The organism is Streptomyces sp. NEAU-174, assembly GCF_052665095.1.
Genome location: NZ_JBQTCE010000010.1, coordinates 1 through 115,343, shown reverse-complemented (window position 1 = coordinate 115,343; position 115,343 = coordinate 1). Strand labels below are relative to the sequence as shown.

Here is a 115,343-nt window from a genome sequence, read left to right as displayed (position 1 = left end):
GGTTGCCCTGCTGGAGAACCCCGACCAGCTCGCTGCGGTGCGTGCGGCCGACGACCCGAAGGTGGTCGCCGGAGCGGTCGAGGAACTGCTGCGCTACCTGTCCATCACTCAGTCGGGCCGCCGCCGCGTCGCGCTGGACGACATCGAGATCGGCGGCGAGGTCATCAGGGCCGGGGACAGCATGGTCATGCCCCCCTCGGTGGCCAACTGGGACACGGAAGTCTTCCCCGAGCCCGAGCGGCTGGACATCCACCGTCAGGCCCGTCGTCACGTGGCCTTCGGCTTCGGTGTCCACCAGTGCCTCGGCCAGCCACTTGCCCGGGTGGAACTCCAAGTGGTCTACAGCACACTGTTCCGCCGCATCCCCACTCTGCGTCTGGCCACCGGCCTTGACCGCCTCCCGTTCAAGCACGACGGCTTGATCTATGGCGTCTATGAACTGCCTGTCAGCTGGTAGCCCCGCGAGGACGCGGCAAGGGCACCGAACCTCCAGTCACGAGCGCGAAGGAGTCACCATGCGCGTAGAAATTGACGCACCCAAGTGTGTCGGCTCGGGTCAGTGTGTACTGATCGCCCCCGAGGTGTTCGACCAGCGGGACGAGGACGGCATCGTCGTCCTGCTGAATGAGCGGCCCGCCGCCGAGCTGTATGGCGCCGCCAGGGAGTCGGCGCAGGTCTGCCCCGCGGCTGCGATCCGGCTGGTGGAGGAGTGAAACGGATCGTCGTGGTCGGTGCCTCGGCCGCGGGCCTCGCGGCGGCGGAGACGCTGCGCCGGGAGGGCTACGACGGCACCGTCACCCTCGTCGGCGACGAGCCGCGGCCCCCTTACGACCGGCCGCCGCTGTCCAAACAAATCCTTGCCGGGCAATGGCAGCCCGGTCGGCTGGACTTGCGCTCTCCGGCGGACCTGGACGCGCTCGGGCTCGACCTGCGCCTGGGCACCGCGGCGTCGGGGCTGGACCTCGCCGACCGTACCGTGCACCTGGCCGATGGCACACCGGTGCCGTACGACGGTCTCATCGTGGCCACCGGAGTGGGCCCACGCCGTCTGCCGGGCGAGGGCGGGCGGGTGCTGCGCACCCTGGATGACGCCCTGGCGCTGCGGGACCGGCTGGGCCCGGGGCGGCGCCTGGCAGTGGTCGGCGCCGGATTCCTCGGGGCGGAGGCCGCCGCGGTGGCCCGGGGCCTGGGCACCGAGGTCACCGTGGTCGAGCCGGCCCCCGTGCCGCTGGCCCACGCGGTTGGCGAGGACGTCGGACGGGTGCTGTCGCAGGCCCACCTGGACCACGGTGTGGATCTGCGCACCGGGATCGGCGTGACCGAGGTGATCCACGGCGGGGTACGGCTTGCGGACGGCGGTCTGGTGGCGGCGGATGAGGCGCTGGTAGCCATCGGCTGCCGCCCCAACACCGCGTGGCTCGAGGGGAGTGGCCTCACTCTCGACGACGGTCTGGTGTGCGACGAGTACTGCGCCGCGGCACCGGGCGTGTACGGCGCGGGGGACGTCGCCCGCTGGCACAACCCGGTGTTCGGCACCACGATGCGCATCGAGCACCGCACCAACGCCGCCGAACAGGCCATGGCCGCCGCCCGCAACCTCCTCCGCCCGGACGCGCGTCGGCCGTTCGCCCCAGTGCCGTACTTCTGGTCCGACCAGTACGACATGAAGATCCAGGCATACGGCTACCTCCGCGGCCACGACGGCACCGCCATTGTGGCCGGGAAGCTGCATGAACGCCGGTTCCTCGTCGTCTACCGCACTGGCGATCGCCTGACCGGAGTGCTCTCCGTCGGCATGCCGCCCAAGGCCATTCGTCCCTGGCGACAGGCCATCGCCGTTCGCGCCAGGTGGCGCGATGCCGTACGGGACACCCTGCCGATAATGCTGAGGCCGTAAACTGGCGGGTCGCGGACAACCCGGGCCGCTCACCGCAGCCGCCCTCGGCCTCGTGAGGCCGAGGGCCGGGGTGACCGCTCACCGCCGCGGTTCCCCGGGCACTGGAAACTCCCACGTGTTCCCGTCCCGCTACAGACGTTCGTCAACGCATCGCAGGCGCTGGGCTCGGCGTGGCCTCGACCGTGGTCGCGTTATGGCAGCCCGGCCGTGTCGGCGAGCGGATGTCGGAGGGCCGCATGGACCTGCGGTATGGAAGGAGAAGCCCCTCACTGGTGATGGCACGCGAATCCGGCAGTGGCAACCATGTCCGTGGCTGACCATGAGTGCCCACCTCGTAACGAGCGGTTCCGAGCGAAGCCGGCTCTTGCGCTGATGTGCCTTCCCGACGGGGGCAACCAACCTGCGCTGGCGCTCCCCGGGCTCAATCGGGGACGTCGTCTCCTGTCTCCCACCGCCAGAGGTGTTCGCGCACCTGATCGATCCCCCGGGTCAAATGGCGCCGATACGTACTGAAGGGAATGTTCAATCGACGCGCGGCGGCCTCCTGGGTGGACACCCTGGTGAGGAACGTCGTGGTGAGCACCTGATGCAGGTGCACGGTGCGAGGATTGGCCTCCAGCCGGGCCATGGCCCCTTTGATCAGGTGCTGAAGGGCCATGACAGCGTTGTCATCGGCGTTGTCCGCGACGAGTCGACACTGCAACAGCGGGTTGGTCGCGAGCTGATAGGGGTCGTGCCAGGAACGCAGCGCGTCGCGCACCGCGGCATCGAAGTCGGCCCGGGAGAGCGAGGTGAAACGCGGCTGCGAATCCGCGGGGGAGAACGGCGGCGGGCCGGTGAGCAGACATGAGTCGATGCGCTCCGCCCATTCCTCGATGCGGACCGTGCGCCAGTCGTGGACGAACAGGCTGTAGGAGAGGTCTCCGACGGATGCCGACCGCGGTGCCTTGTACATGTCCATGTACCTCATCAGGGGCTCCCAGAAGTCCGCGTCGGCGTTGGCGACGCATGACCAGGCGCAGCGCTCGGCCCTCAGTATCTCGAAGATGACCCTCATATGGACCAAGTCCCATGAGCGGGACGGCCGGTGATACGAGCCATGGTGCACCAGGAACCGCGCTATGCCCAGATGCTCACCGCGCCGCAGAGGAAGCGCCGAACGGACATGGTCCCATGCGGCGGTCACCACAGGATCGACGGGCCGTGCCTCCTCGTCCCAAGATTCCAGCCGTAGCCACGCCATGAAGCCCAGCACTTCGCCCGTGCTGTATCGACGATGGACGTGGAACGCCTCCGGCTGCTCCCGTAGCCAGTAGGCCACCAGCGCCGCTGACTCCTCCCCTTCCATCTGCCGCGTCATCTCGATCAGGACATCCGTGTCCTCCGTCCGGAAAGGGGCCTCGAACGCGCCACTCTCCTGACGGCTGCCGTGGAACTTCCTGATCCAGTCGGCCCGGGAGATGATGTAGTTGTAGCCACCGGTGGCGCGCAGCGCCTCCTGCTCCGGCGCGTGGCGGATCCGCTCGACCAGGTGCCCGCGGATCGCGCGGTGCATCGCTTTGTAGCCCTCCGGATCGCGCCACCGTAGGTCGGAATCGAGGGAGTCCCGGACCACATCGTGCGGGTACGCGCCGAAGCGTCCGCATCGGATGAAGGGCAGTTGCCGCAGCCAGGTGAACAGTTCACTCGCGTCCTCGTCGGGGAGGACGACGCGCAGCAGTTCCTCTGTCGTGTCGAGCGCGTGCCCGCAGACCTCGAGGGCACGCCGGTGCGCGGGCGACGGCAGGTCTCCGACCAGATGCGATAGCAGTCTCTCCACCACCGGGCGTACCGGCGCCCACTCCATGTCGCCGGACTCGCCCTGGGCCGCCACCTCGGCTGCCAGGCGCAGCGCGAGCGGATGGCCTGCCGCGAAGCGAAGCAACGGCTCGTGCAGGGCGGCGTCGGCCCCCCGGGAGGAGAGCAGGGCGGCGGAGTCGGCGGGCCCCAGTTCGCGAAGTGGCAGTACCTGAAGCACATCGCTCCACGCCAGGTCGGCCTTCCACAGAGGATCGGGAGGAAGCCGTCCGGCCACGACCACGAGCACCCCGGCCGGTACCTGCGGCAGAAACCAGCCCCGTAGCCACTCCTCCATGTCGGCGCAGCGTTCGAAACTGTCGACCAGCAGTACCGCGTGCTTCTTCCGGAACACATCGGAGGCGGCTGTCTTGAATGCCGCCGGAGAGGGATCGATCATTCGCATGTCGATGTACACGACGGGCCTGCCCGCTGCCCCCGTCTCCAGGGCGAAGCGTTGCAGCAGGGCACTCTTTCCGATCCCTCCGGGGCCGTGGAGCACGATGACGGTGGGGGCGTCCTGGCATTCTTCCAGCGCCCGCCGGAAGAGGTTCAACTCCGTAGTTCGTCCGACGAAGTTCTGAATGCGCGCCGAATCCAGTCGGTGCGCCAACAAGCCGGTGGAACCACGGGCCGTGGAGCACCCGGGTGGGGTACTGCTCAGCCGGGAGGCGGAGTCGCTGCTCGCCATGCCGTACCTTTCGTGTGCTGTGCCGTGCAGAACAACCGATTCGCCATCGCCGGAACCCTTGTCATGTCCAGGACCTGCGGGATCGTCTGATCTTCGCCCATCTATCCGCGCGATGAGCGGACCGAAACGCCGCACGGCCACTTCCGCCGAGGAAATGAGCTCGCGCCGTTTTGCTCTGCGAACCGTGTTGCGAGGAAACCCTCGTTACCGAATGCATCACGCCCGGGCGATGCCGTCATCCTGGCGCAACGTCACCGATTCCGCTGGGGGCGATGCGGGAAGTTGTCCGATGGGAAGCGGGCACCGTCAGCTTACGGTCTTCGCAGCACAGGCATGCGTAGTGTAACGAGAGTGAGCACGAGCGAGCAAGGAATGGACAGTGAATGACCCGGTGGTTGAGCTTCCCCCTCGCGCCAGTTGTGGGTAGTTCAGCACCTCTCTGTCGACGGAGAGCTGCGCTCAGGGTGCTGTGCCAGGAGGTCACCGAGACGTCGGCGCCCATGGATGTGGAGGCGCTACCCGAGCCCGAGTGTGCGGTGCGGCTTCCCATGGCGGCGGGGATGACTGATCTCTGAGTTCTTCGAACGGAAGATTGGTGCCCGGCCAGAGGGGCAGCGGCCTCAACAAGTGCCCCAGGAATGATGACAAAAGAGTCATGGGTCACGGATTACATGCTTTTGCCGGATGGACGTGGTGCACGATGACATCGCAGCCCCCGATGGGCCCCTGGATTTCTGGGGACGGGGCCCCACCCTCCTGCGAAAGGCATACGTGTTATGCGCTCGACCAGCCGTTCCACGTCGCTCCTGATCGCCGCCGCGACTCTCGTCGGGATGGCACTCTTGACGGCTTGCCAGGACGAAGCCTCCGGAGACAACGCCGCACCGAGCTCCGCGTCGACCAAGGCAGAGGGGGAAGGCCAGTCCGCCGACCAGGACTCTGCCGCTGGTGACAGTGCGGCCGACGAAGACTCTGCCGCTGACGACAGCGCCGGCGGTGTCGACGGGGGCGTAAGCGGGACGTTCGGCCCCGGCGTGGTGGAATACCTGGCGCCGAACAAGTACATCGTCAGCGTCAAAGGGAAGGACCAGCAGTTCTTCGCGTCGGAGGACACCGAGGTGCATGGCGCGGGCACCATTTGCGGCGAGTACAACCCGAAGTCAACCAACCGCTGCACCCTCGACGATCTGGAGACGAGCAGTAAGGATGGCGGTGTCGCCGCGACGGTCGTCATGAAGAACGGAACTGCCACTCAGGTCACCGAACAGGCCGCTCCGGACGAGGGCTGACGAGGCCGTCAGCCTGGCAGCGTCGCGGTCAAAAGATACGTTCCGTCGGTCTCGGCAACGGGTCTTCTGCGGCTCGGCTCGGCTGAGCGGCATGTCCGCCGCGACCGGCGGCGCGTAACCAGGCGTGTCCCGGCACGCGCCGGCCGGATGTCGGCGCCCTGCCGGGGCGAAGGCCGAGTGTGTTCACCGGGTCGGCGGCGTTACAGATAGACAGTCTGCGTCTGCTGGTAGCCCGTCAGGCCCTCCGGGCCCAGTTCGCGGCCGAGGCCGCTGGCCTTGATGCCGCCGAAGGGCGCGGCGGGGTCGGGGATGTAGCGGTTGACGCCGATGGTGCCAGTGCGTACCCGGTGGGCCACGGCAAGACCGCGCTCCGGGTCGGCCGTCCACACCGTTCCGCCAAGTCCGAAGTCCGAGTCGTTGGCGATGCGGACGGCGTCGTCGACGTCGTCGTACGGGATGAGGGAAAGGACCGGGCCGAAGATCTCCTCCTGCGCGATGACGGCGCTGTTGTCGACGTCGGTGAAGACGGTCGGCTGTATGAACCAGCCCTGCTCCAGCCCTTCGGGGCGGCCACCGCCGGTCGTCACGCGGGCTCCCTCGCCCCTGCCCTTGGCGATGTACGACTCCACCCGGTCGCGCTGCCCGGCGGTTGCCATCGGGCCTATCTGCGTCGCCGGGTCTGATGCGTCGCCGATGGTGAGCGAGCCCGCGAACGCGGTGAAGGCTTCGACGACCTCGGCGTACCGGTTGCGAGGGGCGAGGACGCGGGTGCCGAGGAAGCAGGTCTGGCCGTTGTTGAGCAGCGTCGCTCCGAACAGACCCTCACCGATCTTCGACAGGTCGAGGACGGCGTCGTCCAGGACGATCGCCGCGGACTTGCCGCCGAGTTCGAGAGTGACCGGGCGCAGCAGCCGGCCGCAGGTCTCGGCGATGCTGCGTCCGGCCGCGGTGGAGCCGGTGAAGGCCACCTTGTCGACGCCGGGGTGGGCGACGAGGTGGGTGCCGACCTCGCGGCCCGCCGGGACGATGTTGAGGACGCCGGCCGGGATGTCGGCTTCCTCCGCGGCCTCAGCCAGCAGGTAGGCGTCCAGGACCGTCTCCGGCGACGGCTTGACGATCAGGGTGCAGCCGGAGGCCATCGCGGGCGCGATCTTGAACATGCTCAGAGCCTGGGGGAAGTTCCACGGCACGATCGCCGCGACGACACCGACCGGCAGTTTGCGGACCTCGATGGAGCCGCCGAAGAGTCCCGGCCGGGTCTCGGCCCCGGACAGGTCCCGCGCCAGACCGGCGTAGAAGCGCAGCACCGCGCTCGGGTAGCCGGTCTCCAGCTGGCGGGCGACGGCGACCGGCATGCCGTTCTGGGCACTGACCCGTGCCACGAATTCGTCGGCACGGCGGTCGATCGCGTCGGCGAAGCGGTCCATCACCTCCGCGCGGCGGCCGGGCTCCCAGCTCGCCCAGCCCGACGGGGCGTCGAAGGCGGCACGGGCGGCGGCGACCGCGCTGTCGATATCCGCCTCTACCCCCTCGGGGACCTGCCCCAGCGGCTCCTCGGTGCTGGCGTTGACAGGGTTGATCGTCCGGTCGGTGGTCGGCCGGACCCATTCACCGCCGATGTAGAAGGTGTCGTAACGCAGGTTGATCACAGGGCTCCTCAGTGATTGCGGTCGAACTGGGGACTCGGGGTGAGCATGTGCCATGTCCCGGTCCGGAGGAATGAATGGGTGCACCTCAGGGGAAGGTCAACTTGCCGGCGCCCTCGACGGCCGGGATTGACAACCCCAGTGTCACGACGGACGCTGCTCACCCACCAGATCGGTCAGTGGCCGATGAGGGTCCACCGGGCACAGCCCCGCCGGAACGTTCCGCACCCCGGCTAAGCGGACAGGCAGTCGTACCGCCCGGGCGTCAGCGGCCTTCGCGCTGCCTGACAGGCGTCGCGTGAATCCCCATGTAGGTGGTTCGGCCCCACTGGTGGGAGCTGTGCACCGACATTCCGTACTCAGCCAGTCGCTCGGTGAGGCGCGCCATCCGCGCCTGTAGAGCTCGTCTGCTCAGGGGAGTGGGCCCATTGCCCAACAGCAGGCACAGGTCGTGACAGCACCAGGGGCGGGTGGCCGAGGAGAGGAGGCCGAAGAGCGCCCGCTGAGACATTTGCCGGGGTGACAGCATCTGCTCGGACCGAGGCGTGGCCCGCAGCCTGCCGCGGGCGGCGGACAGCACCAGCCACCGACGTTCGGCAATGAGCCGGCTGGCAAGTTCCACCGGTGGCGTGTCACGGGGGAGTACGTTGACAGCGCCTGCTCGCAGCAGGGATACCGCGTCGATGTGCCTGGGGGCCAGGACGACGACGGTGGTGAAGTCACGAAGGAGATGCACCCGCCGTTCGAGTTCGAAGGTCGCGGCGCCGTCCGGTATGTCGAGCAGGGCCAGTGAGCAGGCGCCCCGCAACAGCGCCAGATAGGCCCGCTCGGAGCCCCACGGATAGCAGAACGGCGGCATCACGTGGTGACTGCGCATGGTGCGCAGCAGACGAACCGTTCCTTCACGGTGGAGCGAGAGCACCATGTCGACGGGGTGAGATGGCGCCTCGTCTGCGCTCATGGGGTCGGCAGACCGGTGATGAAGTTCAATTAATGGCATGGCAGTGGCCGGGTAGCGAACGTCGAATGAGTGAGCCCCGAAATCATCCGCAGCCTGCCCCTTTCACATACAGGCATGCCGGTGACCATGGACTGCTCACTTGTGCTCACCACCGGTCGTAGTCCGCTGGGCGGCGGGTGCCGGGTTGCCGTCGGCAACGGCGGTTGGCGGTGTCGCGGTGATGCGGGGCGCCATGCCCTCGCCCGCGGACGGCCGTGACGGGTGGCGCGGGGTCTAGCCCTCGGTAACTCTCAGTGGTTGTTCGTGAGCGAAAAGTGTCAGGCTGGTGGCGGTGTGTGTCGCGGTGACCACAGCAGGAGCGGGTGTGCCCGCGGTCGACTCCGCGACATAACTGCCTGCAAGAACCTGCCCCTGGCGTCCGTGCGTGGAGGGTGTTGCCGAATTTTGAGAACCGTGGTTAGGATTCAGTGAATCGTGATTAGGGTGAACTGGGTGCGGCGCTGCATGTGGTCGCTGCCACCACGCGACGGCCTCTGGAAGGGACACCGGGCTGTCGCTGCTTTGACGCCCCCAAGAGGAGCTGCCTTGAGCCCAAGAGGAGAGGGTGACCTGGTCACCCACCTGCGACGATCGACGCATCTCTTACTTGACTAGCGCGTCGACCGGTCCGTGCTGGACAGGAACCGCCGGCAGAAGCCCCAGCGGCGCGTCGTCCGCACTCGACCGAGTTCACACACTGCCGGACGACTAGCTTCTGAGTGAGTCATCGCCGGTTCCCGGGTGGTGCGCGTCCAGTGAGAAGATCCGCTTCCCGTTAGCTCTTTGCGAAGACTTTCAGGGAATGTCGATTACCTGGAAGTGAATGACGATGCGGGCCGCTCGTCAGGTCGGGGAAGGTCGGTTGCGGCAGGACCGCGACGATTGCCCTGAGGCCCCTGCTAGGCACGTTCAAAGGAGAAGAAAGTATGGCCGAAGTCGGCACCGCGGTCGGCGATATCGATGCCTGCGTGGTCTCATGGCTTGCCAACTTCGAATCATCGCTGAACGGCCGGGAGGCGTCGCAAACGGCGGATCTGTTCGCCGAGAACGCGGCCTGGCGCGACATGCTGGTCTTCACCGGGAACTTGAGGACGCTGCACGGTCGAGGCTCGATCGAGGATGCCCTCAAGATCTCGGTCGAACGTCAGGACCACTTTGCTTTCCGTATATCCGAGACGGTGAGCGTGGAGCATAACGAACGCACTGGTCGCCCTGCGCTCGAGGTCGTCTTCCGTTTCGACACGGCAATAGGGCACGGTGACGGTGTTGTACGTCTCATCCAGGACGAGTCCGGGATGCTGCGCGCCTTGACACTACTGACAGCACTTTCAGGGTTGCGAGATGATCTCGCCCGGAAGCCGATTGCCCGCCCGAGTGAACAGGCTTACGAAGGCGCGGACCGAAGGAACTGGCTCGACTACCGCGAGATCGAAGCGGCATACGCCGATCGTGACCCCGAAGTTCTCATCGTCGGTGCCGGCCAGTGCGGGCTGGCCCTGGCCGCCCGGCTACAGCAGGCGGGTGTCGACGCTCTTGTCGTCGACAAACACGAACGGGTCGGCGACAACTGGCGCAAGCGATACCACATGCTGCGACTCCACAACGAGAAGGGGTCGAATCATCTTCCGTTCATGCCGTTCCCGGAGAACTGGCCCACCTACATCCCCAAGGACAAGCTCGGTGACTGGCTCGAGTGTTACGCCCAGAGCATGGAGCTCAACGTCTGGACCGGGACTTCATGCGATGCCGGGTCCTTCGATCCCGAAATTCGTCGCTGGAGCGTGACCGTCTCGCGTGGCGGTCGGCGACGGACTCTGCGGCCCAAGCACCTCGTGCTCGCGATCGGTGTGAGTGGTGCGGCCAGATGGCCGGCCATCCCGGGGCTGGGGGAATTCTCGGGGCCGATCGTGCACTCGAGCGACTACACGAACGGCGCACGGTTCCGCGGTGAGCGCGTACTCGTCGTCGGCAGCGGCGTCAGCGGCCATGACATCGCCCAGGATCTCTACTGGCACGGCGCGAGTGTCGCGATGTTGCAGCGCAGCAAGACGATTGTCGCGAGCCTGCGTCCAGGCGCCGAGAAGGTGTATGCCCACTACCGCTCGACCGCGCCACTGGATGAGCTCGACCTGTTGAACATTTCCGTCCCGTATCCGGTCAAACGCGAGCGGGCGCGGCGACTGACCGAGGAGATCCGCCAACTCGACAGCGAACTGATCGAAGGACTCAACCGGGCGGGCTTTCGTACCCACTCCGGCTCTGATGGCACCGGTTTCCAGATGCAGTTCCTGCGAGCGGGCGGCGGTTACTACATCGATGTCGGGTGCTCACAGTTGATTGTCGAGCGCAAGATCGACGTCATCAACGCACACAGCACGGCAGGATTCGACGCGGAGGGACTGGTGTTCAAAGACGGGTCGCACCAGCCGTTCGACGCGCTCGTTCTCGCCACCGGATACCAGCCGGTGAGCGACGCGGTGGCCGACCTCCTGGGGAGTGCCGTGGCCGACGCCATCGGTCCCATCTGGGGACTGGACGATGAGGGAGAGCTACGCAACATCTGCCGTCCCACCGCCCAGGACGGCCTATGGTTCATCGCCGGGGGCCTGGCCGAAGCACGCATCTTTTCCAGGTTCCTCGCGTTGCAACTGACCGCCGAGGTCTCCGGCATACAGCTCGCCGGCCGGCGCTGAGGGAGCCAGGTATGGGCGCTGACTCGTTCTCGGCCGACTTGGGGGTGACGGAGAGTGGGCACGTGGTCGGTGCCGACGCGGATATGGGCCCCGGTCGAACGCGGTCGAGGCCGCGCCACGTTTCGGCCGGTTGGGAGGCATGTGATGACCACGCATCAGCATCGCATCGCCGCTCGCGTGGCGGGTCAGCACTCGTATGATCGGGGAATGACCATGCATATCAGCGATGATGTTCAAGGAAGGTCGTCATGACCGAAGCCGCCAGCACGCCGGTGCGCCGCGGGCGGCGTAAGTCCCAGCGCCTCAACGAAATCATTGAGGCAGGCGCCCGCCTTCTGTATTCCGACGGATTTGCGAACACATCCGTGGCGGATGTGACCCGCGCGGTGGGTATCACGCCGAGTGCGCTCTACCGGCACGTTTCCGGCAAGCAGAAATTGCTCGAGGTCATTCTCGATCGCCGCTTCCTTGACTATGAGTCGGCCCTCGAGGAGTGTCACGGGTGGGATAGCGTTGCCGAAACCCTGACGCTGATCGCGACCACGCATCGCGACCTGGGCGTGCTCTGGCAGCGTGAGGCGCGCTATATGCCGGATTCGGCGTACGACAGCTTGGCAAGCCGACTTCGCGCGGTCGCCAAACGTATAGCGAGTAATATCGACGACCCTTCTCCTCGGCCCGCCGCAATTGCCAGGGCCTGGGCCACGATCTCGGTTCTGACCAGCCTTTCCTACCACGAATTTACGATGGTGGATGGGAGCCTGCGAGCGCTGATGCGTGAGTTGATCCTGGGGGTCGGTGCCGACTCACCTCAGTGGACCCGGGGACTGGAGTGGTCCGGTGAGAAGATCGCGATCGCGTCAACCCGGGCGATCGAGGACGATGGCCTCGATCCGACCGACCGGGCGATCCTGGAAGCCGCGGCAAGACTGTATGGGACCCGCGGTTACCACAAGGTGTCGATGACTGAACTGGGCCAGGCGGTGGGCATGGCCGGCCCAAGCATTTACTATCGGTACAACTCCAAAGGCACCGTGCTTGCCGCCGTGCTCGAACGAGCCAATACACGCCTGTTCGCTGACGCGTCAGCGGTCCTGGGCAGCGCCACCGATACCCAGACCGCGATGCGGGATCTGCTGAATTCCTATGCGCGCTTGGTGGCGCTTGAGCCGCATATCGTCGAGGCATTGCTGAGCGAGATCCTGCAGTTGGACGATGACGAACGGCAACCGGCAGCCGATTCACGTGCCCGCTATGTCAAGATGTGGAGCTGTCAACTCCGTAAGTGTTATCCCCATATGACACCTACGGAAGCTCAGGTGCGAGTGCACGCTGCGATGACGATCATCAATGATCTCTCCCGTACCCATTCCACCCGAGCGGAGTTGTCGGTGGAGGAGCTGTGCGGGCTGGCGTGGAGTGCGTTGGTGGCCGGTCTTTCCGGACGTGCGAACGGGGATACCCATTGTCGACAAGAGAGGACAGGTCATGAGTGACCGCGACGCCATCATGGAGTTGTCCGCGAAGTACATGCATACGCTGGACTTGGGTGATCGTGACGGCTGGCTCAGCTGTTGGACGGAGGACGGCTATTTCGAGCGTTACAAGTCGACCAATCGCGCCAAGGGGATCGAAGAGCTGGGGACGCTCATCTTCGACAAGGCACCACACGGTTTCCACGTTACTTCCGACTACGCCATCACGATCGATGGCGACTCGGCGACCGTCCAGTGTTATCTCTTGTTCATCAATGAATTGAACAAATGTGAGGTGTCGATGTTCGGTGTCTACCGTGACAAAGTGCGCCGCACTGCCGAAGGCTGGCGCTACAGCGAGCGGATCTTCGAGCCCAAGTACATTGTGGATTCGATTCCCAATGTGATGGTCGAGCCGTGACGATGAACGCGGTCCCGGACTATGCTGCGTTGCGTGCACAGGTTCGCCGATTCCTGGCCTCCGAGGCAGAGGCAGGCGGGTTCGTGCCCAAGGTCGACTCATGGGTGCGTGGCTTCTCCCGTGAATTCAGTAGGCGGCTCGCCCAGCGGGGCTGGGTGGCCATGACAGTCCCGGAACGGTTCGGCGGAGCTGGACGCACGCATCTGGAGCGCTTCGTCGTCGCTGAAGAGCTCCTCGCCGCCGGTGCGCCCGTGCTGGCGCATTGGGCGGCGGAACGACAGGTCGCACCGATGCTCCTGCGGATCGGCACCGAAGAGCAGCAGCGACGACTCCTGCCCGGCATCGTGCGTGGTGAATCGTGCTTTGCGATTGGGCTCAGCGAGCCCGATTCGGGCTCGGACCTGGCCTCGGTGCGAACCAAGGCAGTCCGCGTCGACGGGGGGTGGGAGATCACCGGGCAGAAGGTGTGGACCAGTGCCGGGCATCTCGCCGACTTCATGTTCGTCCTGTGCCGGACAAGCGAATCGTCCCAGCGCCATGAGGGCCTGAGTCAACTCATGGTCACGATGTCGTCTGCTGGAGTCACCGCACGTCCGATCACGACGATGAGCGGCGAGGCGGAATTTGCCGAGGTCTTCTTCGACCATGCGTTTGTGCCCGACACCGACGTCATCGGCGAGGTCGGTCGCGGGTGGCAGCAGGTGACGACGGAGCTTGGCTGGGAGCGCAATGGCCCGGACCGCTATCTGAGTACCTATCCGCTACTTGCGCGTTTTTTCGAGCTGGAGGAGGACTCGCTTGAGGTCCAGAAGGGGCGGCTGGCCGCGCAGCTGATCGCATTGCGGGCGTTGGCCTTCGAGACGACGACGAAGGGCCAGGAGGGCCGCGATTTCGCCGCCGACGCGGCGCTCGTGAAGGATGCCGGTACGAGGTTCGAGCAGGACAGTGTGGAGGTTGTCCGTCGCTCGCTCGGCTCGAAGGTGGCCGACCATCCCGAGTTGGACGCCCACCTCAGGGCGGCTCAGTTCGCTTCCCCGACGTTCACCATACGCGGCGGTACGAACGAGATCCTGCGCACAATCACCGCACGTCGGCTGGTGGAACGATGACGGGCGACGGGGAGCTGCGGAGCCTGCTGGACCGGGTCGCTCGCGACCGATGGCACACCGTCGATCCGTCGGCGGACAGTGACGGACGCGACCGGTCCTCGGCCCGACTGTGGAACGAGCTGGAGTCACTGGGTCTGACGCTGGTCGGCGTCAGCGAGGCTGTGGGTGGCTCCGGCGGCACTGTGTCGCACGCGGCCGAGGTGGCGAAGGCCGTAGGCGCACATGCTTTGCCGCTGCCCATCGCGGAGACGGTTCTTGTGGCTTCATGGCTGCTGGAGGCTGGAGAGCTGCACATTCCCACGGGGCCTCTCACGGTGGCCGGCGCAGGGCCACGTGATGCGCTGCGTGCCGCCGTCGACGGGACTGGTCTCGTCCTCAGCGGAACCGCCGAGTGGGTTCCATGGGCGGCCGAGTCAGCACGAATCGTCACCGTCGTGCAGGTCGACGGGCGGCTGCTGGTTGCCCTTGTCGATCCGGCCCATGTCAAGGTTGTCGACGGTTTCAACATCGCCGGCGAGCCTCGGCAGCGCGTTCATTACGACACCGTGATCGATGCGGCGCAGCACCGGGCTCTGCCCGAGGCGTTGACCCTGGAAGCAGTTCAGCGCCGTGCGGCCCTGTCGCGTTCGGCTCAGCTGATGGGCGCACTGGAGCGGACACGCGACCTGACCCTGGACTTCGTCCAGCGGCGTGAACAGTTCGGCCGTCCGATCATTCGCTTCCCAACGGTCGCGCAGGCGGTCGCGACCATGGCCGCCGATGTCGCGCTGGCGCGGGTGGCCGTTGGGGCGGCGGTCGATGCGACCGAACGCGAATCGGCATCGGGCGACATCGAGTGCGCCGCGGCGAAGGTGATGACGTCGAGGGCCGCCAGGCTGGTGTCGGCCGCCGCGCACCAACTGCACGGCGCGATTGGCATCACCGCTGAGTACCCCTTGCATCAGCAGACTCGCCGCCTTTGGGCGTGGCAGGACGAGGACGGCACCGAGGACGAGTGGAGTGCGCGCCTGGGCACCGCAATCGGGCACCAAGACGCCTGGGCCGTGTTGAGCACCGTTGGACCGAGGTGATGGCATGACGACCGAGACCGACCGCCGTGGCCGAACGACAGAGTCAATACCCCGGTCCGGCGGGCCACTCAGCGGCGTCAGGGTGGTGGAGCTGGGAACGGTTTTGATGGTTCCGCTCGCGGGCCAGATTCTCGGCGATCTGGGTGCCGACGTGATCAAGGTGGAGTCCCTGGAAGGTGACGCCAACCGGCAGGTGGGTCCCGGCCCTCACCCCGACCTCTCGGGAGTGGCTCTCAACCTCAACCGCAATAAGCGGTCCATCGCCGTGGACCTCCGCACGGCCGAGGGGCGTGAGGTGCTGGCTCGTATCACGGCGACCGCCGATGTGTTTCTGACCAATCTGCGGCCTTCGGCGCTGGGCAAGCTGCGGGTGCGATACGAGGATGTCCGGGCCTGGCAGCCGAAGATCGTGTACTGCCGATCGCACGGCTATGGCAGCGACACGCCGGAGGCTGACGACCCGGCTTACGACGACGTCGTCCAGGCGTCGAGCGGTATGGCTTCTCTGAGCGAGAGCGTGACCGGGGAGCCGAGCCTTCTGCCGACGGTCCTCGCCGACAAGGTCTGCGGTCTCACGATCGTCTACGCCGTCCTCGCGGCGTTGTTCGAGCGAACCACCACGGGTGCCGGTCAGGAGGTGGAGGTTCCGATGTTCGACACGATGCTGGCTTTCACTCTCGTGGAGCACCTGGGCGGTGCGACGTTGCAACCACCCCTGAGCAAACCAGGGTATGAGCGGGTGCTTACTCCGCACCGGCGTCCACATCGAACTGAGGACGGGTGGATCGTGATCATGCCCTACTCCGTCCGCGATTGGGACCGACTCTGGTCCCATCTCGGCCGGGAAGACCACCGCGCCGCGCTCGCCGGACTCACTGCCCATGAGGTCAAGCAGATGGCACCGCGCATGTACGCCTGGCTGGACCGAGAACTCCCGGCGCATCCAACGGCTCACTGGCTACACATCTGTGCCTCGCTCGACATCGCCGCCGCGCCCGTGACCGATCTTGAAGGCGTCGTCTCCGGCCCGGGGCGGAGCAAGGGTGTTCTCAGCTCCGCTCATCACCCTGTCGCGGGTGACTACCTGCGGATCGCCAGACCAGTCAGGTTCGGCTCACCGCTGGAAGTTCGCCACGAGGCTCCTCTGGTCGGGGAGGACACCCTGGAGATCCTGTCCGAGGTGGGCTACAGCGATCAGGACGTGGCCCGGTTCACCGCACACGGTGCCATTCGATCCCAGCAATCACCCGGCGAGGCGGAACATGCCAGTGGCGAACACGTGCGATAGGGGGCCTGACATGACCGGAGAGGGCGCAGGGGCGACGACCCGGTTCGCGGGCTTCGCCAATGGGGTGACGTTGGCGAACATCCCCGCCGCGGTCCAGGACGCGGCCAAAAAGATGATTCTCGACTGGGCTGGAGTCACGCTTGCCGGGAGCGCGGAGCCCCTGACCGACGCCTTGATCGCCGCAAAACGCTCGGGACACGACAACGGAGCCGCGACGATCGCGGGCAAGCGGGCCACCGCCACCGTCGAAGGCGCGGCTCTCGTCAACGGTGCCGCAGCCCACGCCCTGGACTTCGACGACTATTTCGCCGAGGGTGTCATCCATGGCTCAGCGCCGCTGGCCGCCGCGCTGCTGGCCGTCGGTGAGGACAGACGGTCGACAGGCGAGCAGTTCCTGGCGAGCTTCCTCGCCGGCTACGAAGTGCACGCGCACCTGTCGACGGCCATCGGACAGCGTCTCATCCACAAGGGGCATCATCCGACTGGCGTGCTCACTCATCTCGGCACGGCGGTCGGTGTCGGCAAGCTGATCGACTTGGACATTGAGAAGCTGTCGATGTGTCTGGGGATCGCTTCCACGCAAGCCGCGGGGTTGCTCGCCAGCTTCGGCACGATGTGTAAGTCCCTGCACACCGGCAAGGCTGCCGCTGACGGCGTCCTGTCCGCGTTGCTCGCGGAAGCCGGGTTCACCGGTAGTTCTCGGATTCTCGATGGTGACCGAGGACTGCCGACCGTGCTGGCTGGAGCTGAGCCGGATCTGCCTGTCGGCCTCGAACTGGGCTCCCGCTGGCTCATCTTGGAAAGCGCGATCAAGCCGTATGCGGCGTGCGGTGCGATTCATGCCGCCATCGACGCGGCGATCGAGCTATCGAAGGACGTGAGCCCTCAGCATGTCGCGCAGGTGCAGTGCGAGGTGTCCACCATCACCATCCACGCCGCCGGTATCGCCGCACCGGCCACCGGCTTGGAGAGTAAGTTCAGTACCCAGTATGCGGTCGCGGCGGCGTTGACGGCTGGTCGATCACCGGCATCGGACTTCACCGATGCCGCCGTTCTACGGTCCGACGTCCGCGACCTGATGTCCAAGGTCTCACTGCTCGACGCCTACGAGCGCATCACCGAAGCGAAGGTCCGCGTCACCCGTTCCGACGGGTCGACGGTTGAGCGCAAGATCGATTGGGCGAAGGGCAGTCCCGGAAACCCCATGACTCATGCGGACACCGTCGAGAAGTTCTTCGAACTGGCCGAACCCGTGATAGGCCACCACCGGGCTCGAGAAGTCGTCTCGATGATCGATGCCTTGGAAGAGCAGCCGGACATCGGGCGGCTTGCCCAAGCGCTTTCCACTCGCTAGCCGATATCAACCATCCGAACCGGACACCGAGGAGGCATGGAGTGAACCGATGCCCCATTGACATCAACTATCCCTCACTCGAAGGTGCCGAGAACCCTTATCCACTCTACGACTGGTTGCGTGAGGAGGCCCCGGTCCACCAGAACCCGGGAACCACCGACTTCCTCGTCACCCGGTACGAGGACGTCACCGCAGTCGCGAGGGACTACGAGACGTTCTCCAGCATCGGCAGCCGAAGTCTGTACAACCCCTTCAACGAGACCGGTGACGGCAAGGCGACCGAAAGCCTGATCGAGGCCGATCCGCCGGATCACCGCGTGAAAAGAGACTTCTGCGGCAATGCTTTCAAGCCACGCCAGCTGAGCAGGCGCACGGGGATGATTACCGACATCTGCCATGAGCTTATCGACAAACTCGCCGGCCGTACGCGTATCGATTTCGTCGCCGACTTCGCGGAGCCGCTCCCGCTCTTGGTGCTCACCGACATGATGGGTTTCTCGCGGGCTGATCTCGAGTGGCTCGATGGATGGTCCCGAGTCGACAACGGCGGCCTCAGCTTTCTTCCCTCCGATGTACAGGAGCTCCAGCGGGTCAGCGCTCATGACGCCACCGAACATCTGACGCGCACGATCCTCAGGCGCGTCGAGGAGCCCGGCGACGACGAGTTGAGCGGGATGATTCAGCGTCAGATCGCCAGGGACGGCGCGCTGGACCTGGACTACATCCGTGACAACGCGGTCACGCTGATCCGTGGCGGGGTCATCACCACAGCACACCTGATCTCGGCGACGATGCGCGAACTAGCGGTGCGGCCGACCCGGCTGAGCGAGATCCGTGAGGACTTCTCGCTCATCCCCGCCGTGCTCGAGGAAACGCTTCGGATGGAGTCGCCGGTGCAATGGGCGCCTCGGCGGGCGACGCGGGACACGTCGATCGGCGGCGTCGCGATTCCGGCCGGCGCGCGAGTGCTGATCATGCTGGGGGCCGCCAACCGCGACGAGGGAGAGTTCGCAGAGGCGGATGAGTTCGCACCGGAACGCGCCAATGTCCATTCCAACATCGCGTTCGGTGTCGGGCCGCATTTCTGCCTCGGTGCACCATTGGCCCGGCTCGAGGGCAGGATCGCCTTCGAGACGTTCTTGACCCGCGTTCGCGACATTCAACTGGTGCCGGGGCAGAAGCTGGACCACGCTCCGAGCGCGCAGTTCCGCGGCCTGAACGAGTTGCTGATCGACATCGACCTCAAGGCGGACACGGATGACTGAGCCACCGGTGCCCCAGACCCTTGCCGGGCATGTCGCGATCGTCACGGGCGCAGGGCAGGGTATCGGCCGCGCGGAGGCCCTCGCCCTCTCCGCACGCGGTGCCAGCGTGGTCGTCAACGATCTGATCGAGGAGCGCGCACAGGAGGTTGCGGACACGATCGTCGGTGCGGGGGGCCGAGCAGTGGCCGACACCAGCAACGTCGGTGAGCCTGCTGGTGGAGAGGCGATTACGGCGGCGGCCGTGGAGGCTTTCGGCACGGTCGACATCGTGGTCAACAACGCCGGCTTCCTGCGTCCCGGGTGGTTCGAGGACCTCACCGTTGACGACATCGATTCGATCCTCGATGTCCACCTGCGCGCCGCGTTCTACGTAACACAACCTGCCTGGCGGATCATGAAGGCCAAACGTTACGGGCGGGTGGTCATGACCGGTTCGAGTGCCGGTATGTTCTCCCAGGCCGCGAACAGCAACTACTGTGCCGCCAAAGCAGGCGTCTTCGGGCTCGCTCGCGCACTCTCCCAGGAGGGCGCGGAGTTTGGCATCAACGTCAACGTCGTCCTGCCGTTCGCCGCCACGATGATCAGCAAAAACAACCCGATCCCGGGCAACCAGGAAGCTCGAGAGCGTCGAGGGGCGGCCTATCGCGGCGAGATCCAGAACCGCCGCGATCCCGAACTGGTCGCACCGCTCGTCGTTTTCCTGGCCGAGCCCGACTGCGACACCAACGGCGATGTGTTCTCCGCGTGTGCGGGGCGATACGCTCGGGTCTTCGCTGCCCTGGGACAGGGATGGCTGTCTCCTCGGGCCGAGGGCGTGACCGTTGAGGACCTGCGAGACAACTGGGCCGCCGTGTGCTCGGCGAATGCGATCAGTGAACCTCGCACCTTGTTCGATGAGGTCGCCGAGGTGGTACGCGTTCTCGATGCGTGAGCCCTGCAAAACAATGACATATTAGGCGTTTGGCGTCAGACCGCCATGCGGAAAGAGTGCCGATCTGTACCACTTCCGTACGGTCTGCACGGCCTGGCACGTGCAGAGTTTGATCGCGGTAGCATGACGCCATGCGTTCAGCGGATGGCGAGGATCCTCGCTCCGAACACGTGCGAGTGCCGAAAGCGGCGGAAGTCGTGGCGACGCGCCTACGGAAGAGCATCGTTCGAGGCGAGCTTGGTGATGGGGACCATCTTCCCACCGAGGCGGCGCTCCTCACGCGCTTTGGAGTCAGCAGGCCGACGCTGCGCGAAGCACTCCGCGTACTCGAAGCCGAAGCCCTCATCGAGGTGCGCCGAGGAAGCCGCGGCGGAGCGCGGGTGAAGCCGCCTGACGGAGAAATTGCCGCAAGATGTACAGCAATACTGCTGGAGTATCGACGTGCAACCCTCTCGGACGTTTTCGAGGCCGCTGCCACCATCGAATCGGCGTGTGTAAGCTCGCTGGCCAGTCACAGGACGGTGGACGATATTGCTCAACTCACGGAGGCGATAGACCGTGAGGAGGAAGTGGTCGGATTGACCGCATCGTTGAAGGCGCAGAATGAATTCCACACGCTAGTCGTCCGATTGTCGGGCAATGTCACATTGATCACCCTCTCGGAAATGGTGCGACGCGTCATCGACACAGCTACCACCAAGGTCCTTGAGCGAGAGGGAAGATCGGTCCGCCAGATAGAGGCGCGGCACAAGAGCGACCAAACGCATCGGATACTCCTCGGCTACATCAAAGATTCTGATCCCGATGCCGCCGCTCAACTTTGGTCGAGACATCTCCGCGAGACGAGCAAATATCTCCGCACGATTCTTGACACTGAAGACGTGCTGGATCTGCTCGACTGACTCCGGCCGTGTCGGGGCCGCAATGGCCGGGGCGCCCGCCGGCCTAGAGGGTGGGGAGAAGCCCGCCGTCGATGACGTGGTCGGTGCCCGTGAGGTAGCTCGCGGCCGGAGACACGAGAAACCTGACCAGCGAGGCTACGTCGTCGGCGGTTCCGAGTCGTCCCAGTGGTACAGGGAAGTTCCGCAGAAACTGATCACGTGCGGTCTCCAGGTCGGTGCCGCTCTCGTCGGCGAGGCTTTGCAGCCGGGCGCGGAGGGCTGAGGTCTCGATCACGCCGGGTGACACCAGGTTGACGCGCACATTGTGGCGGCCGACCTCGTTGGCGAGACCTTTGCTGTACGCCGCGAGCGCGGCTTTGGCTGCCGCGTACGCGAGCGCGGTCGGCTGAGGGAGCCGAGCGGCACCTGACCCTATGTGGACGATCACCCCGCCGCCCGCGGCGATCATGCCAGGCAGTACCGCCCTGTCCAGCCGAACTGCCGACATCAGGCTGCCATTGAGATCGGCCAGCCAGTCGTCGTCGGTCATCGCCAGTACACCATCAGGAACGCGAGTCTGGCTGGCCGCGTTGTCCACGAGGACATCGATTTCGCCGAGATGGGCCAGTGCATCGGCCACCAGTTGGCTCGGGCCTTGGGGAGTGAATAGGTCGGCGGCGATGAAATGACCTGCTTGGTTCCCATCGCCACGTCTCCGAGCCGATACGACGACGCGCGCTCCCGCGTCCGTCAGCTGCTCAGCGATAGCCGCGCCGATGCCCCGCGTCCCGCCGGCGATCAGTGCCCGGCGCCCGGTGAGGTCGCCCACACGCCTCTCCTCTGCTTGGCAGTCTTCGATGAAGCTCGAGCATGGCAGCGGGATCCGTACCATGCCCATTCTGCCCCCTGACCACGGAGCCGGCCATGTGTGGCCAGGCGATGATCGTGACCGCTGATTGATCTCTGGTCGCTGCGGAAGTGGGTGATCGGCCCCGTTCGCTTGGTGTGGGCCGGATCGTTTGCCGTGCTGCTGACCTGCGGTGGTGTGACGTGCTGCTGGAAGCGCCCTGTGTCGAGGCCTACGGGAAGAGTGAGCCCCGCATCACTACGAGCCGTCCTTGCACAGAAGAGTGAATCGCGGTTAGATACTGTGAACGGCGATTAGACGCACGGTGTGCCGACCCATCTCCGCAGTGGGCTGAGCATCGGTTGTGGCCAGGAGCCGCCGCCTGGAGGTGGGCCATGGGGCGCCGCAGCCGCCTTGTACATCGGAGCGTGCGTCCTGTCGACACAGTGCGTGTGAGCGGCCGCTGCTGCCGAAAAGACGAAACATGGGGTTCGGGCGCACGGTGCCCCACTACGTCATCGGCCTGGTCGCGCGCGCCCCAGCAGTACCACGTTGCTTTGACTTGGAGTGCACGATGGGCCGAGCGGTAGTTTCCAAGGGCGAGGTGCGGCCGATCCGCAGCCTTGTATACGTCGGGGCAGCGAATGAAGCCGCAGTGACACGGGCTGTCGAGGCGGACGGTGATGCCCTATTCCTCGACTTGGAGGAACCGCAGTTCCCCTATGGGCCCACGGAGCGACAACACGCGCGACAAGCCGTCGGCGAGTACCTCAACTCGCTGACGGACCGCAGCCAGAGAACTCAACATTTTGTGCGGGTGAATGCTCCGGCGACAGGGTTGACCATCGCCGACCTTGCTGCCGTGTTGACACCGTCGTTGACCGGGGTGCTCCTTCCCAAAACGTCGGGCGCCAGCGACGTACACATGCTTGACGGAATTCTGACTTGCATGGAGACAGAACGCGGACTCCCTGTCGGGAGCACTCAAGTATTCCCGCTTCTTGAGACCGCGGAAGGGGTTCGCGGCGCGTTTCAGGTCGCAGCTGCATCGCCACGTGTGACGTATATGGGCGGGATGACCTCACGATTCGGGGATATTTACCAGGCGATTAGGTACCGCTGGACACCTCGAGGTGACGAGAGTCTGTACTTGCGTTCCAAGGTATTGATGGACGCCCGGTCCGCAGGAATCCGGTACCCGGTCAGCGGCGTATGGGCCGGTTGGCCGAACGATGCCGCCGGGATCCGCACCTGGGCCGAAGCCCAGCGTGACCTTGGCTACTTCGGAATGTTCACAGATCCCGACGGTATCGGCCTGGCTCACGACGTCTTCACCCCGACAGCTGATGACATGGAGTTCTGGGCCGGTTTGATCGCCTGCGGAGAGTCAGCCAGTCGAGGTGGCGATTCCACATTTCTATGGCCTGACGGGCAGCGGGGTGGCCTGCATGCTGCGTACCTCGAGAGCGCGCGAATGAACCTCCAATGGGCACAGGAACTCGGCCTGTGACTGACTGCAAGCTCGTTTTGAGTACCAATCGTTGTGCCGGGTGGCATGCCAGCCAAGCTATGAAGGGGCGATGTACCGAATGACTGTGACCAATACGGCGTTGCTGGTGCTGGATTTTCAGCGTGCGCTTGTTTCCTCCTGTCTCGATGGAGCAACGGCGGTGGAACGGGCGACCGTAGCGATTGCTAAGGCGCACCAGGCGGGGCTGCCGGTGATCTACGGTGCCGTGCGACTGCGCCCTAACCATGCGGAAGTCAGTGATCGCAACGAGATGTTCGCGGCAGTCGCCCAGAGCGGCGCCTTCGACACCGGTGCCTCGACTGGTGAGTTCCACGACGAGATAGCGCCGGCGGACGATGACATTGTCTTCGTCAAACGACGCGTCAGTGCGTTTTCCGGCAGCGATCTCGACGTTATCCTGCGATCGCTGCGTATCGAGCGCGTCGTCCTTACGGGGTTGTTTACCAGCGGCGTCGTGCTCTCCACGCTGCGCGAGGCCGCCGATCGTGACTTCCAGGCGATTGTGCTGGCCGATGCATGCGCTGATCCGGACCCTGAGGTGCATAAGGTCCTACTCACAAAGGTATTTCCGGCTCAGGCACTGGTACAGGACGTCGATTCCTGGAATGCAGCAGCCGTCGGCTAATCGAAGAATGGATCTGTCATGACGATTCGTGAAGTAACAGACGCGGAAATTCAGAAGCTGACAACTTCGGGTATATGGCGGACCGAAAACCTGTTCCAGGTGCTCGACGAGAACGCGGCGCGCCATGGTGAGCGCCTGGCGGTCGCGGACGCACACCGGCGGCTGACCTACCGGGAGTTCGCTGAACAGACGCAGCTGCTGGCCGGATGGCTGTCCGGTCTTCGGTTGGCGCGCGGCTCGGTCGTCGCGGTCCAGACCCGGAGCTCGACGTTGATTCCGCTGATGCACTTCGCGTGTGATCGCGCCGATCTCACTTTCCTACCCCTCTCGGATGCGTGGCGTTCCCGAGAGGTCGGCCACCTCCTCAGGCAATCCCGAGCCCGGGTGTTCATCGTTCCGCCCGACACCAAGGATTTCAGCTATGCGGAAATGATATCGGAACTCCGAGGTGATCTGCCGGAGCTCGAGGTTGTCGCATCAGCGGAAGAGGGCTCCACGGGCATCAGCGTGGAGGAGATCGTCAGCCGGTCCTCCCAGTTCCGTGGATCCCCGCTCGCCTCGCCGAACGAGCCCCGTATGTGCATGGTGACATCAGGGACGTCGGGGCTGCCGAAGATCTCGCTCTACACGGATAATAATCTCTGGTATTTCCTCTCTACGTATGTGCGGACGCTCGAATCGACTGGCACCGAAGTTTTCGCGAACCTGGCGCCCGCGAACACGGGCTCCACCGGATACCTGTTCCCGGTGCTGACCCCGCTGCTCTTCGGGTCGACCTGCGTCATGTTGGAGCACTGGAACCCGATCACTGCTCTCGAACTGTTGGAACGGGAGAAGGTCAATGTCGCGGTGGCTGTGCCGACTCAGGTGATCAAATTGCTCGACGTGGCGAGAGACCGGCAGGTCGATCTATCGCCACTCCGCGCCATCACCACTGCGGGCGCCCCCCTGCCGCCAGAGGTTGCCGAGGAAGCAGAGAGGGCTCTTGGTTGCCGGATTCTGCCGATGTACGGCGCGACAGACGGTGGCGTACCAGCATTCACTACGGTGTCAGACCCTGCCGAGAAGCGTTACTCTACGGTCGGAAAGATTATCCCGCACACCCAATTCAGAATCGCAACGGCTGATGGTTCCGTGGCAGAAGGCGGTTCGGCCGGTGAAGTGCAGTGGCGCAATCCCATCAAGACGCTGGGCTATCTCAACGATGACTCGCAGACACAGGCGGCGTTCACCCCTGACGGGCTGTACCGCTCCGGGGACCTCGGAAAGCTCGATGACGAGGGATACCTTCGTATCGTAGGGCGGGCTAAGGATCTGATCATCCGGGGCGGCCAGAACGTGAGCCCGCGCGAGATCGAAGACATCGTCGTAGGTATGGAGGAAGTCGTGGAAGCGGCCGTTTTGGGCCTGTCGGACCCAGTCTATGGTGAACGGGTCTGCCTTTGCGTCGTCCCCAAAGGACCAGGACTGACACTCGAGCGAGTCGCTGCATACCTCCAGGAACGCGGTCTGCCGAAGTTCATGATTCCGGAGCATTTCATGGAGTTCAGCGAGTTTCCATTGAACTCGGGCGGTAAGGTCAGCAAGGGGGACTTGCGTACGTTGGTACTTGAACGCACTCGTTGAGGGAATTCCCCATGAGCGCGACGTGCTGTTCGTTCAACGAGAAGGAGGCTCATTGTGTCGAACTTTGCAGAGACGTACGCGGCTTTGTCCCCAAGGTTCGTAGCGGATGGCGTCTTGGAGTTGCTGTTCGACGCTCCGCACTTGAACGCTGTTACGGCGGAGATGCATGCGGACCTTGGCCGAGTTTGGCGCGACATCGAGTACGCACCGGATGTTCGTTCCGTTGTCATCCGGGGCGCAAACGGTACGTTTTCGGCCGGTGGTAGCTTCGATATCATCGAGAAAGCAATTGAGGATCCCGCCACTCGGACCAAACTGTACAGGGAGACTCGAGACATTGTTGTCTCGATGATCGAATGCTCGAAGCCGATCGTGTCGGGGATTCGTGGCACCGCAGTCGGTGCCGGCCTTGTGGTTGGGCTTCTGTCTGACATCTCGGTTGTGTCCCGAACGGCCCGTCTTGTCGATGGACATACTCGCCTGGGGATCGCCGCCGGGGACCATTCAGTGATCTCTTGGCCACTCCTGTGCGGAATGGCCAAGGCCAAGTACCTGCTTCTCATGTGCGACCCCATAACAGGGGAGGAGGCGGAACGGATCGGACTCGTTTCTCTCAGTCTTGAGGACGAGGAGGTAGACGCGCGCGCCCTGGATATCGCTACCCGGCTCGGTCGGGGGGCGCAGGACGCGATTCGCTTTACGAAGCAGGCCTTGAACTACTGGTACCGGGCCAATGGCGCAGCATTCGATTTTTCGACGATGGCCGAGATGTTCGGGCTCGGGGGCCCTGATATTCGCGAGGGGCTCGCTTCGCTTCGAGAGAAGCGTCCGCCCCGATTCGTCTCGGACACCAGCAGTGCGCAGCCCAGCTGATAACCGCCAGGGGCCGTGAGCGCTGAATTCTAGCGTGCATAAGCGTACGGCAGCCCGATGTTCCTCCGTGGACCACTCAGTATCACACCGTCCGCTTGCGCACGTGCCCCGCCGTCATCAATTTACGCAGCTAAGCCCGCTGAATCTGGCTCTGGCCCCGGCTCGGTAGAGCCGGGGCCAGAGCCAAATTGATGAAACGGGCAGTACCGACACACTGCCGGTGGGCTCATGAAAGCTAGATCTTTAAAACCCAACGTGAAACCCTCATCTGTGAAATCGAGGTTTCCCACTTTGATAGATAACCTGGATGTGAACGTGATCGCCTCGGAGCTACAGTCGAGCCTCGGTCTGTTTGTGCGGTGGTTCCGCCGGCCGTCTCAGGGAGAGCCCACGCTTCCCGAGATATCGGCCCTGTCGCGCTTGGAGCAAGTGGGGTCGGCGACGGCGAGCGATCTGGCCAGGGCGGAGCAGATCACCCCGCAGTCGATGGGCGCGACGCTCGCCGGCCTTGAAGAGCGTGGCTTCGTGGAGCGTCGGCCCCATCCCCTTGACGGCCGGCGGGTGGTGATGTCGGTGACCGGGGCCGGGCGGCTGGCGCTGCGGAACAGACGCGGCACGCGGGCCGAGCAGCTGGCGAAGGCACTCCTCGCGGGCGGGTTCACTCGTGCCGAGCTGGATACCCTGGCGGCGGCAGCGCCACTGATGAAACGGCTGGGCGAGAGCCTGTGACGCCGACACCGAGCGGAACCACGAACGCGACGAACGTGTTCTCCTGGCGTTTTGTGACACCGCTGTTCATGGGATCGGCGATCAACGCGATCAATACCTCGCTCATCGCGACCGCGCTGCTGCCGATCGCGACTGCCGTCGATGTCTCGGTGGGGCGGACCGCGGTGCTCGTGTCGGCGCTGTACCTGGCCAGCGCGATTGCCCAGCCGACGGGCGGGAAGCTGGCGGAGGAATTCGGACCCCGCCGTATCTTCACGGCCGGCCTCCTGACCGTCCTGGCGGGCGGCATTGTGGGTGGGGTGGGACAGAACCTGACCACCTTGATTGTGGCCCGGGTACTGATCGGAGTCGGGAGCTCAGCCGTCTACCCTTCGGCGATGCTGCTCATCCGTCACAAGGCGGAGGCGGCCGGCCTGGAAGCGCCGCCCGGTGGCGTGCTCGGCGGCCTGATGATCGCCGGTGCGGCGACGTCCGCGCTCGGCCTTCCGGTCGGTGGCGTGCTGGTTGACGCTTGGGGGTGGCGAACCACGTTCCTCATCAACCTCCCCTTCGCGCTCCTGGCTCTGGTCACGGCCTTCTTCTGGATTCCTTCCGACCTGCCGGTCAATGGGCCGAGAACGTTTCGGCAGGTCGCGACACGCCTCGACGTGCCGGGCATCGTGTGCTTCGGCGGGGCGTTGGCATCTTTGCTGCTATTCCTCATGCGTCTGCCGCGCCCCGACTGGATCGTTCTCGGCCTGGCCGTCATGGTCGGTGCGGGGCTCGTGTGGTGGGAGCTGAGGGCGAGCCATCCCTTCATCGATGTGCGCCTGCTGGGCACGAACCTGGCGCTGACCCGCACCTATCTGCGGTTCGCCATCTCGTCACTCTGCGTTTATACCGTGCTGTATGGCCTCACCCAGTGGCTCCAGGCAGGCCGGAGCCTGTCCTCCAAAGAGGCCGGCTTGCTCTTGTTGCCCATGAGCGCGGTCTCTGTCCTGATCGCCAGGCCCATTTCCCAACGCAACCTGGTCCGCACGCCGCTCATCATCGCGGCTGTGTCCTGCCTGGCCGCCTCGGCCGGGGTGCTCGCGCTCACCAGGAGCACCCCGATCGTCTGGATCGTGGTCATCACATTGGTCTACGGCATCATGCTGGGAACCACCCTCAGCGCCAACCAAACGGCCCTGTACACCCAGGTCACAGCCGACCAGATCGGTGCCGCGGCGGGGCTCTTCCGGACGTTTGGCTTCCTCGGCTCGATCGCTTCTTCCGCGCTGATCTCCGTTGTGTTCCACACTCACGTCGATGATCAACGCCTGCATGTGATCGCTGTGATCATGGTCATCGTCAGCGTCCTGGGACTGATCATCGTGGTCACGGACCGCACGGTTATGGCCAAGGCTCGGGTGCGACGAGAGGATCCGCCGGTCGGGCATCAACGGCAGTTCGACCGTGGCGAGGACATGCCCGCTGTGGGCGGTCGATGATGTGCCGTTCCCCCTGAGCAGGAACGCATCAACATGAGAAGTGCGGAGGGGGAGACGGTACCCTCCCGCGCCCAGTCCGGATCACTCATATTTATCCCCTTTGTCCGGTCGACGGCAGGGCGGTCCGGCTGTTGACAAGCGGGTACGGTCAGCCGCCAGGCCCAGTGCGGCAGTCGGGGCGCGCCCACCACCATGGCGTCTGGGCGGGGTTCCGGCATCGATCAGGCAATGTGACCTTCATCACTATGTCACGCGGCCTTCGCAAAGGTCTAACTAAGTGATATGAAAGCGTCCAACAGATTGCGACGGGGTGACGTTGGTCTCGAGAGGACAGCCCAAGATGGTCAAGCTGAACGCGTCAGGATCGCCCGACAACGCCGGTCGCGTTGTCGATTCACTACAGCGGTCGATCAAGCACGCTGAATCCGAGTACGTCGTACCGTTCTCGGTGCCGACAGTGATGGACACGGTGTCGAAGCCGGCCGAACTCGAGTGGTCCGACTGCCTGGCGTGGGTGGCACCCAAGTTCGATGAGTCAGGCACGTTTGCCCTGTCGGTCGCCACCAGCCTCGAGGATGTGCAGAAGCACTACGAGTGGGTCGGCGTGAGTGGGCAGCGCGAGCGATACGACATGAACGCCAGGCTCGCCACCGACTGGTGGGTGATCTGGGACACGGCCTGGATCGGCGTCTCGCCGTTCACCGGCAAGCGCGTCGAAAGCGAGGCGTTTTCCCTGCACTTCACGGATGGGCGAGGTATCAGCGCGGAGATGACCTCGATCCGGCTGCAAGCGCCGGACGGACAGACGCAGGCGCAACGCAACGAGTTGCTCACGTCTTACTTCGATGCGGTGGGAGACGGCGATGTCGACCGCGTCATGAGTCTCTTCAGTCCAACCGAGTACGCCGGTTCGGCAGTGAGGGAGTATTTCGGTGACGATCGTCCCGGGCTGGCGGCCCTGAGTGAACTGGACGAGCTGCGACACTACTATGAACGGTTTCGCAAGGCCGCGACAGTCACGGACGTCACCATCACCAATTGGTACATAAGGGACTGGTATTTCTTCGCGGAGGCCCAGTGGCAGGTCGAACTCGCCAGCGGTGAACGGGGCGGAATCACGACGGCCGAGGTCATGCTGCTCGCCTCGGATGGCGCCTTCGCGGGGCGCATGGGATGGGGTAAACCCTTCACGCCCCAGGACTAGGGGCGGCTCTCCGTGTCAAGTGCACATGACTAACGGATAGGGGCGGCACGATGCGCGCCGAACGTGCCGCGGCGGTACCCGAGTAGGTCGCTGAATCACCACCCTTTCGACGAAAGTTATGAGTCGATGAGTGCAGCCAGAAGTACCAAGTCCGACCATACGGGGCCGCTCCAATGAACGCGGTGCTTAGTGTAGCCATCCTGGGGCTGGGGCTGAGCGCGTTGTACGCGCTCGCCTCCCTGGGGATCGTCCTGATCTACCGCGGGTCAGGCGTGATCAATTTCGCGCAGGGGGCGGTCGGCCTTTGTGCGGCCTATATCTGGTTTGAACTCCACATCAACCAGGGCTGGGGCTATCCGACCGCCTTGCTCATGGCTGTGGCCGCTGCCGCGGCAGTCGGGGCGCTCATTCAGATCGGGCTGATGCGTCGGCTGAGGTCAGCGTCATCACTTGCCCGCACCATCGCCACCCTCGGGCTGTTGATCTCACTCCAGGCACTGGTGATCCTGCGCTACGGAACGAACGTCAACGTGGTGCCGAGTGCCCTGCCGACGGGGGCGTGGACGATCGGCGACGTGACCTTTCCGCAAGACCGGGTCATCTTGATCAGTATTGCGTTCGCGCTTTCCGCCGGCTTGTGGTGGATTTACCGCTTCACCGATTTCGGGCGCGCGACGAGTGCCGTGGCCGAGGATCAGACCCTCTCCGCGGCCGTCGGGGTCTCCCCCGACGTGGTGGCCACGGTGAACTGGGCGCTGGGGTGCGGCCTCGCGGCGCTGGCGGCAATCCTGGTAGCGCCCATCATCACGCTTCAAGCCAGTTCCATGACCACGCTCGTCCTGGCCGCGCTGGCCGCCGCGCTGATCGCACAGTTCCGCTCTTTCCCGGTTGCTTTCATCTCCAGCGTCGCTATGGGCGTCGGACAGACCATCCTCACGCGGTACACGACGCAACCGGGTCTTGCCGCCGCCGCTCCGTTTCTCGTCATCGTCGTGGTGATGATCGTTCGCGGTCAGGCTGTGCCGCTGCGCGATCACGTGCTTGCCCGGCTCCCTGCGGTTGGCACCGGGCGGCTACGACCGCCGCTTGTGCTGGCGGGCGTCGTCGGCACGATCGTGCTCGCCAACCTCTCGTCCGACGCGTGGATCCAGTCGTTCGGCGCCACGTTCGCTCTTTCCTTGTTCATGCTGTCCTTCGTGGTGTTGATCGGCTACGTAGGGCAGATATCGCTGGCCCAGTGGCCACTTGCCGGCTTCGGTGCCTGGGTTACCGGCCGCCTTGTCGCAAGTCAGGGTGTGCCGCTGTTGCCCGCGATCGTCATCGGTATCCTCGCGACCGTTGCGCTCGGTGTGGTCATCGCACTGCCGGCCTTGCGGGCCCGTGGAATCAAGCTGGCGATCGTGACGCTCGGGCTCGGGACCGCCCTTGAGCTCATGTTGTTCCAGAACTCGACGTACACCGGCGGGCTCAGCGGGACGGCGGTTGAGCTGGAGATCGCCGGCTGGAACTTCGACGCGGGCACCCACCCTGACCGGTACCTGTTCGTGACTTTCGGCGCCTTCGTCCTCGCCGCGATCAGTGTGACGAACATGCGACGCGGTCTGGTGGGACGGCGCATGCTGGCCGTGCGGACGAATGAGCGGGCGGCGGCCGCGCTCGGTATCGGCGTGCGGTCGGTCAAGTTGTATGGATTCGCCGTCGCCGCCGGCATCGCTGCCCTGGGCGCGATGCTGTTCTCCTTCGCCGTGGGGATCGTCGACTACACCGAGTTCTCGTCGTTCCACTCGATCCTTTACACCTGCCTGGCCTTCGTGGGTGGGATCGGGTTCATCACCGGTCCGCTACTCGGTTCGCCCCTGGCGCCCGGCACCGTCGGCACGCAGTTCGGGACAGTCGTGCTCTCCGGTCTGGCGACATATATGTCGCTCATCGGCGGCGTCGTTCTGATCCTCTCCGTACTCCTGAACCAGGACGGCATCGCGAAGGATTTGGCGACAAGCGCCCGGCAGCTCTCCAGCCGACTCGGACCGCGTCGCCAACCCAGGCAATCGGCCGTCCGACGCCGCCTGGCCGAGGATTCGGCCTATGGAGCGAGTCGGACGCGGACGCGTGTGCGGCCATCGACCCTGGCAGTCGACAGGCTCAGCGTGCGGTACGGCGATGCAGTGGTTGTCGATGACGTCAGCCTTGCTGTCAGGCCCGGTCAGGTCATCGGGCTCATCGGGCCGAACGGCGCGGGCAAGACGACGCTGCTCGACGCTGTCACCGGATTCACCCGCATCGCTTCCGGACGCGTGACGCTGAACGACGACGACATGACCCGGTGCTCACCAGTCTCCCGCGCACGCACCGGAGTCAGCCGAGCGTTCCAGTCGCTCGAGTTGTTCGAGGACCTCACGGCTCTGGAGAACATTGTCGCGGCCACCGATCCCACCAGCCGCTCGTGCTACCTGCGCGATCTCGTCCATCCGGCTCCACTCAAGTTCAGCGCCGGCGTTCTCGACGCGATTCGCGAGTTTCAGCTCGAGCAAGACCTCGACCGGCTGGCTTCCGAGCTGCCGTACGGCCGCCGGCGCCTGTTGGCCATCGCTCGAGCGGTAGCGAACGGCCCGAGTGTGCTTCTGCTGGACGAACCGGCCGCAGGTCTGTCCGGGGAGGAGACACGCGAGTTGGCAACCGTCGTCCGGCGGCTGGCTCGGGACTGGGGGATGGCCATCCTCCTCATCGAGCACGATGTCGAATTCGTTCTCGAGACCTGCGACGAACTGGTCGTGCTGAACTTCGGGCGGGTGATCAGCCGCGGTGCGCCATCGGAAGTGCGCAACGATCCGGCGGTGGTGGCCGCGTACCTGGGCGGTGAGACGAAGGTGCAATCTCCGTCGAAGGAGGTCCGGCGATGACGAACCACCGCGAGCCGCACCATTACGGTGATGAGCCGATCGTGAGCGTACGCAGCCTGCGAGCGGGATACGGCAGTGTGCCGGTTGTGCACGGCGTAGATCTCGATCTGCGGCCGGGCCAGGTCGTCGCGTTGCTGGGGCCCAACGGCGCCGGCAAGACGACCACGCTCCGTGCGATCGCCGGGCAAATACCAGCCGTAGCCGGCGACATCCTGTTCGACGGTGTACGCACCCGAGCGCCACTGCATCGACGGGTTCGTCTCGGAATGGCGTACATCCCGGAAAACCGAGCAGTCTTCCGAACGTTGAGCTGCCGGGACAACCTGAGACTGGGAAGCAGCGGCCTGTCCGCGGCGCTGGCCATGTTTCCGCAACTGGCGCAGCGTCTGGATGTCCCGGGTGGACTTCTTTCCGGTGGAGAGCAGCAGATGGTCGGCCTGGCTCGGGCGCTCAGCCGCAAGCCACGTCTGATCATCGCCGACGAACTGTCGCTCGGACTCGCCCCCCTTGTCGTCGACACACTACTGGCGGCGATCCGCTCGGCTGCCGACGAAGGCGCCGCCGTATTGCTGGTGGAGCAGCACGTCCGGAAAGCACTGAGCGTGAGCGACTTCGCCTATGTCATGAGGCGGGGAAGCATCGAACTCTCAGGTACCAGCGCCGAGTTGCTCGAGCGTGTGGATGACATCGAGCGCACGTATCTCAGTCTTGCCCTTCAGTCTGAGGCATCTTGATCGTCCACGTTCGTCGTTCCCCCTATCGATGTGCTTCGAATTCGTCCTACAAGAAAGGAGTGCGTGATGGTGATGCCTGTAAATTCCGTAGCTGAACTCGCGGGAGCGCGGAGACCCATGCCGCCTCGAGATGGTGCATTCGCGTGCAGGTCCACTCGCGTGATCATGGCGGCTTTGACGGTAGCCTCGACTCTCGTTGTTGCCGCATGCGGCAACAACGGCAAGCCGGACGCTTCCGACGCAGGCGGCGCTGGGGCGGCGAAGGGGTCGCCCATCACGATCCTGGCCACGTCGGCGGTGAACTCCAACCTCGCAAGCCTGCCACAGTTCTTCGACGTTGCTCAGGCATATGCGAAAGCGGTGAACGCCAAGGGCGGAGTCGGCGGCCATCCCTTGAGGATCACGACCTGCGACAACCAGGCCTCCCCGAACCCGACCGTGGCCTGCGCTCGGCAGGCGACGAGCGACAAAGCGGTTGCAGTTGTCGGATTCGCGATCGTGAGTCCTGCCTACTTGAAGCTATTGTCCGACGCGAAGATCCCATGGGTTCCCGGAGTCGCCAGGTCCCCCCTGGAGTTCACCGATTCGAATTCCTTCCCCGTGACAATCGGCTCCGACTTCTCGAAGGTGGGAGGCGTTGCCTTGGCGGCGAAGGCGGGATGCAAGACCGTCTCGGTCATCACGAACTCTAACTTCGTCGCGCAGGCCAAACAGCTGCGCAGGCTCGCCAAGGCCCAAGACATCACGATGAAGATCGTGACCTATCCGTCGAACGCCAGTGACGCGGCGCCGTATGTTTCGCAGCTCAAGGGCTCGGAGTGTCTGCTGATCGGAGACACGTCGGACCAGTTCACGGCACAACTCGGCGTGGCTCTCGCGCAATCGGGAGTCAAGTTCGACCAGATCATCGGCCAGCCGACACTAACCTCGGAGTTGGTCTCGAAGAACCCGTTCGTGTGGGAGGGGGCGCTCATCGCCAGTACGGTTACCGACAAAAAGGCGCCGGAGTGGTCGAAATTCGATGCTGCGGTCAAGGAGTACGTGACCACCGATCAGAGCAAGCACCCCGCTCAGCAGGCTCAGCCGACGTGGGTGTCGATGGCGGTGATCACCAACGCTCTTCGTGAGATGGTGGGACAGCACAAGAAGGTGACCGCGGCCGGCCTGCAGACCGAATTGAAGACCACGAAGGTGGCCGACAGCGACGGCACGGGTCCGATGCTGAACTTCACGCAGACTTCCCCCGTTCCAGGGTCCCCACGCTTGTTCGCGCCCGAGATCGGGATATCGGCGGTCAAGGATGGCGCCGTGGTGCCGGCATTCGATGGTCAGTACTACAATATTCAGCCGTTTCTCATGGGGCAGAAAAACACCAACATGTTCTTTAGGCCGGGGTCTTGATGCAGGCATTCGTTCTGGAGGGATTCGACGGGCCGGACGCACTTCGCCTCACGGCTACGGATGAGCCCGTTCCGGATAAAGGCGGCGTGATTGTGCAGGTCAGAGCTATCGGCGTCAACTTTCCAGATCTGCTCACAACGCGAGGAAAGCTACCGAATCCGCCCGAGCTGCCGACCATTCCTGGTCGTGAGATTTCCGGGATCGTCAAACAGGCTCCCCACGGCAGCGTCTGGAAGCCTGGTGAACGAGTTGCGGGATATGTCGATCACGGAGGTTACGCAGAGGAAGTCGTGGTGCCGCATGATCGCATCATGGCGCTCCCTGCCAGTGCCGACTTCGCCGCCGGGGCAGCGCTGGTCATCAACTATCAGACCGCGTATTTCGCGCTCACCGTGCGCGGGCGACTCACCAGTGGTGAAACGGTGTTGGTACTGGGAGCGAGCGGAGGCATTGGTACCGCTGCGGTCCAGCTGGCGCGGGCCTTGGGAGCCCGCGTCATCGCGGGCGTGGCGAACGACGAACAGGCCGCGACGGCGGTCTCGGCTGGTGCCGACGATGTGGTCTTGCTGACCTCAGGGTTTGCCTCCCGGGTCCGCGCGATGGCGGGCGACGGTGTCGATGTCGTCGTGGACCCATTGGGCGGAGACCTGTCCATCGAAGCACTGCGATGCCTCGCTCCTGAAGGGAGGCACTTGGTAGTCGGCTTCGCCGTCGGCAAGGTGCCCGAACTGCCCACCAATCGGCTATTGACGCGCAACGTGGAAGTCGTCGGTGTTTCCTGGACGGGGCCGACGCGCCGCCCCGGGCCTGCCTTCGGCGAGGTGGGACGCGTCCTGGCCGATATGTATGACCGGAACCTGCTGCGGCCCCACATCGGTGAGCGATACGCGCTGAAGGAACTGCCCCTCGCCCTTGCCCGGCTGGAGCAGGGCGTGGTCCGGGGCAAGGCAGTGATCGAAGTCAGCGGCTGAGCGACAGGGACGGTCCCTGCCAGGGAGGGACGGGGAAGGAGGCCGGGACCCACGGCGCCGCTCGATGGACGATCCGCCATGGTCAGGGGAGCCAACAGTGGTCCGGGCTGCACGCAGGCGCTCGCCCCCGCGGGGCGAGCGCCTGCGGCCAAGATTGAACAGGGCTTGCAGGAACTCGATCAGCGGCGAGTCGCGCCAGACCTTCCGATAGCCCCTGCGGCAGCTACGCACCCCGTAACTTCAAGGCACTACCTGAAGTCCACTCGCGCAGCCGCACGGCACCGCGCCGCGATGCGTCCGTCGGCACGGCGGACTTGACCGTGAACATGAGTGACGCTGACGCCACCATGAACAATGCGTGCTTCGGAGACGATAGGTCGACCGTCGACAGGAATGGGCCGCAGGTAATCGATCGAGAAGTGCATGTAGCGCTCGCGGCGACCTGGACCGCCCGCCCGCCGGATCACCTCGGCGATGGATCGTTCGGCCAAGAAGGCGACCGCGCCACCATGAAGATTTCCCCAGCCGTTCGACCATGCCGGAGGCACCGTGTGCGTCAGCCGGACACCGTCACCGGATGCGGATACCTCAGGCTCGGATGGAGCCGCCGACTCACTCTGTGAGGTCGCGTTTCGCTCGTCACTCCTCGACCCCCACCCGGTGTCGCGGACTGAATCGACCATGAGGCCGTGCAGCGAGGCGGTGCAGAGGAGACGTCCGTCCTCGCCACTCATCTCACCCGTGGCGAAGATCGTGTCGTTATCCGTCAGCCGGCCAGTCCCGACAGCCTTGAGCGATCGGGTCGAGCCAGGCCGCGTGGGGAAGTCGATGGACAGGGACACCGTCACCGCACCGCGGTGAACAGTCGCCGTCGATGCCGCTGCCAGTCCCAGAGTCGAATCGGCGAGGAGGGCCATCGCACCCGCCGCGGGCCGTCCCTCGGGATCCAGCATCGCGGCAGGTAGTGACATGCGCTGCTCAATATGTCCGCGGGACGCTTGTACCCAGCGCAAACCGGCGCTTTGGCGCCACGCTACCGGTTCGGCGTCCTCCAGCCACTGGCCCAGCGCCGGGTCGACGCCGTCAGGAGGGCTGGGAGCTGAGGCGAGTTGGGACGCGTCGTCGGGGTTCGGTCGAGAAGCCGCCATGTCAGGAACGATGTCCGAGCAGGTAGTCGGCGATCATCTCGCGGTGAATCTCATTCGCGCCCTCGACCAGTTGAAAGACCTTCGCGTCGCGATAGATCCTTCCGACGCGCGTCTCGCTCGAGGTACCGGCCGCGCCGTGAATCTGGACGGCCTCCGTCGCGACCCGCTGCAACACGTCACTCGCGTACTGCTTCGCCATGGAAAGGGCGACACGGGAGCGATCTCCGGTGTCCAGACGAGCCGCAGCCGTCCTCGTCAGCAGCCTGGCGGTGAGCACGCCCTCGGCCATGTCGGTGACCTTGCTCTTCGTCATCTGGAACTCGGAGACGGGCGTATCGAAAACCACCCTCTGCGACGCGTAACTCATGGCGTCACCGAGGGCGCTGTGGGCCTGCCCGACCGCACGGGCGGCAACGGACAGCCGACCGGACTCCACCGCGGACATCGCCACGGCGAAGCCCTCACCCTCTTTGCCAAGGAGGTGGGCCGACGACAGCCTCACCTCGTCGAGGAAGAGATCACCCGTGCAGATGGACCTGAACCCCAGCTTGTTCTTGTACGGCTGGGTCGCGACCCCCGGAGCGTCGAGCGGCACGATGAAGGCGCTGATCCCGCTGCGCCCGAGTGATCGATCCCGGGTGGCGAAGGTGAGCACGAAGTCGGCGTGGTCAAGGTTCGATATCCAGGCCTTCGCGCCTTTGATGACGAACTCGCCGCCTTCTGGTCGGTAGGCAGTCGTCATGCCGGCGACATCGCTGCCCGAGCGGGGTTCGGTAACGCCGCCGGCGCCGAAGATTCTGCCCTCGGCCAATGGGCGCAACCAGGTGTCGTGTTGTTCGGGGGTGCCGTACCGCAGGATCCCGGCACCGACCAGACCGGACGCCATGCTCATGTATACAGCGGCGATGTGATCGACCTTCGCCATCTCTTCGATGATGATCGCGTAGGTCACATAGTCGAGACCAAGACCTCCCAGTTCAGTGGGTACGCACCCGCCGAAGAGGCCGACCTCTGCCATCTTGTCGAGGAGGGATCTGGGGAATTTCTCGTTGCGGTCCGCATCGGCCACGACCGGAGCGACCTCGCGCTCGGCGAACGTGCGAACGAGGTGGCGGAAATCCTCCTGCGCCTCGGACATCGGCAACAGATCATCGAGCAATGTGACACCAGCCGACCCCGTAGTCGGTCGCCCTTCGCACGCTGTCATGCCGTCTCTCCTTCGGTTCTGGCTGATTGCCCCGCAACTAGGGCAATGGGGACTCGGGGAGAAAGAAGTCAAGGTCGAGGTCTTCTTCGCGATCGCTCAAGCGGTACCCCGACAGGTCGGTGATGCCCTCACTGACCAGCACTTCTTCATCGGTGAAAAGGTTGCCGGTGCAGGTAAGGCTGTCGCGAGTGAGGATCGCGTAAGCGGCATCGGCCATGATCTGCGGCGTGCGGGAACGCTGGGTCGCGGCCGTGCCTCCGAGGAGGTTGTGAACAGCGGCGGTCGCGATGGTGGTTCGAGGCCACAGTGAGTTGGCGGCGACCCCCTGGTTCGCCAGTTCGGCGGACAGCCCCAACGTGCACAGGCTCATGCCGTACTTGGACAGGGTGTAGGCCAGGTGGGCACCGGCCCAGCGGGGGTCCAGGTTGAGCGGCGGGGACAGGGTGAGGATATGGGGGTTGGCAGCCTTCTCGAGATATGGCAGGGCCGCTCTGGACAGCGCGAACGTGCCGCGGGTGTTGATGTCCTGCATCAGGTCGTAGCGCTTCATCGAGATCCTCGATGTCGGCGAAAGGTCGATCGCGGACGCGTTGTTGATCACTGCGTCGATGCCGCCGAACGCTTCGACGGTCTTGGCTATCGCACCCTCGACGTCCGCGTCCACCCGAACGTCCCCGACGATCGGCAGAGCGCGGCCGCCGGCCGCCTCGACCTCTTCGGCCGCGGTGAACACGGTGCCATCGAGCTTCGGGTGGGGCTCGGCGGTCTTGGCCAAGAGCGCGAGGTTCGCGCCGTCCTGGGCGGCGCGCAGTGCGATCGCCAGCCCAATCCCTCGGCTCCCGCCGGACACCAGGACCGTCTTACCGGCCAGTGATGACTTCGTCACGATGTCTCTCCTCGATTATTCCGGCGCGCGGAAGACCGGTGGCCGGTTCTTGCTGCGGGCGTCCAGCGCCTCGGCGAAGTCAGCTCCTGCGAAGGAGTTGTCCATCAACTGCAGGGTGTTGGCCAACGCCGCCTTCCAGGTGCGGTCCAGATCTCCGTACACCTGGGACTTGATGGCGGCGAGTGAAGACGGTGCGCAATGCGTCACCAGGTCCTTCGCATGTGCCAGCGCCGCGGTCAGCACCTCGCCGGGCTCCGTGACGTGATGCACCAGCCCAATCCGAGCGGCCTCGTCGGCATCGAGGGTCCGGCCGGACAGCAGCAGGTCCAGTGCCCACGGGGTGCCGATGAGGCGAGGAAGGAGCCAGGACAGGCCGTACTCGGCGACCAGTCCCATACGGGGGAAGGTGGTGCTGATCCGCGCATCACGGGCGGCGTACCGGATGTCGCTGCCGAGCATGTAAGCGAAGCCGATTCCGGCGACCGGGCCGTTCACGGCGGCGACAACGGGCTTGGTCAGACGGAGCGCGAGATCGGGCAGGTCCTGTTCCGCCGGCACGAATGACCGTATCGCCTCCGCACCCTCGTTCAGCACTCCCAGGTCTGCCCCCGAGCAGAAGCCTCGGCCGGCGCCGGTGACGACGATCGCCCCCACTTGCGGATCCGCGTCGAGGGTGCGCAGCAAGCGGGCGTACGACGTGGCCATGTCCAGCGTGACCGCGTTGAGCGCGTGTGGTCGGTTCAGTGTGATGACCGCGATGGCGTGCTCACGGTGCACCAGCACGACTTCGTCCGACGGCTCTCGGGCGGGGCGGTTACTTCCCATGAGACTCTTCCTCCTGGTGCATAACGGATAGGGGTGCCGGACGCCGGGACGAGGTGGCCCCTCGGGCCAGACGTCAGAAGTGGTGCCGCGACACGCTTTCTGCGACGCAGGCGGGCCTGTCGGCGCCTTCGACCTCGATCGTCGTCCGCCACACCACCTGTGCGGCGCCACCCTCGAGGGTTTCCGCACTCAGGAGCTCGGAGCGCCCGCGTACCCGCGAGCCGACGCGTACCGGGGTGATGAACCGCACCTTGTTCAAGCCGTAGTTGATGCCCATACGGGCTCCGGATATCCGGTAGTTCTGCGAAGCGAGGGCGGGGATGAGGGATAGCGTCAGGTATCCGTGCGCGATGGTTGCACCGAACGGGCCGCTCTCGGCACGGCTGACATCGGTATGGATCCACTGGTGGTCGCCCGTGGCATCGGCGAACCGGTTGATGCGCTCCTGGTCGATCAGCAACCAGTCGCTGACTCCCAGCTCACTTCCACTGGCCGAGAGGAGATCCTCGGCGGACTCGAACACCAGCATCCAGGGCACCTCCGGCCAGGACGACCGCCCGGTCGGCGACCTCCAGCATACAGTTAACTAATATAGCTGTATCACAACCTCGCGCAGTCTTCCATCGAGTGCGGCTCGATGTAAGATTGTATTTATCTACCTCTTTATTTACGCTGGCTCCACATGGACACAGCGATCGCGCGGAGGGCTCGTATGAGAGTGAACGGCAGTGCCCCCGACCCCGGAGGCCGGTACTCCGCGCACGGTCCGCTCGTCGGCGTCCGGGTCGTTGAGATGGCCGGGCTCGGCCCTGTGCCCATGGCCGCCTTGCTCCTCGCCGAGATGGGTGCCGACGTGGTGCGTGTGGACCGGCCACAGCCTCCGGCCTTCGCCGACATGCTGAACCGCGGCAGGCGATCGGTCACGATCGATCTGAAGCGGCAGGAAGGGACCGAGTTGGTCCTGCGTCTTGCGGAGCGTGCGGACATCCTGATCGAGGGCTTCCGGCCCGGAGTGATGGAACGACTCGGCCTGGGGCCCGAACAGGTCCACACCCGCAACACCGGGCTGGTGTACGGACGGATGACAGGCTGGGGTCAGACCGGTCCCCGGGCGGCCCGAGCCGGCCACGACATCAACTACATCGCCCTGACTGGCGCGCTATCGGCGATCGGCCGACCCGGCGGACCGCCTCAGGTGCCGCTCAATCTTGTGGGCGACTTCGGGGGCGGAGCCCTCTATCTCGTGGCTGGGATATTGGCCGCACTGCATCACGCCCGCGCCACCGGCGAAGGGCAGGTCGTGGACGCGGCCATCGTTGACGGGGTCACCCACCTCGCCGCGATGATCTGGGCCGAGCGTCGCTACCGCGGCTGGACGGACGAGCGCGGCACAAACCTCCTGGACAGCGGGGCACCTTTCTACGACGTCTACCGGACCTCCGACGGTGAGTGGTTCTCCGTCGGAGCCATTGAGCCGGAGTTCTACGCACAGCTGGCACGGCTTCTGGGACTGCCCGAGTGGGCCAGTCGGCAGGATGACCGTGAGCACTGGCCAGACATGCGTGAGGCGTTCGCCCGCGCCTTCGCCGCGCGCACCCGAGCGGAGTGGGAGGAGATCTTCACCGACAGCGACGCCTGTGCCGCCCCCGTCCTGTCCTGGGCCGAGGCCGTCGAAGATCCTCATATGCGGGCGCGTGGCACCCATCTGAGACTCGACGACGGCGATGTGCCCGCCCCCGCACCCCGCTTCTCCTGCACGCCTTCCCGAGTCGCCCGGCCTGGCGGAACGACCGACGACAGCAGTCGGGCGGTGCTCGAGGACTGGGGGATCCACAAGCCCAGCAGATGACCACCAGCGGTGCAGTCGGGCAGGTGAATCGCGCCGGGCAAACCCGCCTCACCGCGGACCGGCTGGACTGACACCGGTCTGCTCCGTGGCGCCAGACCCCTCGGTCGCCCCCCCCATACATCCATTCCCCTTTCAAGGAGGCATCGTGCCCGTCGATAGGCTGCTGCCGCACAATGACGCCGCGGACCTGTTGCAGCTCGCACGCGAGATCGCCGCCAAGGAGCTCGCGCCGAGGGCCGCACAGGCCGAAGCGGACCACGCGTTTCCCCGTGACGTCTTCCGTATGCTGGGTGCTTCCGGGCTACTGGGTCTGCCCTACCCCGAGAAATTCGGCGGTGGTGGACTGCCGTACGAGACCTACCTACAGGTCCTGGAGGAGATCGCGGCGGCTTGGATGTCCGTCGGTGTCGGGATGAGCGTCCATGTGATGTCGGCCTATCCTCTCTTCGCATTCGGCACGGACGAGCAGCGCGAACGATGGCTGCCCGGCATGCTGGGCGGCGATACCTTGGGTGCCTTCTCGCTATCCGAATCGGAAGCCGGCTCCGACATCGCCGCGATGACCACCCGGGCAACCCGGACGGCCGACGGCTGGACCCTGTCCGGCAGGAAGGCGTGGGTCACCCACGGCGGCAGGGCCGACTACTACACGTTGATGGCCCGCACGTCCGACGACGGAGCGCACGGCATCTCGGTGTTCCTCGTGCCGGCTGACGCTCCCGGCCTGGCCGCCGATGCCCCCGAGCGGAAGATGGGGCTGACCGGGTCGGTGACCGCCCAGGTGTCCCTCGCCCGCGTCGCCGTGGCCCATGATCGCCTCATCGGCGACGAAGGACGCGGGGTGCCGATCGCGCTCAGTGCTTTGGACTCCGGTCGGCTTGGCATCGCGGCCTGTGCCACCGGCCTGGCCCAGGCCGCGTTGGACAGCGCGGTGGCCTACGCACGGGAGCGTACCCAGTTCGGCCGACGCATCATCGATCACCAAGGGCTGTCGTTCCTGCTGGCCGACATGGAGGCCGCCGTCGTGTCAGCGCGGGCCACGTATCTGGATGCAGCGCGACGCCGCGACCGCGGCATGCCCTTCACACAGCATGCGGCGGTGGCCAAGCTCGTGGCGACCGACGTGGCGATGAGGGTCACCACGGACGCTGTCCAAGTGCTCGGGGGTGCCGGCTACACCCGTGATTTCCCAGTCGAGCGCTTCATGCGCGAGGCCAAGGTCACCCAGATATTCGAAGGAACCAACCAGATCCAGCGATTGGTCATCGGCCGTGCGCTCGCCACCTTGTGACCGAGCCATCGGCCCGGAGCGGCGTATGCCCCAACTGGTAAACTAGTTTTACTAGACTAACGCTTGCGATGCGCGACAGCCGAGGAGTCCGATGAATCAGGCAGCCCGGGCCGCCAAGGACGACGTGCACTCGGCCGAAGTGGGCCGTTCGCACGTGGGTCGCCAGGTACGGGTGCCCAAGACCGCCGAACTGATCGCCCGATCCCTGCGGCGCCAGATCATCCGCGGCGAGCTCGCACCGGATGACGCGCTGCCCTCGGAGTCATCCCTCATGGAACAGTTCGGCGTCTCCCGGCCGACACTGCGTGAGGCGTACCGGGTCCTGGAGTCCGAAGGACTGATCACGGTGCGGCGCGGTGCTCGTGGCGGCGCGAGGGTCAGTGCGCCCGACGCGGATGTCGCGGCCCGATACGCCGGGCTCATCCTGGAATACCGCGATGCCACGCTGGCGGACGTCTACCGAGCCGCCTCCATCGTTGAACCTCCATGCGCCCAGATAGTCGCGGACAAGCACTCCGAAACGGACATCGCCAGACTGCGCAAGGCCCTCACGGCCGAGGAGAAAGTCCTCGATGCTCCGGTCGCTCTGGTCGATGCCCAGGAGGCGTTCCACTCCCTCGTTGTAGAACTGAGCGGAAACCAGACCATTATCCTGCTCAGCGGCATGCTGCGCCACATCATCAAGAAGGCCAACAGTTCGTACATCGCCGCGGACCCCGAATCGGCCGTCCGTCGTACCGCCTCGCGAAAGGGGCACCGTACGCACGCCAAACTGCTCACCCTCATCGAGGACGGCAATGGCGAGGAGGCCGAGAAGCTGTGGTCGCGCCACCTCACCGCGGCCGACGACGCCGTCAACGCCGCGGGCGCCAAGACGGTGCTGGACCTTCTGGGCTGACCACAGAACCGATCCCGGACATGGCTCTTGCCTGGACTTCAGTAGTCGTGTAATAATCTAACTAATATACGCTGACATGCTGCGACACGAAGAGCGTCGAGCATCGTCATGCTGCTGGCCGGGACGGGCAACTCTGACCGGGTGTCGTCCGCTTCCGGAACATGGCGCCGGGCCAGCGCTTGAGAACTTTCCGGGCTGTGTCCTCTCGCCGACTGGTGGGTGCGGGCACTGGGTCCGGAAAGCGCGGATGGGCCGGTGCGCGAGGCCGTTGTCACTCATCACGTACTGACCGGTTACAAGTCGACCGCTTCCGCTGGACGCTGCGAGTACATCCACACTCGGCCTGCGGTGGCCAGGACACAGATGCGCGGCGGACCTGAGGGTGGAGGTCCAAGAGCCTGGGGGCGGTTCGAATTGGGAGGATGATGGTGATAGTCGATGGGAGCCCCGACAGGGCCGAACCTGTGGCCATACTGGAGCGCCGGGGCGAGATCGCCCTGATCACCTTTAACCGGCCCCGGGCGTTCAACGTCGTCAACGCCCCCCTGGCACGTGCCGTCGGCGACGCCTTGAAAGAATTCGTCGCTGATCCCGAGCTGAGGGTAGCCGTGGTCACCGGAGCCGGGCGGGCCTTCTGCGCGGGGTTGGACCTCAAGGGGGCGGCTACCAAACGCTCGGCTTCCGTGCACGAGCATGAAGTCTTGACGCTGGCAGGCGCCATCAACTACTTCGGCAACAAGCCGATCATCGCCGCTGTCAACGGCTTCGCGCTCGGCGATGGCATCGCGATCGTTCTCGCTTGCGACTTCGTGATCGCAGACGAGAACGCCCAGTTCTTCGGCCTCCGCCGGGTTTCGCATGAGCTGTTGGACGCCCTTGATGGCACACTGCTGGCGCCCCACCAGGTGCACAAGAAGATCGTTTTGAACATGATGCTCGCCAGCGAGAGCCTCGACGCCGTCACCGCCGCCCGGTGGGGCGTGGTCGACCGGATCGCAACGGCCGGCAAAGCCGTTGCCATGGCTCTGAAGCTTGCGGAAACCATCGCTGCCAATGCCCCACTGCCCATACAGGCAAGCAGGCGAATCCTCGGCCGTAGCGATCTGCCCGACTCTCCTCGGGAACCTGCTGTCTGAAAGATCAGAAATAACAAGTTGGTGGCCTCAACGAGGATGTGCAAGAAGCCACGGGTGCTTTGGCCGAGCGGGGCACCGCGCAGCGGTAAAGCCGTTGAGTACCTCAGCGGCCATAACAACTGCCGTGCCCAGGTGGGCGCCAGGTACTCGTCCCCGCTCGACGCTCGACATGCCGAGCCGTTGCCAACGGCCTGTGGAAGGATTGCAAATGAATGACGCCGTTATCGTCGACGTCGTACGAACCGCGTGTGGGAAGGGTAAGCCGGGAGGCGCCCTGTCCCGCGTCCACCCGGTGGATCTGCTGGCGACTGTGCTCCAGGCCATAGTCGAGCGCAACGGTCTCGATCCTGCGATGATCGATGACGTGATCGGCGGCTGCGTAACGCAGTCCGGCGAGCAAGCTGTCAACATCACCCGCACCGCCTCGCTTGCCGCGGGCCTGCCGGAATCCGTGCCCGGCACCACCATCGATCGCCAGTGTGGCTCCAGCCAGCAGGCAGCGCATTTCGCCGCGCAGGGTGTGCTCGCGGGAACGTACGACATCGCGATCGCCTGCGGCGTGGAATCGATGAGCCGGGTGCCGATGCTCTCCAACGCGCGGGGCCAGGACACGTCCGGCGCTCTCCTGGGCAGGCGCTACCCCGAGGGGCTGATCCCGCAGGGCTTGTCCGCCGAACTCATCGCCGCTCGTTGGAAGCTGGAGCGCGACGAGCTGGACGCCTTCGCGGCCCGTTCCCACCAGCGGGCGGCGGCCGCCGCCGCTGCCGGAAGTTTCGACAAGGAGATCGTGCTCGTTGGCGAGCATGCGATGGATGAGACCATTCGGTCTGGCACGACGGCGGAGGGACTGGCGAAGCTCAAGCCTGCCTTCACCGGCGCTCCCGAGGCCGAGCGCTTTCCGGAGATCGGTTGGCGGATCACGCCCGGCAACTCATCGCCGCTGACCGATGGCGCCTCGGCCGCTCTGATCATGAGCGCCCGCCTCGCCGAGCAGCTGGGTCTGCGGCCCCGGGCGCGGTTCCACTCCTTCGCCGTCGCCGGCTCGGACCCGGTCCTGATGCTCACCGGTGTCATCCCCGTCACGCGGAAGATTCTCGATCGGTCAGGTCTGAGCCTCGACAACATCGACGCCTACGAGGTGAACGAGGCCTTCGCCCCGGTGCCGATCGTGTGGCAGCGCGAGTTGGGAGCGGACCCCGAGAAGCTCAACCCCCGCGGCGGTGCGATCGCGCTCGGCCACCCGCTCGGCGCCTCCGGCACCCGGCTGCTCGCGACTCTGGTCAACCACCTCGAGGCGACTGGCGGCCGGTACGGCCTTCAGACCATGTGCGAGGGGGGCGGCATGGCCAACGCCACCATCATCGAGCGGCTCTGACTGACGTCCATCACCTTGAGAGGGAAACATGAACATAGCAGGCAGTGTGGCAGTCATCACCGGAGGATCCTCCGGCCTGGGCTTCGCCACGGCCCAGCGGCTCCTGGACGCCGGGGCCTTTGTGACCCTGGTGGACCTGCCGTCCTCTGACGGCGCGGCCGTCGCCGCCAAGCTCGGAGACCGGGCCATCTTCGCCCCCGCCGATGTCACCAGCGAACAGGACATCACCGCCGCTCTTGACGCAGCCGCGCAACTTGGGGACATACGCATCGCCGTGAACTGCGCGGGCATTGGCCCTGCCGGCCGCGTGCTGGGAAAGAAGGGTCCTTTCCCGCTGAATGATTTCGCCCGCATCGTCCAGGTCAACCTAATCGGCACCTTCAACGTCATCCGTCTGGCGGCTGAGCGAATGAGCTCCAACGAGCCGGTGGACGGCGACCGTGGGGTCATTGTCAACACCGCGTCGGTCGCCGCGTTCGAAGGCCAGATCGGTCAGGCCGGGTACTCCGCGTCCAAGGGCGGTGTCGTCGGCCTGACCCTGCCCGTCGCCCGCGACCTGGCGAGCCTGCGCATCCGTGTTGTCACCATCGCCCCCGGGCTGTTTGAGACACCGATGCTCGCCGGGCTCCCCGAAGAGGCGAAGAAGTCCCTCGGCGATCAGGTGCCGCACCCCAACCGCCTGGGTCATCCTGAGGAGTACGCCGCCCTGGTCCAGCACATCACCGAGAACCCCATGCTCAACGGCGAAACCATTCGCCTCGACGGGGCCATCCGCATGGCCCCCCGCTAGAAGGCTGCCGCAAGTCTTGTTGAGGGCTGTCCGGCCGCGGGACGGACAGCCCTGCGAGGCCGCGCTGGACTCTTGCGGCGATGTGATGCTCTATTGCGTGGGGAGTGTGAGGGACTGTTCGGCCCAGACGGTCTTCCCGGATTGCCGGTACCGGCTGCCCCAGCGGCTGGCGAGTTGGGCGACCAGGAACAGGCCGCGGCCCCCTTCGTCGGTGGTGCGGGCCCGACGCAGCCGGGGCTGGGCGTTGCCCCGGTCGGAGACCTCGCAGACGAGTACCTCGTCGCGGATGAGCCGTACGCTGAACGGGCCGCCGGCGTAACGGATGGCGTTGGTGGCCAGCTCACTGACGATGAGTTCCGTGGTGAAGGCGAAATCGTCGAGTCCCCAGGCGGTGAGCTGCCGGGCGACCACATGGCGCACGTCGGCCACGACAGTCGGGTCACTGGGGAACTCCCAGTCAACGGTGGAGCCTTCAGGAAGCTTCCGAAGGCGGGCAAGCAGCAGGGTGGCATCGTCGCGGGGCGGGGGATCGGCTGTGTCGGCCAGCAAGTCGCAGGTGATGGCATCAAGCGACGGAGCGTCAAGCGACGGAGCCCGGGTGGGTCCACACCGTGCAGCGAGGCAGCCCACCAGCCGCTGTGTCCCGCTTTCGATGTCTCGCCCGCCGAGTGCGGTCAGCCCGTCGGTATAGAGCGCGAGGATGCTGTCGGCCTCCAGAAGGAGATCCGTGACCTCGAACGGCATGCCCCCCACCCCTAGTGGTGGTCCAGGGGCGACCTTGATCTCCTCGACTGTGCCGTCAGGACGTACCAGAATGGGCGGTGGATGCCCCGCCGCGGCCATTTCGCATCGTCCGCTAGCCGGGTCGTAGATGGCATACAGGCAGGTGGCGCCGACGCTGTCCTGGTGCTGAGGCTTCGCCTCGGCCACCAGCTGCTGCACAAGGTCGTCAACATGGGTCAGCAATTCGTCCGGGGACAGTTCAAGCTCCGCCAGGGTCAGGACGGCCGTCCGAAGCCGCCCCATGGTCGCGGTGGCGTGCAGGCCATGGCCGATCACGTCCCCCACGACGAGAGCCACTCGCAGACTGGGCAGCGGGATGACGTCGAACCAGTCGCCCCCGATACCTGCTCCGCCACCCGCGGGCAGGTAGCTGCCAGTCGTTTCGGCGGCCGGTGTGTCGCGGGTAGGGCGGGGGAGCAGGCGCTGTTGGAGCGAGGTTGCCGCACGGCGTTCACGTATATACCTGCGGGCGTTGTCGACTGTGATCGCGGCCCGCGACACGATCTCTTGGAGCAGCTCGAGGTCTTCCTCGGTGAAGGCTTCGACCTGCTCGGTCCGCCAGACATTCACGCTGCCCAACAGGAGCCCCCGCGCGAAGAGCGGAGTCGCCACCGCCGAATGCCCATGTTCGGGAACGAAGGCCCTGACCAGGTCCGGATCGCCGAGTATGGCGACGGCAGTCGCCCGGTCCGGCACCAAGAGCCCCTCGCCGCGCTGACGCTTCCTGACATCCGGTATGTCCGGCATCAGGGGGACTGGTTCTCCCACCGAGAGCAGGCTATCGGGCCAGCTCCCCGATGCGGCGGCCACGGCGACCCGGCGCAGATGCAGCTGCCCGCCACCGGTCAACTTCGGCGGCTCGTCGCCTTCGAGGATGGCTTCGGCGAGGTCGACGCTGGCCAGATCACCGAGCGCGGGAACCAGGATGTCGGCGAGCTCCTGGACGATGCGGATGACGTCGAGGGAGTCGCCGATGCGGACGGAGGCGTCGTGCCGTAGCTCCTGATGGGGGCGTTCCACTCGCTGTGCCGTGACATCTGTGAACAGTGTGGCGACGCCAGTGGGCCGTCCCTGGGGATCCTCCAGTCGGAGAGCGGATAGCGACAGTGTCCACTGGAGCCCGGGGACGAGCGACGAGCGCACCCGCTGTTCCTGGCCGACCAGCGGCTCTCCTGTCTCCAGCACCAGCCGTAGAGCGGTCTCCAGCTCGCGGGCGTCCTGCGGGGACATCACGTCGTGGAGGCTGCTTCCCGGGCGCAGAGGCGGTCCGAAGGTGGCATTCGTATGTGTGATCCGCAGATTGAGATCGTGGAACGCGACCCCGATCCTGTCCTGGGTCAGCAATGCCTGTACGAAGGCGGAGTCCCGGTTGTGCTCCCGTTCCCTCGGGTCTCCCGTCGGCGTGGCCAGCAGGAGGAACTCCGACCCGTCGTCGAGCGGGAGTACACGGAGAGTGACCTCCACCGTGTGACCCGAGCGGTGGCGGAGTCCCACCAGACCCGACGTCGGGACTCCCGGCGTACTGGGACCCGCATCAAGCTGCTCAGCAGCCCCGACGAGCAGATTCTGGATGGGACGACCACAAACCTCGTCGGACGTGTGGCCCAGCAGTGCAGCCGCAGCGCCAGACCATCGCAGTACCGTGCTGCGGCTGTCGAGCACGGCGGCAGCGACGTCTACCGGCGGGTGAGACCGTTGACTGACACGGCCTGCGGGTACATCCATTTCGCTCTTGCCCGGGACAGCGCTATTTCGGTAGCGGCCTGTATGTAACGTTCAGTATACGACCGCGGGCGAGAACGGTCGCGGCTTGAGTGGCGGGCCCTGTGGACGCGGCAGGGTGAGCGCCGCATCGCAGCCGCCCGACATGGTCAGCGCCAAGGCCCGCGGGGCGTGCACGCTGCTCACACGCCCACACCGCGACTAGCTCCCTCTTGACGAATCCTGTCAACCCTTGGCGGCGATTCGTATATATGGTTAAATAAATCAACTCTATAATGACCTTGGGATGCTGGGAGGGCCGGCGTGAGTTTGAGGATCGTTGTCTGTGTGAAGTACGTGCCCGACGCCACCGGCGACCGGCACTTCGCCGAGGACCTGACCGTCGATCGTGAGGACGTGGACGGTCTGCTCTCGGAGCTGGACGAGTACGCGGTCGAGCAGGCCCTCCAGATCGCCGAGGAGCGTCAGCGGGCAGGTGATGACGCGGAGATCACCGTGCTGACCGTGGGTCCGGAGGACGCGAAGGACGCGTTGCGCAAGGCGCTGTCGATGGGTGCGGACAAGGCCGTGCATGTCGAGGACGAGGATCTGCATGGCACGGATGCGCTGGGTACCTCGTTGGTGCTGGCCAAGGCGGTCGAGAAGACCGGCTATGACCTGGTGATCTGCGGGATGGCCTCCACGGACGGCACCATGGGCGTGCTCCCGGCGATGCTGGCGGAGCGTCTGGGTGTGCCGCAGGTGTCGCTGCTGTCGCAGGTGTCGGTCGGGGACGGCTCGGTGAGGGGGCGCCGGGACGGGGACACCGCGACCGAGCAGTTGGAGGCGTCGCTTCCGGCGGTGGTGTCGGTGACCGACCAGTCCGGTGAGGCCCGGTATCCGTCGTTCAAGGGGATCATGGCGGCGAAGAAGAAGCCGGTGACCTCCTGGGACCTGGAGGACCTGGAGATCGAGTCGGACGAGGTCGGTCTCGAGGGTGCCTGGACGGCCGTGGAGGGTGCCACTGAGCGTCCGGCCCGTACGGCGGGCACGATCGTCAAGGACGAGGGCGAGGGTGGCAAGCAGCTCGCCGAGTTCCTGGCGGGTCAGAAGTTCATCTGAGCCGCGCTGTCCCTACTGTCCAGATCTTTCGCATGTCGCAGGAGAGCGATTCCCATGGCTGAAGTTCTTGTCTTTGTTGATCACGTGGACGGTGCCGTCCGCAAGCCCACCCTGGAGCTGTTGACGCTGGCCCGCCGCATCGGTGAGCCCGTCGCGGTCTCTCTCGGTGCCGGTGCCGCGGATACGGCGTCCACTCTGGCGGAGTACGGTGCGGTGCGGGTGCTGGCCGCGGATGCGCCGGAGTTCGCCGACTATCTCGTGGTGCCGAAGGTGGAGGCGGTTCAGGCGGCGTATGAGGCCGTGTCGCCGTCCGCTGTGTTGTTCCCGTCCTCCGCGGAGGGTAAGGAGATCGCGGCCCGGCTGGCGGTCCGTATCGGTTCGGGCATCATCACCGATGCGGTGGATCTGGAGGCTGGTGAGGGGGGTCCGGTGGCGACGCAGTCGGTGTTCGCCGCCGCTTTCACCGCCAAGTCCCGGGTCAGCAAGGGCACGCCGGTGATCACCGTCAAGCCCAACTCGGCCGCGCCGGAGGCGGCTGCGGCCGCGGGTGCGGTCGAGGTGCTTGAGGTGTCCTTCTCCGAGAACGCCACCGGTACGAAGGTGGTGGCGCGTACGCCGCGTGAGTCGACGGGGCGTCCGGATCTGACCGAGGCCGCGATTGTGGTCTCCGGTGGTCGTGGTGTGGGTGGTGCGGAGAACTTCCCCGTGGTCGAGGCGCTGGCCGATTCCCTCGGCGCGGCGGTTGGCGCCTCGCGTGCGGCGGTGGACGCGGGCTGGTATCCGCACACCAATCAGGTGGGTCAGACGGGTAAGACCGTTTCGCCGCAGTTGTACATTGCGGCGGGTATCTCGGGTGCGATTCAGCATCGGGCCGGTATGCAGACCTCGAAGACGATTGTGGCGGTCAACAAGGATGCCGAGGCTCCGATCTTCGACCTGGTTGATTACGGCGTGGTCGGTGACCTGTTCGAGGTCGTCCCGCAGCTGACCGAGGAGGTCAAGTCCCGCAAGGGCTGAGCCTTCACGATCACGAGCTCACCCTGCGACTGCGGGGACGGCATTCCGGCGAGGACGGTGCCCTACGGCGATTCGATCCCGGCGCATGCAGGGTGCTCTGGATGGCCGGGCGTCCGCCTGCGGGATTCAGCTCGGAGATCAGCCAACGGGACTGGCGGCGCGAGCGATGCGCCAGGCGCCGTCCGCCTGCCGTTCAACCTGGACCGCATGTGGCTTAAATATTATACTTATTTAGCGTTGTCAGTGCGGCATCGTGCCGCGGATACGGAGGACGCCGATGGCTGGGATGCTCGATGGACGCGTAGTTGTCGTCACGGGCGGGGGGCGTGGAATCGGAAAGGCCCACTGCCTTGAACTCGCGCGCCAGGGCGCGACGGTAATCGTCAACGACCTGGGAGTGGGGCTTCGCGGAGACGACGTCGGCGAGTCCCCCGCCGAGGGGGTCGTGGCGGAGATCCAGAAACTGGGCGGCCGGGCAGCCGCCGACTCCACATCCGTCACCGATTGGGGCGGGGTCGGTCGGCTCGTCGAGCGGGTGGTGGCGGAGTTCGGAAGGCTGGACGGTGTCGTCAACAACGCCGGGATTCTGCGGGATGGCGTGATCACCAAGCTCCGCGAGGAAGATCTCGACCAGGTGCTGGCGGTGCACCTCAAGGGTACGTTCGCGCTGACTCATCACGTCTGTGCGTACTGGCGTGCGGTGGCGCGGACACAGGGGCGGGTCGCCGGGAGAATCGTCAACACGACATCCGGTACCGGCTTGGCCGGGAACGTCGGGCAGGCGGCCTACGGGGCGGCAAAGGCCGGTATCGCCAACCTCACGATGATCACCGGAATGGAGATGGACAGATACGGGGTCACGGCCAACGCTGTGTCGCCGGTGGCGTCCACCCGGATGACGGCGGACTCGGTGTCGCACGGCCATACCGACCCTGGCAGTTTGGACCCGCTGGCCCCGGAGAACTGTTCACCGGTCGTCGCCTGGCTGCTCTCCGAGGAGTCCGGCTGGCTCAGTGGCGCGGTCCTGCGGGTCGAGGGCGGGCGGGTGAGCCGCACCCGCCCCTGGACCGTCCTTGACGGCTACACCTCCGCCGACGGCGGTCGCCTCTCCGCGGAGGAAGTCGACGCGGGGCTTCGCAAGGTGTTCGGCGTTTTTCCCGGCGGCATTCCGTCGCTCACCTCGCGGTGACCGCGTACGTGCCTGCGGGGACGCGCGACCTGGACTGACGTCCGGAAAGGGACCTTTGATGGCATATATAAGCAGTATCAGTACCTACGTTCCCCCCTGGGGGGAGGTCGGCCGACGGGCACCCGGCGGCGATGAGGACGCCGTCACCATGGCAGTCGAAGCGGGGCGTGCCGCGCTGGAAGCGGCCGGGACCGGCGCGGTCGAACGCGTGGTCCTGGTCAGCCGCGACCTGCCGCTGTTGGAGGGCGGCAACTCCGCGGCATTGCTGGCGGGCCTCGGTCTACCGCCCGACACCGATGTGGTCGAACGCCTCGGCGGCGCACCGGCCACGCTGGACGCCATACTGACCGCCCGCCCCCGGACCCTGGTGACCGCTGCCGACCTGGACCCGGCCGGCGCCGGCGCCGTGGTGGTGTCCTCCAACGGGTCTGTCCTGCGTCCGGTGGGCCGGGTCACCCACAGTCTGCCGGTCCAGGCACGCTCCTCGAACGGCGTGATCCACCGATACGACGACCCGCGGCTGCTGCGCGAGCGCGGCCTGCTGGCCTCACTCGACCGGCTGCGGAAACCCGGCAACGGCCTGGAAGGCAGGCCCGCCGCGATCGCCGGTGCGCCCTTCGCACAGGTCCGCGCGCTGTGCGACGGTGAGCCGCCCCGCCTGCCTGTCCTTGGCGCCAGCGCGACCGTCTTCGCCTTGGCCGCGCTGGCCGAGCGGAAGGAACCGGCCGTGCTGGCCGCCGCCGAGCAGGCGTCGTTGACGGCCGCCGCGCTGGACACCTCCGCGGGCGAACTCGCGCACGTACGCCGGCTGGAGCCGCTTGCGCGCGCTGTCCCGACGTCCCGTACCACGCCCGGCTTGGACATGCCTGTCTCACTCGCCGCGTACGACCGGGCGTTCGAGTCCAAGGTGGGCTGGAAGGCCGCCCGCTGCGAGAGCTGCGGCACCCTCGCGTTCCCCCGGCGCTACCGCTGCCGGGGATGCGGAACGGAGGGCGAGTGGTCACTGGTGCCGCTGCCACGCCGCGCAGTGGTCTACACGACAACCACTGTGCACGTACCGGTACCAAGCCTCACCACGCCGTACACCCTCGTGGTGGTCCAGCTCGACGGCACCGATGTACGTGTTCTGGCCCGAACGACCGCGGCCGAGCCCGGCTCGGTATCGATCGGCGACACCGGGCGGATGACGCTACGGCGGGTGGCCGTGCGCTCGGGTGTGCCCGACTACGGGTACGCCTTCTGGCCCGACGATGTCCCTGAGGGGCACGAGGAGGAAGTTCGATGAGGCGGGTGGCACTGGTGGGAGCGGGGATGACCCCGTTCGCCGAACACTTCGACCTGGGACTCAAGGACCTGCTGCCGATGGCGGTGACGGAGTGCGAGCGGTCCGTGGACAAGGGTGTGAACCGCTCCGACGTCCAGGCTGCCTGGTTCGGCGAATTGACCACCACCGACGGATTTCCCTCCGGGATCCTGGCGGATAGCTGTGGTCTGGAAGACATACCGGTGACCCGCGTGGAAAACGCCTGCGCGACCGGCAACGACGCGCTGCGCAACGCCACCTTCGCGGTCGCGTCCGGTCATGTGGATGTCGCCCTCGTCGTCGGTGCGGACAAGGTGCGCGAGTCCTCGGCCAGGTCCACGTTCTGGGAGTGGGCCGGCATGACCCGCGACATGGCGTGGGACTACCCGCTCGGACTGGTCGCACCGGCCAACTTCGCCCTGCACGTCATGCGGTATCTGCATGAGTCACCGGCCACCCGCGAGCACATGGCCATGGTCGCGGTGAAGAACCACCGGCACGCGGTGTCCAACCCCAAGGCACAGCTGCGCTTCGAGATCACGATGGAGCAGGCACTGAACGCCCCCATGGTGGTCGAACCCTTCGGCCTGTACGACTGCACACCACAGAGCGACGGCGCCGCCGCACTGCTGGTGGTCGCCGAGGAGGTGGCCGACCGGTACACCGATCGGCCGGTTTGGGTACGCGGGGTGGGGCTGGGGCTCGACCGCGTGATGCATCAGCACAAGGTGGACATGACGACGTTCCCGGCGACGGTGCGCGCGGCCCGGCAGGCGTTCGCGATGGCAGGGCTTTCGCCGCAGGACGTCGACGTGGCGGAGGTCCACGACTGTTTCACCGGGGTGGAGCTCATCTCCTACGAGGACCTGGGCTTCGCGGAGCGCTTCGGCGCCTCCAAGCTCGTGGAGTCGGCGGCGACGAGCGTAGGTGGCTCCCTGCCGGTCAACCCGAGCGGGGGCCTGAAGGCGAAGGGGCACCCGCCGGGTGCCACCGGGGTCGCCCAGTGCGTCGAGCTCTTCGAGCAGTTGCGCGGTGACGCGGTCAATCAGGTCGAGGGAGCGCGAGTAGGGCTGGCACACAACATCGGCGGTCCCACGGCGGTTTCGGCGGTTACTGTCCTGGGCGCCGAACGCGGGTGACGGCGTGCCGCCGTTGCGGCAGGCCCTGCACATCAGAACGACCAGGCCGACCATGTGGAGTTGATCTCGGCTGCGTTGACGCACGGCCCCGATCGGGGCCGTGCGTCAACGCCGATGGCGCGCGGTGTGGTGGTCATGCCCGGCTCTGCGGCCACCGCTATATCCAAGGCTCCGTGACTGGCTTATATTGACGACGCCATAAAAATGGAGAGGTCGTTCTTTATGCCCAAGGTCACACAAGCCCACCGTGACGCCCGCAAGCAGCAGATCCTGGAGGCGGCGCGCGCCGTCTTCGCCGAACGCGGGTTCGCCCAAACCTCTACCGGTGACATTGTCGCGAGATCCGGCCTGTCCACGGGCGCGGTGTACAGCTACTACCCCAGCAAGCACGACCTCGTGCTGGCCGTCTGCGATACGGCGGTGGACAGCCTCTTCGGCGACGACGCCCACCAGGACCTGTCCGGCTTGCTGGAGAGGGTCCGTGCCGGCGGGCCCGAGCATGCGAGCCTGATGGCGCAGGTGTGGGGAGAGGCCGCGGTGTCCCCGGAGCTGGCCGGGAGGATCCGCGACCAGCTGGCGGCTCTGCGGGCGAAGGTCGCCGACCTTGTACGCGGCGAACGGGCCCATCGCGGCCTTCCGGACGACCCCGACCCCGCTGGACTGGCGAACGCCCTGCTCGCCCTCCTCACCGGACACTCGCTACGGCTCGCGGTGGGCGACGACTCGGGCGCGGAAGCCTTTTCCCGGGCCATCCGCGCCATCGTCGAGGCGCCCGCGCCTGGAGAGGGGTGACGGCTGACGCTGAACCCTGAGCCGGGCCAACTGGGGCGGAGCGGGCAGGATGGGGACGTGAGTGGCGGGGACAAAAAGAGCGAGCTCTCGTTTTTATTGCTATGGTGTCAGCACCCCTTCCCCGGATTCGCGAGAGGTGCTTTCCCATGACTGAATCAGTGGCCGAGCGGACCGAGCCGTCGGCGGCCAATCCACCCGGCCGTGCTCCTTCGCTCACCCTTGGTGTCCTGGCGCTCATCGGCACGGTGTGGGGCATCATGCAGCCGCTGGTGGCGCCCGCCCTGCCTGACATCGCCGCACAGGTGGGTGTAGCCCCCAGCGGTGCGGCGTGGCTGCTGACCGCCTTCCTCCTCAGTGCCGCCATCGCCACGCCGATCATCGGACGGCTAGGTGACCTCTACGGCAGAACACAGCTGCTCCTGGTCACCCTGGCGCTGGTCATCGCGGGGTCGGTACTGGACGCGACCGCGGGCTCCCTCGGCCTGCTGGTGGCCGGGCGCGTCCTCCAGGGCTTCGGTGCGGGTGTCTTCCCGCTCGTCTTCGGCATCGCCCGGGATACCTTCCGCGCCGAGCGGGTTCCGCACGCCATCGGGCTCATCTCCGTCACACTGGGCATCGGCAGCGGCATCGGCGTGGTGTTGTCCGGCGTCATCGTCGACAACCTCGACTATCACTGGATCTTCTGGCTCCAGACCCTGGTGCTCGCGCTCTGCCTGCTGGCCACCCAGGCCCTGGTCCCGCCGTCGAGGAACCGCACCACGGGCAACGTCAACTGGGTCGGTGCGGCTCTCATGGGCGGGGGACTCGCCGGCATACTGCTGGCCGTGTCCAAGGCGTCCGCCTGGGGGTGGGGCTCGCTCGCCACGCTCGGATGCGCCCTGGGCGGTCTGGTCCTGCTGGCGCTGTGGACGGTGTCGGAACGCCGCACCCGGCACCCGCTCGTGGACATGACCACCCTGCGCATCCCAGCCGTCTGGACCACCAACCTCACCGCCGTGCTCCTGGGCGCCGGCATGTTCTCCGCGTTCGTCCTGATACCGCCCTTCGCGCAGGCTCCCACCTCCACCGGCTTCGGCTTCGGCGCTTCCGTCACCACATCCGGACTGCTGCTGCTGCCGATGGCCCTGACCATGTTCGTGGTCGGCTCCTTCGCCGGACACATCCAGCACCGCATCGGAGCCAAGGCGTCCCTGGTGGCGGGATCCGCCGTATCGATGAGCGCCTACACCCTTCTGCTGGTGGCCCACGACAGCAAGCTGCCGATCTACGGCGCGACCGGCGTCCTCGGCATCGGCGTGGCCCTGGGCTTCTCCGCAATGGCCAACCTCATCGTGCAGGCCGTACCCGGCCACCAGACCGGTATGGCGACCGGCTTCAACACCGTCGCCCGCACTGTCGGCAGCGCCGTCGGCAGTGCCCTGGCCGCCACGCTGCTCGCCAACGGCGCCTCGTCCTCCGGGCCCGCGGTCAGCGGGTTCAACAACGCCTTCCTGGTCGCCGTTATCGCGCTGGCGCTATCCACTCTCACCGCCATCGCCATCCCCACCCACAAGGAGACCGCCGCGGGAGCAACGTCGGTTTCCTGATCGGTCAGCGCCGGTCCGCTGCGTCGCGGCAGGGCGCCGGCGCCCGGTAGACCCAGGTACACCCCGATGCCGACCGGAGCGGGCTCACGTGACCGTATGCCGCCCCGAATGGGGTCTGTTCATGGTGAGTCCGCCATCGCCGGTCGGCACGCGTGTGTGTGGCGCTTCGCCACCGACGCCCCTGGGGGCGGGGCGGCGCCCTGCCCGCCCCGCTCCCCGCGGGGAGGACCGCCTATCGCCGAGCCGGGGTCATCCGTCCGGTAGCGGAGCAGTCATTCCGAGCGGGGCTGGTCTACTCGACAACGGCCATCTATAGTGTTTAATTATCTAAATGATTATTCCGATAGAGGAGGTCTCGTGCAGGGTGTGCTGACCGAGGAGCAGGTATACCTGCGCAAGACCGTGGCGGAGCTGCTCAACGACCGCGCTGCCCGGTCGTCGGTGCTCGATGTGGCCGATGGGCCGGACTACGACCGTGACGTATGGACCTTGATGGCACAGCAGGTCGGTCTGCATGGGCTGGCTATTCCAGAGGCATACGGTGGGGCCGGATGGGGGCCGATGGAGCTGGCTGTGGCGTTCGAGGAGATGGGTGCTGTACTGCTGTGCGCGCCATTTTTCGCCAGCGTCGCGTTGGCTGCCAACGCACTGTTGGCCAGTGGTGATGAACCGATGTGTGCCGAGTACCTGCCCGAAATCGCCAGCGGAGAGCGCATCGGATCGGTCGCGCTGATCGAGGGCAGTGGGAGCTGGGGCGAGGAGGGAGTCCAGCTCTCCGCCAGCCGGACCGACGGCTCATGGCGGCTGACCGGACGGAAGACTTACGTCATCGACGGATGCGCCGCGGATTTTCTAGTGGTCGCGGCCAGAAGCGAGGCGGGCGTGAGTCTGTTCGTCGTCGACGCTGTCACGCCGGGCGTGTACCGCGAACCACTGCGTACCCTCGACCTCACTCGCAAGCAGGCCACCGTGACCTTTACGAACGCGTCGGCTCGCCTGCTCGGCGAGGAAGGCGCGGGGTGGCAGGCCCTCGAGCGGACGCTGGACCTCGCCGCCATCTACCTCGCCTGCGAACAGGTCGGTGGCGCGGCGCGCAGCCTGGAGATCGCAGTGGAGTATGCCCAAAACCGCAGGCAGTTCAACCGGCCGATCGGGTCCTTCCAAGCGATCAAGCACAAGTGCGCCGACATGCTCGTCGCGGTCGAACTCGCGCGCTCCGCAGCCCTGTTCGCGGCTGGCGCGGCAGCCGCGAACAGGCCCGATGTGCCAGTTCTGGCCAGCATGGCGAAGGCGGTGTGCTCGGAGAGTTTCGTCCGGTGCGCTGCCGAGACCATCCAGATCCACGGAGGCATCGGATTCACCTGGGAACACCCGGCGCAGCTGTACTTCAAGCGGGCACGTAGCAGCGAGGTGCTGCTTGGTACACCCGCTTACCATCGCAAGCTGCTGGCCGCCAGGGGCGCGGACGAGCTGCCTCTCTAACCAGGTCGGGATGGCGTTCGGAGAGCAACGGAAACCACGCTGAATGGGAGCCTGATGAGTACCACCACGGAGCAGGGAACCGCATTCCGGACGGAGGTTCGAGCCTGGCTGGCCGGGGCCCCATGGCCCCAGGGGCTGCGGAACTACGGTGGGACGCCTGAAGCAAGCGATGTCCCAGCCGGACGGCAGTGGCAGCGCACACTCGCCGACGCCGGTTATGCCTGCCTGCACTGGCCGGTCGAGCACGGCGGGCGCGGGGCATCAGTGCTCGAGCAGGCCATCTTTGCCGAAGAGACAGCCAGGGCGGGAGTACCACGGCAGCTCAACATCGTGGGACCTGACCTGGCCGGTCCCGTGATCATGCGGTTCGGAACAGAGGCGCAGCACCGGAAGTACCTGCCCGGCATCCTGCGTGGTCACCACCTGTGGTGCCAGCTGTTCTCCGAGCCCGAGGCCGGGTCGGACCTGGCGTCGCTGCGCACCAGGGCCAGGCAGGATGGCGACGGCTGGACTGTGGACGGTCAGAAAGTGTGGACCAGCGCGGCCGGGGCGGCGGATTACGGTCTGCTCGTCGCCCGCACCGGCGAGGAGCGCTATCAGGGAATAACAGCGTTCATCGTGGACATGAGCTTGCCGGGGATCACGGTCCGCCCGCTCCGGCAGCTCGACGGTGAGAGCAAATTCAACGAGGTCTTCTTCGAGAGTGTGCGATTGCCGGCCGAGGCCGTGCTCGGCGAGGTCGGGCAGGGCTGGCAGGTGGCCACCGCGACACTAGGCCAGGAACGGCTCTCTCTCGGTGCGCAGGCGGTCGGCATGTTCGAGGCGCTCCGAGAGGTCGCGGATGCGGCACGTGAGCGAGACCTGCTGGGCCCCGTGCTGGAAGACACCATCACGAGTTTGTGGATGCGGATCTGGCTCTTGCGTGCCACCTGGCTACGGGCGCTCAGCGAGGATACCGAGCTGAGCTCCCCGGCGTTCTCGGTGCTCAAGCTGGTGAGCTCCGAGGTCCACCGGGACCTGGGCGACCTCGCCACCGCGGCGCTGGGCGCCGACGCGATGGTCGACGCGGACGACTCCCCGCTCGTGCGCCGGATGCTGGTCGGCCGGGCGCAGACGATTCTCGGCGGCACCAGTGAAATCCAGCGCAACATCCTCGCTGAACGCGTGCTCGGCCTGCCGCGGGAGCCGACTCGGTGAACTGGTGCATGTGGCGAGCCTGACCAAGGATCTCAGCGCCGCGGCGAAGCTGATGAGGCGTGAACCGTCGAAATGCGCGTGGTGAGAAAACGCGGTCGTAAGGCCAGGGCTTCGGATCAAGCAGAATGTGGGGTTGGTGAAATGCGGAACTCTGGCCACGCGAGTGAGTGGGGACGTACTCGGCCGGACGCTCAGCTGGCGGACCTGGTCCGGTCGGGGATGACGATCGCCGTCGGTGATGGTTTCGGCGCGCCGCGTACTGTCTCGGCTGAGCTGAGCAGGGTCGCCGCGCTGGCCGGGGGAGTGCGCCTCATCCTGGGTTGGCTGCCGGTTCCCGACCCCGCGCTGGACTTCGGCGCGTTCGCCGACGTGCGCACTGCGATGCCGGGTTGGGGTCTGCGGGTCGGGGTGGCCGCGGGGACGGTCCGGTTCCCGCCGGTCCGGCTGTCCGCGGTACCAGCGTTGCTGCACGGACCTTGGCGGCCCGACCTGCTCATCGTGAGTGTGGTTCCGGCTGGGAGCGGTTTCGCCTTCGGCACCGAGGTTTCCTGGCAGCGTGCGGCCATCGCCAGCGGCGCCACGGTGGCTGGAGTGGTCGCCCACAGGTCACCCGGCAGCGACGCCGGACCGCCGCTTCCCCGCGAGCAGGTGATCGTAGTCGGTGAGAGCACGGAACCTCCCGCGGTGCTACCGAACTCCGTGCCACGGCCCGAGCAGATGGCCATCGCTCAGGAGCTACTGGGACTGATCCCCGAGTCGGCCCGGCTGCAAGTAGGGCCGGGGCCGGTGACGACCGCGCTGCTGCGCGAGTTGGCGGTGCCGGTGCGAATCGACTCGGGGATCCTGCCCGAACCGGTGGTGGGCCTCGCTGAGCGGGGCCTGCTGGTCGGCGACCCGGTGTGCACATATCTGGCCGGTGGACCACGGCTCCACCAGTGGGCTGACGGCCGCCCGCTGCTTCATCCCATCGAGTACACCCATGACCTCGGGCGACTGTCCGCCGACCCGTTGTTCGCGGTGAACACCGCGATCGAGATCGATTTCGACGGTCAGGTCAATGTCGAAGGTACCGCCTCTGCCGTCCTCGGCGGGATTGGCGGGCACGCCGATTACGCCGCCGCGGGTGCCAGATCGGTCGGCGGACTCAGCATCATCGCCGTCCCCACCCGGCACAACGGGCAGTCCACTCTGGTATCTACGCTGTCCCGCCCAGTGAGCACGCCCGCACACGACGTGGACATCGTGGTGACCGAGTTCGGCGCTGTCGACGTGCGCGGGCTGTCACGGCTGGAACGCCGCGAAGCGCTGGGTGAGTTGTGGAGCCGGAATCCGGAGTTGCCCCGGGGCCGTGGCTTCGCCGGATGACAGCCGCTTGACCGAGCAGACTGAGCAGGTCATCAAACGAGGCGCCTCTTCTCCGGAGACGTCCCGTTGGCGCCGTCCACCTGCGCTCGGCGCGCCGGTCGCGTCGCAGGCTGGAACGCTGCGGGCTACTGAGCGATGCACGGCGAAACCGCAAGAAGCGAAGAACACCTGTGCACGGTCACGAGCCGACGACGGTCCCCTTGCGCTCGTGGATGGGGACCTTGTTGTAAGCCAGACGGCGGTGGTGGTCGATGGGCGCAGGGACTTCCCGTGGCATGATCTGCGTCATCCTAATAGTATAATGAGATAACTATATTTTTTGGGAGGGCTCGCACCGCCCGACGATGAGGGGAGACATCGTGACGAAGGCGACCGTTGACTGGGAGTTCCCCAGTGACCCGACTGTCGTGGCCGACGTGCGCCATGTGGTCGCCCGGCAGCTCACCGCCTGGGGACTCGACGATTTCGCCTTCACCACGGAACTCATCGTCAGTGAGCTGGCCACCAACGCCATCCGTTACGCCGGCGGCCCGTTCAGCGTACGGCTCATCCGCGACGAGGTACTCGTCTGCGAGGTCTCCGACCGGGGCAACGCCCAGCCCCGGCTGCGTCGGGCCCGCACCACCGACGAAGGGGGCCGCGGCCTGTTCCTGGTCGCCCAACTCGCCAGCCGCTGGGGCAGCCGGTACCGGCAATCCGGGAAGACCGTCTGGGCCGAACAGTCCCTCACACTCCCCACGGGATGGAGCACCGCGCCGCCGCGGGGATCCAGCGCGGGGCGATGACTTTGCGAGCGGTGCACGGTTGGCGCCACTGTCGTCGCGTTCCGAAGCAGACATGACCGCAATGCCCCGCCTCCCCCGCTACAACGTCTTATCGAAGCGGTCCTGAGCAATGAACCCCATGGGGGCGGCGGAACGCAGCCACCGCGCACCAGTCCGTCCAGCTGCGGCAAGGCCACTGCCCAACGCTTGGGGACCAACCTCGTCGATGAGCTGACCCCACCGGGTACATGGCCTACGGGCGGTGTCAGTTCTTCGTGTCGGAGCGTGGGGCGCATCGGGAGATCAGCGCCACGGCGTGTTCGATCTGTGCGTCGGTGAGGTCGCCGTGTGCGGTGATGCGTAGCCGGGAGATGCGGTCGGGCACGGATGGTGGGCGGAAGCAGCCCACTGCGACTCCCGCCTCCCGGCAGGCCGCGGGCCAGACCACGGCTGCCTCCGGGGAGGGCGCGTGGACCGGTACCACGGCCGCGTCCGGCGTGCTCGCTTCCAGCCCGGCGGCCGCCAGGCCCGTCGACAGCCGCCGGGCCACCTCCCGGGCTCGTGTGGCGCGCTCCGGCTCCTCGTGCAACAGCCGCAGCGCGCCCAGGGCCGCTCCTACGCTCGCCGGGGTGAGCCCGGTGTCGAAGATGAAGGTGCGGGCCGTCTCCGCGAGGCGCCGGATGACCCTGCGCGGCAAAGTACCGCCCCGCCCTGCGATCCCGGGGACTTCGACAGGGCCACTGTCGCCGGTGCCCCGGCCAGACCCACTGCCACCAGGGTCCGGCCCCCACCGTGCTCGGCGAGCGCGCTTCGCACCGCGCCCGGCTCGCGGGCGGCACCTGGGCGGCCTTCGCCCGCGACAGTCGGCAGTCGTCGATGAGGGAGGCGTGGTTGTAGGCGTCGCACACGATGAGCGGGCCCGGCCCGGCCAGTGCGGTCAGCGCCGCCAGGTTGGCCGTGTACCCGGAGGGGAAGACCAGCACGGCCCCGGCTCCGCAGAATCCGGCAAGCTCCTCCTCGAATTTGGTGTGCAGCGCGGTGGTGCCGGTGACCAGGTGGGAACCGGTGGCCTGCGCCCCAGCGCAGCACCGCGTCGGCAGCCGCCCGCACCACCCGGGGGTGGCGGACCAGACCCAGGTAGTCGTTGCCGGCGTGGGCTGTGGCCACGCTGTGGCGCGGGAGGCGAGCATGGCTGAGGCATGGGTGGAGGAGGTACTGCGGCGCGAGCCCCCGGTGACCACCTGGCGTCCGTCACTGCCCGGCCGAGCGAACTGGACGGTACTCAACTCCCCACAGGTGAACAGCCGTTATTGATGCTGATGGGCAGCGGATACGATCCCAGAGGTCTTCGCCCATCCGGAGCGGATGTGCCACACCGGCCGAACATCCGCCACCACCTTGCCTTCGGCGCTGGCCGTCACCGCTGGCCGGGCGCGTCCTTGGCCCGCACCGAAGCGGCCGTGGCGCTGCGGACAGCCGCCCGCCGCCTGCCGGGCATACGGCTCAAGGTCGGGGTGGAGGAGCCACCAATGCTCGGCCTGCTGTCCTTCCCGGTTCCCCTCCGGGTGGTAGTGGAATGGCCAGGCGATGCCACTACCACTGCCGCACCTGTCAGGTCTCGGAGCTTGTGACCTCGGGTGCGGTGACTGTTCACCACTTGATGCTGCATCAGCGCGTACTTGAAGAGCTGGGTGGGGTGAGCCTTTCGGAGGGCGCCCAGCTGCACGCACAAGCCAGCAGGGGATGACGTGGGCGGTGATGCGTGCCTGAGCCATTGGTGGGCGGGCCGCAGAGGCCTGGATTCGATGCGGAGTCGGCTGGCGGGGGCAGCAGTTCAGGCCGGGCTTGTCGGCGATCCTTCCGCACAGTTCGCCGCGCTTGGAGTCGCTGGGCCGTCGGTGTCTGCGCTCACATTCTTGAGATGGGCGACAGATGACTGCGCCTGTGCTGGCTGACTCCGGGTTGTGGCAGGTCACGAACCGGTCGATCAGAGCGCAGTTATCACCATGGCGCGCGATCAGCGTTCCTGCACCGACCAGGAAGTGTGACCTTCATCACTGCGTCACGGAGACTGCAACAATTATCTAACTTGGTGATATGAAACAAACATCAACCCTCGCGACAGAGTGACGCTGATCCCGAGAGGACAGCCCAACATGGTCAAGCCGAACGTGTCAGGATCGCCCGGCGGCGCCGAACGCGTTATCGACTCAGTGCGGCGGTCGATCGCGCATGCTGAGTCCGAGTACGTCGTGCCGTTCTCCGTGCCGACTGTGATGGACACGGTGTCGACGTCGGCCGAACTTGAGTGGTCCGACTGCTTGGCGTGGGTGGCGCCCATCAGCTCGGAGATGACCTCGATCCGACTGGAAGCATCACACGGCCACGCTCAGGCGCAGCGTAATGAGCTACTTTTGGCCTACTTGGATGCGGTGAGAGCTGGCGATGGCGACCGCGTCATGAGTCTCTTCGGCCAGATAGATTATGTCGGTTCGGCAGTGAGGGCGTAATTCAGTGGTGATCGCCCCGGACTGGCAGTCCTGAACAACCTGACTGAACTGCGAAACCATATTGCGTTCGCGTTTTCCGAGGGCTTGTGGTGGATATACCGCTTCACTAACTTTGGGTGACCAACGAGTGGCCTAGTGACCAGGAAGGGGAAGTGTCAATGGCAACATATGGCGACGTGCAGGTGAATCGACTTGCCGACGCTCTTGGGGCAGAGGTGACGGGTGTCGACTGGTCGAACGGCGTCGACGCGGAGACGGTCGCGGAACTGCGGCAGGCGTGGCTGGAGCATCACGTGCTCGTGTTCCGTCACCAGCAACTCTCGCCCGATCGATTGCGCACCTTCGGCCGGGCCTTCGGCGAACTCGAACAAGTGAAGACTTACGGCGGGCTCGACGGTTACCCGGAGATCATGCCGCTGATTAAGGAACCGAGTGATCAGCTGAACGTCGGCGAGGGCTGGCACATTGATTCGACCTATCGGCAGTGTCCTCCCGCAGGAGCCGCACTTTACGCGATCGATGTGCCCCCGAAGGGGGGCGATACCCTGTTCTCGAACATGTACCTGGCGTATAACACCCTCTCGGCAGGGATGCGGCGCCTAGCCGACGGTCTTCATGTCGTGCATGCCAACGGTTACCTGGGCGATGTCGCGGCTCGGAACGAGCGGCAGGCGCAGCAGTCGATGAAGTTGCGCAGTGAGGTGAAGACTGAGACGGCGCGGCACCCGCTCGTCCGCACACACCCGGAGACGAAGCGCAAGAGCCTGTACGTGAACAAGCTGCTGGCCGACGGCGGAATGATCGCCAACCTCCTCGACATGAGTGCGGAGGAAAGCGCACCGCTCGTGCAGTATCTTTGTGAGCACGCCGCCCGCGATGAATTCACCTGGCGTGTCAAGTGGGAGCCAAGAATGCTCGTGCTGTACGATAATCGCTGTCTGCAGCACAACGCCCCGAACGACTACGACGGCTTTCGTCGAGAAATGTGGCGACTTTCGCTTGCCGGTGACGTACCTTTCTGACCGGTCGCGAAAGCAGCAGTCGCTGGGGTTCCCCCTAACCACTGGCCTGGCCAACGCCGTGATCGTCGATCGGTGTGGGCAATGGATGTTGCGATCGGGCGTTGGCGATGCCTTGGTGCGGTCGGTGGGCGTTTCTGCCATGAACGGCTGATCCTGAGCTGTCGTGGATGTCAATCCCCCTGGAGCCTTCGTAGCCCACGTATCCATCACCATATATTGCCATGTGGGCAAGGGACGTAGTTGGTGGGATCGAAAGTATGCTCAAGCTCCAGGAGATTCCTGAACTGCCCTGGCGATTCCCTGACTTCAAGCCACACGGGCCGGACGGGCCACCGGGTGAGCCAACCTGCCATTCGCTCAACCTATGTATGCCAGGTGCGGTCGGATACGTCCCCTCTGTGGCGCATCTCGCATTGACTCTCGCTGAGCCGCAGGTAGAGGAGGCATGCCTTTTTAAGGTTGCCATTGGGCTCGTCGCTGCTCCGGGATAGGCAGTAGGCGAGGCCCTCGTAGGGGCAGTCGTCTAGGAGCCTCCAGTATCGATTGAGGTAGAATTCTTCGAACTGCCGGACGTGGACTCTGCGACCTTCAAGATTGTGATGCAGCACGGTGCCAACGGCCAGGAGTACTGTGACTATGCGATTAGTGTTGCGAGCATGACGCACCTGCTTCGCACTTGTTGCCACCAGTGTCTCCTTCTATTCTCTCCGCCTCGACGCGGTTTCGCGACCCGCCACTGGGGTTTCGGCTCGGGGCGATGATGCTCTCGCTGGTGTGAGTATCTCGGTTTTCAGTGGTGCCCCGGTGGGGATGCGTTGACCGCGAAGCAGCGGGCTCATCGGGAGGCACGCGCGTTTCCAGGTGGCCGAGTCATTCACACAAGGGGTGGCTGAACCACCTGCGCCACCCAGGCTGCTGTGCCGTTCATTCGCCGCGAGTAGCGCCTAGATTCTGGGCCCTTCGCCATTAGGCCGCTGTGCTTCGCCGACAGGTCGTGCGGCCGCGGCTCTCATGGGCCGATCGTGTGGTGTTCTCCGCTCTCCCGCGGCACTTGCCGTCTGCCTTCCGCCGTCACCGGCTGGTCGCTCCGGGCACTCTGCTGACATGGCACCGCCGTCCGGTGCGCTGGAAGTGGCGCCAGGCACCGGGCGGGGCCTGGCGACTGCTGCTGCCAGAAGGGCCAGTCGCGCTCATCCAGCGCCTGGCGAGAGACAATCCGACCTGGGGATATGCCAGGATGCAAGGCGAGACGTGTACCGTCGCCACCCACGACCCCCCCGCCTGTGGTTGTCGTACGCCTGCTGCCCGTCTTGGGCGCCGTTCCACTGACCGCGCTGTGCGTCACAGGCGCGCTGACCGAGGCGGGGTCCTTCCCCGGGTGTGCCCGGCCCGCCGGGATCGCTGTCGCTCCGGCCCTCGTCTTGCGCCGTCTCCGCCACGGCCATCGTGGCCGCGGCGGTGGGCACCACGGCCCTGTTGCGGCTATGTGGGATTGCCCGGCCCTGGCACGGAAACCGAGCAGCTTTTGATCAGCCAATGACCGGGATATGAGCAAACACTGCTGTCACCATGGCCCCATAAGGTGACAACCTCGCCCACCCAGCCCCCGCACGAACTTGCCCCGCCATCGTGCCAGCACAGCCCATGTGCCCATCGCTGCTCAGGAGGCCCCATGCCTCTCGCCACCTACCGTTCGCGCGAGCTCTCCCGGAGAGATCCTGCGCGATGCGCAGATCACTTACGCCCCGCACGGGCAGCTCGCTCCCGACCGGTGCAATGTCGTCTTGTGCCCCACCTTCTTCGGCGGCGACCACACCGGTTACGACTGGCTCATTGGCAGCGGGCGGCTGCTGGATACCGACCGCTACTGCGTCGTCGTGTCAGAGCTGTTCGGCAATGGCTACCGTGGCTCCCCGAGCAACCATCCGAGCGGCTCGAGGTTCCCGGCGATTTCGTCCCGGGACAATGTCGTCGCCCAGCACCAGTTGGTCACTGAGGAGTTGGGCGCCGTCGAGCTGGTGATGAAGGCGTTGGGCCACGGGTTCGGTTTGGTCCCGGCTGGCGCGTTGGGTGTCGCCACCGCAGTGGAGGAGGCGCCTTCAACGGCGAAGGCTCGCCGCCAAGATCGAGGTTCAGCAACGATCGGGCCCTGCTGAAGCGAAACGAGTCCGCCCCCCGGTGCACTTTTACAGTCCTCGCACGGTTGGTGATATGTGTTTATACAACGCCTGGGGTCGTACATACCCCAGGCGGCGCACTCGAGTACGAACCACGAGCACGGTCACTATCAGTGAGAACTACACCGTCTCGGACTTACAGCGGCTTTCGGCGACAGGCGGTCGTGATGCGATCGTCGCGGGGGCGCGGCGGATCAGCGGCGCCGAGGCCGTCAGCACGGTCCTGCGCTTTGCTGCGCCTCTACGGGGCAGCGGTCTCGTGGAGGAGGATGGAGTTGCACTGTTTGTGGAGAACTCTCCGGAGGCGCTGCTGCTCCACCTGGTCGTGCATTTCGCAGGCTGTCGGCTGGCCTTCGTACTGCCGGAGCCGGGCAACGGTGAACTCGAAGCGTTAATCCAGCGCGCGGACGTCAAGATGCTGCTGTTCGATCTGGTCTTGGAGGAGCGGCCCCATCGGGTTGCTGGCCGGATCGATATTCCGCTCCGCGAGGCTGCCCATGGTCGCTACATCGCGACGCTTTTATATACGGGCGGCATGACTGGACTACCCAAGTTGGGCGTCCACCGCAGCGGCTACTACGGCAGATACGTGCACGCTTCGAGCGCGTTCGCCGACAGCGTGTCGGCTGATCTTGCATTGCTGATATGCACGCTCGCGGCACATACCAGCGGATACTCTGCTTTCCTGATGGGCGGGCTGAGCGGCCACACCATCGTGCTCTTGAGGACGTCCGATGCCGGCACGGCCCTGTCTGTGATGTACAGCGGGCGTGTCACCAGGATGATGGTGATGACGCCCATGCTGTGCGAGCTGCTCGATCATCCGGACTGCCTACCCAGTCGTTTTCCCGCTTTGACGACGCTCCACTACACCGGTGCAGCCGCTTCCCCTGCACGTCTGAGGCGAGGAATCGAAGTGGAGCTGCGTGACGACGACGGCGAGCCGGTGCCGGTGGGGCAACTCGGCGAGCTCTACGTGCGCCGCCGTACGGTCATGGAGGGTTACTGGAACGACCCGGAACGTAACGCCGAGGTACGGGACATCATCGTGACAGGCGGCACAGCCGACAATGTCTATTTCCGTCTTCTCGACGACTTCCTCACCGCCCAGCCTGCCATCTACGAGCGGAGCTGCCACCAATGTAATTGTAGAAATGCTTTCGAGCGTGACTTCACGTTGACAACGTGGCTTCTCGCTCCGCGCTCCCGGCTTTGGAAAAGGACCTCTGCCACGTATGCCGGGAGCTGACCAGCGACCAGTCGGGAAAGAGTATCGCCATGCTTGTACCTCACATACCGGAAATCTCGCCGTTACCTGCTCGAGCAACTGGCCCTCGTGCCGCGCAGGCAACCGATCCTTCTCCGCCGTTACAGCTCCTCGGACGTATGTCGATTCGGACCGAGGGGCGGGAGGTGCCCGTCGGCCCACCGCTGCGCAGGCTGCTGCTCGCCCTGCTGGTCAGCAAGCTGGGCCAGGTGGCCCCCACTGAGGTGCTGATCGAGGAACTGTGGCCGGGCGAGTCTCCGAAGAAGCCCGTCGCGACGTTGCAGAGCCACATCTCCCATCTTCGCGGGGTGCTCGACCCGTTGGCCGGCCGGGACACGCCCTCTGTCCTGCGCCACCAGGCACCCGGGTACGTGCTCCTGCTCCCGCCGTCGAAGGTCGACGTCCACTGCTTCGAGCAGCTGGTCGACGCTGGGCATCTGGCACTGAGGCGGGGGGACGCGGTCGCCGCGTGCGCGACCCTCACCGATGCGCTGGCCCTGTGGCAGGGCCCTCCCTACCTGGGGTTCGACACCAGCCCGTCGCTCGCTGACGAGTCCGCTCGGATGGAGCAGCTCCGTCTCACCGCCCTGGAATACCGGGCCGAGGCGCGCCTTTACGTCGGCGACGCCGAGCAGGTGGTGACCGAGCTGGACGGGGAGGTGCGCCGCCATCCCATGCGCGAGCGCCTGGTGGGCCATCTGATGACCGCGCTGTTCGCCCTGGGACGGCAGGCCGAGGCGCTGGCGGTCTACGACCGTACGCGCGACCACCTCGTCGAAGAACTCGGTGTGGAGACCAGCGGCGAACTCCAGCAGATCCACGTGGCGATCCTCCGCCAGGAACTGAACGTCGGGACGGCCGAACCGCAGCGGGGCGACGAGAGCCCCGCCGCCCCGGCCACCGCCGTGCGGACGGGCCAGCCCGAGCAGGGGGCCGGCCACTCCCCCCTACGCGAAGGCAGTGAGTCCGACCGGCCGACGCACCCCTCGTCCTTCGTAGGCCGCGCCTGTGAACTCGGCCGCCTGGTGAACGAGGCGGCTGGCGTCCATACCGGCCACGAACATGTGAGCTGTGTGGTCGGCCCCCTCGGCATCGGCAAGACGCATCTGCTCACGGAGTTCGCCGCGCGCATGACAACAGACCACCAGGATGTGGAGGTCGTCCAGGTGCACGCTCTTCCCGACCAGGGGGTTCCGCCCCTCTGGTTGTGGACCCAGGTGCTCCGGCGGCTGTCGACGACCCGGTCCGCCGCGTTCCGCGAGGCGGTGACGCCTCCTTTCGAGGCTCTGATCGCTCCGCTGCTGACCTGCGCCGGACAGCAGAGCGGACCCGACCGGGCCCGGACCCGGTTCCTGAGGAACGACGCCGTGTGCGAGGTGCTGCGGACACTGGCCGCGCAGCGGCCGCTGGTGTTATGCGTGGACGATCTGCACTTCGCCGACGACGCTTCCCTGGAGCTACTCGAAATGCTCGCTCGGCGACGATACGGCTGGCGGATCGGCCTCATCGTCGCCGCCTGGGACTGGAAGGTCACAGTCGACGACCGGCTGTGCCGGACAATCGCCGAGATGCTCCGGGGCCCCCGGGCGGGTGTGCTGAGACTGACCGAGCTGCCCCGGCACTCGATCGCTGCCCTGGTACGGGCGCGGCTCGGCCCGGCCGCAGAGGCGGAGCACATTGAATCCGTGTACCGGCAGAGTCAGGGAAACCCCTACCTCGCCCATCGCTCACTGATGTCGTGCGCCTTCCTGCGCACCTCGGGGGATCGGCTCAAGGGCGCGTACTGCTTACAGGACAGGACGAGACTGCTGGAGAGTTTGCGTCTGCTGTTCGCCCGGATACCGGAGCGCGGCAGGCGGGTCGTCCATCTGTGCGCGGTGCTCGGCAGTCAGGTGGACCTCTCCCTGTTGCGCCGCGCCGCAACTGGCGAGCCGGTCGACGCGGTGCTGGACCAGCTGCTCCGGGAAGGCCTGCTGCGCGAGGACCAGCACAGCCTGGGCCGGGTCCACTTCGTCTCCGAGCCCGTCCGGGAGGCGCTGGTCGAGACACTCACGCCCGAGGAGCGGCAGCGGATCCGGGAGCGGATCGCCGCCGCGCTCCCGGCGGCCGAGCAGGGACGGGCGCGGGTTGCCGAGATGTCCCCCGAACACCTGCACCAGCCGCAGAAGAGCGCCTGACGCTGGCGTCCATGCCCGCGTGGTCACACGGAGCCCGCTGGCGCCGGAGCAGCGGCCCCGCTGATCTTCTTCACCATGGAAAGAAGGGACCGGCCGCCCACCTCCTCGCACTCCAGCGGGGATTCCCGGCCGAGCAGGTAGCGGATGCTGTCGGCCCACCGCACCGGCTGCACGAGCTGGTTACCAAGGTTCCGGACGAATTCGCCCCGCACATGCGGGAGGCCGGTCACATTGGCGATCACCGGCGTATGCGGGGCGTTGAAGGTGAAGTTCTCCAGGTATTCCTCGAACTCGACGCGCGCCGGGTCCATGTACCGGGAGTGGAACGGCCCGCCGACACGCAGCGGGACGAAGCGCACGCCCCGCCGCGTGAGCGCCTCGTGCGCGACCCGCAGGTCCGGGATGGGACCCGAGATGACGAGCTGGGTGTCGGAGTTGAGGCCCGCCAGATCGACCGTCGCGATCCCCTCCTGCCGGAACATGTCGAGGAGTTCGTGTTCCGGCAGTCCCAGTACGGCCGTCATGCCTCCGTCGGAGGCCGCCGCCATGAGTTCGCCGCGCTTCTTGACCAGCCTGAGCCCGGTCCGGAAGTCCAAGACTCCGGCGGCCAGCAGGGCGTTGTACTCGCCGAGGCTGTGCCCGAGGTAGTAGTCGGCGCTGCGCTCCTCGCGGTGTTCCCTCTCGAACGTGTGCAGGGCGTTGACGACGAAGAGGGCCGGCTGAGTGCATTCCGTTCGCGCCAGGATGTCGTCGGGGTTGTCCCGGCAGATCGCGGCGAGGTCGTATCCCAAGAGGTCGCAGGCGAATTCCGTGAGTGCGGGATAGCGGTCGAAAACATCCGAACCCATACCCCGGAACTGAGCCCCTTGTCCGGGGAAGAGAACTGCAAACGGCATGGTGTCTCCCTGAACGGAAAATGGGCGGCGAACACGTGTTCAGCGGCCGAGGGCGGCTTCGCCGAGGACGTCGAACAGCAGCAGCGCGCTGTGCAACTGAAGGCGGTCCTGCTGGAGAGGGCGGCCCAGGAGGCGCTCGGCCTTCCTGACCCGGTAAGCGACGCTGCTCTTGGCGATGTGCAGCCGGCGGGCGACGGCGGACATGCTGCGTTCCATGTCCAGATAGCACTTGACGGTGGCTCTCAGGTCGGACATGCCGTCGGCGGCCAGCGGACCCAGTTCGCGGCGGACGAACTCGGCGCTGAGGTCGGGCCGGGAGCGCAGCAGAACGGCCAGCTCCAGTTCGGCGTAGTCGTACGGTGACGTCCGGCCCCCGGTGCCGCCCTCAGCCGCGCGGATGATCTCGGCCGTCTCCTCGGCCTGCCGGTGGCTCGTCCGGAAGCCCTCGACCCCCTGGCCCGGCAGGCCCGCCGCGATGTGCACCCCCGGGGGCGCCGCGGCGGCCTGCCGATGCGGTCCGTCGGCGGGGCGCAGCTGACGGATCGGCAGGGGGTGTCCGCGGGTTCGCGAGCCCCACGCCCACAGCGACGACACCCCGACGGGGACGGTCAGCAGCGAGGAGCACCCGGCACTGCGCAGCAGGGCCGTCGCGGCGGCGGACAGGTCGGCCGTGCCACGGGTTTCCCAGTCGTCGCGCCAGACGACGAGCGCGAGATGGCTGCGGCTGATGTCGTAGCCGAGCCGCAGGAACGCCTGCGGCGCGTCGATGTCGGCGCCGTCGAGGATGTCGAGGACGAGTTCCTGATGGTGGGCTGCGGCGCTGCCGTACCAGCCTCGTCGCTCGTTCTCGGCCTGCTCGGCCAGGGTCAGGAGGATGTGCTGCACCTCGGTCACCAGCGCCTCGGACAACGTGCGGGTGACGTCCGCGGCCTCCGCCGGGCCGAGCAGGTCTCGGCACGACCGGAACAACTCATGTACCAGACGGTCCAGGTGGCTCTTCAGGCTGTGGAACGTCCCGTCGACGGGAAGACCGCGACGAGTGAGCTCGCGGACGGAGACGCCGACGATCTCCGGGATGTCGTCGGCGGCGTATCCGGCCAGACTGGTGAGGATGTACAGCGCCAGCGCCTCCGCGCTGCGCGCCGTCAGATCGTCGGGGATCGTTGACAGCGCCGGGGCACCGGCCGGTGCGGTCATCAGGGCAGCCACCTCCACCGCCCAGCCGACGGCCCCGTCGCCGATCAGCAGCCGGGCCTCACGGAGCGTGGCCTCGTCGCTCACCGCTGCCCGGAGCGCGGCGGCGTTGCGGGGCCGCAGCTGGAGGATCCACGGCTGGTCAGGGTCCAGCGGCTCGTCGCCTGGGGGGCACGCCGGGCGGGTCGTCCTGCGGTGGGTGTTGCCGACGGGGCGACCGCCGCGGTACGGCAGTGGAGGCGCGCCGGTCGTCCGGGGGCCGGTCGGCTCGGTCAGGGCATGGAGGCGATCGCGCGGACCGCTCAGCTGTGTCATAGGCGCTCGTCCTCGTTCGTGGGGGGAGGGACTTCGGCGGTCTCGCGGCCCGGCTTCAGCAGGCCGAGCCGGAGCAGGTCGGTGACGTACTTGCGGACGACGTCGGCCGACAGGTGGGGGACGTCCTTGCCGGGGCCGATCCCGGCGTCCCGCACGGCGGCGTGGAACCGCTCGGCGGACAGTGCCGGTCCGAAGGCGTTCTCCTCGGGCCGCGTAAAGGCGTGCAGCAGCGGCAGCAGCGAATGCCGACGCTGCTTCTGCGGCAGGGCGCGCAGGGCGGCCGTGAACCGGGTGAGCCACGCGTCGTGGTCGTCGATCCGCCGGATCGGGTGGCCGGCCTCGGTCAGCCAGTCGACGAAGGTGTCCAGCGAGACGCCGTCGTCGTGCGGGTTCACCGCGTGGAACGTCCGGTGGCCCTCGGTGATCCGCGCGCCCAGCACGGTGACGGCCTCGGCGCTGAAGTCGACCGGCAGACCGTCGAGGCGCGCGCGGGCGCCGCCCCGGTCGAACGAGCCCGGCGCGACACCGGTGGCGGCCAGGCTGAGCAGGAGCCGGGTGAACAGGTCGGGCACGTTGACCTGGCCGGCGTACCTGGTGTGCGCGAGGAGGATGCCGGACCGGAAGACCCCGACTGGCAGACCGCAGCGATCGTGCGCCTGGCGCAGCAGAACCTCGCCCGCCCACTTGCTGGTCGCGTACCCGTCGGCGTACCCCTCACCAACGCGCCGCGTCGGGACGGCGGCACGGATGTCGGCGTCCTCGTCGAGCGGCAGGGCGCCGGGCTGGACGGCGACGGTCGAGACGTAGGTGACTGGCTTGATCCGGGTGGTGAGGGCCAGCCGGATCACCTCGGCCGTGCCGACGACGTTGGGGCCGAACAGCTGGCCGTAGGGCAGGACGTGATTGACCAGGGCGCCCGCGTGGACGACGAGGTCCACGGTGTCGGTCAGCCGGTGCCAGGTGTCCTCGTCCAGGCCCAGGCGCGGTTCGCCGAGGTCCCCCGCGAGCACCTCCAGCGTGGTGCTGGCCGATTCCCGGTAGCGGCGCAGCAGTTCGGCGTCGCCGCTGTCGAACGCCTCCTCCAGCCGACGCGCTGCCGTGACCGCGTCCTCGCCACGGACGACGCAGATCAGCCTGCCACCCGAAGGCGCGAGGCGCTCCAGCCACTCCAGGCACAGGAACCGGCCCAGATAGCCGTTGGCCCCGGTCAGGAGGACGGTCCGTACGTCGCCGGCGGGGCGGGGCAGTGCGGGGGCGGCGAGTGTCGGGGCGTCGATGAACTTCTCCAGGGTGAGATCACCGGCCCGGACCTCGGTGCTCTCCTCGCCGTGCACGGAGGCGAACGTCGGCCGCCGCGCCCCGGACCGGCGTTCCGTCTCGATGTACCGCGCCACCCTCGCCAGGTCGTTCGCCGGGCTGATGACCACCCCGACCGGGACCTCGACGTCGAAGATCTCCTCAAGCAGTCGGGAGAAGGACAGCGCGGACAGGGAGTCCCCGCCCAGGTCGGTGAAGCGCGCGCCGGCGCTCGGGCCGCCGTCCGAGCGGTTCAGCAGCGCCTGTGCGGCCCTGCCGACCGTCTCCGCGACAGGCCGGTCCGCGCCGGTCCTCCGCAGTTCGCGCAGCCGCCGGTCCTGTCCCTCGGCGAGGTCGCGGTACAGCTCTTCGAGGGCGGCGCCGTAACGCTCCTTCAGCCGGGGGCGCAGGACCTTGTGGCTCTCGGTGTACAGACCGTTCTCGGGGCTGAAGGGTTCGGTCTCGATGAGGAAGTCGCGCGGGATCTCGTACGGGTTGAGTCCGGCGTCCCGGGCGACGTGCTGGAGCGACTCGGCGAGCGACGCCTTGAGCGACGCGATGTCGTCGCCGTATCGGGTCAGCGCGTCCGGGGTGGGGACCACCACCGCGAGCAGGTACGCGCGTTCGCTGTTGCCGTACACGTAGATCTGGCGGATGAGCGGACTGGCGAGGAAGACGGTCTCCAGGCGGGAGACGGCCACGAATTCGCCCTGGGAGAGCTTCAGGGTGTCCTTGGTGCGGTCGATGTGGACGAGTCGGTCCGGGCCGGTCTCGGCGAAGACGTCGCCGGTGCGGTAGTAGCCGTCCGCGTCGAAGAGTTCGGCGGTCAGCTCCGGGCGTTTGTAGTAGCCGGGGACGAGGGTCGCCGACTTGAGCAGCAACTCCCCGCGCGGATACGGGAGGTCGGTGCCGTAGTAGCCGAGTTCCGGGACGTCCACCAGCTTGTAGTCGAGCACCGGCGGACGCTGCACCACAGCGTCCAGCAGGACCCCGCCCGCCTCGGTGGAGCCGTAGCCGGTGTACAGGTGGATGCCGAGGCAGGACTCGACGAAGGCCGCCAGCTCGGCGGAGAGCGGGGCGGTGCCGACGAACGCCTTGGCGACCCGCCCGCCCAGGACGTTCTCCCGCAGGTCTTTCTTGACCGCCGCCTCGACGTCACCCGGCTCGCCGGCCCGCCGGTCTAGTTCGCCGCAGTACCGTTGGAACAGCATGTCGCAGATGCGCGGAACCATGGTCAGTTCCGTGGGCCGGACCAGCGCGATGTCCTCGAACAGGGTGGACAGGTCGCTCCGGGCGGTGAAGTAGCCGGTGCCGCCCCGCACGAGCGAGCCCATCAGCGCGTAGCGGCCGGCGAGGTGGCTATGCGGCATGTACAAGACGCTGACGGGGAGTGTGTCAGCCGATCCGTAGCTGAACCCGTACCAGGCGGTGCCGACCAGGCGTTGGGTGTACATCGCCCCCTTGGGGGCGCCTGTGCTGCCGGACGTGTAGATGAGCAGGGACAGCGGGTCGTCGCCGGGCTCGGCGGTGAACAGGGGTGGTGGGGGTAGCTTTCCGCCCAGCTCGGTCACTTCCGCGAGCGTCTCGACGATCACCGGGCTGCCGGCCTCGGCCAGTCGCTGCCGGGCTCGGGCGGCGGCGTCCTCGGATTGGTGGCCGAACAGGGCCAGGCGTCGGACCGACGCCGACCTGGTCACCAGGGTGACGGCGGTGTCCAGGTGTTCGGCGCTCGTCGCGAGGACGCGGGGTTCGGTCTCCGCGACGATCGTCCGTAACTGGTCCGGGCGTGCGCTGTGTTGGAGGGGTACGGGGACGACGCCGCTGTGGATGGCCGCGAGGTCGAGCGTCGCGTGGTCGATGCTCGGGAAGCCGAGGGTGCAGAACCGGTCCCCGGGGGACAGCGGGTACTCCGGGTTGTGCCAGCGGGCCGTGACCGCGCGGATGCGGGCCCACAGCTCGCGGTAGGTCACGGTGTCGAAGCGGGGGAGTAGTTCTCCCGTCTCCGGGTTCCGGGCTCGTTCGCCGAGGGCGGGGCGGTCTCCGTGACGTTCCATGACGGCCGCCATGACCTCGGCGAGCGCCTGGCCCGGGTCGACGGAGGCCAGGGCCTCGGCGAGTCCCCTGCCCGGGTCGGGTGCGGGGGGCGCGTCCGGTGGTTCGGACATGGTCAGCTCTCCTGCTGCTGTGTCGGTGGGTGGGCGGGGTGTGGTGCGGTGCCCGGCGTGGTGCGGGGTACGGCGTTCACCAGGTCACCGGCAGTGCCGCCACGCCCCGGACGAGGCGTTCCGTCCGCCAGGACAACTGGTCGGCAGGTACGGCGAGTTGGAGGCCGCGGAGACGCTGGGTGAGGATCTCCAGGACGACGCGTAGCTCAAGACGGGCCAACTGGGCACCCAGGCAGTGGTGCAGGCCATGACCGAAGGTGACGTGCTGGACGCGCTCCCGGTGGAAGTCGATCTCGTCGGGCCGCTCGAACACCTCCGGGTCGTGGTTGGCCATCCCCAGCTCGGCCACCACCGCTTCCCCGGCGCGGACGAGCTGTCCGCTCAGCTCCACGTCCTCGGTCGCGATCCGGGTGAAGCCGGCGGTCGCGCTGTTCGGGATGAACCGCAGGAGTTCCTCGACGGCCTTGGGGACGAGCGCGGGTTCGGCGCCCAGCTGCTCCCACAGGCCGGGCCGGGTCAGCAACGTGTAGACGAAGTTGCCGATCTGGTTGGCGGTCGCCTCCTGCCCGGCGGAGAGCAGGCTGACGCCGAGGCCGATCAGCTCCTCCTCCGCGAGCGGCCCCTCGTCGTCGGCCTCGTTCTCGGCGACCAGCTCGCTGAGCAGGTCGTCGGTGGGGGTGACCCGGCGCTGCGCGATCAGACCGGCGAGGTACTCTTCGAGCCGGGCGCGGGCGCGCGCGGCCTCCTCGGGGTCGGCCAGCATCAGCAGGCCGTCCACCCACTCCCCGAACCGCTCCCGGTCGGCGAACGGCACGCCGAGCATCTCGCAGATCACCGTGATCGGTAGCGGCCAGGTCAGGGCCGTCGTCAGATCGGCCCGCGCCCCCTTCGCGACCATCGCGTCGAGGAGTTCGTGCACGATCTCCTCGACGCGCGGGCGCAGCGCCTTCAGGCGGTGGATCGAGAACGCGTTTGTCACCCGGCGCCGCAGCCGGGTGTGGTCCGGCGGGTCCATGCTGAGCATCGAGGTGCGGGGCAGCCCGACCGCGACCGTGCGGGGCACGTGATCGCCCACGGCGGCGGCCCGGCTGAAGCGGGGGTCGGACAGCACCGTCCGGACGTCCGCGTGCCGGGTGATCAGCCAGCCGTCGCCGCCGAAGGGCAGGCGTACGCGCAGCACGGGCTGCTCGCCGCACAGCTCCTTCAGCGTCGGGTCCAGGTCGAGCCGGGTGATCGGGCCGAACGGGTAGGACCGGGGCCTGTCCTCAGTCGCCGTCATCGTGTCGATCCCTCTCAGTTCGTCGAAGTACGTGACTGTCCGCGTCCGATGGACCCGGTCACCAGGTGACCGGCAGCGATTCCACGCCGCGGATCAGGCGGTCGGGCCGCCAGGGCACCTGGTCGGCCGGGACGGCGAGACGCAGTCCGGGCAGCCGGTTGACCAGGGCTTCTAGCATCGTGTGCTGCACCATCCGGGCCAGTTGCGCGCCGATGCAGAAGTGCGCGCCGTAGCCGAAGGTGAGGTGCGGGTTGCTCGGCCGGTGGAAGTCGAGCCGGTCAGGGTGGTCGAACACGTCGGGATCCCGGTTGGCCATCGTGTAGTCGATGGCCACGGCCTGCCCGGCGCGCACGGTCCGCCCGGTCAGCTCCACGTCCTCCAGCGCGACCCGGGTGAAGCCCGCCGCGGACGTGCTGCTCGGGACGAACCGGGACAGCTCCTCAACTGCGTCGGGGATCAGACCCGGGTTCGCGACGAGTTCCCGCCAGTGGTCGGGGTGGGTCAGCAGGACGTAGACGAAGTTGCCGAGCTGGCTGGCGGTCGCCTCGTAGCCGGCGGACAGCAGGCTGTCCGCGACGCTCACCAGTTCCTTGTCGTCGAGGTCGTTCTCGCTGTCGCTGAGGGCGACCAGTTCGCTGATCAGGTCGTCGACGGGGGCGGCGCGGCGCTGGGCGATCAGACCGGCGAGGTAGCCGTCGAGCGAGGCACGGGCCCGCATCGCCTGCTCCGGATCGGTAAGGATCAGCAGGCTGTTCACCCACGCGGTGAACTCGTCGCGGTCGGCGACGGGCACGCCGAGCAGCTCGCTCATCATCGTGATCGGCAGCTGCCAGGTCAGCGCCTTCGTCAGATCGACGGGCGGACCCGCCTCGAACACGGCGTCGAGCAGACCGTCCACGATCTCCTGGGCGCGCGGGCTCAGCTCCTGGATCCGCCGTGTGTTGAACGCCTTGGCGGCCGGCCGGCGCAGTCGGCTGTGCTGCGGTGGGTCCATGCTCAGCATGGTCGTGGTGGCCAGCGGGAAGGCAATCGCGCGGGGCACGTCCTCGTCGGAGGCGGCGGCGCGGCTGAACCGGGGGTCGCCGAGCACCGTCTTGACGTCCGCGTGCCGCGCGGCCAGCCACGCCTCGCCCGTTCCGCCGTACGGCAACCGCACCAGCGGCACCGGCTGTTCGCGGACCAGCTCGGTCAGCTCCGGGTCCACGTCGAGACCCTCGGAGGGTGCGCACGTGTGGGCGCGTATCGCGTCGTTCCCGCCGTACGGGCAGCCGGACGCCGGTGCCCTGTCGCCGGTCACAGCGCCGCCGCCTGACCACCGTCGATGGCAAGGACAGTGCCGGAGATGAACGAGGCACGGGGGGAGACCAGGAAGCCGACCGCCTCGGCGATGTCCTGCGCCTGGCCGATCCGCCCGAGCGGGATGTCGCTGACCCAGTCGTCCGAGTCGGAGTCGATCTCCACCTCGATGCCGAGCTGCTCGCTCATCTGAAGGAGCGCCTCATCCGCGCCCGGCGTCGCCACCCGGCCCGGGGAGACGGCGACGACCCGGATGCCGTCCGCCGCGAGCTGGACCGCGAGTCCCTTGTTGTAGATGTCGAGCGCGGCCTTGGCGGCGGCGTAGTGCAGGAGCAGCGGGTGGGGGGAGATCGTGGCGAACGACGAGAGGTGCACGATGACACCGCCGCCGCTCTCCCGCAGGGCCGGCACCAGCGCGGAGTTGAGGCGCACGGCGGACAGGAAGTTGACGTCCATCGAGTACTGCCAGCCGTCCTCCAGGTCCAGCGCGCTCGGGAAGGAGGCGACGCCGCCCGCGTTGTTGACGACGATGTCCACGCCGCCGAGGGTTTTGAGGGCGGTGTCCGCGAACGCGCGCACCCCGTCCGGCGTGCTGAGGTCAGCGCTCACGAAAGTGGCCCCGGCCGGGGTGTCCTCGGTTTGCTTGCGGGCGCCGGTGACGACGGTGGCGCCGGCGCCGAGAAGGCGCTGCGCGATGGCGGCGCCGATGCCGCGGCTGCCGCCGGTGACGACGGTCCGCTTGCCCGCCAACTCGGTCGAGATCGGTGCGACGGAGAGGTTATCGGTCATTTCTCTGACTCCGTTCCCTGTGTGTTTCGGTGTTGTCAGGTAATGAGATTCGATACGGCGGATTCGCGGTCCGGCTGCGGATCCGGCTTTGTCTTGGGGCGGCTGAAACGCCGGACCATGGGCTTTTCGACGAGGTGGTAGAGGCCCATCGAGAGGACCATGGTGATCACGATGGTGAGGAAGATGTTCAGCAGCCTCGTCGGCACGGAATCGGTCACCACACCGGTGGCGTGGATGAGGTCGACCGGGCCATACAGGATGACGAGGTAGTGCACCATGTAGATGGCGAACGATATTTCACCGAGATAGACCATGATCCGGCCACTGAAAGGCGTTCGCTGGGCGCGGGTATCGGCGGTGGCCGCCGCGCTGAGCAACAGGGCGATGGCGAGCATGGTCAGCCCGGAACGCAGGTGGAAGACGTTGGGCAGGTAGGACTGGATGAATATGAAGGCGATCGCCAGGACGGACGTCGGCAGCAGTCCGACGCGAATCCACTTCCCGGTGATCACGATGCGCGCCGTCAGAATGCCGAGTACGAATTCGAGCATCCTCAGCGGCGGGAGCTGGTACGTGAACCAGCTCTGCCACTCCGAGGACGTCGGGTCCCACGCCGTGTACGGCCCCGTCGGCAGCAGATGGGAGACGAACGGGACGGCGGTACTGGCCGCGAGGACACCTCCCGCCCACCACCACAGCCGTTCCGGGCGGATACGCGCGATCCAGTGGATCAGCCAGGGGAAGCAGAGGTAGAACAGCAGCTCGCAGCCGAGGCTCCAGCTCACCGAGTTGCTGCCGCGGAACCCGCCGTGCGGATCCAGGAGCGGAATCCAGGGCTCGACCAGGAACAGCGCCGGAAAGGTGTTGATCGCCACGATCGGAACACCGACGGCGATCATCGCGATCCGGGCCGCCACAAACGTCACCAGATGGTTCGGGTAAAGCTTCACCAGGCGTCGGCGCCAGAAAAGCCACGCGGTGTCGTTCGGGTCGGCGACCCAGGTGAGAATGAAACCGCTGAGCACGAAGAAGAACGTCACGCCGACTGGCCCGAGGGTCGTGATCACCCGGAAGGGCGGGTCGGGGGCGAACCTTCCCGTGATCTGGCTGACCAGGTGGGAGATCATCACGGCGAAAGCTGCTACGAATCGCATTCCGGTCAGTGACGGCAATCGGCTCGGGAGAGCCGGTGGTTCCGTTTTTCTCATGCCAGTTTCCTTCAGCTTTTATGGGCTGTTGTCTGGTTCGGTCACCAGACGACCGGCATACGGCGCAGCACGGTGGAGAGCGTGACCTGCAATTCGATCCGGGCCAGTTTGCGCGCCGATGCGGTGGTGCGGGCCGAAGCCGAACGGCAGGTGCGTACGGGCCTGTTGGGTGAGCTCGACGGTGTCCGTCGTCGAAGACCCACTCGTCCGACTGTGTCCGGCGCGGCCCGCAGCGCGGCCAGGCGGCCGGGGATCTACAGCAGGACCAGCATGCTCAGCGCGATCATGTGGGCCGTCGTCTCGTGACCGGAGATCAGCAGCATCACGCCGATGTTGACGAGTTCCTCGACGGGCGGCGACCGGTCGGTCCCGGCACCGCGCGCCATGAGCCGACTCAGCAGGTCGTCCCGCGGCCGGGCGAGCCGCTGCCCGATGACCTCGTGGAGGCAGTCCTTCATCCGGGCGAGGGCCTCGTCGCCGGCGGCCTTGTCGGTTCTGAGGCTGCTCAGCGTCTCGCTGCCGTGCTGGAGCGTCTTGTGGTGGTCGTGGGGATGCCGAGCATCTCGCAGGTCACCCGCGTCGGAATCGGAGAGGCGAGGTCGCGCACCAGGTCGGCGCCCGACCCGGCGAGCATGAACTCGCCGATGAGCAGCCGCCGAAGCCGCGCGTGCTCCTCGCCGTCGAGCTGGATCATCCAGTCCGGCACCGGGTCCTGCGGGTCGTAGTACGGGAGGACGTGCGCGTCGCCGGCGACGCGGGAGCCGAGGCACGGGTCCGCGAGCACCTCCCGGATGTCGTCGTACCGGCTGACCAGCCACGCGTCCATCCCGGCCGGGCGGCGGACCATGGAGAGGGGGGCTTGGGCACGCAGCCGGGTGTAGGTCTCGTCGGGGTCGAAGGGGCAGGAGTCCGGGCGGGTGGCGGACAGGTCCGGTAGCGCCGGGGGGTGGGGGATCTCCTCGATGCCGTTGTTCTCCATGGCGAATGCCTGTTTCTCCGTATGTCCGTGGTGCGTCGTGCGGGCGGGATGTCGTGCAGCGGTGACGTGGTGTCAGGACAAGGACTGGAGGACGGACGGGTCGTAGGGGACGGCCCGTGACAGCTCGCCGCGCAGGGCCAGGGCCGCCCAGTCCGGGTTGGCCAGCAGCGAGCGGCCCACGGCGACGAGGTCGAACTCGTCGCGCTCCAGACGGGCGATCAGCTCGTCGATGCCGGTCACCCCGGACGGCCCGGTGAAGCCGGAGGCGAAGTCGCCCTCGCCGTATTGCTGCTCCATGCCGACCGAGCCGACCGTCACGGTGGGCCTGCCGGTGAGCTTGCGCGCCCAGCCGGCCAGGTTGAGGCCGCTGCCCTCGAACTCGGGCTGCCAGTAGCGGCGCGTGGAGCCGTGGAACACGTCGACACCGGCGTCGGCCAGCGGCTCCAGCAACCCCGCCAGCTCGTCCGGGCTCTGTGCGGTGCAGGCCTCGTACTGGCCCACCTTCCACTGGGACAGCCGGAAGAACACCGGGAACCCGGGACGGACGGCCGCGCGGACGGCCCGCACGACCTCGGCGCCGAAGCGGGCGCGGGAGGCCGGGTCGCCGCCGTAGCGGTCAGTGCGTCGGTTGGTGACGCTCCACAGGAAGTTGTCGATCAGGTAGCCGTGCGCGCCGTGCACTTCCACGCCGTCGAACCCGAGCCGTTCGGCGGTCGCGGCTGCCTCGGCGAACGCGGCCACCGTGTCGTCGATGTCCTGCTGGGTCATCGCCCGGCCCAGTTCGGCGCCGTCCAAGCCGATCCCGGACGGAACGTCGGCGGGCGGTTCGGGCGTGAGGCGGGCGGCGCCGCTGTGCCACAGCTGCGGGATGATCCGGCCGCCGGACGCGTGTACCCGGTTCACCACGTGGGACCATCCGGCCAGGGACTGCTCGCCGTAGAAGTGGGGGACATTGTCGTACGCACCCGCGGCCGGGCGGTCCACGTACGTCCCCTCGGTGATGATCAGCCCGACTTGGTGGGCCGCGCGGCGGGCGTAGTACTCGGCAGCGTCCGGGCCCGGGACGCCGCCCGGGGACGCCGTCCTGGTCATCGGTGCCATCACGATCCGGTTGGGGACCGTGAGGCCACCCACGGTGAACGGGTCATGCAGACCGGCCATGGGTCCCTTCCTCTCGTCGGAAGTACGGGGTCATTCGTGGTTACTGGAGCCACGGCTCGGTAGCGTTTCCGCCAGTGCCTTCGCCACGTCGGCGGCGTTGCCGCGCAGGCCGTACACCGGTGTTCCTGGCTGCTGGCGCCACGACTCGTCGAGGCTGCCCGCGTCGACGGTGTCGAAGCCGAGCTCGTCGATCAGGTCGCGTACGGTCCGCTTCGTCTTCGGGTCGTCGCCGGACACCGGCAGCGCCTGGCGGGCGGGGGCGCCCTGCGGGAGGGCCCGGTCCAGGAGGTCCTGGGCGTACGTGCCGTTGAACGCCTTGATCACGGGGTGGCCGAGTTGCCGCTCCGTCCAGCGGCTCTCCAGCAGTCCGTCCTCGATCTCGGCGATCCTGCCGTCGCGCTCGGGGTAGTAGTTGCCGGTGTCGATGACCGCGACGCCCGGCGTCGCGCCGTCCAGGAGACCCGGGAGCAGGCTGGGGACCACCCTCAGGGGGACGGCCACCATGACGACTTCCGCGCCGCGCGCCGCCTCCCACACGGGGACCGGGGTGGCGCCGGTCTCCTCCGCCAGCTCCGTGAGGGTGTGCGGGCCCCGGGAATTGGCCACGGAGACCTCGTGGCCCAGGGCGGCGAGGCGGCGGGTCAGGTTGCCGCCGATGTTTCCCGCGCCGATGATGCCGATCCTCATCGGTCAGTCCGTCGGCATCGAGTAGTGGTACTCCTCGATGCGGTCGATGAGGTCTCCCTCGAAACGGAAGTACACCAGGGCGTGGACCTGCTGGTGGGAGCCGTCGTTCAGGTGCAGGTGCAGGATGTGCTGCTGGAGGACCTCGTCCGGGTTCTCGAACTGGCGCTGGACCTCGTAGCGCAGCGACTTCAGGTTCGTGACGAAAGTGCCGAACTGTTCCATCCGCTCGGCCATCGGCTGTTCCACCGTGCTGTCGTTCTGCCAGACGACGGCCTTTTCCGTGCACCTCGCCTGGGCGCTGGAGAAGTCGTATTTCTCCAGGATCCGCAGGAATTCGTTGATCTTCTCGATCCTGTTCCGTGTCATGCCGACGCCTCGTTTCTCGTCGTGGAATGCCGCTCGTCCATGAATATTTGTGCGGTGGCCTCGTCGAAGGCGTTCGTGTCGTACTTGAGGAAGGCCTTGTAGGTTTCGCCGTCCCGGTAGAATTCCATGGACAGCGCGTACTCGCCGACGCGGCAGGCAGTTCGCGAACTGGCCCATCACGTCCGGGAACCGTGGGTAGTAGCGGGCGGCCGTCGTCAGGCCCAGGACCAGGACGCGCTGTCCGGTCAGGCGGTGCACCAGCCGTGCGTACGTCGCGAAGAACACGGTGGCGACACTGACCCGGTGTTCCCTCGCCCTCTCGGCGAGCGCGGTGATCAGGGCCGGGGGAGGGTCCTCGTCAGCACGGACACGCGGGGGAGGTAGGCCGGGTCGTACGAGCGGTCGTAGGGGAGGGGCAGGGGGGAGCGTACGGGACGCCGTCGCGATCATCGAAGCGCGCGCTCAGTACCGGCTGGATCTCCGTCTGCGCGCGGATCGCCCGTTCCAGGGCCGCCTCGTCGTGACCGAGGTCCCTACGCGGCGCGGCTGCGAGGCGCAGGGCGAGGAGGGGGTCGGTGAGTGTCCAGGACGGTGGCGGCTCGGGTGAGGGGGAGGGCGGCGGACGCGGTGTTCTCGGTGTGGGTGGTGGTGTTGCCGTGTTCGTCCAGCAGGTGGTCGGTCATGCAGGGGTTGGAGGAGGCGCTCCTGAGCTTTGGTCAGCCGCGGTTCCCGGGGGGCCGCGTTCCTGCGGTCGGACATGGGTGGGGCCGCCGTTCTGTCTGGGGGCTTTGGTGTCGGCTGGGTTCGGATAAGCGACATGGTGGGGCGTGGGGGTTGCGGATTGTTGGGTCGCTGGCTGGTGGGGCCTTGCCGGGGGCTTTCGCTTTGCTTGCCGGGGTCGGATTCGGACTCGAGGGGTGGGGGAGTGCGAGGGGTCGGACTCGGGGGTGGTCGGACCGGGTGGGTGCGACCGGTGGACTTATAGATGTCGTGAAATTCGCTCCGGGGGATATTTCACCGGCCGTGTCCGGCTGGTTCTACTGGGTCATCGGCGGCCGGGTGATTCTTCGCGGCTCAGTGCGGCGAATTGAGCTCCCTCTCTTCTGGCCGACACCTCCCCTCACCACTCCTCGTGCTGCCCAAGGAATGTGCAATGACCAGAACGGACAAGATCATCCGGTTTATCGAAGAGCGGTTCCTGATCGAGTTCGGCGCCGATGTGACGCCACAGAGCGATCTCTTCAAGGACGGCATCGTCGATTCCTTCGGATACATCCAGCTGATGTCGTTCCTTGAGCAGGAGTTCTCGCTGGACATCAAGAGCGAAGAGTTCCTGCTCGACGTTCCGGCCACGCTGGAGGCGCTCGACAAGTTCGTCGCCGAGAGGACCGAGAGTCAGGGAGACGCGCCGTGTGCGGAATAGCCGGCTTCGTCCCCGCGTCGCCGAGTCCCGGCCCCGAACCCGACGTCGTCGCCGCGATGCTGTCGCAGATCCGCCACCGGGGCCCGGACGAGACGGGCTACTACCTCGACGACGGCATGGCGATGGGTACCGTCCGGCTCGCGATCGTGGACCTCGTGTCCGGCGCGCAGCCGATGGCGGACCCCACCCAGCGGTACTGGATCTGCTTCAACGGCGAGCTGTACAACCACATCGAGCTGCGTGAGGAACTAAGCGGCCTGGGCCGGCAGTTCCGTACCCGCTCGGACACGGAGGTCGTCCTCCAGGCGTGGATCCAGTGGGGCCAGGCGTGCCTGAGCCGGTTCAACGGAGCCTTCGCCTTCGCTGTGCGGGACGCGGTCTCGGACGAGCTGTTCATCGCCCGTGACCGGTACGGGAAACGGCCGCTGTTCTACGCGGAGCGGCCCGACGGATTCCTCTTCGCGTCGGAGATGAAGGCGTTCCGCGCCCACCCGGGCTTCCGCTTCGAATTCGACCCGCACGAGCTGAAGTCGATCTTCGGGATATGGACCCCGCTCCCGGATCGCTCCCCCTTCAAGGGCGTCCGGCAGCTTCCCCCCGGAAGCTTCCTCACGCTCGGCGCGGGCCGCACCGCCCTGCACACCTACGAGGAACTCGCCGTCGACGCACCGCCGTTCACCGGCACGCCCACCGAGGCCGCGGCGCTGGTGCGGGACACGATGCGGACCAGCGTCGAGGTGAGGCTGCGCAGCGACGTCGAGGTCGGCGTCTATCTGAGCGGTGGCCTCGACTCGGCGATCGTGGCGAGGCTCGCGACCGACCTCTCGTCCCACGAGGTCCGCACCTTCTCCGTGGAGTTCGAGGACCGCGCCCTCGACGAGTCGAGCAGCCAGCAGACGGTCGCCCGCTATCTCGGCACACGGCACTCCTCCATCGCCATCTCGACATCGGACGTCGTGGAGAACTTCCCGGCGGCCGTCCACCACGCCGAAGTCCCCGTGTTCCGCACCGCGCTGGTCCCGATGTACCTGCTGTCACGCCATGTGCGCGACGCCGGCATCAAGACGATCCTGAGCGGCGAGGGCGCCGATGAGGCATTCCTCGGCTACTCGCTCTTCCGCGAGACGATGCTGCGCGCCGAGTGGAACCGGCTGTCCGCGGCGGAACGGCAGGAGAAGGTCGCCGTCCTGCATCCGGAGCTGGCACACTTCGGGCCCGAGCACCGGGTCCATGTGACCGGACTGCTCAGCCAGTTCTCCGAGGAGCGCCTCGACGGCCTGTTCTCCCACGAACTGCGCTATCAGAACGGCCGGTTCGCGCAGCGCCTGCTCAAGGACCGCGCCGAACCGTTCGCCGACCTGCTCGCCCTGGTCGGGGACACGCCCGGCTACCCCGCGCTGTCGCCGACGCAGAAGGCGCAGTGGCTGGAGTTCAAGACCCTGCTCGCCGGCTATCTGCTGTCCAGCCAGGGAGAGCGCATGGGGCTCGCGCACGGCGTCGAGAACCGGTGCCCGTTCCTGGACCCGGCCGTGGTCCGGGCGGCGGCGCTGGTCAACCTGCGCTTCGACGACGGGTGGGAGGAGAAGGCCGTCCTCAAAGAGGCGTTCCGGGACGTCCTCCCGGCGGAACCCCTCACCCGGCGCAAACAGCCCTACCGCGCGCCTGGCGCGGCCGCCTTCCAGAAGCACCGGCCCTGCTATCTCGAACTGGTGCTGTCCAAAAGGGAATTGGCGAAGATCGACGGCATCGACCCGGTCTTCGCGCAGCGGCTCGTCAAGAAAGTCATGGCCACTGAGGCCGCCGAGATCAGCACGAAGGAGGACCATGCCTTCGTCCACCTGCTCTCGACCGCCGTCCTCAACCAACAGTTCGTGCTGGACCAGGGAGTAGGGATGCGGACGTCACAGACCGCCGAGATGAACCTGACCACTGTGATCGACAGGCGGAAGCGATGAACCCCGACGAACGCCCCCAGGACACGGCGGACGACGCCGTCGCGATCATCGGGCTCGCGCTGCGGCTGCCCGGCACGGACACCCTGCGGGAGTTCTCCCGCCACCTGGCCGAAGGACGCTCCCTGATCTCCGAGGTGGCACCCGAACGCTGGTCGAAGGAGCGCTGGTTCGGCAGTCCCCGGCGCGGCGCCCAGAAGACCAACAGCGTGTGGGGCGGCTTCATCGAGCAGGCCGATTGCTTCGACGCCGCCTTCTTCAGCATCTCCCCGCACGAGGCGGAGAGCATGGACCCCCAGCAGCGCTTCGCCCTGGAGCTCGCCTGGCACGCGATCGAGGACGCGGGCCTGCGCGCACGCGAGCTGGCGGGGACGCGGACCGGCGTCTTCATGGGCGTCTGCCACGCCGACTACGCGGAACTCATGGAGCGCGACGGGGCGAAGACCGACGGCTACTTCCCGACCGGCACCGCGTACTCGATCATCTCCAACCGGGTCTCCTACTACTTCGACCTCCAGGGCCCCAGCATCACCAACGACACCGCCTGCTCCAGTTCGCTGGTCTCCGTGTACGAGGCGGTCACCGCCCTGCGCAACGGCGACTGCACGCTCGCCCTCGCCGGCGGGGTGAACCTCTGCTGGTCGCCCAAGCACTTCGTCGCCTTCAGCCAGGCGAGCATGCTGTCGCCCACCGGCCGCTGCCGGGCCTTCGACAAGGGCGCCGACGGATACGTCCGCGGCGAGGGCGGCGCGGTACTGCTGCTGAAGCCGCTGGCGCAGGCCGTCGCCGACGGCGACCCCGTGCACGCCGTGATCAGGGGGGCCGCCACCAACCACGGCGGCCGGACCAGTTCGCTCACCGTCACCAACCCGGCCGCGCAGGCGAACCTCGTGGAGGGCCTCTACACCCGCGCGGGCATCCGCCCGGAGACCGTGTCCTACATCGAGGCGCACGGCCCCGGCACGCCCGTCGGGGACCCCATCGAGGTCATCGCGCTCAAGCGCGCCTTCCGCACCCTCCACGAGGCGCAGGGCACCGAGCCCGAACCCGAGAGCGTCGGCATCGGCTCGGTCAAGACCAACATCGGGCACCTCGAAGGCGCGGCGGGCGTCGCCGGCATCGCCAAGGTCGTCGCCGCCCTCGCCGACCGGGTGCTCCCGGCGACCGTCGGCTTCGAGGAGCAGAACAAGCTCATCGACCTGGACGGCAGCCCCTTCCGCATCGTGCGCGACACCCAGCCCTGGGACGCGCCCGCCCCGCGCCGGGCCGGAGTCAGCTCCTTCGGCTTCGGCGGGACCAACGCCCACGTCGTCCTGGAGGAGTACGTCCCCGACGAGCGGCTGGACACCGACGCCGACGACACCGAGGGCCCGTACCTCGTGCCGCTCTCCACCCGCACCCCCGAACGGCTGCGGGAGGCGGCTCGTCGGCTGCACACGTTCCTGACCGACGAGCCCGTCCCCCTGCGCGACCTCGCCCACACCCTCCAGACCGGCCGCGAACCGATGGCCGCCCGCGTCGCCTTCGTGACGGCGGACCGGCGCAAACTCCTCGATGCCCTCGCCGAGTTCGCCGACGGTATGCGCCCCGACGCGACCGCGCACAGCCTCGACGACGGAGACAGCGGGGCCCTGGCGACCGCGACGCGATGGGCCGAGGGCGACGACGTCGACTGGGCCGCGCTCCCGGGCCACGCCGACGTGCGCCGCGTGCGGCTGCCCACGTACCCCTTCGCCCGGGACCGCCACTGGTTCCGCACCCGGGCCGAGGAGCAGGCCACCCCCGCGCCGCACCCCCTCGTCCCCCGCAACGCCTCCACCCTCGACGAACACCGCTACACCGCCGTGTTCACGGGCGACGAACCGTTCCTCGACGCGCACCGGGTCCACGGCACCCGGGTCCTGCCCGCCGCCGCCCAACTGGAGCTGGCCCGCGCCGCAGTCTCGTACGCCACCCGACGCGACGACGCGGCCGACACGACCGTCCGTCTGCATGACACTGCCTGGCTGCGCCCGCTGGTGGTCGACGGACAGCCCGTCGAGGCCCACGTGGTGATCACACCTCAGGGCGACGGCACCCTCGGGTACGAGATCCGCACGGGGACGGTCGTCCACAGCCGGGGCACCGCCTCGGTGGGGACGCACGACGCGCCGGAGAGCCTCGACCTCACCGCGCTCCGCGCCTCCTGTGCCACCCCGCGCGACCCCGCCGAGGCGTACGCGGCCCTGCGCGCGGCCGGTCTGGAGTACGGGCCGGCGATGCGCGGGATCACCGAGATCCGGCTCGGGGAGGGGGAGTTGCTCGCGCGCCTGGAGCGGGCCGCCGCGGACGTCGCGGATACCGCCGTGGCGCTGCCCCCGAGCGTGCTGGACGCCGCGCTCCAGGCGTCGGTCCTCCTCCAGGCCGCCCTGGTCCCCGAGGCAGGCGGGAGCCTGTCGCTGCCTTTCGCTCTCGACCGGCTCGACCTCCACGCCCCGTGCGCGGACGTGATGTGGGCCCGGGTCCGCCACCAGGGCGGCAAAGGGCTCGACACCTTCGACATCGACCTGTGCGACGACACGGGCAGCGTCCGGGCGCGGCTGAGCGGGTTGGCGCAGCGGACGGTCGCGGAGGTGGAGGACTCCGGTGGGGCGCGGGTCGCACCGGCCGGGCCCGGCACCGGAACAGCGGACGCACCACGTGCCGTACCGGCCGAAACGACGGACCCGTCGCGTGTCGTTGCCGCCGGCTCCCGCTGGGTCGCCGCGCCCGCCGCGCCCTCTGCCGACCCGGTCACGGTGCACGGTTTCCTCACCGGCCGGCCGGACACCTTCGCCGCCGAACTCTCCGCCGCGACAGGCTCCACGTTCACCGTCCTGCCCGCCGTCACCCCCGACGCGGTCGCGGATGGCGCCGGCACGGTACTCGGCCTCGTCCTAGACCGCGTACGGGACGTGCTCCAGTCGAAGCTGAAGGGAGCCCACCGCTTCCTCGTCCTTGTCGACGACCGGGTCCCGCGCCGCTTCCACGCCCCCCTCACCGGCCTCTTCCGGACCCTGAACCTGGAGAACCCATCCGTCTCCGGCCGCGTCGTCCGTGTCGCCGGGCTCGGCACCGCACCGGCCGGCCGGGTCGCGGACCTCGTCCGCCAGGAGGCCGCCGACCCCGCCGCGTACGACGCGGAGATCCGCCACACCGCCGACGGCACCCGCCACGCCTGGCGCCCCGTCGAGCTCGAACTGAACCCCGGGCCACAGGCCCCTCCCCTCAAGTCGGGCGGGGTCTACTGGCTGACCGGCGGTCTCGGCGGCATCGGCCGCAGCGTCGCCCGGTACTTCGCACGGCACGCCGGCGTCACCGTCGTCCTCAGCGGCCGGACCGACGCCGGGGACGGCACCGGCGAGGCGCTGGAGGAACTGCGCGCGGCCGGGGTCGACGCGCACTACCTCACCGCCGACGTCGGCAGCGCGCCGGACGTGGAGCGCGCCGTCCAGGGAATCGTGCGCGAGCACGGATCGCTGGACGGGATCGTCCACGCGGCGGGGACGCTGCGGGACGGGTACCTCCTCACCAAGGACCCGCGGCACGTGACGGAGGTGCTGCGGCCGAAGGTCAGCGGCGTCCTCCACCTCGACGCGGCCACCCGGGGCCTCGCGCTCGACTTCTTCGTGGTCTTCTCGTCCGTCGCCGGCGTGTACGGCAATGCGGGCCAAGGCGACTACGCGGCGGCGAACGCCTTCCTGGACGCCTTCGCCCACGACCGGCAGACCCTCGTGGACGCCGGCGAACGCACCGGCCGGACCGTCGCGGTCAGCTGGCCGCTGTGGGCGGACGGGGGCATGACGGTCGACGACGTGACCCGCGCGTCGATGCGCCGCCAGCGCGGCTGGGAGCCGCTCCCCACCGAAGACGGTCTGCGCGTCCTGGGTGCCGCCCTGCGGGACACGCCGGAACACATCGTCGTCGCGTACGGCGCGGAGGCGTCCCTCGCGTTGGCACCGCGCGACGAACCCGCGCCCCGCCCGGCCGTACCCGCACCGGCCGCAGGCGCCTTCACCGAGGCCGCCCTTGTGGCCCGTACGACCCAGCTGCTGAAGGACATCTTGGGCGAGGTGCTGCACCACGACCCGGCGACGCTGAAGCCGACCGTCGGCCTCATCGAGTACGGCATCGACTCGATCGGCGTGCTGGAGGCCACCGAACGCCTCGAGGAGATCTTCGGGCCGCTGCCCAAGACGCTGTTCTTCGAGCACGTCGACATCGAGGGTGTCGTCGGCTATCTGATCGAGGAGCACCGGGCGACCCTCGAAACCCGCTTCGGGGATGACGCGGAACCGGAACCGGAACCGACGGCCACCGAACCGGTCGTCGTGCCAGTCGTACAGGACGCCCCTGTCGTCACGACCGCGCCCGCCGCACCCCCGCCCACACCCCCCGCCCCCGACGACTACCACGACATCGCGATCGTCGGCGTCTCCGGCCGCTACCCCGGCGCCGACACCCTCGACGAACTGTGGACGATCCTCGAAGAAGGACGTCACCTCTTCCAGGAGGTGCCGCGCGACCGGTGGGACCACGACGCGATCCACAGCCCCGAGCGCAGCGTCCCCGGCAAGAGCGCCATCAGGACCGGGACGTTCCTCAAGGAGATCGACACCTTCGACCCCCGCTACTTCCGCATCTCCAAGCGCGACGCGGAACGCATGTCGCCCGAGGTCCGCCTCTTCCTCCAGGTCGGAGTCGAGGCGCTGGAGGACGCGGGCTACTCCCGCGAGACGATCCACCGCAGCTACGACGGCGACGTCGGCGTCCTCGTCGGCACCATGAGCAACCACTACGGCCTGTACGGGTTCCAGAACAGCCTCACGCGCGGCGCCCCGGCCACCGGCAGCTACATGGCGGCCATTCCCAACACGCTGTCGTACTTCTACGGCTTCACCGGGCCGTCGATCTTCCTGGACACGATGTGCTCGGGTTCGTCGACCTGCGTCCACCAGGCCGTGCAGATGCTCCGGGCCCGCGAGTGCAAGATGGTCGTCGCCGGAGGCGTGAACCTCCTGCTGCATCCCTACAACCTGGTCACCTCCTCGCACGAGCACTTCACCACCGCCACCTCCGACGTCATCCGCAGCTTCGGGCTCGGCGCGGACGGCACGACCCTCGGCGAGGGCGTCGGCGCCGTGGTACTCAAGCCGCTCGTCGAGGCCGAACGTGAGGGCGACCACGTGTACGCCGTCATCAAGGGCACCGCGCTCTCCAACGCCGGGGTGCGCAACGGCTTCACCGTCCCGAACCCGCGCATGCAAGCCCGCGCGATCGAGAAGGCCATCGACGACTCCGGCGTCGACCCGCGCACCATCACCTACGTGGAGGGCCACGGCTCCGGCACCTCGCTCGGCGACCCGATCGAGGTCAGGGCGCTCACCTCTGCGTTCGGCAAGTACACGCCGGACAAGCAGTTCTGCGCGCTGGGGTCGGTCAAGTCGAACATGGGCCACCTGCTGCACGCGGCCGGCATGATCGGCTTCGCAAAGGTGATCCTCCAGCTCCAGAAGCGCACCCTCGTGCCCTCCCTGCACAGCGAGGAGCTCAACCCGGACATCGCCTTCGAGGACACGCCCTTCCGTGTGCAGCACGAACTCGCCGCGTGGAAACCGGCGGTGACCTCGCGGGACGGGGTGAAGACCGTCCATCCCCGGCGCGCGGGCATCACCTCCATCGGCGCGGGCGGCATGAACTCACACATCGTCGTCGAGGAGTACGTCGCCGGGCCCGGACCGCACGCCGGCGGGCCGCGCGGGGCCGAGCTGTTCATCTTCTCCGCGATGACCGACACCGCGCTGGAGACCTCCCTCGCCCGGTTCCGCCACTACCTCGCGGCGGCCGACGAGGCGGACCTGCCGTCCATCGCCCACACCCTGCGGCTCGGCAAGAACGAACTACCGCGCCGCTGGGCCTTTCTCGCGAAGGACCTCGCCGGTGCCGTGGAGGCCGTCGACCGGTACCTCGCCGGCGACCGCGACCAGGCCGCCGCGCTCGCCTCCACCGACCCGGGTACCGCGACCGCGCGTGACCTGGCCGTCGACTGGGCCGGCGGCGGCAGCGTCGACTGGACACCCCTCACGGGCGAGCACCCGCCCCGGCGGATCTCCCTGCCGGCGTATCCGTTCGAGCGGGTGCGCTGCTGGGTGGAGCCCGAGCCCGGCGCGCCCGGCGTGACCGCGCCGCTGGCCCTGCGGGAGAAGGCGCACCCGTTCCTCGGGGCCAACCACTCCGACGTCGACGGGCTGCGGTACGTCCTGGACGTCCACCTCGACGATCTCGCCGACTACGGCTGTGTCCAGGACAAGGTGCGCGGCATCGTCCCGACCTTCGCCGTCGACCTTGCGCTCGCCGTCGGGAAGGTCTCCGGCTTCACCGACAGCCCGCGCGTACGCGGCCTGCGCCTGTACGGCCCGGTTCCCTGGGCCGACACGGCACGCCTGGTCACCACCTTCACCCCGGTGGACCGCGACACGGCCTCCGCCGTCGTGTTCCGCGAGGACGAGGTGGGGGCACGCACGCCAGTCGCCGAGTTCAATGTCCACCCGGGCGACGGGCGGGCCGCTCCGGAGGCCCTGCCGGTGCGTGAGCGCGACGTCACACGCGTCCTGGACCGGGAGGACGTGCTGGCGAAACTCGCCGAGGGAGGCATCGCGCCCGAGCCGCTGCGGTGCGGAGTGACCGGCGCTTCCTGGCTGCCGGACGGGAAGCTGGTCCTCACGGTCGAGATCCCGCAGCTCCGCCAGGACCACACAGCGAAGAACGTACGGATCGCCCCGCACGTCCTCGCGGCGATCGCCCACGCCGTCCAGCTCGCCGCCGAACGGGCCGGCGAGCCCGACTGGGCGCGGCAGATCCCCTGCCGGTTCGACGACGTACGCGTCTTCGAGGACGCGCGCGCCGCCGACGACGTGGCCTACGTGGTCCTCGACGCGGGCGCCCACCGGGTCCGGCTGGTGGACGGCGAAGGCCGGGCCCTGGCCGAACTCACCGGCATGAGGTGGGGAGACGGCGACACGGGCCCCCCGAACACGGACATGGAAAGGAGAGGAACACCTGTGCAGGCCCCCCACACCCGGACGGAGCCGTCGCCCCTCCCCCCGCCGCCCCGGCAGACCGACGCCGACACCCTCGTCGCCTTCGCGGTCGACGAACTGCGCGGGCTCGCCGCGGACATCCTCAAGTTCGACGCCGACGACCTGGACGCCCACACCGGGTTCGACGCCTTCGGCTTCGACTCCATCTCGCTCGTCGCCTTCAGCAAGCTCATCAAGGAGTCGCTCGGCATCGAGCTGACCCCCGCAGTCTTCTTCGACGTCAACACGCTCGCCGCCCTCGGCCGACATCTCGTCGCCAAGTCCGAGGAGCGGGTCCGTACGGCGCGGGACGGGGCGGCGCCGAGGCCTGTCGAGACGACGCGCCGGCCCCGTACCCGGGAGGAGACCCCTCCCGCCCCGGCGAAGAGCGACGGGGCGACGCGCATCGCCGTCATCGGAGTTGCCGGGCGCTTTCCCCAGGCCCCGGACCTCGACACCTACTGGTCCAACCTCGCCGAAGGCCGGGACTGCGTCACGGACTTCCCCGTCCACCGCTACGACGCGGCCTACGCGCGCGTCGTCGAGGAGGCCGACTTCCCGCGCCATGCGGGTATCGTCGACGACGCCGAGACCTTCGACGCGGAGTTCTTCCGGATCTACCCGCGCGAGGCCGAACTGATGGACCCCCAGCACCGCCTCGCCCTGGAGACGGTCTGGAGCGCCGTCGAGGACAGCGGATACGCGCCCGGCGCCCTGCCTCGCAACACCGGAATGTTCTTCGGGGTCTCCGGCACCGACTACGCGACCCTGCTCACGACCTACGGCATCGAGCCGGACGCGTTCACCTCCACCGGCAACGCACACTCCATGCTCGTCAACCGGATCTCATACGTCCTCGACATCCGGGGCCCGAGCCAGCCCGTCGACACGGCCTGCTCCAGCTCGCTCGTCGCCGTGCACCGGGCGATGGAGGCCATCCGCTCCGGCGCGTGCGACCTCGCGATCGCCGGCGGGGTCAATCTCCTGCTCAGCGTCGACACCTTCGTCAGCGCCCACCGCGCCGGAATGCTCAGCCCGACCGGACGGTGCCGCACCTTCGCGCGGGACGCGGACGGCTACGTACGTGGTGAAGGCGTCGGCGCCCTCGTCCTGAAGCCGCTCGACGCGGCCGAACGGGACGGCGACGCGATCCTCGGTGTGCTCGTCGGCAGCGCCGAGAACCACGGTGGGCGGGCCAACTCCCTGACGGCCCCGAACGCTGACGCCCAGGCCGACCTGGTCGGCGCGGCGATGAGCGGGGTCGACCCGGACACCGTCGACTACATCGAGACCCACGGCACGGGCACTGTCCTCGGAGATCCTGTCGAGGTCCACGCGCTGCGCACCGCGTTCCGGCGGCTCGGCGCCGGCCCCGACGCGGACGTCCGGCTGGGCTCGGTGAAGACGAACATCGGTCACCTGGAGGCCGCCGCGGGCGCCGCCGGGCTGATGAAGGTGCTGCTCGCCCTGAAGCATGACGTCATCCCGGCCTCGCTGCACTCCGGCGAACTCAACCCGTACCTCGAACTCGGCAAGGGGCCGTTCCGCGTCGTGCGCGAGAACGAGCCGTGGCCCCGGCGTGCCGGTCACGTCCCCCGGCGGGCGGGGATCAGCAGCTTCGGGTTCGGCGGCGCGAACTGCCATGTCGTCGTCGAGGAGTACGTGGCGGACAGCGCCCGCGACACCGACGCCGCCGATACGCCGGTCGCTGTCCCGCTGTCGGCGCGCACCCCCGAACGGCTGCGCCAGGTCGCCCGCGATCTGCTCACCCATCTGGAACGCACGGGCGACCTCTCCCTGCCCTCCCTCGCCTGGACCCTCCAGACCGGGCGCGAGGCGATGCGCGAGCGCGTTGGATGGGTGGTCGGCTCTCATCACGAACTTGTCGCCGCGCTGCGGGCGTTCACGGAGGACGGCGCAGTCGCCGGGCACGGGGTCCGGGGCACGGTCACCCGGAGCGCCGACGACACCGCGCTTGTCGTGGCGGACGGCGTCCCCGCACGTCTGCTCGGCCGCTGGGCCGACGGGGACGCCGTCGACTGGCGCGTGCTGTACGGGGCGTCAACGCCCCAGCGTGTCCACCTGCCGACGTATCCGTTCGCCCGGGAGCCGTACTGGATTCCGGGGGCGGGGCCGGAGAGGGTGGGTGAAGCCGGTGGGGCTGTGGCCGGGACCGCGCTGGGTCGGCTGGACCGCTCGCGTGCAGCTCTCCGGCCCGCTGTCGGGGCTGTGCAGGACGGGGCGCGTGACGTTCTCCGGCCCGCCACTGGGACCGCGCTTCTCGTGCCCCGTTGGGCCCCGAAGCCCGTGCCCGCACTCGACGCGGTGGGCGAGGGCACGCCGCTGCGGCGGGTCGTGATCCTGTGCGGGGCGTTCGCCGGTGCGCGAGAGTTCGTCGAGGTGGGGGTGCGGTGCTTCACCGTCGAGAGTGGGAGGCAGCGCCTCGACAGCCGGTTCATTGACGTCTCACGGCAGGTCTTCGAGCTCGTGCGGGACGTCGTCGCCGAGGTGTCGGCCGACCGTACGCTCGTCCAGGTCGTGGCGCCTGTGGGCGGCGACGACGCCGTCCACCTCGCCCTCGCGGGCCTGCTGCGCACCGCCGCGGCCGAGGACCCCTCGCTCACCGCACAGCTCGTCTGTCTCGATCTCTCTCGCCACCAGGCTCCTGATGGCGAGACCGTCGCCGCCCTTGTCGCGGAGAACGCCCGCGCCGCCGAGGACGACCTCGTGCTTTACCGGGGCGGCGTCCGCTCCGTCCTCACTTGGCGGCACACCACCGTGTCGGCGGGGGACGCGAGCGTGCCGTGGCGTGACGGCGGCGTCTACCTGATCACCGGAGGTGCGGGCGGCATCGGTGCCGTCGTCGCCCGTGCCATTGCGCGCGACGTGGCCCGTCCGACGCTCGTCCTCACCGGCCGTTCACCGCGCGACGCGCGGATCGACGCGCTCCTTCACGAGCTGCGTGCCGCCGGCGCCGTCGCCCGGTACGCGCGGGCGGACATCTCACGTTGGGAGGAGGTGCGCCACCTCGTCCAGGACATCCGGGAGCAGGACACGGACCTGCACGGCATCATCCACTGCGCGGGAGTCGTCCGGGACGCGGCGCTGGTGAGCAAGACGGAGCAGGAGTGGACCGACGTTCTCGCGCCCAAGGCCGACGGGCTCGTCCAGCTCGACCGCGCCGTGGGGGACGCCCCCCTCGACTTCCTCCTGCTCTGCTCCTCGGGCTCCGCTATCACCGGCAACCCCGGCCAGGCGGACTACGCCACGGCCAACGGCTTCCTGGACGCGTTCGCCCTGCTGCGGGGCGCACGCGTCGCCGCCGGGGAACGCTCGGGGCGCACCCTGTCGATTGCCTGGCCGCTGTGGAGGGAGGGCGGGATGCACGTCGACGAGTCCGTACGCGCCCGGCTCTGGCAGAGCCGGGGCCTGGCGCCCATGGAGTCCGCTGACGGCATCGAGGCGCTGGCGCAGGCGTGGGGACTGGGTGACGAGGGGCACGTATGGATCCACCACGGGGATCTGACCCGCGTTCCGGCGAGCCCGGAGGGGCTCGCCCCGGACCGCGCCGTCGACGAGGCGCTCGGCCGGCTCACAGAGATCTTCGCCCAGGTCACCAAGGTTCCGTCCGGCACCGTCGACGGCGACGCGTCCCTCCACGCCATGGGGCTGGACTCGATCATGATCGTGCAGCTCAACAGGGAGCTGGCCCTCAGCTACGGCGAGGTTTCGAAGACGGTGTTCTACGAGTTCCCGACGCTGCGGGCGCTCGCGGAACATCTGGCGTCGAAGCATGAGCCGCAGGACGCCGCCCCTTCGGCCGGTGAGCCTTCCGGGCAGACGCCCGCCTCCGCCGGGCGGACCTCCGCACCCCGGCCGCAGTCCGCACCCCGGCCCCCGCGCCCCGCGTCTCCCGGGAAACGCGAACCCATCGCCGTCATCGGCATGACCGGCCGCTATCCCGGCGCGGCGGACCTCACCGAGTTCTGGGACGATCTCAGGTCCGGACGGGACAGGATCCGCGAGGTGCCAGCCGACCGCTGGCCACTGGAGGGCTTCTACGAGCCCGCGCGCACCACCGCGATCGCGACCGGCCGCAGCTACAGCAAGTGGGGCGGCTTCCTCGATGACTTCGCCGCCTTCGACCCGCTGTTCTTCCGGATCGCCCCCCGCGACGCCTACGCGATGGACCCGCAGGAGCGCCTGTTCCTCCAGGCGGCCTGGGAGGTCCTGGAGGACGCCGGCTACACCCCCGAGGAACTCGGCGCCCGCCATGGCCACCGGGTCGGGGTCTTCGCCGGCGTCACCAAGTCCGGCCACGCCCGTTATGGCGCGCGCCGCCTGCCGTCCGGGGAGACGGTTGTCCCGGCGCTGTCCTTCGCGTCGCTGAGCGCCCGCACCTCGCACGTCCTCGACCTGCGGGGTCCGAGCCTGACTGTCGACACGATGTGTTCGGCGTCCCTCACCGCGATCCACGAGGCGTGCGAGCACCTGTACCAGGGCTCCTGCGAGGCGGCCATCGCGGGCGGGGTGAATCTGTACCTGCACCCCCTCGACTACGTGGAGCTGTGCCGCTCCAACATGCTGTCGACGGACGGCAGGCTGCGCAGCTTCGGCAGCGGCGGCGACGGCTTCGTCCCGGGTGAGGGCGTCGGCGCGGTGCTGCTCAAGCCCTTCTCGCGGGCCCTGGCCGACGGTGACCAGGTGCTCGCGGTGATCCGCGGCACGAGCGTCAACCACGGTGGCCGCACTCACGGTTACACGGTGCCCAACCCGGTTGCCCAGGCCGAGCTGATCCGCGATGCCCTGGACCGCGCCGGAGTCTCCGCCCGCGACATCGGGTACGTCGAGGCGCACGGCACCGGCACCGAACTCGGCGACCCGATCGAGGTGACGGGGCTGACCCTCGCTTTCGGACAGGACACGGACGACCGGCAGTTCTGCGCGCTCGGCTCCGCCAAGTCGTCCATCGGGCACCTCGAAGCCGCCGCCGGTGTCGCGGGGCTGACCAAGGCCGTGCTGCAACTGCGGCACCGGCAGTTCGTGCCCAGCCTGCACGCCGAGGAACTCAACCCCAACCTCGATCTCGAGAACACCCCGTTCTTCGTCCAGCGCGAGCCCGCTGACTGGCCGGGCGACGGGCCGCGGCTGGCCTCGGTCTCGTCGTTCGGTGCCGGCGGTTCGAACGCCCATGTCATCTTGGAGGAACACGTGCCGGAGTCCGCCTCCGGCCGGGCGCCGGCCCGGGCCGCAGCAGAGCAACTTACCGCAGCAGAGCAACTCGTCGTCCTGTCCGCCCGTACCCCTGAGCAACTGCGCGACCAGGCCGTGCGCCTCGCCGACCACCTCGACGGTGCCGGTGTGGGGGTCGACCTCGCCGATCTCGCCTTCACCCTCCAGACCGGGCGCGTGGCCTTTGACGAGCGCCTCGCCGTGGTCGCGACCTCGGTGCCCGGCCTCCGCGAGGCGCTGAGCACGTACCTGAACGGCGACACGGCCGCCCCCGGGCTGTACCGGGGCACCGTCGGCCGCAGCCCTGGCGCCATCGCCGAACCGACCGAGTACGAGGACCTCAGGAACCTCCTGGCGACCCGCTGGACGGAAACAGGCAAACTTTCGAAGCTCGCCGCCCTGTGGACCGAGGGCGCGACCCTGGACTGGCCTGCCCTCCACGGCTCCACCTCGCCCCGCCGGATCTCCCTGCCCACGTACCCGTTCGCCCGCGACAGGTACTGGGCCGGGGACCTGGAAGCGGCAGACACTCCCGCTGCCGCGTCCGTCGTTCCCCCCGCCGGGGACGCCTCCGGCGCCGCCGACACAGCCTGGCCGCTGCACTCCGCGCCCGCCCCGCGCGCGGCGAGCACCGAGCCCGGCGTCGAGCCGGCCGCGTGGTCCCCGCCTTCGCTCGACGAGCGGGTCTGCGGTGTCGTGCACGCGAAACTGGCCGCCGCGCTGGCCATGGACGTGCGGGAGATCGAGAGCCGGCGTGCCTTCGCCGAGTACGGACTCGACTCCATCCTCGGCGTCCGGTTCGTGCACGAGCTCAACGAGGCGCTCCGCCTCGACCTGACCACCAGCGTCATCTACGACCACAGCTCGGCCGACCGCCTCGTCACCCACCTCCTCGACGCCCACCGCGAGACCATCGCCCTCCCGGTCGCCACCACGCCCGAGCCCGCACCCGCGCTCCCGGCCCCGGTGGCCGGCACCCCTGAGCCCGAAACCACACTTCCTTCCCCGGTGGTCGTCGTACCTGACCTCACCGCTGCCAACCCCTGCCCGGGCATCGCCGCACGCGGCCCGATCGCGGTCGTTGGTATGAGCGGGCGTTTCGCCGGCTCGGAGTCGCTCGACGAGCTCTGGCAGCACCTCGCCGAGGGTCACGACCTCACCAGTGAGGCGACCCGCTGGCCTCTGGCCCCCGTGGACGAGGCCGGGCGGCCTCGCTGCACGCGGGGTGGTTTCCTCGACCGTGTCGACGAGTTCGACCCGGTGTTCTTCAACGTCTCCGGGGTCGAGGCCGCCGTGATGGACCCCCAGCAGCGGCTGTTGCTCGAAGAGTCCTGGAAGGCCTTCGAGGACGCTGGATATGCGGGGAGGGCGATCAACCAACGCGACTGCGGTGTCTACGTCGGCTGCTGGGAGGGCGACTACCGGACCCTCGTCGGCGAGGACGCCCCGGCCCAGGCGTTCTGGGGGAACCTCGCCTCCGTCGTACCCGGCAGGATCGCGTACTTCCTCGACCTCAAGGGCCCGGCCATCGCGGTCGACACCTCCTGCTCCAGCTCCCTCGTCGCCCTCGACCTCGCCTGCAAGGACCTCTGGTCGGGCGAGACGGACATGGCGCTCGCCGGGGGCGTCTACGTCCAGAGCACCCCGCGTCTGTTCGACCTCGCGGGCCGCGCGGGCATGCTCTCGCCGACCGGGAGCTGTCGAGCCTTCGACCACTGCGCCGACGGCTTCGTACCCGGCGAGGGCGTCGGCGTCCTGGTCCTGAAGCGGCTTGAGGACGCCCTCGCGGACGGTGACCAGGTCCACGGAGTGATCCGTGCGTCCGGCACCAACCACGACGGCGCCACCAACGGCATCACCGCGCCCAGCTCGGTCTCCCAGGAGCGGCTGCTGAGCGAGGTGTACGAGCGGTTCGGTGTCGACGTCGAGACGATCCAGGTCGTCGAGGCGCACGGCACCGGCACGAAGCTGGGCGACCCGATCGAGTTCCAGGCGCTGACCCGCGCGTTCCGCAAGGACACCGACAAGACCGGCTACTGCGCCCTCGGCTCGGTCAAGACGAACCTCGGCCACACCCAGTACGCGGCCGGAGTCGCCGGCATCTTCAAGGTCCTCCTCGGCATGAAGCACGAGCAGATCCCGGCCTCGCTGCACTTCGAGCGGCACAACGAGGCCGTACAGCTCGACGGCAGCCCGTTCTACCTGAGCACCGGCACCCACCCGTGGCCCGCCCCCGCGAGCGGCCCGCGCCGGGGCGTCGTCAGCTCCTTCGGCGCGAGCGGGACGAACGCCCACGTTGTCCTGGAGGAACCGCCCGCGCGGACCGCCTTGCGCACGCCCGCCCCGGCCCACCTCGTCGTCCTGTCGGCACGCTCGAAGAAGCAGCTGGCCCAGCAGGTCGCCCGCCTGGCCGCCCACTGCCGCCAGGAGACCGCGCTCGACTGCGGCGACATCGCCTGGACCCTCGCCGTCGGCCGCGCGCACTTCACGCACCGCTTCGCGTGCGTCGTCAGGAACCGCGAGGACCTGGTCCAGGTCCTGGAGCAGGGCCTCGGCGGACCGCGCGCCCTGACCGGCGAGGCCAAGGCGTCCCCCGCGCTGGCCACCATCCCCACGGACCTCACCACACTCGCCGGCCTCTTCGTCCGGGGCACGGAACTCGACTTCGAGCGGCTTCTCCCCGGAACGAGCCAGGGCCTGCGCCGGGTCTCCCTGCCCACCTATCCTTTCGCCCGCGAGAGCCACTGGGCGACGGGGACACCGCCGGCCCCGTCGGCGAGGGTCGCACCGGCGACGGCTCCCGTAGCCCCCGTACCCCCAGCCCCCGTATCCGGGGCCCTGGTACACGTGGCGCAATCGGCCTTCACCCCGGCCCACCCCCTCCTGACCGAGCTGCTCCCCGTCCCCGGCACCCCCGGCGCCCTGAAGGGCACCGTCCGGCTCACCGGTGAGGAGCGTCTCCTGCGCGACCACCTCGTACGCGGCGCCCGTGTCCTGCCCGGTGTCGTCCACCTGGAACTCGCCCGCGAGGCCGCCGTCCACGTCCTTGGCACGGACCCGGCGGCCGGCCTGAGGATGCGCAACGTCACCTGGGTCCGCCCACTGGCCGTCGACGGGCCGCTTGACGTGGAGGTCGTGGTGCGGCCGGACGGCGATACCGTCGCCTTCACCATCGGGCCCCCGGCGTCCGACGCGGGTTCCTACACCGAGGGCCGTGTCCTGGCGTCCACGGACGCCCCGCCGGCCCCCGTCGACCTGACCGCTCTGCGTGCCGCCTGCCCGGCTCCCGTACCGGGTACCCGGATCGCCGAGGCGCTGGTCGCGGCGGGCATTACCCACGGGCCGTCGCTGCGCGCGATCGACGAGGCGTACGTCGGTGAGGGCACCGTCGTCGCCCGCCTCGTCGCGCCCTCCGGCGAGCCGTCCCCGTACGTCCTGCACCCCGCGCTGACGGACTCGGCGATCCAGGCGTCCGCGGCGCTGGCGCTCGACGGCCCGGGTGGCGAGGTCATGGTGCCGTTCGCCCTGGACACGCTGGAGCTCTTCGGGCTCTGCGAGGAGACGATGTGGGCCGTGGTCCGTGTCGCGGACCCGCAGCGGGCGGCGGGCGCGCTCGGCCGGCTCGACATCGACCTCGTCGACGAGCGGGGAGCGGTCCGGGTCCGGATGACCGGCTACACTTCGCGCGCCGTTCCCGAGTCCGCCCCCTCGCTCTTCACCCCGACGTGGGAGCCGGTGTCGGACGAATGGGGACCCGCGTCCGGCCAGGACCGGGTGCTTGTGGTCGGCGCCTCGGACGAGCAGTTCGCCGAGATCACCCGGCACTTCCCACGGGCCTGGGCCTGGTGCCTGGCGCCGAGCGCCTCGGTAGAGGAGAACGCCGCCGTGCTGGCGGCCACGGGCGAGATCGACTACCTGCTGTGGATCGCCCCGGACACCGCGCCCCACGTGACGGACGCCGCCGGGTTCGTCGCCGCCCAGGAGGACGGCGTGATCGCGGCATTCCGCATGGTCAAGGCACTGCTGCGGACCGGCGCCGACGCCCGCTCCCTCCGCGTCACGCTGGTCACCCGCAGCGCCCTCGCCACGTACGCGGACGAGGCGACCCGGCCCGCGCACGCCGCCCTGCACGGCCTGTTCGGGTCGCTGGAGCGCGAGTACGGCCACTGGAACGTCCGCCGCGTCGACCTCGACGAGACGGCGGAACTCGTCGGCATCCCGGCCCACACTCCCGGCGGCACCTGGGCGCGACGCTCGGGCCAGTGGCTGCGCCGGCGGCTCGTGCCGACGGCCGCGGCCCACCCGGAGACGGCCCCGTACCGGGAGGGCGGCGTGTACGTCGTCATCGGCGGCGCGGGCGGCCTCGGCGAGGCGTGGACCCGGCACGTCACGCAGAACCACGGCGCGAGCGTGGTGTGGCTCGGCCGCCGACCGCAGGACGCGTCCATCGAGGCACGGCTGCACGCCGCACGAGGGCGCGGGGAGGTCCGTTACCTCTCGGCCGACACCACCGACCCCCAGGCGCTCCGCACCGCCTACGACGAGATCAGGGCCCGCTACGGGCAGGTCCACGGCGTCGTCCACTCGGCGCTCGTGCTGAGCGACCGGGGCCTGGCCAACATGGCGGAGACCGACTTCCGCGCCACGCTCGCGGCGAAGGTCGACACGAGCGTCACGACGGCTCAGGTCTTCGCCGGGGAACAGCTCGACTTCATCCTCTTCTTCTCTTCGCTCCAGTCGTTCGTCACCGCGGCCGGGCAGAGCAACTACGCGGCCGGCTGCGCCTTCGCCGACGCCTACGCGCACCTGCTGGGCCGTCATCTGGACTGCCCTGTCAGGGTGATGAACTGGGGCTGGTGGGGCTCGGTCGGCAGCGTCGCCTCCGCGTTCCACCAGCAGAGCATGGCCCGTTGGGGGCTGACGTCGATCGAGCCGCCGGAGGCCATGGCCGCGCTCGACACGCTGCTCGTCGGCCCGCAGCCCCAGGTGAGCTACGTCAAACTGACCGACCCGAAGGCCATCGAACCGATCGACCCAACCTTGCGGACGACGGTGTACCCCCGGGCGTCCGTGCGCGTCGCCCCCGAGGCGGTCGCCGCCGGGGCGCGGCGGGCCGGCGTCGACGAGCGGCTCCTGCGCGGCGTGGCCGACTGGCGCCGCACCGAACGCGATCCGCTGCTGGCCCAGTTGATCCGCGGCCATCTGGAGGCGCTCGGCGTCGGCCGGGCCGGGGAGCTTGCGCAGAGCGGCGACCTCGCGCAGAGCGGCGGCCTCGCCGGCCTGCGCGCCCGCGGCGGCATCCACGAGCGGTACACTGCCTGGCTCGCCCACGCCCTACGCGTCATGCCGCCACACGCCCCGCCTCTCGCCGTCCTCCAGAAGCAGTGGGCCGAGAAGTGCGCGCGATGGTCGGCCGACCCCGACAAGGCGGCCGAACTCGCCCTTGTCGACGCGACGTTGACGGCGCTGCCCGACATCCTCACTGGCCGCACACCCGCGACGGACGTCATGTTCCCGCGCGGCTCCGTCGAACTCGTCGAGGGCTGCTACCGCAACAACCGGGTCGCCGACACCTTCAACCACACCATGGCCGCGGCCGCCTCCGGCATCGTCGCGGAGTTGCTGTGCCAGGACCCGGGCACCCGGATCCGGATCCTGGAGATCGGCGCCGGCACCGGCGGTACCAGCGTCGGCATGTTCGCCGCGCTGCGGCCGTACCAGCACAGCATCGAGACGTACACGTACACCGATCTGTCGAAGGCGTTCCTCAACCGTGCCCAGGCCCGGTACGGGCCCGACGCGCCCTACCTCGACTGCCGGCGCTTCGACGTCGAGCAGCCACTCGCGCCGCAGGGCATCGAGGTGGGCAGCTATCAGCTCGTCATCGCCGCCAACGTCCTGCACGCGACGCGCGACATGCGTAACACCCTGCGCAACGCCAAAGCCGCGATGCGGGACCGGGGCTGGCTGCTGCTCAACGAGCTGACCTCCTTCGACGTATTCAGCCATCTCACATTCGGCCTCCTCGAAGGCTGGTGGCTCTCCGAGGACGTCCCGCTGCGCGTCCCGGGCTCCCCCGCACTCTCACCGGAAGCGTGGCGTGACGTTCTGCACGGCGAGGGCTTCCCCTCGGTCGTCTCCCTCCTGCCGTCCGCCCGCGACCTCGGCCAGCAGATCATCGCCGCCGAGGCCGACGGCATCGCCCGCCAGCGGACCCCGGCCCCGGCACGCGCGTCTGCCGCAACGCCGGTACGACCGGCTGCCACACAGCGCCAGGGGGCGACGACCACTCCCGCGTCCCCGACCCTGCCGCCGGCCGCCCCGATCCAGGCGGTTTTGGCTCAGACGGTCCCGGCCCTGGCCGCCCCCGCCCCGTCCGAGACCCGCGCCGCCGTCCTCGCCGCCTACCTCACCGACAAGGCCGCGGACACGCTGAGGATCCCCGCCGAGAAGATCGAACCCGAGACGTCCTTCACGGCGTACGGGATGGACTCGATCCTGGTCCTCCAGTTCACCAACGAGCTCCGGCAGGACCTGGGCGAGCTGTCGTCGACGCTGCTCTTCGATGAGGACTCGGTCGCCAAGCTCGGAGCGTACCTCCTGGAGAACCGGGCCGGAGAGGTGGACGCGATGGTCGCCACACTGCGGCCGGAGAGTGCGCGGGAAGAGGAGCCCGCGCGGGACGAGGGAGCCGTTGGCGTCGTGGATCCGGTCCTCGGCACACTGTTCCACGCGGCCGTGAGGTCGGTGCCCCCAGCGCAGGGCAGTGCCCTGCTGAAGGCTGCCGCGCGGCTGCGGCCCGCCTTTGCGGCGGGAGCGGAAGCCGGGGAGCCGGAGACTCTGCACCTGGCCGAAGGAGCGCACGAGGTGGGGCTGGTCTGCCTGCCCTCCCTCATCGCCCCCACGGGCGCCCACCAGTATCTCAGGCTCGCCATGACCCTGCGCGGGCAGCGCTCCGTCTGGACGACCGGGATGCCCGGCTACGGAACGGGCGAGGCGCTGCCGCAGTCCCTGGACGCGGCGGTGGACGTCCAGGTCACGGCGCTGCGCCGGCGCTTCGCCGGACGGCCGTTCGCCCTGGTGGCGTACTCGTCGGGCGGCTGGCCGGCGCACGAGATCGTTCGGAGGCTGGAGGCCGACGGCACCCCGCCGGCCGCCCTGGTGCTGCTCGACTCGCCCGCGCGGGCCGGTGAGACCCTGGCCTTCGACATGATCACGATCACCCGCTGGCTCACCGACAGGTACCCGCAACTGCCGGCGGACGACGAACAGCTCACCGCGATGGCCCGGTACGCGGAACTCTTCGACGGCTGGGCCCCCTGCCCGGTGTCCGCGCCCACCCTGTTCGTGGCCCCGGCTTCGCCGGAAGCCCTCTCCGAGGTGCTCGGCGACAGCTCCCGCCCGCAGCGGCGCCCGCACTGGCCGCTGGAGCACACCCGCCTGGAGGTCCCCGGCAACCACTTCACCCTCCTGGAGGAGCATGCCGAGTCCACCGCGCTCGCCGTCCACGAATGGCTTTACCGGCAGTTCGGCTGAGGCCCTCTACGAGGACATCGCCCGCCTCCAGGCCCGCCTCGGTCAGCGTGACGCTGTCGCACGGACGCTTGCTCTGCTCACCAAGACCCTCGGTGAACTGGACGAACATCCCTGCCAAGAGACAGTGTCCCTGTGCGAATTCCTCCAGCGTTCTGATCCTGCCGATAGCTCCCGGAGAAGCCCACTGCCCAGGGCAGGCCCGCAACACAGATCAGGTGGAGTCAGCAGCCGGTAACTCTGCGGCACTGGCCTTGGAGTGGCCAGCCAGGAGCCATTCGATGAGATGGCCAGGGTATGGATCGTCGACCTGGCCGGACGCCGGGTGGTCGCCAAGCGCGAATCCGCGCCAGTGCCGGGAGCGTCAATTTCGCCGGTGGCTGATTCACTCTGCAATAACCGCATCATCAGTGATCAGCAACGGGCGGGTCCGGGTAGGAAACGATCTTCGAGGTGATGGCGCCTAGAATGTCGACGGAAATCGTGACCGTGCCGCCGGGCCGCAGCGGTGGATGGGCGTCACGGCCCTTGCGCCCCCATAGCTCGGCGAGACAGCCTCCGCCGCAGGTGCCGGAGCCGAGTACATCACCCGGGCGAATCTCTGTGCCGCGGCTCGCATACTCGATCATCTCGGCGTAGGAGAAGTGCATCGCGTCCCACCGGTCAGTGCCGATCACCTCGCCGTTGACCGCCGCGGTCATCCTCAGGTCGAAGGCCGTGCCCGAGCGGAACGGAGCGAGCTCGTCGGCTGTGACGAGTACCGGCCCGAGTGTGAGGGAGGTGTCCTTCCCCTTGGCGGGCCCTAGCCCGACAGTCATCTCCTCGAACTGCACATCCCGCGCAGACCAGTCATTGAGCAGGCAGTATCCCACGATATGCCGTTCCGCCTCGGCGGCACGGATGTCCCGCCCGCCGAGCCCGATGACAGCGGCCGCCTCCAGTTCGAAGTCGAACAGATCACTCCCTGGAGGGACGGGCACGTCATCGTGCGGACCTAGCACGGCGCTGGGGTTCGTGAAGTAGAACGCGGGAGCGTCGTACCACCGCGGCGGAATCTCGGCGACGCCCGCGAGTCTGCGCGCACCCTCGACATGCTGTTCGAACGTCATGAAATCACGGACGGAGGGGGGATCGGGAATAGGTGACCGCAGCCGTACGCCGTTGAGGGGCACGACATCTCGCGGATCGCTCAGCGCTTGCTCTCCCGCCCGGTGCAGGCGTTCCCCGTCATCTCCCAGGAGCCCACGCAGGGTCACCCCCGAGGCGAGGGCGTAAATCCGATCTTCGCTGAGCACGCCTACCCGGTCGGCGGGGTCGTCCGCGGGCCCGTCGGCGTAGGTGACGAATCGCATCGTGGTTGTTCCTTTTCAAGGGTTCCTGGCAGAATGATTTTCTTGTGGCACGGTGGAGAGGTGCGTGATGCCATGCTGCTCGCGGGTGTTGACCGTGCGCGGCGGGGCTTGAATCGCCACATGCTGACCGACGCGCACGGCACCCCCTGCGGGTGTCGCATACCGGCAGGCGCCGCAATGGCGTCACGCGGCTCCTGCCGCAGGTCGACGGCCTGCCGCCGGTGCGGGGCAAGCGGGGTCGGACCCGGCGCAAGCCCGGCACCGTGTATGCCGACCGTGGCCACGACCACGACAGCCGCCCCTGTCGACTGCGTGAGCGTGGCGGTCACTCCGAAGATGGCCCGGCGCGGTCAGCCCCACGACTCGGCCTGAGCCGTGTGCGGTGGGTTGTCGAGTCCCCCCCTTTGCCTGGCTCCACGGCCCTCGCCGCTTACGAACCCGCCGGGAAGCCCGGAACGACATGCACGACACCTTCCTCCAGCGCGCCCCCTGCATGCCCCTCGCCCGTCAGCACCCGGCATGCTGAAAGGACCCCTCAGTCGGGGGACCGGCTCGGCTGGCCCCCGCCGTACTCCCGACGCCCTTGAGGGCCAACTGCATCATGTGGTCACCTGTCGCTCTCCCGTCTCGGCAGAGGGGACGCAGACCTGGCGGAGTTCACCGATGCCACTGATACGCGTCTCGACGACGTCGCCCTCCAGGAGGAAGCGGGCGGGCTTCCGCGCTCCGCCGATCCCCGCCGGGGTGCCAGTGAAGACGACGTCACCCGGCATAAGGGGCAGGACCGCCGAGAGATGCTCCATCAGACGGGGCACCGAGAAAATGAGCTGCTTGGTGGAGCTCCGCTGCATCACCTCGCCGTTGATACGGCACTCGATCGGGGGTGCGTGGCTTGCAGGACACTGCAGCCGCCCCGACCAGGACAAAGGGCTGTGCGCGATCGCCGTCGACGGCAAGAGCCTGCGCGGATCGCGCACTGCGGCGACGAAGGCGGTGCATTTACTGGCAGCCGTCACCCACGGCGAACGCTTGACGCTGAACCAGCGGCAGGTCGCCGGGAAGAAGGGCGAGAACAGCGAGTTCAAGCCTCTTCTCGCTCCGCTCGACCTGGTCGGCCGCACCGTCACGTTCGACGCCCTGCACACCCAGCACGCTCACGCGCAGTTCCTCGTCGAGGAGAAGAAGGCCGACTACATCGCGATCGTGAAGGACAACCATCCCAAGCTGCACGACTTCCTCAAGTCGCTGCCCTGGAACCAGGTCCCCCTCGGCCACGCCACCCGGGAGAAGGGGCACGGCCGTGATGAGATCCGCCGCCTCAAAGCCGTCCGGGTCTCGCGCCGGCTGCGGCTCCCGCACGCCGCCCAGGCGATCAAGGTAACCCGCCGCCGACGCGACCTGCACAGCGGGAAGATCCAGATCGAGCACGTCTATGCCGTCACCAGCCACGACGCGTTCTCCGCGACCGACGCTCAGCTCGCCCGAGCGGTGCGCGAGCACTGGCACGTCGAAGCCCATCACCACGTCCGGGACACCACCCTCGCCGAGGACGCCTCCAAGATCCGGACCGGGAACACGCCCCGCGCAATGCCCACTTTCCGTAACATCGCGATCGCCCTGGCCCGCCTCACCGGCTGGACCAACACCGCCCACGCCACCGACTACTACACGTCACACCCCGACCATGCACTCGACCTCATCCAACCCGGCAGGTGAGCACGCAGGCGCCTTGGGCCCACACCTGGACTTGATCCCGTTTGGCGGACATCGAAGATCAGTGGCTGCCGCTCCAGAAGGATGATGTCCGTCAAAGGGGACCAAGCCCAGCACAGCTGACAACCCGCTCAACCCGAGCGTCACATCATGTGACACCAAACCGCACTCGCTGCATGGCTCCTACTCGCCCCCGTAGGTACCGGGCGTCTGCCCAGTCACGCGCTGAAAGGCGGCGATGAAGGCGCTGGGCTTTCGGTATCCCACGGCCCGCGCGGTGGCCTTGACGGACGCGCCGGTCGCCAGATGGCCTACTGCGGCGCGGACACGGACCCGAGTCCTCCACTGCGAGAAGGTCAGCCCCGTCTCGGCGAGGAAGAGCCGTGACAGAGTACGCACCCCGCTGTGCACCTCCGCCGCCCACATCGCCAGTTCTCGCTGATCTCCGGGCGAGTCAATGAGTCGCTCGGTGATCGTACGCAAGCGCGGTTCGGCGGGAATGGGCACCTGGATCGAGTGGGTCGGCAGCGGCATGAGGACCTCGAAGAGGAGAGCTTCGGCATGCCGGCGGCTCGCCGCGTCCGGCTCGGCCCGCAGGTATCGGATGAGCTCACGAAGCAGCGGCCCGACGGCGACGCCGGTGGGCTGCGTCCAGTCGATGGGGCAGTGCGTGGCCATGAACCGGATGACGCACAGTTCACCGGCGTGCCGTGTCGTCCCCGTGTGCTCGACACGGCCGGGAATCCACAGGCCGTGCCCCGGAGGCACCAGCCAGTCGTGCGAGAGCGTGCGCAGGGTGACGGAAGTGGTCGACGCCCACAGCAGCATCGGCTCCGAATGGGTATGGGGTGCCACCTGGAGGGGCGGATGCGCATGCTGGTGATCGATGCTCAGGATCGGAGAGGCGGCTCCCTCGTCCAGAGCTGTCGCCTGGGCCATGACGCTCATCTCTCCATCCGCCGATCCGTCCCGTCCCAGCCCAGCAGTCCCGTTCGCCCCGTGCTCCGATCACGGTCTGGCCGTTCCGGGGTATCGCATGGCCACCATGCGCACAAGCGTCATTCTACGGTTAGGCATGCCTGACTTGATGCCCGGGCGTGGTGCGTACCCATCTCCCGTTGCGGCGTCGATGCATGGGAAGAGGACGTCACCATGAACCGGATTAAGCCCGTCAGCCGTCGGATGCTGTCGGTCGAAGTCGTGCGCAAGGAGTGGAGGCCGGGAAACTTCCTGCTGGTGACCGTGGGCGGAGAGGACCTCAAGGACTTCCGGCCGATCGGAGTCGACCAGGCCTTCAGGCTCCTGTTCCGGCGGCCCGGCCAGGGCCGGCTCTGGCTGCCCTCCCGGTCCGACGCCACATGGATGGCGCAATACATGATGACGGGCAAGGCGGTACGCCCCTACGTCCGTTTCTACACGGCCCGGCACTTCTGGCCCGACCGCACCGAACTGGACATCGAGTTCGTGCTCCACGAAGGGGACAGTCCGGCCTCCACCTGGGCGCGGGGCGCCCGCTCCGGCGAACCGGTCGGCATCCTCGACGAGGGAGCCACCTACAGTCCGCCCCATGGCGTGGAATGGCAACTGCTCGTAGGGGACGAGACCGCGGTGCCGGCCATCCTGTCCATCCTGGACTCCGACGAGGGCGCGTTGCCCAGCGAAGTGTTCCTCGAGGTACCCAGCAGCGCGGACATCCAGCAGTTGAACACGCCACAGAACGTCAGCGTGCACTGGCTTCCGCGCGACGGCCGCCCCGGACTTCCGGGGCGCTACGCTCTCGACACCGTGATGAAGGCCGCCCTGCCGGCCGGGCGCTTCGCCACCTTCGTGGCGGGTGAGAATCACCTGCCCACGACACTGCGGCGGCACCTCGTCCATGAGCGTGGCGTCGACAAGTCCGACATCACTTTCGTCGGTTACTGGCGGCACGGCAGGGCGACTCCGGGATGACGGCCGGTGCGTTCGGTCGAGGCCGCCCGCGTGGACCGCCCTTTTCACCCCACTCCGGTGGCAGATCTCGCTCTGTCGCCCATCGTCGCCCAGCGACGTGCCCTCCGCGGGTTGGTTTTGTTCACGAGGCACCTCCATGACCGAGGCGACCTCTGAGTGCCGCCGCCCCGCCCTGTTCGCCCGGTGACTCCATCTTCTCCGACAGAAAGGAACTTCCATGAAGTCCCCAGAACCCGCTAACGCCAGGATCAGCATCATCGGCGCCGGACCCGGCGGACTGACCTGCGCACGCATCCTCCAGCAGCGCGGCATCGCGGCCACCGTCTACGACCGCGACCCGGGCCGCGACTCCCGCAACCAAGGCGGCACCCTCGACCTGCATGCTGACAACGCCCAGGTCGCCCTGCGCGAAGCCGGCCTGCTCGACGAGTTCTTCGCTCTCGCCCGTCCCGAAGGGCAGGAAATGCGACAGATGGACCCGACCGGCGCGATCACGTCCCACCAAGTCCCGGCGGCCGACGAACTCTTAAAGCCGGAAATCGACCGCGGTGAGCTGCGCAACCTGCTGCTCGACTCCCTGGAGACGGGAACTGTGCGCTGGGGCCGCTCCCTCGACACGATCAGCGGACCCACCGATGGGCCGCGGCAATTGCACTTCGCCGACGGCACGAGCGTCGAGACCGATCTGGTCATCGGCGCCGACGGCGCCTTCTCCCGGGTACGTCCGGCCGTGTCCACCGCCATCCCCGAGTACACCGGGATCAGCTTCCTGGAAGCATGGTTCTCCGACGTCGACGACCGACACCCCGAGATCGCCGAGCTGGTCGGCTTGGGCATCGCCCACGCAGCCGATGGCGAACGTAGCCTGGTCGCCCAGCGCAACAGCGGAAACCAGATCCGCGTCTACATCATCCAACGCCTTCCGGTCGACTGGATCAGCGCCAAGGGGCTGACCGCCGAGGACACCGATGGCATCCGCGCCGTGCTGCGCGACGAGTACGCGCACTGGTCGCCCCGCATGCGCCAGATGATCAGCGAAAACGACGGCCTCTACATCCACCGCCCGATCTTCGTGCTCCCTGTCCCGCACACCTGGGACCACAACCCGACGGTGACCCTGCTCGGCGACGCCGCCCACCTCATGCCCCCGCTCGGCACCGGCGTCAACCTCGCCATGCTTGACGCCGGCGAACTCGCCCTCGCCCTCGCGAACGCGGCCACTGTCGACGACGCCATCCGCGTCTACGAGAAGACCATGCTCCCCCGCTCCATCGAGACGGCCCAGGCCATCGAACATGGCACCGAACAGCTGCTGTCCGCCGATTCCTCCGCACGGAAACTGGCCACCATTGTGGCCAACTCACTCGCCAAGTAAAACGCTAAGAGGGCGGTGTGAGAGGGCGTTTGGTCGCTGGGGTGGGCGGTGTTGGTCCAGCCGGTGAGGCGGGCCACAGCGCTGGGCGGCCGAGCCGGTAACGGCGGCCCTGTCGACGGCGCGGATCGGGCAGCATGTCGAGGACGTCGGCAAGTTCCAGCAGGCGGTCGGGGTCGTCGGGGAGCCCGCATCGTGGTCGAGGTGGCGGGACACAGCGGCAATCAGCGACGATGGCATCCGGAAGCGGTTCGTTGTGATGAGGCGTCAGACACCTCCGTCATCACACGAACCGCTTCCTTCAGTTGATCACCTACCCCCACCCCGACAACCC

General features: G+C 67.7%; 80 protein-coding genes and 3 pseudogenes (1 of these 83 running past the window's edge). 55 read left to right on the top strand and 28 right to left on the bottom strand.

Going from position 1 to position 115,343, the window contains the following annotated elements; genetic code table 11:
- The 3 genes in view from ACT2CW_RS27595 to ACT2CW_RS27585 are tightly spaced (at most 58 nt apart) and all read left to right on the top strand, a layout consistent with a single transcriptional unit that may run on beyond the window.
- Positions 1-457: the 3' end of a cytochrome P450 gene (locus tag ACT2CW_RS27595; protein WP_138911549.1), read on the top strand. The gene continues 782 nt to the left of window position 1, outside the view; 457 of the gene's 1,239 nt are visible here — the last part of the coding sequence; its start codon lies beyond the left edge, outside the window; it ends in the stop codon at positions 455-457.
- A 58-nt stretch (positions 458-515) separates the two neighbouring features.
- A complete protein-coding gene (locus tag ACT2CW_RS27590) occupies positions 516-713 on the top strand; it encodes a ferredoxin (protein ID WP_138911550.1) in 198 nt (65 codons plus the stop codon).
- The gene (locus tag ACT2CW_RS27585) at positions 710-1,897 is read left to right on the top strand and encodes an NAD(P)/FAD-dependent oxidoreductase (RefSeq protein WP_138911551.1); all 1,188 of its coding nucleotides are present in this window, start codon (positions 710-712) and stop codon (positions 1,895-1,897) included. Before ACT2CW_RS27590 ends, ACT2CW_RS27585 begins: the two co-directional genes overlap by 4 nt.
- A gap of 421 nt (positions 1,898-2,318) precedes the next feature.
- On the opposite strand, the gene ACT2CW_RS27580 is transcribed toward ACT2CW_RS27585, so the two are convergent.
- Positions 2,319-4,424, bottom strand: a complete 2,106-nt coding sequence (locus tag ACT2CW_RS27580; protein ID WP_138911552.1) for an AAA family ATPase — start codon at positions 4,422-4,424, stop codon at positions 2,319-2,321.
- A 776-nt stretch (positions 4,425-5,200) separates the two neighbouring features.
- Between ACT2CW_RS27580 and ACT2CW_RS27575 the strand changes: the two genes are divergently transcribed.
- Positions 5,201-5,713 carry a hypothetical protein gene (locus ACT2CW_RS27575; RefSeq protein ID WP_138911553.1) on the top strand — a complete coding sequence of 171 codons (513 nt, stop codon included), beginning with the start codon at positions 5,201-5,203 and terminating at the stop codon, positions 5,711-5,713.
- 200 nt (positions 5,714-5,913) lie between these two features.
- Here the strand turns inward: ACT2CW_RS27575 and ACT2CW_RS27570 are convergent, their stop codons facing one another.
- Positions 5,914-7,359 carry an aldehyde dehydrogenase gene (locus tag ACT2CW_RS27570; protein WP_206311661.1) on the bottom strand — a complete coding sequence of 482 codons (1,446 nt, stop codon included), beginning with the start codon at positions 7,357-7,359 and terminating at the stop codon, positions 5,914-5,916.
- Between the two features lie 265 nt (positions 7,360-7,624).
- Positions 7,625-8,236, bottom strand: coding sequence for a hypothetical protein (locus ACT2CW_RS27565; protein WP_445518583.1), 612 nt, complete (start codon positions 8,234-8,236; stop codon positions 7,625-7,627).
- Between the two features lie 1,049 nt (positions 8,237-9,285).
- Here ACT2CW_RS27565 and ACT2CW_RS27560 point away from each other — a divergent pair.
- From ACT2CW_RS27560 to ACT2CW_RS27515, 10 genes are all read left to right on the top strand, one after another.
- The gene (locus tag ACT2CW_RS27560; RefSeq protein WP_138911556.1) at positions 9,286-11,052 is read left to right on the top strand and encodes a flavin-containing monooxygenase; all 1,767 of its coding nucleotides are present in this window, start codon (positions 9,286-9,288) and stop codon (positions 11,050-11,052) included.
- A gap of 248 nt (positions 11,053-11,300) precedes the next feature.
- Positions 11,301-12,548 (top strand): TetR/AcrR family transcriptional regulator, encoded by a 1,248-nt coding sequence (locus ACT2CW_RS27555; protein WP_138911557.1) that lies wholly within the window; start codon positions 11,301-11,303, stop codon positions 12,546-12,548.
- A complete protein-coding gene (locus tag ACT2CW_RS27550; protein WP_171072365.1) occupies positions 12,541-12,948 on the top strand; it encodes a nuclear transport factor 2 family protein in 408 nt (135 codons plus the stop codon). The genes ACT2CW_RS27555 and ACT2CW_RS27550 overlap by 8 nt, the downstream gene beginning before the upstream one ends.
- Before the next feature lie 2 nt (positions 12,949-12,950).
- Complete coding sequence (locus tag ACT2CW_RS27545; protein ID WP_138913541.1) at positions 12,951-14,057, top strand: acyl-CoA dehydrogenase family protein; 1,107 nt, start codon at positions 12,951-12,953, stop codon at positions 14,055-14,057.
- Positions 14,054-15,127: an acyl-CoA dehydrogenase family protein gene (locus ACT2CW_RS27540; RefSeq protein ID WP_138911559.1), complete on the top strand. Its 1,074-nt coding sequence runs from the start codon at positions 14,054-14,056 to the stop codon at positions 15,125-15,127. Before ACT2CW_RS27545 ends, ACT2CW_RS27540 begins: the two co-directional genes overlap by 4 nt.
- Before the next feature lie 4 nt (positions 15,128-15,131).
- On the top strand, positions 15,132-16,415 hold the full coding sequence (locus ACT2CW_RS27535; protein WP_138911560.1) for a CaiB/BaiF CoA transferase family protein: 1,284 nt from the start codon (positions 15,132-15,134) through the stop codon (positions 16,413-16,415).
- 10 nt (positions 16,416-16,425) lie between these two features.
- A complete protein-coding gene (locus tag ACT2CW_RS27530; RefSeq protein ID WP_171072366.1) occupies positions 16,426-17,769 on the top strand; it encodes an MmgE/PrpD family protein in 1,344 nt (447 codons plus the stop codon).
- A 41-nt stretch (positions 17,770-17,810) separates the two neighbouring features.
- A complete protein-coding gene (locus tag ACT2CW_RS27525) occupies positions 17,811-19,034 on the top strand; it encodes a cytochrome P450 (protein WP_138911562.1) in 1,224 nt (407 codons plus the stop codon).
- Positions 19,027-19,965, top strand: a complete 939-nt coding sequence (locus tag ACT2CW_RS27520) for an SDR family NAD(P)-dependent oxidoreductase (RefSeq protein WP_037959128.1) — start codon at positions 19,027-19,029, stop codon at positions 19,963-19,965. The genes ACT2CW_RS27525 and ACT2CW_RS27520 overlap by 8 nt, the downstream gene beginning before the upstream one ends.
- Positions 19,966-20,096: 131 nt before the next feature.
- Positions 20,097-20,867, top strand: a complete 771-nt coding sequence (locus tag ACT2CW_RS27515) for a FadR/GntR family transcriptional regulator (RefSeq protein WP_138911563.1) — start codon at positions 20,097-20,099, stop codon at positions 20,865-20,867.
- Positions 20,868-20,910: 43 nt separating this feature from the next.
- Here ACT2CW_RS27515 and ACT2CW_RS27510 read toward each other — a convergent pair whose 3' ends face one another.
- Positions 20,911-21,675: an oxidoreductase gene (locus tag ACT2CW_RS27510; protein WP_240812574.1), complete on the bottom strand. Its 765-nt coding sequence runs from the start codon at positions 21,673-21,675 to the stop codon at positions 20,911-20,913.
- Positions 21,676-22,267: 592 nt separating this feature from the next.
- On the opposite strand from ACT2CW_RS27510, the gene ACT2CW_RS27505 reads away from it, so the two are divergent.
- The 11 genes from ACT2CW_RS27505 (at position 22,268) to ACT2CW_RS27455 (ending at position 35,756) form a co-directional block, all read left to right on the top strand.
- A complete protein-coding gene (locus tag ACT2CW_RS27505; RefSeq protein WP_171072367.1) occupies positions 22,268-23,203 on the top strand; it encodes an HpcH/HpaI aldolase/citrate lyase family protein in 936 nt (311 codons plus the stop codon).
- A 79-nt stretch (positions 23,204-23,282) separates the two neighbouring features.
- Positions 23,283-23,849, top strand: coding sequence for a cysteine hydrolase family protein (locus ACT2CW_RS27500; RefSeq protein WP_166482861.1), 567 nt, complete (start codon positions 23,283-23,285; stop codon positions 23,847-23,849).
- Between the two features lie 18 nt (positions 23,850-23,867).
- A complete protein-coding gene (locus tag ACT2CW_RS27495; RefSeq protein WP_138911565.1) occupies positions 23,868-25,475 on the top strand; it encodes a class I adenylate-forming enzyme family protein in 1,608 nt (535 codons plus the stop codon).
- A gap of 54 nt (positions 25,476-25,529) precedes the next feature.
- Complete coding sequence (locus ACT2CW_RS27490) at positions 25,530-26,348, top strand: enoyl-CoA hydratase/isomerase family protein (RefSeq protein ID WP_138911566.1); 819 nt, start codon at positions 25,530-25,532, stop codon at positions 26,346-26,348.
- 309 nt (positions 26,349-26,657) lie between these two features.
- Positions 26,658-27,077 (top strand): MarR family winged helix-turn-helix transcriptional regulator, encoded by a 420-nt coding sequence (locus ACT2CW_RS27485; protein ID WP_346768625.1) that lies wholly within the window; start codon positions 26,658-26,660, stop codon positions 27,075-27,077.
- Positions 27,074-28,546 (top strand): MFS transporter, encoded by a 1,473-nt coding sequence (locus tag ACT2CW_RS27480; protein WP_240812576.1) that lies wholly within the window; start codon positions 27,074-27,076, stop codon positions 28,544-28,546. Before ACT2CW_RS27485 ends, ACT2CW_RS27480 begins: the two co-directional genes overlap by 4 nt.
- A gap of 340 nt (positions 28,547-28,886) precedes the next feature.
- On the top strand, positions 28,887-29,750 hold the full coding sequence (locus tag ACT2CW_RS27475; RefSeq protein ID WP_037959107.1) for a hypothetical protein: 864 nt from the start codon (positions 28,887-28,889) through the stop codon (positions 29,748-29,750).
- 173 nt (positions 29,751-29,923) lie between these two features.
- Positions 29,924-32,650: a branched-chain amino acid ABC transporter permease/ATP-binding protein gene (locus ACT2CW_RS27470; protein WP_138911568.1), complete on the top strand. Its 2,727-nt coding sequence runs from the start codon at positions 29,924-29,926 to the stop codon at positions 32,648-32,650.
- Positions 32,647-33,384 carry an ABC transporter ATP-binding protein gene (locus ACT2CW_RS27465; RefSeq protein WP_138911569.1) on the top strand — a complete coding sequence of 246 codons (738 nt, stop codon included), beginning with the start codon at positions 32,647-32,649 and terminating at the stop codon, positions 33,382-33,384. Before ACT2CW_RS27470 ends, ACT2CW_RS27465 begins: the two co-directional genes overlap by 4 nt.
- 165 nt (positions 33,385-33,549) lie before the next feature.
- Positions 33,550-34,785, top strand: a complete 1,236-nt coding sequence (locus tag ACT2CW_RS27460; RefSeq protein ID WP_240812854.1) for an ABC transporter substrate-binding protein — start codon at positions 33,550-33,552, stop codon at positions 34,783-34,785.
- On the top strand, positions 34,785-35,756 hold the full coding sequence (locus tag ACT2CW_RS27455) for an NADPH:quinone oxidoreductase family protein (RefSeq protein ID WP_037959101.1): 972 nt from the start codon (positions 34,785-34,787) through the stop codon (positions 35,754-35,756). Before ACT2CW_RS27460 ends, ACT2CW_RS27455 begins: the two co-directional genes overlap by 1 nt.
- A 248-nt stretch (positions 35,757-36,004) precedes the next feature.
- On the opposite strand, the gene ACT2CW_RS27450 is transcribed toward ACT2CW_RS27455, so the two are convergent.
- The 5 genes from ACT2CW_RS27450 to ACT2CW_RS27430 form a co-directional block, all read right to left on the bottom strand.
- Positions 36,005-36,904 (bottom strand): PaaI family thioesterase, encoded by a 900-nt coding sequence (locus ACT2CW_RS27450; protein WP_138911572.1) that lies wholly within the window; start codon positions 36,902-36,904, stop codon positions 36,005-36,007.
- A gap of 1 nt (position 36,905) precedes the next feature.
- The gene (locus tag ACT2CW_RS27445; RefSeq protein WP_171072369.1) at positions 36,906-38,042 is read right to left on the bottom strand and encodes an acyl-CoA dehydrogenase family protein; all 1,137 of its coding nucleotides are present in this window, start codon (positions 38,040-38,042) and stop codon (positions 36,906-36,908) included.
- A gap of 106 nt (positions 38,043-38,148) precedes the next feature.
- Positions 38,149-38,997, bottom strand: coding sequence for an SDR family oxidoreductase (locus ACT2CW_RS27440; protein ID WP_138911574.1), 849 nt, complete (start codon positions 38,995-38,997; stop codon positions 38,149-38,151).
- A 15-nt stretch (positions 38,998-39,012) separates the two neighbouring features.
- Positions 39,013-39,822, bottom strand: coding sequence for an enoyl-CoA hydratase-related protein (locus ACT2CW_RS27435; protein ID WP_138911575.1), 810 nt, complete (start codon positions 39,820-39,822; stop codon positions 39,013-39,015).
- A 73-nt stretch (positions 39,823-39,895) separates the two neighbouring features.
- On the bottom strand, positions 39,896-40,351 hold the full coding sequence (locus ACT2CW_RS27430; protein WP_138911576.1) for a MaoC family dehydratase: 456 nt from the start codon (positions 40,349-40,351) through the stop codon (positions 39,896-39,898).
- A 183-nt stretch (positions 40,352-40,534) separates the two neighbouring features.
- Here ACT2CW_RS27430 and ACT2CW_RS27425 point away from each other — a divergent pair, with 183 nt between their 5' ends.
- The 6 genes from ACT2CW_RS27425 (at position 40,535) to ACT2CW_RS27400 (ending at position 47,161) form a co-directional block, all read left to right on the top strand.
- Positions 40,535-41,671, top strand: coding sequence for a CaiB/BaiF CoA transferase family protein (locus tag ACT2CW_RS27425; RefSeq protein ID WP_138913544.1), 1,137 nt, complete (start codon positions 40,535-40,537; stop codon positions 41,669-41,671).
- A 145-nt stretch (positions 41,672-41,816) separates the two neighbouring features.
- Complete coding sequence (locus ACT2CW_RS27420) at positions 41,817-42,962, top strand: acyl-CoA dehydrogenase family protein (RefSeq protein WP_138911577.1); 1,146 nt, start codon at positions 41,817-41,819, stop codon at positions 42,960-42,962.
- Positions 42,963-43,053: 91 nt separating this feature from the next.
- Positions 43,054-43,860 carry a FadR/GntR family transcriptional regulator gene (locus ACT2CW_RS27415; protein ID WP_138911578.1) on the top strand — a complete coding sequence of 269 codons (807 nt, stop codon included), beginning with the start codon at positions 43,054-43,056 and terminating at the stop codon, positions 43,858-43,860.
- A gap of 464 nt (positions 43,861-44,324) precedes the next feature.
- Positions 44,325-44,996 carry an enoyl-CoA hydratase-related protein gene (locus ACT2CW_RS27410; RefSeq protein WP_171072370.1) on the top strand — a complete coding sequence of 224 codons (672 nt, stop codon included), beginning with the start codon at positions 44,325-44,327 and terminating at the stop codon, positions 44,994-44,996.
- 208 nt (positions 44,997-45,204) lie between these two features.
- The gene (locus ACT2CW_RS27405; protein WP_138911580.1) at positions 45,205-46,371 is read left to right on the top strand and encodes a thiolase family protein; all 1,167 of its coding nucleotides are present in this window, start codon (positions 45,205-45,207) and stop codon (positions 46,369-46,371) included.
- A gap of 28 nt (positions 46,372-46,399) precedes the next feature.
- Positions 46,400-47,161: a 3-hydroxyacyl-CoA dehydrogenase gene (locus ACT2CW_RS27400; protein WP_138911581.1), complete on the top strand. Its 762-nt coding sequence runs from the start codon at positions 46,400-46,402 to the stop codon at positions 47,159-47,161.
- A 90-nt stretch (positions 47,162-47,251) separates the two neighbouring features.
- Here the strand turns inward: ACT2CW_RS27400 and ACT2CW_RS27395 are convergent, their stop codons facing one another.
- Positions 47,252-49,606 carry a SpoIIE family protein phosphatase gene (locus ACT2CW_RS27395; protein ID WP_445518582.1) on the bottom strand — a complete coding sequence of 785 codons (2,355 nt, stop codon included), beginning with the start codon at positions 49,604-49,606 and terminating at the stop codon, positions 47,252-47,254.
- 363 nt (positions 49,607-49,969) lie between these two features.
- On the opposite strand from ACT2CW_RS27395, the gene ACT2CW_RS27390 reads away from it, so the two are divergent.
- The 11 genes and pseudogenes from ACT2CW_RS27390 to ACT2CW_RS27340 all read left to right on the top strand — a co-directional run.
- Positions 49,970-50,767, top strand: coding sequence for an electron transfer flavoprotein subunit beta/FixA family protein (locus tag ACT2CW_RS27390; RefSeq protein ID WP_138911583.1), 798 nt, complete (start codon positions 49,970-49,972; stop codon positions 50,765-50,767).
- A 54-nt stretch (positions 50,768-50,821) separates the two neighbouring features.
- On the top strand, positions 50,822-51,784 hold the full coding sequence (locus tag ACT2CW_RS27385; RefSeq protein ID WP_138911584.1) for an electron transfer flavoprotein subunit alpha/FixB family protein: 963 nt from the start codon (positions 50,822-50,824) through the stop codon (positions 51,782-51,784).
- Positions 51,785-52,061: 277 nt separating this feature from the next.
- Positions 52,062-52,973, top strand: coding sequence for an SDR family NAD(P)-dependent oxidoreductase (locus ACT2CW_RS27380; RefSeq protein WP_138911585.1), 912 nt, complete (start codon positions 52,062-52,064; stop codon positions 52,971-52,973).
- A gap of 148 nt (positions 52,974-53,121) precedes the next feature.
- On the top strand, positions 53,122-54,258 hold the full coding sequence (locus ACT2CW_RS27375; RefSeq protein WP_206311556.1) for a Zn-ribbon domain-containing OB-fold protein: 1,137 nt from the start codon (positions 53,122-53,124) through the stop codon (positions 54,256-54,258).
- Positions 54,255-55,415, top strand: a complete 1,161-nt coding sequence (locus ACT2CW_RS27370; protein WP_138911587.1) for a thiolase C-terminal domain-containing protein — start codon at positions 54,255-54,257, stop codon at positions 55,413-55,415. The genes ACT2CW_RS27375 and ACT2CW_RS27370 overlap by 4 nt, the downstream gene beginning before the upstream one ends.
- 222 nt (positions 55,416-55,637) lie before the next feature.
- Complete coding sequence (locus ACT2CW_RS27365; RefSeq protein ID WP_138911588.1) at positions 55,638-56,207, top strand: TetR/AcrR family transcriptional regulator; 570 nt, start codon at positions 55,638-55,640, stop codon at positions 56,205-56,207.
- 146 nt (positions 56,208-56,353) lie between these two features.
- On the top strand, positions 56,354-57,793 hold the full coding sequence (locus tag ACT2CW_RS27360; RefSeq protein WP_171072371.1) for an MFS transporter: 1,440 nt from the start codon (positions 56,354-56,356) through the stop codon (positions 57,791-57,793).
- A gap of 357 nt (positions 57,794-58,150) precedes the next feature.
- Positions 58,151-59,275, top strand: coding sequence for an acyl-CoA dehydrogenase family protein (locus ACT2CW_RS27355; RefSeq protein ID WP_138911590.1), 1,125 nt, complete (start codon positions 58,151-58,153; stop codon positions 59,273-59,275).
- A gap of 54 nt (positions 59,276-59,329) precedes the next feature.
- The gene (locus tag ACT2CW_RS27350; protein WP_138911591.1) at positions 59,330-60,472 is read left to right on the top strand and encodes an acyl-CoA dehydrogenase family protein; all 1,143 of its coding nucleotides are present in this window, start codon (positions 59,330-59,332) and stop codon (positions 60,470-60,472) included.
- Positions 60,473-60,691: 219 nt separating this feature from the next.
- Positions 60,692-61,837, top strand: coding sequence for an acetyl-CoA hydrolase/transferase C-terminal domain-containing protein (locus tag ACT2CW_RS27345; RefSeq protein ID WP_206311557.1), 1,146 nt, complete (start codon positions 60,692-60,694; stop codon positions 61,835-61,837).
- 368 nt (positions 61,838-62,205) lie between these two features.
- Positions 62,206-62,622: pseudogene (locus tag ACT2CW_RS27340) on the top strand (ATP-binding protein); the annotation flags it as partial.
- Between the two features lie 244 nt (positions 62,623-62,866).
- Here the strand turns inward: ACT2CW_RS27340 and ACT2CW_RS27335 are convergent.
- A pseudogene (locus tag ACT2CW_RS27335) lies at positions 62,867-63,753 on the bottom strand (aminotransferase class I/II-fold pyridoxal phosphate-dependent enzyme); the annotation flags it as partial.
- Positions 63,754-63,789: 36 nt separating this feature from the next.
- Here ACT2CW_RS27335 and ACT2CW_RS27330 point away from each other — a divergent pair.
- From ACT2CW_RS27330 to ACT2CW_RS27305, 6 genes are all read left to right on the top strand, one after another.
- Complete coding sequence (locus ACT2CW_RS27330; protein WP_276616775.1) at positions 63,790-63,915, top strand: hypothetical protein; 126 nt, start codon at positions 63,790-63,792, stop codon at positions 63,913-63,915.
- A gap of 842 nt (positions 63,916-64,757) precedes the next feature.
- Positions 64,758-65,111, top strand: coding sequence for a hypothetical protein (locus ACT2CW_RS27325; protein ID WP_138911593.1), 354 nt, complete (start codon positions 64,758-64,760; stop codon positions 65,109-65,111).
- 158 nt (positions 65,112-65,269) lie between these two features.
- Entirely contained in the window at positions 65,270-66,133 is an 864-nt protein-coding gene (locus ACT2CW_RS27320; protein ID WP_138911594.1) for a TauD/TfdA dioxygenase family protein, read from the top strand.
- 1,784 nt (positions 66,134-67,917) lie between these two features.
- Positions 67,918-68,289 (top strand): hypothetical protein, encoded by a 372-nt coding sequence (locus tag ACT2CW_RS27315; RefSeq protein WP_138911595.1) that lies wholly within the window; start codon positions 67,918-67,920, stop codon positions 68,287-68,289.
- Between the two features lie 55 nt (positions 68,290-68,344).
- Positions 68,345-69,559: an AMP-binding protein gene (locus ACT2CW_RS27310; protein ID WP_138911596.1), complete on the top strand. Its 1,215-nt coding sequence runs from the start codon at positions 68,345-68,347 to the stop codon at positions 69,557-69,559.
- 137 nt (positions 69,560-69,696) lie between these two features.
- On the top strand, positions 69,697-71,754 hold the full coding sequence (locus ACT2CW_RS27305) for a BTAD domain-containing putative transcriptional regulator (RefSeq protein WP_171072372.1): 2,058 nt from the start codon (positions 69,697-69,699) through the stop codon (positions 71,752-71,754).
- Positions 71,755-71,777: 23 nt separating this feature from the next.
- On the opposite strand, the gene fabD is transcribed toward ACT2CW_RS27305, so the two are convergent.
- From fabD to ACT2CW_RS27235, 14 genes are all read right to left on the bottom strand, one after another.
- Entirely contained in the window at positions 71,778-72,650 is an 873-nt protein-coding gene (fabD, locus tag ACT2CW_RS27300; RefSeq protein WP_138911598.1) for an ACP S-malonyltransferase, read from the bottom strand.
- Between the two features lie 39 nt (positions 72,651-72,689).
- Positions 72,690-74,159 (bottom strand): PucR family transcriptional regulator, encoded by a 1,470-nt coding sequence (locus tag ACT2CW_RS27295; protein ID WP_138911599.1) that lies wholly within the window; start codon positions 74,157-74,159, stop codon positions 72,690-72,692.
- Positions 74,156-77,620 carry a carboxylic acid reductase gene (gene car / locus ACT2CW_RS27290; protein ID WP_445518581.1) on the bottom strand — a complete coding sequence of 1,155 codons (3,465 nt, stop codon included), beginning with the start codon at positions 77,618-77,620 and terminating at the stop codon, positions 74,156-74,158. The genes ACT2CW_RS27295 and car overlap by 4 nt, the downstream gene beginning before the upstream one ends.
- A 76-nt stretch (positions 77,621-77,696) precedes the next feature.
- Positions 77,697-78,899, bottom strand: a complete 1,203-nt coding sequence (locus ACT2CW_RS27285) for a cytochrome P450 (RefSeq protein ID WP_138911601.1) — start codon at positions 78,897-78,899, stop codon at positions 77,697-77,699.
- Between the two features lie 58 nt (positions 78,900-78,957).
- On the bottom strand, positions 78,958-80,196 hold the full coding sequence (locus ACT2CW_RS27280; RefSeq protein ID WP_240812578.1) for a cytochrome P450: 1,239 nt from the start codon (positions 80,194-80,196) through the stop codon (positions 78,958-78,960).
- Positions 80,193-80,984, bottom strand: a complete 792-nt coding sequence (locus tag ACT2CW_RS27275) for an oxidoreductase (RefSeq protein WP_138911602.1) — start codon at positions 80,982-80,984, stop codon at positions 80,193-80,195. The genes ACT2CW_RS27280 and ACT2CW_RS27275 overlap by 4 nt, the downstream gene beginning before the upstream one ends.
- Before the next feature lie 35 nt (positions 80,985-81,019).
- The gene (locus tag ACT2CW_RS27270) at positions 81,020-82,138 is read right to left on the bottom strand and encodes an acyltransferase family protein (RefSeq protein WP_171072373.1); all 1,119 of its coding nucleotides are present in this window, start codon (positions 82,136-82,138) and stop codon (positions 81,020-81,022) included.
- A gap of 308 nt (positions 82,139-82,446) precedes the next feature.
- Positions 82,447-82,650 (bottom strand): hypothetical protein, encoded by a 204-nt coding sequence (locus ACT2CW_RS27265; protein WP_138911604.1) that lies wholly within the window; start codon positions 82,648-82,650, stop codon positions 82,447-82,449.
- A 47-nt stretch (positions 82,651-82,697) separates the two neighbouring features.
- Positions 82,698-83,171 carry a hypothetical protein gene (locus ACT2CW_RS27260; protein ID WP_138911605.1) on the bottom strand — a complete coding sequence of 158 codons (474 nt, stop codon included), beginning with the start codon at positions 83,169-83,171 and terminating at the stop codon, positions 82,698-82,700.
- A 72-nt stretch (positions 83,172-83,243) separates the two neighbouring features.
- The gene (locus ACT2CW_RS27255; RefSeq protein ID WP_138911606.1) at positions 83,244-84,332 is read right to left on the bottom strand and encodes an oxidoreductase; all 1,089 of its coding nucleotides are present in this window, start codon (positions 84,330-84,332) and stop codon (positions 83,244-83,246) included.
- Positions 84,333-84,362: 30 nt separating this feature from the next.
- Entirely contained in the window at positions 84,363-85,019 is a 657-nt protein-coding gene (locus ACT2CW_RS27250) for an NADPH-dependent F420 reductase (RefSeq protein WP_138911607.1), read from the bottom strand.
- Positions 85,020-85,022: 3 nt separating this feature from the next.
- Positions 85,023-85,385 (bottom strand): nuclear transport factor 2 family protein, encoded by a 363-nt coding sequence (locus tag ACT2CW_RS27245; protein ID WP_164429287.1) that lies wholly within the window; start codon positions 85,383-85,385, stop codon positions 85,023-85,025.
- Positions 85,382-85,513: a hypothetical protein gene (locus ACT2CW_RS27240; RefSeq protein ID WP_276616776.1), complete on the bottom strand. Its 132-nt coding sequence runs from the start codon at positions 85,511-85,513 to the stop codon at positions 85,382-85,384. The genes ACT2CW_RS27245 and ACT2CW_RS27240 overlap by 4 nt, the downstream gene beginning before the upstream one ends.
- A gap of 405 nt (positions 85,514-85,918) precedes the next feature.
- Positions 85,919-86,068 carry a hypothetical protein gene (locus ACT2CW_RS27235; protein WP_171072374.1) on the bottom strand — a complete coding sequence of 50 codons (150 nt, stop codon included), beginning with the start codon at positions 86,066-86,068 and terminating at the stop codon, positions 85,919-85,921.
- Between the two features lie 470 nt (positions 86,069-86,538).
- Between ACT2CW_RS27235 and ACT2CW_RS27230 the strand changes: the two genes are divergently transcribed.
- From ACT2CW_RS27230 to ACT2CW_RS27220, 3 genes are read left to right on the top strand one after another with little or no spacing between them, the layout of a single operon-like run.
- The gene (locus ACT2CW_RS27230) at positions 86,539-86,808 is read left to right on the top strand and encodes an acyl carrier protein (RefSeq protein ID WP_138911609.1); all 270 of its coding nucleotides are present in this window, start codon (positions 86,539-86,541) and stop codon (positions 86,806-86,808) included.
- Positions 86,796-88,763 (top strand): asparagine synthase (glutamine-hydrolyzing), encoded by a 1,968-nt coding sequence (asnB, locus tag ACT2CW_RS27225; RefSeq protein WP_138911610.1) that lies wholly within the window; start codon positions 86,796-86,798, stop codon positions 88,761-88,763. Before ACT2CW_RS27230 ends, asnB begins: the two co-directional genes overlap by 13 nt.
- Positions 88,760-108,625 carry an SDR family NAD(P)-dependent oxidoreductase gene (locus ACT2CW_RS27220; protein WP_445518580.1) on the top strand — a complete coding sequence of 6,622 codons (19,866 nt, stop codon included), beginning with the start codon at positions 88,760-88,762 and terminating at the stop codon, positions 108,623-108,625. The genes asnB and ACT2CW_RS27220 overlap by 4 nt, the downstream gene beginning before the upstream one ends.
- Before the next feature lie 404 nt (positions 108,626-109,029).
- On the opposite strand, the gene ACT2CW_RS27215 is transcribed toward ACT2CW_RS27220, so the two are convergent.
- A complete protein-coding gene (locus ACT2CW_RS27215; RefSeq protein WP_445518579.1) occupies positions 109,030-109,974 on the bottom strand; it encodes a fumarylacetoacetate hydrolase family protein in 945 nt (314 codons plus the stop codon).
- Between the two features lie 87 nt (positions 109,975-110,061).
- On the opposite strand from ACT2CW_RS27215, the pseudogene ACT2CW_RS27210 reads away from it, so the two are divergent.
- A pseudogene (locus ACT2CW_RS27210) lies at positions 110,062-110,500 on the top strand (transposase); the annotation flags it as partial.
- A gap of 73 nt (positions 110,501-110,573) precedes the next feature.
- On the opposite strand, the gene ACT2CW_RS27205 reads toward ACT2CW_RS27210, so the two are convergent.
- Positions 110,574-110,900, bottom strand: coding sequence for a fumarylacetoacetate hydrolase family protein (locus ACT2CW_RS27205; protein ID WP_240812579.1), 327 nt, complete (start codon positions 110,898-110,900; stop codon positions 110,574-110,576).
- Here ACT2CW_RS27205 and ACT2CW_RS27200 point away from each other — a divergent pair.
- Positions 110,809-111,690, top strand: a complete 882-nt coding sequence (locus ACT2CW_RS27200) for an ISAs1 family transposase (RefSeq protein ID WP_240812580.1) — start codon at positions 110,809-110,811, stop codon at positions 111,688-111,690. The genes ACT2CW_RS27205 and ACT2CW_RS27200 overlap by 92 nt on opposite strands.
- Positions 111,691-111,870: 180 nt before the next feature.
- Here the strand turns inward: ACT2CW_RS27200 and ACT2CW_RS27195 are convergent, their stop codons facing one another.
- Positions 111,871-112,626, bottom strand: a complete 756-nt coding sequence (locus ACT2CW_RS27195) for a helix-turn-helix transcriptional regulator (RefSeq protein ID WP_182470154.1) — start codon at positions 112,624-112,626, stop codon at positions 111,871-111,873.
- A 213-nt stretch (positions 112,627-112,839) separates the two neighbouring features.
- On the opposite strand from ACT2CW_RS27195, the gene ACT2CW_RS27190 reads away from it, so the two are divergent.
- Together ACT2CW_RS27190 and ACT2CW_RS27185 are read left to right on the top strand one after the other, a co-directional pair.
- Positions 112,840-113,637, top strand: a complete 798-nt coding sequence (locus ACT2CW_RS27190; protein WP_445518578.1) for a siderophore-interacting protein — start codon at positions 112,840-112,842, stop codon at positions 113,635-113,637.
- A gap of 217 nt (positions 113,638-113,854) precedes the next feature.
- Positions 113,855-115,012 carry an FAD-dependent oxidoreductase gene (locus ACT2CW_RS27185; RefSeq protein WP_445518577.1) on the top strand — a complete coding sequence of 386 codons (1,158 nt, stop codon included), beginning with the start codon at positions 113,855-113,857 and terminating at the stop codon, positions 115,010-115,012.
- Positions 115,013-115,343: the final 331 nt, after the last annotated feature.

Bases quoted from the DNA above. Each gene is read 5' to 3' on its own strand.
- ACT2CW_RS27345 (WP_206311557.1), top strand. From the start codon at position 60,692: ATGACGATCGCCGTCGGTGATGGTTTCGGCGCGCCGCGTACTGTCTCG.
- ACT2CW_RS27530 (WP_171072366.1), top strand. From the start codon at position 16,426: ATGACCGGAGAGGGCGCAGGGGCGACGACCCGGTTCGCGGGCTTCGCC.
- ACT2CW_RS27565 (WP_445518583.1), bottom strand. From the start codon at position 8,236: ATGCGCAGTCACCACGTGATGCCGCCGTTCTGCTATCCGTGGGGCTCC.
- ACT2CW_RS27370 (WP_138911587.1), top strand. From the start codon at position 54,255: ATGAGGCGGGTGGCACTGGTGGGAGCGGGGATGACCCCGTTCGCCGAA.
- ACT2CW_RS27400 (WP_138911581.1), top strand. From the start codon at position 46,400: ATGAACATAGCAGGCAGTGTGGCAGTCATCACCGGAGGATCCTCCGGC.
- ACT2CW_RS27560 (WP_138911556.1), top strand. From the start codon at position 9,286: ATGGCCGAAGTCGGCACCGCGGTCGGCGATATCGATGCCTGCGTGGTC.
- ACT2CW_RS27590 (WP_138911550.1), top strand. From the start codon at position 516: ATGCGCGTAGAAATTGACGCACCCAAGTGTGTCGGCTCGGGTCAGTGT.
- ACT2CW_RS27245 (WP_164429287.1), bottom strand. From the start codon at position 85,385: ATGACACGGAACAGGATCGAGAAGATCAACGAATTCCTGCGGATCCTG.
- ACT2CW_RS27270 (WP_171072373.1), bottom strand. From the start codon at position 82,138: ATGCGATTCGTAGCAGCTTTCGCCGTGATGATCTCCCACCTGGTCAGC.
- ACT2CW_RS27550 (WP_171072365.1), top strand. From the start codon at position 12,541: ATGAGTGACCGCGACGCCATCATGGAGTTGTCCGCGAAGTACATGCAT.
- ACT2CW_RS27365 (WP_138911588.1), top strand. From the start codon at position 55,638: ATGCCCAAGGTCACACAAGCCCACCGTGACGCCCGCAAGCAGCAGATC.
- ACT2CW_RS27185 (WP_445518577.1), top strand. From the start codon at position 113,855: ATGAAGTCCCCAGAACCCGCTAACGCCAGGATCAGCATCATCGGCGCC.
- fabD (WP_138911598.1), bottom strand. From the start codon at position 72,650: ATGCCGTTTGCAGTTCTCTTCCCCGGACAAGGGGCTCAGTTCCGGGGT.
- ACT2CW_RS27350 (WP_138911591.1), top strand. From the start codon at position 59,330: ATGAGTACCACCACGGAGCAGGGAACCGCATTCCGGACGGAGGTTCGA.
- ACT2CW_RS27515 (WP_138911563.1), top strand. From the start codon at position 20,097: ATGCGTTCAGCGGATGGCGAGGATCCTCGCTCCGAACACGTGCGAGTG.
- ACT2CW_RS27545 (WP_138913541.1), top strand. From the start codon at position 12,951: ATGAACGCGGTCCCGGACTATGCTGCGTTGCGTGCACAGGTTCGCCGA.
- ACT2CW_RS27505 (WP_171072367.1), top strand. From the start codon at position 22,268: ATGGGCCGAGCGGTAGTTTCCAAGGGCGAGGTGCGGCCGATCCGCAGC.
- ACT2CW_RS27325 (WP_138911593.1), top strand. From the start codon at position 64,758: ATGGTCAAGCCGAACGTGTCAGGATCGCCCGGCGGCGCCGAACGCGTT.
- ACT2CW_RS27495 (WP_138911565.1), top strand. From the start codon at position 23,868: ATGACGATTCGTGAAGTAACAGACGCGGAAATTCAGAAGCTGACAACT.
- ACT2CW_RS27195 (WP_182470154.1), bottom strand. From the start codon at position 112,626: ATGGCCCAGGCGACAGCTCTGGACGAGGGAGCCGCCTCTCCGATCCTG.
- ACT2CW_RS27310 (WP_138911596.1), top strand. From the start codon at position 68,345: ATGTGTTTATACAACGCCTGGGGTCGTACATACCCCAGGCGGCGCACT.
- ACT2CW_RS27520 (WP_037959128.1), top strand. From the start codon at position 19,027: ATGACTGAGCCACCGGTGCCCCAGACCCTTGCCGGGCATGTCGCGATC.
- ACT2CW_RS27445 (WP_171072369.1), bottom strand. From the start codon at position 38,042: ATGTCCGAGGCGCAGGAGGATTTCCGCCACCTCGTTCGCACGTTCGCC.
- ACT2CW_RS27415 (WP_138911578.1), top strand. From the start codon at position 43,054: ATGAATCAGGCAGCCCGGGCCGCCAAGGACGACGTGCACTCGGCCGAA.
- ACT2CW_RS27255 (WP_138911606.1), bottom strand. From the start codon at position 84,332: ATGGCCGGTCTGCATGACCCGTTCACCGTGGGTGGCCTCACGGTCCCC.
- ACT2CW_RS27305 (WP_171072372.1), top strand. From the start codon at position 69,697: ATGTCGATTCGGACCGAGGGGCGGGAGGTGCCCGTCGGCCCACCGCTG.
- ACT2CW_RS27470 (WP_138911568.1), top strand. From the start codon at position 29,924: ATGAACGCGGTGCTTAGTGTAGCCATCCTGGGGCTGGGGCTGAGCGCG.
- ACT2CW_RS27375 (WP_206311556.1), top strand. From the start codon at position 53,122: ATGGCAGTCGAAGCGGGGCGTGCCGCGCTGGAAGCGGCCGGGACCGGC.
- ACT2CW_RS27540 (WP_138911559.1), top strand. From the start codon at position 14,054: ATGACGGGCGACGGGGAGCTGCGGAGCCTGCTGGACCGGGTCGCTCGC.
- ACT2CW_RS27405 (WP_138911580.1), top strand. From the start codon at position 45,205: ATGAATGACGCCGTTATCGTCGACGTCGTACGAACCGCGTGTGGGAAG.
- ACT2CW_RS27220 (WP_445518580.1), top strand. From the start codon at position 88,760: ATGAACCCCGACGAACGCCCCCAGGACACGGCGGACGACGCCGTCGCG.
- ACT2CW_RS27535 (WP_138911560.1), top strand. From the start codon at position 15,132: ATGACGACCGAGACCGACCGCCGTGGCCGAACGACAGAGTCAATACCC.
- ACT2CW_RS27265 (WP_138911604.1), bottom strand. From the start codon at position 82,650: ATGAAGGACTGCCTCCACGAGGTCATCGGGCAGCGGCTCGCCCGGCCG.
- car (WP_445518581.1), bottom strand. From the start codon at position 77,620: ATGTCCGAACCACCGGACGCGCCCCCCGCACCCGACCCGGGCAGGGGA.
- ACT2CW_RS27295 (WP_138911599.1), bottom strand. From the start codon at position 74,159: ATGACACAGCTGAGCGGTCCGCGCGATCGCCTCCATGCCCTGACCGAG.
- ACT2CW_RS27235 (WP_171072374.1), bottom strand. From the start codon at position 86,068: ATGACCGACCACCTGCTGGACGAACACGGCAACACCACCACCCACACC.
- ACT2CW_RS27455 (WP_037959101.1), top strand. From the start codon at position 34,785: ATGCAGGCATTCGTTCTGGAGGGATTCGACGGGCCGGACGCACTTCGC.
- ACT2CW_RS27240 (WP_276616776.1), bottom strand. From the start codon at position 85,513: ATGGAATTCTACCGGGACGGCGAAACCTACAAGGCCTTCCTCAAGTAC.
- ACT2CW_RS27275 (WP_138911602.1), bottom strand. From the start codon at position 80,984: ATGACCGATAACCTCTCCGTCGCACCGATCTCGACCGAGTTGGCGGGC.
- ACT2CW_RS27450 (WP_138911572.1), bottom strand. From the start codon at position 36,904: ATGGCGGCTTCTCGACCGAACCCCGACGACGCGTCCCAACTCGCCTCA.
- ACT2CW_RS27260 (WP_138911605.1), bottom strand. From the start codon at position 83,171: ATGGAGAACAACGGCATCGAGGAGATCCCCCACCCCCCGGCGCTACCG.
- ACT2CW_RS27435 (WP_138911575.1), bottom strand. From the start codon at position 39,822: ATGGGAAGTAACCGCCCCGCCCGAGAGCCGTCGGACGAAGTCGTGCTG.
- ACT2CW_RS27285 (WP_138911601.1), bottom strand. From the start codon at position 78,899: ATGACGGCGACTGAGGACAGGCCCCGGTCCTACCCGTTCGGCCCGATC.
- ACT2CW_RS27190 (WP_445518578.1), top strand. From the start codon at position 112,840: ATGAACCGGATTAAGCCCGTCAGCCGTCGGATGCTGTCGGTCGAAGTC.
- ACT2CW_RS27250 (WP_138911607.1), bottom strand. From the start codon at position 85,019: ATGAGGATCGGCATCATCGGCGCGGGAAACATCGGCGGCAACCTGACC.
- ACT2CW_RS27425 (WP_138913544.1), top strand. From the start codon at position 40,535: ATGAGAGTGAACGGCAGTGCCCCCGACCCCGGAGGCCGGTACTCCGCG.
- ACT2CW_RS27360 (WP_171072371.1), top strand. From the start codon at position 56,354: ATGACTGAATCAGTGGCCGAGCGGACCGAGCCGTCGGCGGCCAATCCA.
- ACT2CW_RS27500 (WP_166482861.1), top strand. From the start codon at position 23,283: ATGACTGTGACCAATACGGCGTTGCTGGTGCTGGATTTTCAGCGTGCG.
- ACT2CW_RS27575 (WP_138911553.1), top strand. From the start codon at position 5,201: ATGCGCTCGACCAGCCGTTCCACGTCGCTCCTGATCGCCGCCGCGACT.
- ACT2CW_RS27555 (WP_138911557.1), top strand. From the start codon at position 11,301: ATGACCGAAGCCGCCAGCACGCCGGTGCGCCGCGGGCGGCGTAAGTCC.
- ACT2CW_RS27430 (WP_138911576.1), bottom strand. From the start codon at position 40,351: ATGCTGGTGTTCGAGTCCGCCGAGGATCTCCTCTCGGCCAGTGGAAGT.
- ACT2CW_RS27385 (WP_138911584.1), top strand. From the start codon at position 50,822: ATGGCTGAAGTTCTTGTCTTTGTTGATCACGTGGACGGTGCCGTCCGC.
- ACT2CW_RS27320 (WP_138911594.1), top strand. From the start codon at position 65,270: ATGGCAACATATGGCGACGTGCAGGTGAATCGACTTGCCGACGCTCTT.
- ACT2CW_RS27580 (WP_138911552.1), bottom strand. From the start codon at position 4,424: ATGGCGAGCAGCGACTCCGCCTCCCGGCTGAGCAGTACCCCACCCGGG.
- ACT2CW_RS27475 (WP_037959107.1), top strand. From the start codon at position 28,887: ATGGTCAAGCTGAACGCGTCAGGATCGCCCGACAACGCCGGTCGCGTT.
- ACT2CW_RS27380 (WP_138911585.1), top strand. From the start codon at position 52,062: ATGGCTGGGATGCTCGATGGACGCGTAGTTGTCGTCACGGGCGGGGGG.
- ACT2CW_RS27465 (WP_138911569.1), top strand. From the start codon at position 32,647: ATGACGAACCACCGCGAGCCGCACCATTACGGTGATGAGCCGATCGTG.
- ACT2CW_RS27230 (WP_138911609.1), top strand. From the start codon at position 86,539: ATGACCAGAACGGACAAGATCATCCGGTTTATCGAAGAGCGGTTCCTG.
- ACT2CW_RS27330 (WP_276616775.1), top strand. From the start codon at position 63,790: ATGGCTGAGGCATGGGTGGAGGAGGTACTGCGGCGCGAGCCCCCGGTG.
- ACT2CW_RS27215 (WP_445518579.1), bottom strand. From the start codon at position 109,974: ATGCGATTCGTCACCTACGCCGACGGGCCCGCGGACGACCCCGCCGAC.
- ACT2CW_RS27460 (WP_240812854.1), top strand. From the start codon at position 33,550: ATGGCGGCTTTGACGGTAGCCTCGACTCTCGTTGTTGCCGCATGCGGC.